This is a genomic window from Actinoplanes sp. NPDC051513 (genome assembly GCF_044454685.1).
GTDB lineage: Bacteria > Actinomycetota > Actinomycetes > Mycobacteriales > Micromonosporaceae > Actinoplanes.
The window spans coordinates 111,218-226,560 of the sequence record NZ_JBITDW010000009.1; the positions used below are offsets into that span (position 1 = coordinate 111,218).

Here is a 115,343-nt window from a genome sequence, read left to right on the forward strand (position 1 = left end):
TCGGGTGGACGGCGCGCAGGCTCATCACGGCGCGCATGGCCCGGCGCATCCGCATCGACAGCGCCAACGTGGCGATGTCGCAGAGGACGGCCTCCAGCCGGTACCGCTCCCTCGTGCGTCCGCTCGCGCCGCCGAAGCCCAGCCCGGTGCGGCCGATGATCATGCCGACCAGCACCGACCAGAGCGTGGTGAGGGTCAGGCCGATGCGGCCGCGGGGCAGCGGCGAGCCCAGCTCGGCGAGGCCGCGGCGGACCGCGTCGAACGCCTGGTCGGGGTTCCACGCGCTGTTGTGGACCATCGCCGCCTGGGCGAGGATCTCGGCCCGGCCCAGCCCGTCGGGCTCGCCGCGCAGCGCCTGGTCGAGGTGGCGGTACGCCTCGGCGAACCGGCCGGAGCGGGCGCAGCTCGTGCCGAGCGCGAGGAAGAAGTCGGGTGGCGGGGTCACGCCCGCGCCGGCGGCCGCCCGCGCGGCGACCTCGAGGAAATCGCGGGCCTCGGCCGGGGCGTGCTCGGCCAGGGCCAGCCGCCCGGCGGCGAAGCCGCTGTAGTACACCCGCTGCGGCCGGCGGCCGGTCTCGCCGAGCGCGTAGTGCCGGGCGACTGCGTACACGTAGCGGGGATCGCCGGGCGCGGCGGCGTCCAGGACCTCGGCGATGCGCTGGTGCAGCCCGCGAAGCGACGCGGCGTCGAGGCCGACCAGCAACGCCTCGCGGATGCGGTCGTGCAGGAACCGGTAGCCGTCGGGGCCGGTGGCGGCCACCAGCCGCCGGGACTCTGCCTCGGCGAGCAGGGCGCGGGCCCGGCGCGAGTCGATGTCGGAGACCACCGCGGCCAGTTCGGCCGGGAACCAGCGCCCGCCCGCGGCGCCGGCGGCCAGCAGCCGGTGGCTCTCGGCGCCGAGGCCGTCGATGCGCTGGAGGACCAGGTCGAGCGCGTCACCGGAGAGCTCGAGGCGGTCGAGGCTCGCCAGATCGAGCCGCCAGCCGTTCCACGACGGGCCGACCAGCCCGGCGTCGAGGACCGCGCGGACGTACTCGCCGATGGTGAACGGGTTGCCGCCGGCCCGGGCCGCCAGCTCGGCGACGTGCTCGGCGGGCAGCCGGACGGCGCCCAGGTGCTCGGTGACCAACTGCTCCACGGCGTCCTGCTCGAGCGGGCCCAGCGGGATCCGGGTGTCGAGGGCGGCGTCCATGTCGGCGCCGAACCGGGCGAGCGCGGGCGCGCTGCCTTCGTCGTCACGGCTCGTCGCGATCACCAGCAGCGGGGTGACGGGCAGCCGGCCGGCCACCCGCTGCAGCACCCGGCGGGTCGGCTCGTCGAGCCACTGCACGTCGTCGATGTGCAGGACGGCGGCCTGGAACTCCTCGGCCAGGCCGATCAGGAACGCCGCGACCGCGTTGACGAACTGCTCGTGGCGGTTCTGCTCGCCGAGCTCGGGCGCCTGCACCAGGTCGGCCAGCAGCGGCGACAGCGTACGCAGCAGCGGGCCGCCGCGACCGGCCGCACGGCGCAGCTGATCGACGGCGCGACCGCGCTCGGGCTCGGGCAGCCGATCGATGGTCCGCAGGTACCGCTCGACCGCGCCGCGCAGGGGCGCCAGCGGCACCGGATCGTCGGGCACGCACTTGCCGTACAGGGTGAGGTCGCCGTCCGAGGCGACCGCGTTGGTCAGCTCGCGGACCAGCCGGGTCTTGCCGGCGCCACCCTGACCCTCGACGGTCACGGCGCCCCCGCCGCCGTCGCGGGCCCGCAGCCAGCGGTGGGCCAGCGTGACCACCTCGTCGTCGCGGCCCACCAGGCGCTGCGGGCCGCTCGGCTGCACCCCGCGCTGGTCGGACGCCACCGCGAACGTCGCCCGCGGCTGCTCGGCGAGCCGGCGCAGGTCGGCCAGCAGGCTCTCGCCGCTCTGATAGCGGTCGTCGGGGTCCTTGGCCAGCAGCGTCGCGACGATCGCGGCCATGGTGGCGGAGAGCTCGGGGCACTGCGCCCGCGCGTCGGGGATCGGCGCGGTGGCGTGCAGCCGGATCAGCTCGCCGGCGTCCTTCGCGTAGTAGGGGACCTGGCCGGTGAGGCACTCGTGGAGCAGCACGCCGACGGCGTACAGGTCGGAGCGGCCGTCGACCGGCCGCTTGAGCATGCCGGTCTGCTCGGGAGCGCTGTAGAGCAGCGTCCCGGCGACCCCCTCGTGCGCGCCGCCGCGGGCGGCGAGGCCGAAGTCGATCAGCCGGCCGGTGCCGGTCGGCTCGACGATCACATTGTCCGGTTTGACGTCACGATGGACCAGGCCGGCCCGGTGCGCGGCCGCGAGCGGCTCGACCACGTCGATGGCCAGCCGCACCGCCGTCTGCTCGTCGAGGCGCCCGGCGCGCAGGGTCTGCGACAGAGGGAAGCCGTCGATGTACTCGAGGATCAGGTACGGCCCCGTCGAGGCCTGCCCGACCTCGAAGATGCGCGGGAGCAGCGGGTGGCCGACCGAGCCGAGCAGCGCGGCCTCCCGGCGCACGGTGGTCAGGGCCCGCGTATCGGTGGAGGTCAGCATCTTCAGCGTGTACTCGGCGCCGTGGCGGCGCACGCGGTAGACGACCGTGTCGGCCCCGCGCCCGAGCTGCGAGATCACCTCGAGATCCGAGAGTGACCCCGGCGCCGTGCCGAAGATCGCGGTCAAACGTGTCCTTCCATCCACGCGGGCTAATCGGAAGTTACGCCTCGCGCCACGCATGATGCCACCGTTGAACCACCGGTAACTTCAGTCCGTGTGGGGGAGGCGGCGGGTGATCCGCTGCCAGAGCCAGCCGGAGGGCACGGTCCGACCGTAGAGGACGTACTCGCCGACGGCGCGGTTGGTCATGGTGTCGGCCAGGGCGCGCCGGGCCGCGGGATGGCCGACGAACAGGAGCTGGTCGCCCGGCGCGAGCCGCTCGTCCTCCTCCGGGCCCAGCATCGTCTCGTCCTGGCGCAGCAACAGCAGCGGCACGGCCGCCACCAGCCGATCCCGGTCCCGCGGGTCGCGTACGAGGTCGCCCAGCCGGGCGTCGCCGCGGCGCAGCCAGGGGCCGAGCGCCGGCGCCTCCGCATCGGTCAGAGTGGCCTTCCAGATGCTGCCCAGGCGGCTGCCGCAGTGTGCCTCGAGGCGGTCGAGCATCCGCTCCGCCCACGCGTCGCCGCGGTCCGGCATCTCCTGCAGGAAGCGCCACAGCAGCGGCGTGCTCAGCAGGGCGTAGATCTCGCGGGCCGCCACCTCGGCCGGCACAACCACCCAGTCGACGCCGGCCGCCTCGAACAGCGGCGCGCTGGCGGGCTTGTTCTGCCGCGCGGCGACGAACAGGCCGGGGTTGCGGCGGCGAGCGGCCGCGACCAGGGAGAGGTTGGTGGTGTCGTTGTCCGTCCCGGCGACGAAGCCGGCCGCCTCGGCCGGCCGGGCCTGCCGCAGCACCGCGGGATCCGAGGCGTCCCCGACGATCACCCCCGGCTCGTCGTCGTGCTCGTCCAGATCGATGATCGTGACCTCCAGGCCGTCGGCCCGGAGGTCCTCGACGACCTTGCGGCCGAACCGGCCGTACCCGCACACCACCCAGCGCCCGGCGGCGGGCGCACGTCCCGGTTCCGGAAGCTCCGCTCCCGGGCCACCCACCAGCCAGGACATCAACTGGTACGAGGCGGGCGCGTGCAGCGCCAGCCGGACGTGATCGCCGAAGCGGTCGAACGGGTTGACCACCGTCGGCGAGCCGAACGCCCGCATCCGGTGCTCGATCGCCGGCGACACGGTGCGCGCGACGACCGGCAACCCGGGGCGGATCAGCGCGGCCGTCATGGCCACCACCAGGTTGACCTCGTCGTTGTCGGTCAGCGCCAGCACGCCCTCGCAGCGCGGATGATCGAGTCCGGCGAAGTCGAGGGTGCGCGGGTCGGCGGCGTCGCCGACCAGCCCCGGCACGTCCGCGTGGTAGGAGTCGATGTCGAGGGCGTCGACCCGCTCGGCCGAGAGATCCAGCACCACCAGGCGGCGGCCGAGGGAGTCGAGCGCGCGGCCGAGGATCCGTCCCGTCTGCCCGTAGCCGGCGAGCAGCAGGAACGGCTCGCGCAGCCGGGTCACCGTGCGCGAGAAGCGCCGCAACGCGATGGCCTGCCGGAACGTGCGGTCCTGCAGGAGCGTCAGGAGCGATCCGATCGCGTACGCCCAGCCGATCACCGTCAGATAGATGGTCGCCATGACCCACAGTCGCTGCGCGCCGGTGAACGGCTGGGGAAGCTCGCCGTACCCGATCGTCGTGGCCGTGTAGCTCATGAAGTAGAAGGCGTCGAAGAAGCTCATCCGCGCGGGCTGCCCGGCGGCGTCGCGTCCCGGGATCATCGTCAGGCCGAGGACGCTGACCGAGAAGATCACGATCAGCACGATGAGCGGCGCCCGCATGCGCCGCAGCAGCAGGAAGATGGTCGGCGACGTCTCGGCGTAGTGCGGGGAGAAACGGCGTCGCCGCGGCCCCCTCATCGGCGGTGGAAGGTCGTCGTCTCGATCACCAGCAGGACGACCGAGACCAGGTTGGCGAGCAGCGCGCCGCCGGAGAGCGACACCACGCCCGCCATCGCCTCGGCGTCCAGCCCCGCGGAGGAGATCTGCGTGGCCCACGCCCACAGGAGAGCCGCCGCGATCAGCTGAAGGTCGGCGACCAGGCTGGTGGCCAGGTGCACCGCCCCGATCTGGGTACGGTCGCCGAACTTCAGCACGGTGGCGATCAGGCTGACCACCACGGCCGCGAACAGCTCGTAGACGTTGTGCAGCTTCGGGTTCGAGATGTCCCCGATGAAGAAACCGAGGTTCAGCGTCGCCGCCAGCAGCACGAAGAAGCCGAAGACGACCTTTTCCAGGCTCATGCGCCACTCACCTCGCGCGAGGTGGTCAGCAGGGTCAGCTCCGAGCGCGCGTTCATACCGTTGAGTATCTCTGCCAGTCGGTGATCACCTTCGACTGACGCATGATCGCCAGGGTTTTCGGGTAAACCGTCCCTATGATCCTGAATCTGATTCGACGCTTTGTCATCATGGCGATCGCCCTCCCGCTGGCCGCGGCGGGCGCCCGCAAGCTCAGCGACGCCATGGAGTCCCGGCGCGGGCCGAGCCGGGCCACCCGGCTGCTGAGGCAGGGGGCGGACACGCTTCAGGGCTTCCGCCCGCAGAAGAAACGCAGGTTCTCCTTCGGGCGCTGACGCCCGTTCCGGCATAGGTTGCTTGTGGCAGCAGATGGCACCCAGCTCAGAGGAGCCAAGACGTTGAGCACACCACAAGCGGCCGCGGCGGGGACGATCGACCTCGGCGGCGACCTCACGGTCAACCGACTCGGGTTCGGCGCGATGCGCATCACCGGGGACGGCATCTGGGGCGAGCCCAAGAGCCGCGACGAGGCCACGGCCGTCCTGCGCCGGGCGGTCGAGGTCGGCGTCAACCTCATCGACACCGCCGACTCGTACGGGCCGGACGTCAGCGAGACGCTGATCGCCGAGGCGCTGCACCCGTACCCGGAAGACCTGGTGATCGCGACCAAGGGTGGGCTGGTGCGCCCGGGGCCGGGCCAGTGGGTGCCCGACGGGCGGCCCGAGCACCTGCGGCAGGCGCTCGAGGGCAGCCTGCGCCGGCTGCGGCTCGAACAGATCCCGCTCTACCAGTTCCACCGGCCCGACCCGAAGGTGCCGCTCGAGGAGTCGATCGGAGCGCTGGCCGAGCTCAAGGCGCAGGGAAAGATCCGGCACATCGGCGTCTCCAACGTCACCGAGGAGCAGCTGCGCGCCGCCCAGCGGATCACGCCGATCGTCTCCATCCAGAACAGGTACAACGCCGATGACCGCCGGTCGGAGTCGCTGGTCGACCTGTGCGAGCAGGAGCGGCTGGTGTTCCTGCCGTGGGCGCCGATCTCCGGCCACGAGGACCAGCCGGCGGTACGGGCCGCCGCGGCGAAGTACGGCGTCACGGCGTACCAGATCGTCTTGGCCTGGCTCCTGGCCCGCTCGCCGTCGATCCTGCCGATCCCGGGGACCGGCTCGGTCGCCCACCTGGAGGAGAACGTCGCGGCGGCGGGGCTGGAGCTGACTCAGGCCGAGGTCGCCGAGATCAGCGGGCTCAGGTGACCAGGCCGCGGCGGTACGCATAGACGACCGCCTGGACGCGGTCGCGCAGGTCCAGCTTCGTGAGGATGCGGGAGACGTACGTCTTGACAGTCTCGTGGCTGATCACCAGCGCCGCGGCGATCTCGCCGTTGGAGAGGCCGTCGGCGATCAGCAGCAGGACCTCCAGCTCGCGCGGGGTCAGCGGGATGTCGTCCGGTGTGCCGCCGGTCGGGCGGATCCGCGCGGCGTAGCGGCCCACCAACTGGCGGGTCACCTCGGGCGCGAGCAGGGCGGCGCCGGACGCGACGGTGCGGATGCCCTGCAAAAGCTGCGGGGGAGGGGCGTCCTTGAGCAGGAAACCGCTCGCGCCGGCGCGCAGCGCCTCGTAGACGTACTCGTCGAGGTTGAAGGTCGTGACCACGAGAACCTTGACCGGGTCGGTGACGCCCGCGCCGGCCAGCAGGCGGGTGGCCTCGATGCCGTCGAGCACCGGCATGCGTACGTCCATCACCACCACGTCCGGCCGCAGCCGGATCGCCAGATCGACCGCCGACCGGCCGTCGCCGCAGTCGGCGACCACCTCGAGGTCGGGCTGCGCGCCGATGATCGTCGCGAAGCCGGTACGGATCAGCGCCTGGTCGTCGGCGACCAGCACGCTGATCACGCGGCGTTCCCGGCGGGGATCGTCGCCCGCACCACGAAGCCGCCGCCGGGCCTTTCGAAGGCGCTGAACTCGCCGCCCAGCAGGTCGATCCGCTCGCGCAGGCCGGCGAGGCCGCGACCGCTCCCGCCGGGCGACGCCGTGTCCGAGCCCGAGCCGTCGTTGCTGACCTCGACCGTGATCTCCCTGGCGCCGTGCCGCACCCGTACCTCCGTCTGGCTGCCGTGGGCGTACTTCAATGCGTTGGTGAGAGCTTCCTGCACCACCCGGTAGGCGGCGACCTCGGCCCCGCCGGCCGCCCGTCGTGCGGCGCCCTCCTCGGTGAGCTCGACCGGCTGCCCGGCCCGGCGGGTCTGCTCGACCAGCTCGACCAGCTCGCCGACCGACGGCGTGCGCGGCTCGGCGTCGTGCTCGGGCTTGAGCACGTCGAGCAGGTGCCGCAGGTCGGCGATGGCCCGCCGCCCGGTGTCGGTGACCGCGGTCAGCGTCTCGTCGAGGCGGTCCGGCGCGGCGGTCAGGTAGCGCGCCGCCTCGGCCTGCACCACCATCGCCGTCACGTGGTGGGTCACCACGTCGTGCATCTCCCGGGCGATGCGGGTGCGCTCGGCCGTACGCGTGGTCTCGGCGACGTGGTGGCGGCGTTCGGCCTCGGCGGCCCGCGTCGTCCGCAGCCACCCGCCGATGCCCCACGCGATCGCCAGGATCAGGTAGAACGTGACGAATCCGGCCAGCCCCTCGGAGGATCCATTGCGGTCGAGCGCCACCGCGAGGGGCACGTACGCCGCCGAGGCGACGACCATCGTGGCGCGCCGGTAGCGCTCGAGGTAGGCGGCCGTGCTCAGCAGCGCGATCGGCAGCGCGGCGCCGGCCGCCGTGTGGTACCCGCGCAGCTGGTCGATCGCGAAGCCCGCCGAGACGAGCGTGAGGCAGAGCAGCGGCCGGCGGCGGCGCACGGCCAGCGGCAGGCACTCGAGGGCGATCACCAGGGCGGTCAGCGCGTCCCACGGCCGGTCCGGCAGATCGCCGAGCTGCGTTCCCTTGCCGCGCAGCCCCGGCACCACCGTGGCGACCGCGAGCGCCAGCCCCAACGGGAGATCCCGGACCGTGACGTCGAGGCGTCGCCACTGGTCCGGGATGCGCCGGAGGTCGATCACCGGTCGACTGTAGCGGCCGGGTCTGCACCGCCCTGAACAATGCTCGCCGTAGCGGCCGGGGCAACCGCGGCGGCGCGACGGCGGCGGGGCACGATGTGGCCGCGCCGGCGGGCCAGCCACATGAAGACGATCGTCGCGATCATGCCGGCCAGCACCGTGTAGAGGCTCGCCTCGGGCCCGAACTCGCCGCCGCTGAGCAGCGTCGGACCGGACATCGCGCCGTGCAGCAGCCCGTCCGGCGTGTTGCTGCCGGAGACCTCGGTGCCGAAGATCGCGCCTTCGGCGTAGTTCCAGCCGAAGTGCAGGCCGATCGGCAGCCACAGGCTGCGGGTCGCGGCGTACGCGGCGCCGAGCATGCCGCCCGCCTCGATGGCGATCGCGATCGCGCCCCACAGGCTGGCGTGCGCGTTGAACAGGTGCGAGAGTCCGAAGAGGAGGGACGTCAGCGTGAGCGCGCCCCAGGTGCCGAGACGGCCCTCGACGATCCGGAAGAGGATGCCGCGGAAGAGCAGCTCCTCGGTCACCGCCGCGGCCGCCATGAACCCGAACAGCGCCACCGCGCCGGCCAGCGACCCCCAGCCGAGCACCCGGTAGCCGCCGAGGAACGCGATGTTCGCGATCACCGCCGCGAACATACCGGCCCCGAGCAGCGCGCCCCGGCCGAGAGCGCCGGCGGCGCCCGTGCGGGCGAGCTCGGTCACGGCGCGCTTCTCGGTCCGGCCGACAATCCATCGGTACGCGAGAAGCGCCAGCACCGCCGTGCCGAGGCCGAGGATCAAGGTGAGCGGCGCGTTCCAGCCCACCACGGCGACCGCCTGGCTTCCGGCCAGGGCGACCGCCGCGACGACGATGAGCTGCTTCAACAGGCGCATGACGACTCCTTCGGGAGATCCCGCGGCGGGGGCGCCGCGGACACGTCGAACGCTATGGATTCGACGGCCCGAAATAATCACCACGCGGTGGACACCTGCGTGTAGCTCGCACGGGGGACAGCATCGAAAATCTACCCAGACAGGTGTCTAGCCGACCGGGCCGGTGGCCAGCTTGGTGGAGGCGGAGTGGGACCGGCCGTCGAGGTCGGTCCACGCGATTTTGACCTTGTCGCCGGGGTGATAGCGGTCGAGCACCGACGTCAGTGCCGTCGCGTCGCCGATCGTGGCGCCGGCCACCGAGGTGATCACGTCGCCGCGGGTCAGGCCCGCGGACTCGGCCGGGGAGCCCTCGACAACACCGAGGACGACCGGGCCGCTCGAGCCGGCGAAGCCGCGGTTGTTGCTTCCGGCGGTCTCGATGCCGAGGTACGCCGTGGCGCCGATGTGGATCACGCTGGAGGCCTTGCCGGCGCGGATCTGGTCGGCGATGGTCGTCGCGGCGGCGATCGGGATCGCGAAGCCCTGGCCTCCGCTGGCCTGGTACTGGAAGCCGGACGAGGCCGCGGTGTCGACGCCGATCACCTCGCCCGAGGTGGTCAGCAGCGGGCCGCCCGAGTCGCCGGCCTGGATGTCGGCGTCGACCTGGATGAGGCCGGTGAGCTTCTCGGACGAGCCGCTCGCCTCGTCCTCGGCGGTGATCGACTGGTTGAGCGCGGTGATCACGCCGCCGACCGCGCTGGGGGTGCCGCCGGTGCCGCCGGCGTTGCCGATGGCGATCACCTGCTGGCCGGCCTTGACGCTGGCCGACGACAGCGTGGCGGTGGTCAGGCCGGAGGCGCCCGAGAGCCGCAGCATGGCGATGTCGCCGGAGCGGTCGTAGCCGATCACGGCGGCCCGATAGCTCTGGTGGTTGCCGATGTCGGTGACGGTGATGCTGGTGGCGCCGGCGACGACGTGGTTGTTGGTCAGCACGACGCCGTCCGAGGCGACCACGATGCCGGTGCCGGCGGCCTCGCCGTTCTGGGCGCCGAGGACGGTGTCGATGTCGACCAGCGCGGGGTCGACCTTCGCGGCGACCGCGGAGATCTGGCCGTCGGAGGGGCCGTCGGAGCTGCTGCCTTGTACTGCTGGTTTCTTGAAGTGGGCTGACAGTTCCCTGGACGTAGTCGGAGACCCTATTCGGGGTCGTTCGTGGCGAATCCGGTCCGGTACGCGAGGACCACCGCCTGCACCCGGTCGCGCACGCCGAGCTTGGTGAGGATGCGCGCGACGTGCGTCTTCACCGTGGTCTCGGCCACCACCAGCTCGGCCGCGATCTCGGCGTTGGACAGACCCCGCGACAGCAGCCGCAGCACGTCGAGCTCGCGCTCGGTGAGCGAGGAGAGCGGGGCGAGCGAGGTGGGCGAGGCCGGCGGCAGCGAGGGAACAGGCGTGGCGAACCGCTCGACCAACCGCCGGGTGATCGACGGCTCGATCAGCGAGTCCCCGGTCGCCGCCGCCCGCACCGCCGCGATCAGCCGGCTCGACGGCGCGTCCTTGAGCAGGAAACCGGCCGCCCCGGCGCTGAGCGCGCGGTAGACGTACTCGTTCTGGTCGAAGGTCGTCAGCACCACGATCGTCGGCGGGTCGGGTTGCCGGAGGATCTCCTCGGTGGCGGCGAGCCCGTCGAGCTCGGGCATCCGGATGTCCATCAGCACCACGTCCGGCGAGGTCAGACGCGCCTGCCGGATCGCCTCGGCGCCGGTGTCGGCCTCGGCCACCACCTCGATGTCGTCCTCCGACTCCAGGATCACCCGGAAGCCGGTGCGCACGAGCGTCTGATCGTCGGCGATGAGGATCCTGATCACGTCCGCGATTCTCCCGCCCGCGGTGTCGTTGCCGGGTCATCCCTGAGGAGGATGCCGCCCGCCGAAATCGTCCTTGCGGCAGACGAGGGCTACGACCGTCGATCCCTAGCGTCAGGGACACCGAAACGACAAGGGGGAAAGAAAATGAAGCAGATTCGGCCTCTCGACTACGTTCTCGCGGCCCTGATGTCCGCAGCCGGCGTTTTCCTGATGGTGGAGAACATCACCGCCGGCGACGACCAGTCGCTGATCCACCCGGTCGACACCACCTCGTGGCTGATCGTGCCGGCCTTCCTGGTGGTCACCGTGCCGATCCTGTGGCGAAGGCGGAACGCCGCCCTGGTCGCCTGGGTCACCGCGGCGGCCGCGGCCGGGCACGTGCTGGCCTTCGGCTGGCTCACCCGCTGCGGTGTGGCGCTGCCGCTGGGATTCGCGCTCGCCTACGCGGTGGCCCGCTTCTCCCGCACCCGCCGCGATCACCTGATCGGCCTGGCCGGCGTGGTGGCGCTGCTGGTGATCGTCCTGCTGAAGGACTCCTCCGCCGACCTGGCCGGGGCGCTGCCGATCGCTCTTCCGGGCGCCGCCCTCTTCTACGGAGCGGGGCTGCTGGTCCAGAATCGGGTCAACAAGCGGACCACCGAGAACGTCCTGCCGGCCGCCGACCGCGCGACCGTGTGAAGGAGCGCGATCATGAGTGAGGTCTCCCGGGAGATCAGGGGCCGCGACTGGCTGCTCGCGGGAGCCCTCACCGCGCTGGGCGCTCTGCTGGCGCTGATGAACACGACCGCGCCCGACGGGGAGACGGGCATGGCCCACGCCGTGGACACCCAATCGCTCTGGCAGGTGCCGGTGTTCGTGGCGGCCTTCGTGCCCTTGCTGTGGTGGCGGCGGAGCGTCCTGGTGGTCAGCAGCGTCGCGCTCGGCGTGATGGTGCTGCACGACCTGCTGTTCGGCTGGGTCACCCGGTGCGGTGCGGGGCTGCCGCTGGCGTTCGTGCTCGCGTTCCTCGGCGCGCTGAGCCATGGCCGTACGAAAGCATGGGTCTGCTGCGGAATTTCCGCCCTTCTCACGGTGGCCGTGCTGGCCGTCGACGCCTCCGCCGGGCCCGGCGCGCTGATCCTGGCCCTGCCGGTGGTGCTGATCGTCTTCGGCGTGGGCCGGGCCGCGCGGCATCGCTCGCTGCTGAACCGGCAGCTCACCGCCCGCGACGAGGAGTTGCGGCAGCTGCGCGACGACCGGGCGACGCTGATGGTGGCCGGCGACCGGGCGCGGCTGTCCCGGCAGCTCGACGGGCTGCTCCAGGAGCGGCTGGACGAGCTGACCAGGGCGGCCGAGTCGGCGGACGGGCTCGCTCCGGCGCAGGCCCGGGTGCTGCTCGAGTCGATCGAGACAAGCAGCCGGCAGACCATGGACGACATGCGCGAGATCGTCGGGCTGCTGCGCGGCGGCGAGGTCGACCTGGCCCCGGCGCCGACCGTCGCCCACCTCGACGCGTTACTGGCCCGCCGCCAGTCGCCGGAGTCGAGGCTGACCGTGAGCGGTGACCCGCGCTCGCTGCCGGCCACGGTCGAGCTCTCCGCCTACCGGATCGTCGAATACCTGGTGAATGCCCTCGACGATCGGCCGGTGCAGGTCTCGGTGCGGTTCTCCGACGACGCGCTGGAGATTGTCGTGCAGGGCTCGGTGGGGCGCGGCGCGGTGCTGCGGGCGGCGGTCGCCCGCGTACGCGAACGGGCGAAGCTGCACGCCGGCTCGGTGGACGTGAAGCTTGCCCGGGGGTCGGCGCGCGTGCTGGCGCAGCTGCCCGTGCTGGGGTGAGATCGTGCGCTGGCTCGCGATCCCGCTGGTGTTGGTCGTGGTGGTGCTGCCGACCGCGTGGCACGGGTCGTGGGGCGTCCTGACCGTCGTGCTGGTGGCGAGCGGGCTCGCGCTGCTGTGGTGGCGCACGCACCCGCGCGCCGTCGCGCTGACCGGTGGCGCTCTCTGGCTCGCGGGCGCCGCGCTGGCCGGGCACGGCTGGTTCCCCGACACCGCCTTCGTGATCATGGCGCTGCTGTCCACCGTGGCGGCGCTGGGCTTCCGCAGTCGATGGGCCGGCGCCGGTCTGGTCGCCTACCTCGTCGCGCTCTTCCTGGTCCTCTACGTGACCGCCGGAGAGACCAATCCGGTCCCGCTGATCATCTTTGGGGTTCCGGGCTTCTTCGCCGCCACCGTGCTGCGGTTGCGGCACGAGACCGCGCGGCAGCTCGCCGAGCGTGGCCGGGAGCTCGAGGAGGAGCGCGAGCTCTTCGCCGACCTGGCGCTGCGCCACGAGCGGGCCCGGATCGCGGCCGAGCTGCACGACATCATCGGCCACGCGATCAGCGTGATGATCATTCAGGCGGCGGCCGGGCAGCGGCTGGTCGAGCGCGATCCGGACGGCGCGCGGCAGGCGTTCGCGGCGATCGCCGAGTCGGCCCGGCAGGGGCGCGGCGACCTCCAGCGGCTGGTCGACCTGCTCGGCGGCGCCGAGATCGACGGGCCCGACCTGGCGCTGATCGACGAGGTGGTGACCCGCGCGGCGCGCAGCGGCCTCGACGTGTCCTGCCGCTTCGAGGGCGCGCGGGAGGGCGTGCCGGCGCCGGTCGCGCACCTCGCCTTCCGGGTGGTCCAGGAGAGTCTCACCAACGCGTTGCGCTACGCACCGGGAGCGGCCGTCCGGGTCCTGCTTCGAGATTCGGAAACCGATGTGATCGTACGGGTGGAGAGCGATCCCGCCGGCGCCGCGCCACCCCGATCGCTGGGCACCGGCCGGGGGCTCACCGGTCTGCGCGAGCGGATCCAGCAACGGGACGGCCGGTTGACGGCCGGACCGGACGAGCGCGGCGGCTGGGTCGTGCAGGCCGTGCTGCCGGTTGCAGGATTCCGCAATCTGCCCCATGAGGGTTCCCCTCGCCATTGATGAATGGTGTTCTGATGCGGCCGGTCAACACGGGGGCGACCGGCCACATCGGGGGTGAGGCATGCCGGCGGAACCGGGGGTGATCCCGGCGCTCACGCGCTGGGGGCTGTCGGCCGAGGCCGACCTGGTCTATCGGGCGCTGGTCCTGCTAGGTCCGGCCGAGGGGCACCGGCTGGCCCGCGAGCTCGGCCTGGCGAAGGCCCGGACGAAGGCCGCGCTGGACGAGCTCGCGGACGCCGGGGCCATCGTCTTCTCGGGGGCCGCGTGGGCGGCGCGGGATCCGGACGACGTCGCACGGCACCTCCGGCGTCGGCAACCGCCACCGCCGCCGCCGGCCGACCGGTGGCGGCAGCATTTCGCGACCATCGAGGGACTCGCCGGAACCGGCCCGCCCGACCGGCACGCCCGGCTGTGGCCGAGCCGGGCCGCGACCCGCAAGCGGGTCGCGCAACTGGCCGCCGTGGAACGCCACGAGCACCTGACCGTCAACAACGAACCGGTGATCAGCGTCGAGTCGATGTCGGCCGGGCAACCGGTCGACCGGCGGCTGGCCGCGCGAGGCGTACGGCTGCGGGTCATCGACCGGGAACGGCCACGGGCGCCCGCCACGGCCGGGCCGCCGGTGCCGCTCGGACCGGTCCGGTACGTGGCGACGCCGCCGATGAAGCTGATGGTCTTCGACCGCAAGGTGGCCCTGTTCCCGGCCGATCCGCTCGACCTGGAGCGGGGCTACGTCGAGGTCGCCGACGAGTCGTTCGTCGCGGCCCTGTGCACATTGTTCGAGCGGCTCTGGGCCCAGGGCCGCGATCCCCATCGCCAGGAGGTGATTCCGATCGACCTGTCGCCGCGGGAGAGCGCGCTGGTCGGTCTGCTCGCCCTCGGCCACACCGATCAGACGGCGGCCGACGAGCTCGGGCTGAGCCCGCGCACGGTCGCGTACACGTTGCGCGCCCTGATGGACCGCATGGGCGTACGGAACCGTTTCCAGCTCGCGCTGGCGCTCGGCGCCGCCGGCGCGGTACCGACCCTGCAGCCCACCGAGGAGAACCGGCCGACATGATGAGAAGAACGCTGGCGTGGATCGCGGCCGTGACCGCCGCGCTGCTGGTGGGCCTGCCCGGCGTGGCCCGGGCCGTCACCACCTGGAACCCGGCGAGCTGCGCCACCGGCTCGTTCGGGCCGGTCACCGTCGACGCGCAGGGGCATTACCTGGTGCCCGCCCACATGGCGCTCTGCGAGCCCTACCAGGCGAGGTTCAACTACGCGATCGCCCTGTTCCACCCGGACGGCACCGTCCCGATCGTCACCGGCGACAAGCTCCAGGCCTACTCGGCGACCGGGCCGGCCAACGTGATCGCCGACGTGCGGCCCGCCATACCCGACCCGGTGTTCGCCTTCTGCCTGATGCGCGACGTGAACACGCGGGTCGCCTGCGTCCGCGTCGACACCGCCCCGGACGGCGCCGCGACGAGCACGCCGATCGCGGTGGACGACTACCTGGTCGCGGACCCGGTGGTGTACCTCCGCAAGCAGGTCGTCCTCATCCCCAACTACTGCGCGACCTGCGTGACGCTGACCTGGTAAGGCCCACGGCGTTCGGGATCGCACACCACAGCAGGGCGACGAGGCAGAGCGCGGCGACGTCCGGCTCGCCGGCAAGCAGGGATTGCGCATTTCCGTACGGCGTGTGCCAGTGCACCAGGCCAGGGGCGACGGCGGTCAGCACGACGGTCACGCTCATCGGCACGACGATGGTCGCCGCCATGGCGAGGGCGGGTCGCGGGACCAGCAGGCCGCACGCCGTGCCGACCAGCTGAGCGATCACCTGGACCAGAACGGATCCGGCGACGAGCGCCACCGCCGTCGGGGCGGACGGCCACGCCCCGCCGGCAAGCAAGGCCGCCAGTGCGGCCAGGAGGACGCCGGCCACGGGAGCGCCGCCGCCGGGCGCCACCGGCCGGGTGGCCTATCGGGTGGTGCAGGAGGCGCTGACCAACGCGCGCAAGCACGCGCCGGGCAGCCCGGTCGAGCTGGTGATGGCGGGCGGGCCGGGGGAGGAGCTGCGGATCGACGTGAGCAATCCGGCGCCCGCCGCGGCCGGGCCGGTGCCGGGAAGCGGGCTCGGGCTGGCCGGCGTCGCCGAGCGGGTCGAGCTGGCCGGCGGGCGGCTGGCGCACGGCACGGCGGCCGGGCGATTCCGGAGGCTGACGACCTTCCACGCCGACGCGTACGTGCTGCGGGCGTTGCGCGCCGGGGCGAGCGGCTATCTCCTCAAGGACGCACCGCCGCGGGAGCTGATCGAGGCGGTCCGCCGCGTCGCCGCCGGCGAGCCGATCCTCAGCCCGGCCGTCACCCGCCGGCTCATCGAGCAGGTCGCCGACCCCGTGAGCCACGACCGGCGCGAGGCCGCCCGAGCCCTGCTCGGTCGCACGACCGACCGCGAGCGGGAGGTGGCGTCGGCGGTGGCCCGCGGCCTGTCGAACGCCCAGATCGGCGCCGAGCTCGGCATGGGCGTGCCGACGGTGAAGGCGCACGTGTCGCGCCTGCTGACCAAGCTCGGCCTGGACAACCGCGTCCAGCTGGCGCTGCTGGTCCACGACGCCGGGTAGCGGCTCAGTGGGGTGGCGGCCCAGTCTGGTGGCGGCTCAGTGGGGTGGCGGCGGTGGCACGGTCGAGAGGTCGGGTGGCTCGTCGGGCCAGACCAGCAGGACGCGGCAGGGTGCGTGGTCGATGACGAAGCGGGCGTGGTGGCCGATGCTGTGCGGGCCGAGGCGGGTGTGGTCGCCGTCGCGGGCCAGCACCAGCAGGCCGGCGTCGGCGCATTCGCGGATGACCTCCCGCTCGGTGCGGCCCTGGCGGCCGAGCTTGCGGGCGGCCCGGCCGAGCCGGTCCTCGGCCGCGTCGAGCAGCGCGGTCTGGCCGTCGGTCAAGGCCTGCTCGGCGGCGCCGGCGGCCTCGTAGCTCAGGCCACGGCCGAGCAGGCCGGCGCGGGCGCCCGCCACGGCCTGCACCGTGTTCACGTCGATCACGTGCAGCAGCGTCAGGTCGGCCGAGGACAGATCGCGCACGGCGTCCACGGCGGCCTGCCACGTGCCTTCGGTGACCCAGACGACGACCTTCATCGGACGACCCCGTTGCGATACGCGAACACGGCGGCCTGGACTCGCGTGCGCAGGCCCAGCTTCTTCAGCACCCGCGACAGGTGGGACTTCACCGTAGCTCCCGGGGGACCAGCGCGCGTGCCGCCGAGCTAGGGTTCGGCACGGTGATCATCGACAACGGCGGGCAGACGACCTCGCACGACCGTGGCTACGGCACGGCCGGCGACGTCGCGCAGCCCGGCATCGTCCTCGTCCCGCACACCCATGGGGACCGCGAGTGGTACGAGCCGTTCCAGGTCTTCCGGCACCGGCTCGTCGACGCGCTCGACCGCGTCCTCGACATGGCCGACGCCGACCCGGCCTTCCGGTTACCCTCGACGGGCAGACCGCCGCGATCGAGGACTACCTCCAGATCCGGCCCGAGCACGAGGAGCGGGTGCGCGCCGCCGTACGGCTGGTGGCGGCGCGGAGGGTGGCGATGCGGCTGCGGGACCGGCGGCCGGCGGCTGGGGGGCGGGCGGTGCCGTGCGGTGGGCCGAGCACTTTCGCTCGCCCGGGCTGTGGCGGCGTGGACGGGCGCCGGCCGGTGGTCCGCTTCCCGCCGACGTCACCGGCATCGGGGTGGCGGGCGAGGGGGTGTCCGTCTCCGCGGTCCGCCGGGTCGGTGACGGGGTCGAGGTGCGTCTCGTGGCCGTGACCCCGTCCGCGACAGTGGCGTCGATCAGCGGGCCGTACTCTTCGGCGGTCGAGGCCGACCTGCTCGGCCGGTCGTCCGAGCAGGCGGTCGACCTGCGGCACGTGCCGCTGCGGCCGTGGGAGATCCGGACGTTGCACCTGCGGTAGGAGAGTCGATGCCCGAGGACGAACTGCTGCTGTGGGCCCCGACGCCCGCCCGGGAATGGCTCGAGGCCTTTCCGCTCGGCAACGGGCGCCTGGGCGCCATGGTCCACGGCACGCCCGGACGCGAGCACCTTCAGCTCAACGACGGGACGGCGTGGTCCGGGAGCCCAGCGAGCGAGGCGGCGAACAGCCGGATCGACCCGGCGCGCGCGGCGGCCGCCCTGGCCGACGCCCGCGCGGCCCTCGACCGGGGCGACCCGGCGGAGGCCGATCGGCGGCTGACCGACATGCAGGGTGGGTGGTCGCAGGCCTACCTCCCGTTCGCCGACCTGCACGTGGCGGTCGCGGGGACGGGCGTCGAGGCGTACCGGAGAGAGCTTGATCTGCGAAATGCGATGCATCGGGTGAGCTATCGGCTCGGTGGGGTCGGCCTCGCCTGGACGTCCTTCGTCTCGCCTGCCGATGGCGTGCTGGTGCTGGTGATCGAGGCCGAGAAGCGCATCGACGTCGAGTGGTCGCTCTCGTCGCCGCTGCGGGTGCTCGGCCGCGACGGCGACGAGCGGGGCGGATGGCTGACCGTGCGGCTGCCCAGCGACATGCCGCCGCCGCACGAGCCCGATCTGGAACCGGTCTGGTCGGACGAGCCGGGAGCAGCGCTGCGGGGTGCGGTGGTCGCGCGGGTGACGCGCGATCCGCGGCGGTTCGAGCTCGTGCTCGCCACCGAGACGACGTTCACCGGCATCGGGCGGCCGCCGGAGGGCGACGAGGTGAGCGCGCGCCGACGGGCCGCGGAGAGGGCCGGCCGTGCGGCCGAGTTGGGTGTCCCGGCCCTGATCGAGCGGCACGAGCGCGCCTACGCCGCGCGCTTCGGGCGCACGATGCTGACGCTCGGAAAGCCGAGCGAGGCGCCGACCGCTCAGCGCCGGGGTGACGATCCTTCGCTGGCGGCGTTGCTCTTCAACTACGGCCGCTATCTGACGATCTGCTCGTCCGCGCCGGGCGGGCTGCCCTCGACGTTGCAAGGGCTGTGGAACGACGACATGCGGCCGCCGTGGAGCTCGAACTACACCATCAACGTCAACACGCAGATGAACTACTGGGCGGCCGAGACCGCCGACCTCGGCGACACGCTCGATCCGCTGGCCGATCTGCTGGTGGCGCTGGCCGATCGGGGGCGCGAGACGGCGCGCGCGCTCTACGGCGCGCGCGGCTGGGTGGCGCACCACAACACCGACGCCTGGGCCTTCACCGCGCCGGTCGGGCGGGGGCGCGCCGACCCCGCGTGGGCGTTCTGGCCGATGGGCGGGGTCTGGCTGTGCTGGCTGCTGTACGAGCGGTTCCGCTTCGGCGGCCCCGAGGTTCCGTGGCCGGTCCTGCGCGGCGCGGCCGAGTTCTGCCTGGACTGGCTGCGCCACGGTCCCTCGCCGTCGACCTCGCCGGAAAACCACTACCTCACCGAGGACGGCGTGCCGGTGGCCGCGAGCCGGTCGTCCACCATGGACATCGCGCTGATCGCCGGTCTCTTCGACGCGGTGCTGGCGATCGGCCCGGAGCACGACCCGGTGACGGCCGAGGTGCGTGCGGCACGCCCGGCGATCCCGGCCCCGGCGGCCACCGCCACGGGTGAGCACACCGACGAGGATGGGATCGATCCGGCCGGCGGCGAGGCGACGATCCCGGAGTGGCCCGGCAATCCGCCGCAGGCCGAGCCGCACCACCGCCACCTCAGCCACCTCGTGTTCGCCTACCCCGGCGACACGCCCGCTGATCCCGCGGTGCGGGCGGCCGTGAGCCGGAGCCTGGACGCCCGCGGCGACGAGTCGACCGGCTGGTCGCTGGCCTGGAAGCTGGCGATGCGGGCCCGGCTGCGGCAGCCCGAGCGGGTGTCCCGGCTGCTCGACCTCGTGCTGCGGCCGGCGCCCGCCGAGCGGGCCGGGCAGCGCGGCGGGCTCTATCCCAACCTGTTCGCCGCCCACCCACCGTTCCAGATCGACGGCAACCTCGGCTTCGTCGCCGCGGTCGCCGAGATGCTGGTGCAGAGCCACGACGGCATCATCGAGCTGTTGCCGGCCGTGCCATCGCCATGGCCGGACGGCCGGGTGACCGGTCTGATCGCCCGGCCCGGGGTGGCGGTGGATCTGGCCTGGACGACCGTCGCGGGCCGGGCGCACGCCACCCACGTCGCGTTGCGGGCCCGGCGGCCGGCCACGGTCGTCGTGGCAGTGGGCGACCGGCGCACGACCGTGGATCTCGCCCCGGGCGATCCGACCATTTTGGAGCTGTGATGACCGCACCACACGAGATCATTGCCCCGCCCACCGGCGCCATCCCGCCGCGCGCCCGGCTGAGGTCCACGGCCGGCGTTCTGCCGCTGGACGGTGTCTGGCGGTTCTCGTTCGGCAGCGATCCGGGCGAGTGGGGCGAGATGCCGGTCCCCGGCCACTGGCAGCTGAACGGGTACGGCGCCCCCGCGTACACGAATGTCCGCTTCCCCTTCCCGATCGATCCTCCGCATGTCCCGTCGGAGAACCCCACCGGCGAGTACCGCCGGACTGTGCGGCGGCCGGACGACTGGGACGGCGGCCGCGTGCTGCTGCGGTTCGACGGCGTCGACTCGTGGTTCGAGGTCGGGATCAACGGCGCCCCGGCCGGCCGGTCGTCGGGCAGCCGGCTGACCGTCGAGCTCGACGTCACCGACCTGCTGACCGGCGGCGACGACGAGCTGGTCGTGCGGGTGCGCCAGTGGAGTTTCGCGAGCTACGTCGAGGACCAGGATCAGTGGTGGCTGTCCGGCATCTTCCGGTCGGTCGCGCTGCTGCACCGACCGGACGGCGGCATCGACGACGTACGCGTCGAGGCGGGCTACGACCATCTCACCGGCGACGGCATCCTGCGAGTCGAGGCCTCCAGCAGCCTGCCCGTCACCTGGGAGATCGTCGGTGTCGAGGCCGACGGCGACCGGGTCCCCGGGGTGCGGCCGTGGTCGGCCGAGCAGCCGAACCTTTACCGCCTGCTCGTGCGCACCGACGCCGAGACCGTGTCGCTGGACATCGGGTTCCGCACGGTCCGGGTCGAGGGCGACCGGCTCACCCTCAACGGCGCGCCGCTGGTGTTCCGCGGCGTCAATCGCCACGACTTCGACCCGCGCGCCGGCCGGGCGGTCTCCCGCGAGCTGATGGAACGCGACGTCGCGCTGATGAAAGAACATCACATCAACGCCGTACGCACGAGCCACTACCCGCCCGATCCGTACTTCCTGGAGCTGTGCGACCGCCACGGCCTCTACGTGATCGAGGAATGCGACATCGAGACCCACGGCTTCTCGCCGGCCGGCTGGCGGAGCAACCCGTCGGACGACCCGGCCTGGGCCGAGGTCTACCTCGACCGGATGCGGCGCATGGTGGAGCGCGACAAGAACGCGCCCAGCGTCGTGATGTGGTCGCTCGGCAACGAGGCGGGCTGGGGCCGCAACCTCGCCGCGAACGCCCGGTGGACCGCCGAGCGCGACCCGGCCCGGCCGATCCACTACGAGGGCGACACCGAGTGCGAGAGCGTCGGCGTCTATAGCCGGATGTACCCGGGCTACGACGAGCTGGAGGCGATCGGGCGGCACGAGGAGCCGGCGCTCGCCGACCCGTCGCGGGATCGGCGCCGCCGCGGCCTGCCGATGATCATGTGCGAGTACGGGCACGCCATGGGCAACGGGCCGGGCGGCCTGGCCGACTACGAGGCCATCATCGACGCCCACCCGCGGCTGGCCGGCGGCTTCATCTGGGAGTGGATCGACCACGGCATTCTCTCCGGTGGCGCCTACCGATACGGGGGCGATTTCGGCGAGACCGTCCACGATGGATCGTTTGTCATCGACGGGCTTGTCCGGCCGGACCGGACGCCCTCGCCCGGCCTTCTCGAGCTCGCCGCCGTCATCACCCCGGTCCGGATGCGGATCGACGGGGACGAGCTCGTCGTCGAGAACCGGTGGAGCTTCACCACCACCGAGGACGTGGTTTTCACCTGGTCCGGGGAGGCCGACGCCGGTGTCCTCGACATCCCCGCGCTGGCGCCGCTGACGTCGCGCCGGCTTCGCCTGCCGGAGGCCGCGCTCATGGTGACGGCGACGCTGGGCGGCAACGTGCTGTCGCGCGCGCAAAAGCGGCCGGCGGCCCCGGTGCGGCCCGTGCTGGTAGCCGGCCGTCCGATCCGGCCGGAGCGGCTGGGCCCGTTCCCGATCGCCGGGCTCACGCTGGACGCGTGGCGTGCGCCCACCGAGAACGACCGGTTCTCGCTGGAACAGACCTGGCGGGCCGCCGGGTTGGACCGTCTCCTCGAGCGAACGTACGAGGACGGCCGCGCCCGCTACGGCCCGGCCGGTCTGGACAGCGGGTTCGAGCTGACGTGCCGCTGGTCGGCGCTCGGCGACGCGATCCGGCTCGACGTCGAGATCGAGCGCCTCGGGGAGTGGCGGCTGCCGCTGCCCCGGCTGGGGGTGGCGCTGGCCCTGCGCACCCCCGCGCCGGGCGACGTGCGGTTCGAGTGGCTCGGCCTCGGCCCGGGGGAGAGCTATCCCGACTCCCGCTCGGCCGGCTGGCACGGGCAGCACAGCCTCACCGTCCGGGAGGCGCAGACGCCGTACGTGGTGCCGCAGGAGAACGGCAACCGGTCCGAGGTGAGCTGGCTGCGCCTGTCCACCCCGTCCGGCGGCCTGCGCATCGAAGGGGACAGCCCGTTCGAAGTGGCCGTGCGGCCCTGGTCGACCGGGCAGCTGGAACGAGCGAGGCACACCGATGAGCTGGTCGAGGGTGATCTGCTGTGGGTGCATCTCGCGGCCGGCGTGACCGGGCTGGGCTCCGCGAGCTGTGGTCCCGCGGTGCGCCCGAGCGCGGAGTTCCGGGCGGCGCGCGTCCGGTTGGGCTTCACCTTCGAGGCGGCGTAGCGATGCTCCTCGACGTCACCGATTTCGGCGGGGACGCCCGCGCGGCTCTGCGGGCGGCGGCCTGCGCCCAGGGGCCGGTGGAGGTTCGTTTCCCTCCGGGCGATTACCACCTGTGGCCGGCGAACCGGCGCGAGCTGTACGTGTCCAACACCGTCGGCGCCGATCCCCGGTACCGGACGAAGGCGGTCGGCCTGCTCGTCGAGTCGATCGACGACCTGGCCATCGTCGGGGACGGCGCGCGCCTCGTGATGCACGGGGTGCAGACCACCTTCGGCGTTGTCGGTGCTCATCGCGTACGAGTGGAAGGCCTTGAATTTGATTTTGCGGTGCCCACCGTCGTCGACGCGACGGTGATCGACGCGGGTCCCGGATTCCGCGTGATCCAGGTGCCGGCGGCTACTCGTTTCGCGGTGGGCGATCGATCGGTGCTGTGGCACGGCGAGCCGACGCCGACCGGTGGTTTTGCCTGGTGGGGGCGGGACGCGCTCGACTACACCCAGGTCTTCGACCCGGCCGCCGGGCGTGCGCGGCGCGCGGACAACCCTCTCTTCCGCGACGTCGCGACGATGCGGCGGGTGGGGGAGCGGGAGCTGCGCATCGAGTACGGCCATCGCTCGCGGCCGGACGATGTCGGGCTCGTCTACGCCATGCGCCGGACCGTGCGCGATCATCCCGGCGCCCTCATCTCGGGCAGCGCCGACGTCACCCTGTCCCGGCTGCGGTTCCGCTACCTGCACGGGTTCGGGGTGGTCGCCCAGCACAGCCGGGACATCACGATCGAGGACTGCGAGTTCCGCCCGCCACCCGGCGCCGGCCGCCACAGCGCCGGGTTCGCCGACTTTCTGCAGGTCTCCGGCTGCTCGGGGCGGGTCGTCGTGCGCGACAGCGTGTTCGACGGCTCGCACGACGACCCGATCAACGTGCACGGCACCTACCTGCGGGTGGCGGGGCAGCCGCGCCCCGACACCCTGCTCCTGCAGTTCGCCCACCCGGAGACCGCGGGCCTGCCGCTGTTCGCCCCCGGCGACGAGATCGAGATCGTCGACCGTGCCACGCTGCGTCCCGTGGCCGCGGCCCGGGTGCGCGACGTCCGGCAGCCCGGTGATCCCGGCGAGCCGCTCACCAGCATCGTCGTCACGGCGGACGGTCCCTTGCCGGGCGGGCTCGCCGGCGCCGCCGCCGTCGAGAACGTCACCCGCACGCCCAGCGTCGAGATCACCGGCAACCTCTTCCGGAACACCCCGACCCGGGCGGTGCTGGTGACCACGCGGCGGCCGATCCGGATCGAGCGCAACCGGTTCGAGCGACCCGGCATGGCCGCGATCTACGTCTCGGCCGACGCGAACGAGTGGTGGGAGTCGGGGCCGGTGCGCGACCTGACGATCCGCGCGAACGAGTTCATCGACCCCGGCGGCCCGGCGATCCTGATCGACCCGCGGATCTCTTCCGGAGAGCCGGTGCACAGCGGCGTCCTCATCGAGGAGAACCGCTTCGAGCTCGACGGGGTTCCGGCGCTCGACGCCACCGCCACGGCCGGCGTGCGGTTGCGCGCCAACTCGCCGGCCATCCCGGAGGTGCGGCTCACCGCCTGCCGCGACGTCGTCACCGACTAGTCTTGTGCGCCCTCGTCGATCCAGCGGCGGAGCAGGGTGGTGCTCTCCTGCGGCCACGCGCCGTCGCACGGCATGGAGCCCCGGGCGAGCGCACCGTAGATGTGCTCCCCGTGCCGGCGGACGTCTTCGGCCGACCACAGATCGAACATCCGGAGCATGGAGTTGCGGTCCTTCTCCCGAAAGAGCGGACGAATATCGACCTCGAAACTGAGCATGTCTCGTTGACCGCGCAGCACCGCCGGATGTGACAGCGCGCCGATCGGATCAGCCCGGTCGGCCACCCACCTGCGGGTGCTCAACCGTTCGTTCCTGCGCGAGCGGCTGCACGCCGTACACCTCTACGGCGTCCTCGCCGCGGTGTTCGCCGTCGCCTGCCTGGCCCGATGACGGTGGTGTTATCACCACCCACGATCGGCGTGCTCGCACCATCGTGCGACAACCCCCAGATCCGTACCGTCGAAATCATGCTTGACCAGCTCATGCCGCTTATTTCCTCGCCCTGGCTCTACCTGATCGTGTTCGCCGCCGTGGCGCTCGACGGGTTCATCCCGATCGTGCCGTCCGAGACCGTGGTGATCGGTCTGGGCGCGCTGTCGGCGACCGGCCGGCCCAACCTCGTCGCGCTGGCCATGGCCGTGATGGCGGGCGGAATGGCCGGCGACCGGGTCTCGTACCTGCTCGGCCGGAAGGCGGGCGGCCGGATCCGCAAGGGCAGGCTGGGCGCGGCGAAGAGAAAGGCGGAGCTGGCGCTCCTGCGACATGGCGGCGTCGCGATTCTGGCCGGGCGATTTCTTCCGTACGGGCGCACCGCCACCACCATGACGTCCGGTTCCGTGTCGCTGCCCCGGGGGCGGTTCCGGCTGTTCAGCGCCTTGGCGAGCGCCGCCTGGGCCGCGTACGCGATCGGCCTGGGCCGCCTCGGCGGGGCGTCCTTCGCGCACTCACCGCTGCTGGGCGCCGCGTTCGGCATGGTGCTCGGCCTCGGCTTCGCGGCCCTCCTGAAGCGCTCGTATCGCCGGGATGATCTCGGGGAAGGTGTCGACTGCGGCGGTGACGTACCGCGCCTCGAACTCGCCGAGCCGGCGTACGCCGCTCTGCAGGCAGGCGATGAAGTGGATCCCGGCGCCGCCGGCGGCCACCGCGTCGCCCGGTGAGTCGCCCACGTAGACGCATTGCGCGGGCCGGAACCCGGTCTCGGCGAGCAGCTCGTCGAAGACCCTCGGGTCGGGCTTGCGGAAGCGGGTGTTGCCCTGGTGGTACGCGCCGGTCACCCGGCCGGCCAGGATGTGGTCGGGCTCCAGCAGGTGCATGACCTCCGCCTCGGCCCGGGAGGTGAGCAGCAGGACCGTGTGTCCGTCCTCGACCAGCCGGTCGAGGGCGGCGAGGTTCTCGGGCGGGATCACATCGAGCCGGCCCTCGGCGAGGTAGCGCCGGTGCTCGACCGGGAACAGCTCGGCGAACCGGCCCAGGTCGAGGCCCGGCGACCGGTGCGGCATGGCGTCCAGCAGCGGCTCGCCCCAGGTGGCGAGGTGTACCGCCCGGGTCATCGGCGGGCGGTCCATCTGGGCCAGCACCTCGTTCTCCAGGTCGAACGAGGCGGCCTCGGTCAGGCAGAGGGTGTCGTCGACGTCAACGATCACGGCTCGGATCATGATCCGAGCGTAGGGCCGAGTGGCGGTAGCTGTAGAAGGCGTACACGAAGATGCCCAGCACGAACCAGACGGCGAACCGCAGCCAGGTGATCGGGGACAGGAACGTGATCAGCCAGATCGAGAAGATCACGCCGAGCGCCGGGACCACGGGCATGGCCGGCAGGCGGAACGAGCGGGGCAGGTCGGGCCGCCGGTAGCGGAGCACGATGACGGCCACGCAGACGACGACGAAGGCGAGCAGGATGCCGATGTTGGTCAGCTCGGCGGCCTCCTCGATCGGCAGGAACCCGGCGAACAGCGCGGAGACCACGCCGGCGATCCAGGTCACCCGGCTGGGCACCTGCCGCCGCGGGTGCAGGTGGGCGAACCAGGACGGCAGCAGCCCGTCGCGGCTCATCGAGTACCAGACCCGGGTCACGCCGAGCATGAACGTGAACATCACGGTGAGGATGCCGACGATCGCGCCGACCGCGATGACGTCGGCCAGTCCGGTGAGCCCGACGGCGGCGAACGCGGACGAGAAGCCGCTCTCGGGGTCGATCTCCGTGTAGTTCTGCATGCCGGTGAGCACGAGGCAGGCCAGCACGTACAGGACCATCGAGATCACCAGCGACCAGATGATGGCCTTCGGCAGGTGCCGCCGGGCGTCGCGCGACTCCTCGGCGGCGGTGCTCATCGCGTCGTAGCCGAACACCGCGAAGAAGACGGTGGCCGCGCCGGTGACCGCGCCGCCGACGCCGAACGGGAAGAACGGCGTGTAGTTCGCGGCGTCGATGTGGAACGCGCCGACCACGATGACCAGCAGCACGACCGCGACCTTGATCCCGACGACCGCGGTCTCGGCGCGGGCCGCGGTGCGGATGCCCTGGTTCAGCAGGTACGCGATGAGCAGGCACAGCAGCACCGCGAACAGGTCGACCACGTGGCCGTCGCCGGTGCCGGGCGCGCCGAGCATCCAGCCGGGCAGGTGCAGCCCGACGTCGTCGAGCAGGAACGAGAAGTAGCCGGAGATGCCGATCGCCACCACCGAGACGATCGCGGTGTACTCCAGCAGCAGGTCCCACCCGATGAACCAGCCGACGATCTCGCCGAGGACGGCGTATCCGTACGTGTAGGCCGAGCCGGCTCGCGGGATGAGGCCGGCGAACTCGGCGTACGAGAAGGCGGCGCACGCGGAGGCGACGCCCGCGATCAGGAACGAGATGACCACGGCCGGCCCGGCGGTCTTGTTGGCCACCGCCCCGGCGAGGGCGAAGATCCCGGCGCCGATGATGCCGCCCACGCCGATCGCGGTCAGCTGGAACAGGCCCAGCGAGCGGTTGAGGCCGGTCTCCTCCTCGCTCGTGATGTCGTCGACCGGCTTGCGGCGAAACACCGACGTATCCATAACTTTGGATATAACTCCTGCATCCCGGGTTGTTCAACCGGGCAGAGGCGTATCGAAAGTCTTGACTGCCTTATCGATGGCCGACAACGTTGTCATGGGTATCCCCACTCCCTTAAGGAGTCCCATGATCAAAGAATTGCTCACCGCCCTGCTCGTCTCGGCGAACCTGGCGGTACCGGCCGCGGCCGCCGCACCTACCGACCTCGTCACCGGATTCGAGTCCGGCCAGACCCAGCCCACCTGGACCAACAGCGTCGAGAGCAGCTCCGGCGTGGGCGGCTACTGCTGCGGCCTCACCGCCATGGAGAGCGGCACCCGCACCGAGCAGGCCCACTCCGGCGCCACCGCGCTCATGTACTCCGGCGCCGACACCAGCGCCACCTCGAGCTATTCCTACAACCGGATCCTCGACGTCGACATCCCGGTCACCGCCGCCACCACGCTGTCCTACTGGGTCTACCCGCAGAGCGGCGGCAACCTCGACGTGGCCGTGGACCTCGCGTTCACCGACGGCACGTTCCTGCGCGATTCCGGCGCGGTCGACCAGCACGGCGTCCGCGTGCACCCGCGCTTCCAGGGCAGCGGCAGCGTCCTGAGCTTCGACACCTGGAACTACGTGACCTCGGCGATCGGCTCGACGGTGGCCGGCAAGACGATCGACCGCGTGCTGATCGGCTACGACAAGCCCGAGGGGACCGGCACGTTCCGCGGATACTTCGACGACATCAGCATCGCCGCGGACGCTCCGGCCGCGTCCCTCGCCGACTACGTCGACACCCGCCGCGGCTCGAACTCCGACTTCAGCTACTCGCGCGGCAACACCTTCCCCGGCGCGACCGTGCCCAACGGCTTCAACTTCTGGACGCCGGTGACCAGCGGCAACAGCGACGGCTGGCTCTATCAGTACAGCGCCTCGACCGTGCAGGGCTTCGCGATCAGCCACGAGCCGAGCCCCTGGGTCGCCGACTACGGGCAGCTGCAGGTGATGCCGATGACCGGCAGCATCAAGGCCACGCCGGACGCGCGCAAGTCCACCTTCAGCCATGCCAACGAGGTCGCGAAGGCGCACTACTACAAGACCAGGCTCGACACGTACGGCATCACCGCCGAGATCGCGCCGACCGACCACGCCGGGGTCATGCGCTTCACGTTCCCGTCCGCCGCCGAGAGCGTGATCCTCTTCGACACCATCGACAGCGCGAGCGGCTCGTTCGCGGTCGACACCGCCGGGCGCACCATCTCCGGCTACACCGACCAGAACGGGCAGCGGCTCTACTTCTCGGCCACCGTCGACCACGCCATCGCCGCGACCGGCCAGGTCGCAGGCTCCGGCACGACCAGCTGGATCCGCTTCGCCACCACCGCGAACGAGCAGGTCACCCTGCGGATGGGAACATCCTGGATCAGCGTGGCCCAGGCCGCCGCGAATCTCACCCAGGAGGTGGGTTCGAAAACCCTTGATTCCGTACGGGACGAAGCGGCCGCCCAGTGGAACGCCGTCCTCGGCAAGGTGGCGATCGAGGGCGCGACCACCGATCAGCTGGTCACCTTCTATTCGGGCCTGTACCGCGTCTACATGTACCCGAACAACCGCTCCGAGATGGTCGGCGGCGTCCGCAAGTACTTCAGCCCGTACGACAACCAGCTCCGCGACGGCCAGATGTACGTCAACAACGGCTTCTGGGACACCGCCCGCGCCGTGTGGCCGCTGTACACGCTGCTGTCCCCGACCAAGACCGGTGAGATGCTCGACGGCTTCGTCAACGTCTACAAGACCGCGGGCTGGACGCCGAGCTGGTCGGGGCCGTGGAACAAGGCCGTCATGCCCGGCACCAACCAGGACCTCGCGTTTGCGGACGCCTACATGAAGGGCATCCGCAACTTCGACTACCAGGCCGCGTACGCGTCGGCGGTGAAGAACGCGACCGTCTACTCGTCGACCTCCAACGGCCGTTCGGGCCTGCAGGTCTCGCCGTTCAAGGGCTACCTGCCCTCCGACGTACGCGGTGACTCGCTCTCCTGGACCATCGAGGACGCCACCAGCGACTTCGGGATCTACCAGATGGCAACGGCGCTCGGTAAGACCGACGACGCGGCGTACTTCCGCAACCGCACCCTCGACTACGCCAACCTCTACTCGCCGTCGGTCGGGTTCTTCCGCGGCAAGCAGAGCAACGGCAGCTGGCGTACGAGCGACGCCGACTTCAAACCCCAGTCGTGGGGCTGCGAGTACACCGAGGGCAACGCCTGGCACTACGCGCTGCCGGCGCCGCAGGACCCGCAGGGCATGGCCAACCTGTACGGCGGGCGCGCCCAGCTCTCCGCGAAGATTGACTCGGTGATCGCGGCATCCCGTGACTACCTCCCCGGCTGCTACGGCGGGGTCATCCACGAGATGCGCGAGGCCTACGACACCAACATGGGCCAGTACGCGCACGCCAACGAGCCCATCCACCACATGCTCTACATGTACAACTACGCCGGCACCCCGGCGAAGACCCAGAACCAGGTGCGCAACGTCCTCACCAAGCTGTACGACTCCGGGACCGGCACCGGCAACGGCTACCTCGGCGACGAGGACAACGGCCAGATGTCGGCCTGGTACGTCTTCAGCGCGCTCGGCTTCTACCCGGCCCGGATGGGCAGCACCGACTACACGATCGGCGCCCCGCTGTTCCCGAAGGCCACGATCACCCTGGAGAACGGCCGGACGCTGACGGTCAGCGCGCCCGGGGTCAGCGACACCAACCGCTACATCCAGAGCGCCACGCTCAACGGCGTCGCGTACCCGAAGAACTACCTCACCCACGCCGACCTGCTGGCCGGCGGGACGCTGACCTTCACCATGGGGTCGAGCCCGTCCTCCTGGGGCACCGGCGACGCGGCGATCCCGCCGTCGCTGACCACCGGCACGGCCGCACCGGCGCGGCTGACCGACCGGGCCACCGGCGGCACCCTGACCGTCAGCGGCGAGAACGCCCCGAACGAGGCGCGCGGCGTGCTCACCGACGACACGTCGCTGACGAAGTGGCTCACGTTCGCGAACACCGCCACCATCACCGATCAGCTCACCGGCGCGGTGGCGGTCAAGCAGTACACGCTCACGTCCGCCAACGACTTCCCCACCCGGGACCCGAGGGACTGGACCCTGCAGGGCTCCAACGACGGCACGACCTGGACGACGGTCGACTCCCGCAGCAACGTCGACTTCGCCGACCGGCGGCAGACCCGGCCGTTCACCGTCACCGGCAGCGCCTCGTACTCGCGCTACCGGCTGAACATCACCGCCAACCACGGCGCGGCCGAGATCCAGCTCGCCGAGCTGCAGGTGCTTGGCTGACAGACCTGCCCGGGGTTCCGCCGCCGTCCGGCGGAACCCCGGGCAACTCCCCGCGCCCGTCTCACGACGAAGGCGGGCGGTCGTGAGGCAGGCGGCTACGGCTGGATCGGCAGGATCGCGCAGGTGGAGATCGACGGAAGGCCGGCCAACCGGTTGGTGAGCCAGTCCACGGCCGTGCCCTGGTCGCTCAGCAGCGGCCCGACGTGGTTCAGCAGCGGGCTGACCGCATTGGGCAGGATGATCGGGGCGTAGACGACGTCGCCACCGAGGCGGCACCAGTCCGCGGCCATCGTGCGCGCCTGGGCGTGCGGCACGAGGTTGTCCATCACGCCGGTGGCCACCCGGACCACTCCGGCGGGTTTGCGTGTGCCGATCCGCTGGTCGCCGATGAACGCTTTCAGGCTCGGCTCGGCCGCGATGATCTGGGACAGCGACTGGCCGGTCGTCGTCCACGCCGAGCTGCGCTGGTAGGCGTACCCGAAGATCGCGTCGCCGACGCACATCGTGGACAGGTCCGTCAGCGCGGCGTGGCCGGCGGCGCTGAGGTACTTGTCGAGCAGCGGTTGCAGGTCGGGCTCGGTCTGGGCGAAGCCGTTGACCGCCCAGCCCAGCGCGCCCACCAGCTCGGTGCCGTCGATCGCCGCGGTGACCGCGGCGAGGTCGGCCGGCGGCGCGCCCGCGTACGTGGCCTTGAGCTTGACGTCGGGCGCGTACGACGACTGGAGCTCGGCCGCCGCGGCGACCGCGCCGCCGCCCTGGCTGTAGCCGTAGAGCCCCACGGCGGACTTCGCGGTGATCGAGGTGCCGGTGAGAGCCTTGGCGGCCCGGGCGGCGTCGAGCACGGCGTGCCCCTCGTCGACGCGGTTGACGTAGGTGTGCGGCCGATCCGTCGCCCCCAGTCCCGGGTAGTCGGTCTCGACCACGGCGATGCCCTTGGCGAGCAGCCGGTAGATGGCCAGCACCTCGTACCCGATCGACACCGTCGTCTGGTTGTCCTCCGAGCCGAGGATCAGGCCCTTCTGCAGGGCGAGCGAAGTGGAGCACTGGTCGCCCTGGCCCATCGTGCCGGGCGCGAGGACGACCAGCGGCCGCGAGCCCGGTCCCCGCCAGGGCGCGGCGGGTTCGAGGTAGGCGCCGGTCACCGCGACCGGGCTGCCGCCCGTGTCGGTGGACTTGTACATGATCCGGGTCGCGGCGCCCGGAAGGGTGGCGTTGATGCCGGGCAACGAGAGCGCGAGGGGGAGGGGCTCGCTGCGGACCAGCGCGCCGTTGGCCGCCGGCAGCGTCGCCGGCGGCGTGTAGAAGTCGGGGATCGTGACGCCGCGGGAAACGGCGGCGCCGGCGGGGAGTGCGGCGAAGCCGGCTCCGGCGATTGTTGCGGCCAGCAGCGCGGCGGGTAGGCGAAGACGAACGGACATGGCCGGCCTCCATCGGTTACCGCAGTGTTACCGGACGGTAACCAGGCGAAACGAGACAATCCAGTGGCCGGAAATCTCACTCCTGGGCGCCTAACAGGTTCCTGACATTCCGTCGTCAGCCTCTCGGGCATGAAGATTCGCAAAGCGACGGTCGGGATCGCCGCGATGCTGCTGGCCGGCGCGTGCAGCAATGCCGAGAAGGCAGATGCGCCGCGCGTGGCGTCGATTCCGGGGACATCGACGGCGGCGTCGGTAAAGCCAACCCCGAGCGAGGCATTCGTCGACCGGCAGCTTCCTCTCGGCGCCACCGACGAGCAGATCGATCGCGCGTACGCCGCCTACTACGCCTGCTGGACCGCGCACGGCGTGCCCTCGACCAAGGCCGACGGCTCCGACGGCGGGCCGCTGCTGACCTACAAGCTCAACCCGAAGAAGTACCAGGCGGCGGTCGACGCCTGCGCCGACCGGGAGCCGCTCAACCCGCCCGAGATGGACCCGCAGCAGAACCCGGACTACTGGGACAACCTGCGGGACGAGGCGCGATGCGTGCAGAGCAAGGGCCTGCCGCTGCAGATCGTCCAGGGTCAGCAGGGCCTCTGGGTGCGGCCGGCGACGGACGCCAACTACCGCAAGGTGCGCAGCGACGCGGCGGTCCAGATCCAGCGGGACTGCGAGCTCCTGGCGTTTTCGAAGACGCGATGATGCGTACGAAAATTGCCCTTGCTCTTGCGGTTCTCATGGCGCTGGGCGGTTGGGCGTATCAAGCCCGGTTCCGCCACGAAGCCCTGCCGAAGCCTCACCCGGCCGCCACGCTCGCCACCGCCGAGGTGGTGAAGACCGACCTGTCCGACTACTGGACCGAGACCGGCACGGTCGGCTTCCGCCGGCAGCGCACCCTGCGCGGCGCCGCGGCCGGCGTGGTGACCTGGCTGCCCAAATCCGGCAGCGTCGTGACCCGCGGCCGCACGCTGTTCCGCGTCAACGACCGGCCGGTGACGCTCTTCTACGGGTCGACGCCGATGTTTCGCGACATCGCGACCGTCGGCCTGGTGGGCCGCGACGTCCGGGTGCTGGCGGACAACCTCCGGGCCCTGGGGTATCGGATCGGGCCGCAACCCGCCGACGCGACTTTTACCGAATCCCTGAAAGCCGCCGTCCAGAGATGGCAGACGGACCGGGAGACACGCCCGGCGGACGGCGTGGTGAAGCTCGGCGACTTCCTGGTGCTGCCCGGAAAGGTGCGCGTCGGGGCGACCACCGCGCGGCTCGGCGACGACGCCACCGGCGATGTGATGGCGGTCAGCGATCAGGCGAAGGCCGTCTCGGCCGAGATCGACGCGAGCCGGACCGACGACCTACGCGCCGGGCAGAAGGTCGGCATCACCCTGCCCGACGGCAAGTCCACGACGGGGACCGTCGACTCGGTCAGCACCGCGGTGCGAACGGAGCAGAACGAGGCTCCCAAGGTGCAGATCGTGATCACGGCCTCCGGGCTCGGCGCCCTCACCTCGGCCGATGTGGAGGTGCGGTTCACCGGCACGACCGTGCGGGGCGTGCTCGCCGTCCCGGTCGGCGCCCTGCTGGCCCTCAGCGGTGGCGGTTACGGCGTTCAGCTCGACCGCGGGCCGCTGACCGCGGTGAAGGTGGGCCTGTTCGCCGACGGCATGGTGCAGGTCTCCGGCCAGGGCCTCGCCGCGGGCGTCAAGGTGGTGACGACGTCATGACCGCGGTTGTCGAGATTCACCAGGCGTCCATGGCGTACGGCGATGTCGCGGCCCTGGACGGCGTGTCGCTCCGGATCGAGGCGGGCGAGTTCGTCGCCATCCTCGGGCCTTCGGGATCGGGGAAATCCACCTTGCTCAACATCATGGGCACGCTCGATCGGCCGACGAGCGGGAAGGTGTTCCTCGGTGGTGTCGATATATCGAAAATGTCCGACAAGATGGTGTCGAGGCTGCGCGGCCGGCGGCTCGGATTCGTCTTCCAGCAGTTCCACCTGATCGACGGCCTGTCCGCGGCCGAGAACGTGGCCACCGCGCTCCTCTACGCCGGGGTGGGACGCCGCTCCCGCCGTACGCGTGCCCGGGAAGCCCTGGAATCGGTCGGCCTGAAGGATCGCGCCGAGCACAAGCCGCAGCAGCTCTCCGGCGGCGAGCGTCAGCGAGTCGCCATCGCCCGGGCGCTGGTCAACCGGCCGGCCCTGGTGCTGGCCGACGAGCCCACCGGCGCGCTGGACGCGGCCAACGGCGCCGCGGTCCTCGACCTGCTGACCGAGCTGAACCGCGCCGGGACCACGATCGCGCTGATCACCCACGACCACGACGTGGCGGCCCGGATCCCGCGGCAGATCCGCATCCTGGACGGCCGGGTTACCGCATGAGGCCCGCCGATCTGTTCGACCTGGGACTGCTCGGTGTCCGTACGCGAAAGGCGCGTGCCGCCCTCTCGGCCGCCGGCATCGCGATCGGCATCGCCACGCTGGTTGTCGTCACCGGCATTCCCGCGTCGAGCCGGCAGGCCCTGGACCGCCAGCTGTCCGCCCTCGGCACCAACCGCCTCCAGGCGGCGCCGGTGCCCGACCGCGACCCGCCGGTCCTGCTGCCCGCCGAGTCGGTCGACATGGTCTCGCGGATCGGACCGGTCACCGTCGCCAGCGCGGTCGCGGACTTCGGCCAGACCATCACCCGCTCCGACCGCACCGCCCCGGGCGACTTCAACGCGCTCGCCGTGCTGGCCGCCAAGACCAACCTGCTCCGGGCCGTCAACGGCACCGTGCGCGCCGGCCGCTTCCTGGACGACGCCATGGCGCGTTTCCCGACGGTCGTCCTCGGCTCGGTCGCGGCGCAACGGCTCGGTTTCGCCGGCCTCGACCCGGGCCGGCCCGCGCAGGTGTACGTCGGCCGCCGATGGTTCACGGTGATCGGCATCCTCGACCCGGTCCCGCTCTCCCCGGACATCGACCGGTCCGTGATGATCGGCTGGCCGGCGGCCGCGCAGTGGCTGCGCTTCGGCGGCCACCCCACCCGGATCTACGTGCAGACCACCGACGACCAGGTCGAGGCGGTCACCGCGGTGCTGGCCGCTACCGTCGATCCGCAGCACCCCGGCAACGTGCTGGTCAGCCGCCCCTCGGATGCGCTGGCCGCCAAGCGGGCGGTGCAGCAGACCTTCGGCGCGCTGTTCCTCGGCCTCGCCGGGATCGCCCTGCTGGTCGGCGGGCTCGGGGTCGCCAACACCATGTACATCTCGGTGTTGGAGCGCCGCCGGGAGATCGGCCTGCGCCGCGCCCTCGGCGCCAACCGGGGGCAGATCCGGATCCAGTTCCTCACCGAATCCATCGTTCTGTCGGTGCTCGGCGGCGCCGCCGGTATTCTCTGCGGGGTGCTGGCGACGGCCGCCTACAGTACGGCGCAGAACTGGCCGGTTGCCGTCCCGGCCGGGTCGACGGCCGGCGGGCTCGGCGGCGCCCTGGTCGTCGGCGTCCTGGCCGGCGTCTACCCGGCGATCCGGGCGGCCCGGCTGCACCCGACCGAAGCCCTCGCGAGTGTCTGAGGCCCATGGGACACAAAGTGCTCGTCGCCGAGGACGACCCCCGGCAGGCCGAGGTCGTGCGCCGCTACCTGGTGGCGGCCGGCTACGAGGCGACCGTCGTCGACGACGGCTTCTCCGCGCTGCGGCACGCCCGTTCCCGGCGCCCCGATCTGATCGTGCTGGACGTCATGATGCCCGGCCTGGACGGGCTGACGGTGTGCCGGACGCTGCGCGGGGAGTCCGACGTGCCGATCCTCATGCTGACCGCCCGCGCCGCCGAGGACGATCTGCTCACCGGGCTCGACGCGGGCGCCGACGACTACATGACCAAGCCGTACAGCCCGCGCGAGCTGACCGCGCGGGTGCGGACGCTGCTGCGCCGGGTTGCTCCGCGCGCCTCTTTCGTGATCGGCCGGCTGGAGGTCGACCCGCAACGCCACCGGGTGATCCTCGACGGGCAGGAGATCGACTGCACGGCGGGGGAGTTCGCCATCCTCGAGGCGATGGCCCGCGAGCCCGACCGCATCTTCAGCCGTGCCCAGCTGCTCGCGCACACCCGCGGCCTCGACCGCAGCTCGACCGAACGGTCGGTAGACGTTCACGTGCTCAACCTCCGTCGCAAGATCGAGCCCGACCCCCGGCGCCCGGCCTACCTGCGCACGGTCTACGGCGTCGGCTACCGCCTGAGCAGCGACGCCTCGTGAGCTCGCGGGTCCCGCTGCGGCACAGCCTGGTGACCCGGCTGCTGGTGACGCTGATCGGCGTGATGGTGGTGGCGGTCGGCGCCGCCGCGTGGCTCGCCACCCAGACCGCGACCCGGGCGATCCGCCAGGAGCAGGGCCGGTCGCTCTCCGGCGAGAAGGCGCTGTACGAGGCCCTGGTCGGTTACGCCGCGACGCACCAGGACTGGTCGGGGATCGGCCCGCTGCTGAGCGAGCGGGCCCGGTCGCTGGGCCGGCGGATCACGCTGACCACCGCGCAGCGGGAAGTGATCGCTTCCTCGTCCCCGCCCGGGCCGCTGTCCGTGCCCACGGCGACGGTCGACCCGCTCCGGCTCGACCTCGGCGTGACCGGCGGCACCGAGACCATCGACGGCCGGGTGGTCGGGCCGTACCGCCTCACCGCCGGCGAGGTCACCTCGGTCCACAAGATCGCCGAGGACGTGCTGACCTGCCTCACCGCCGCGGGTGTGGAGGGCCGGATCGTCACCTCGGCCGGCGGCCGGCCGATGGTCGCGACGGCGCGGGGCAGCGACTACAAGGGTGCGATGAGCTTCTGCGCCGCCCGCTACCAGAACCAGACCATGCCCACCGAGGACAAGGCGCTGGCCGCGCTGGCGAGGCTGACCGCGAGCTGCCTGGGCCGGCCCGACCCCGGCGACATCGTCGTCAGCGTGAACTGGACGACCGAACCGCCCACGTACGCGGCCGTCGACGGCTCGCTGCACCCGCGCGGCGGCGCCCAGGTGCGGTCCTGTCTGGAGCAGTCCCGGCGGGCGCAGCTGCAGCCGTACACCGCGCCGCCCGCCCTGCTTTTCGTCACCGACCCCGGCACCGGCCTGGCCCGCACCACGTTCACCCTCTCCCGCGGCAATGTCATCCGCATCGCGGCCGTGACCGGCGGGGTCCTGCTGGTGACGATCCTGGTCACCGTGCTGCTCGGGCGCCGCCTCGTGCGCCCGCTGCGGCAACTGACCGAGAGCGCGGCCCGCCAGACCCCCGCGCCGGTCACCACCCGCGACGAGATCGGCTACCTGGCGAGCGCCCTCAACGAGGCGATGCGCCGCCGCGACGAGGCCGAGGCACAGCGCCGGGCGATGGTCGGCGACGTGGCCCACGAGCTACGAAACCCGCTGACGAACGTGCGGAGCTGGCTCGAGGCGGCCCAGGACGGCCTGGCCCGCCCCGACGCCCAGCAGCTGGCGCTGCTCCACGACGAGACGGTGCTGCTGCAGCACATCATCGACGACCTGGCCGACCTCGCGGCGGCCGACGCGGGCACGCTGAGCCTCCACCTGACCCCGGTCGGTCTGCGCGAGACCCTCGAGCAGGCGGCGGCCGCCCACCCGGGCGTCCGGGTCGAGGTTCCGTCCCCGGTCACGCTTCAAGCCGATCCCGTACGCCTTCGTCAGCTGGTCGGCAACCTGGTCGCCAACGCGATCAGATACACCCCACCGGCCGGATCGGTGACGGTGACCGGCACACTCGACGGGGACACTGTGGTGATCGCCGTCCGGGACACCGGGATCGGGATCGCCCCGGAGCACCTGCCGAAGGTGTTCGATCGTTTCTGGCGGGCCGACGCGTCGCGCAGCCGGGAGACCGGGGGGAGTGGGCTCGGGTTGGCGATCGCCCGTCAGCTGGCCCGGGGCCATGGGGGCGAGATGTCGGTCGCCAGCGTTGTCGGCGAGGGCACGACCTTCACGGTGCGGCTGCCACGTTAGACAGGCCGGTTGCTGTGGTGGCTTGCCATGGCCCAGCCCAGCCACCGACCACAGCATTCGGCCGCACCGCCCCGGCCGGTCAATCGGTGATCGCCCGTGCCCACGGCAGCAGGATCCGCTCGGCCGCGACCAGCACGTAGAACAGCCCGACGCTGATCGCCGCGAGCAGGGTGATCGCCGCGAATGCGGTCCCGGTGTCGGCGCCGGCGTTCTGGATGACGTAGCCGAGCCCGCCCGTCGACCCGGAAAGCTCGCCCACGAGCGCGCCGATGACGGCGAGCGGCATGGCGGTCTTGAGGCCCACGAAGATCTGTGGCATGGCGGCCGGCAGCCGGAACCGGGTCAGGATCTGCCAGCGCGAGGCGGGCAGCGACCGGGCCAGCTCGATCATCTCGGACGGGGTGCGGGTCAGGCCGGCGACGCAGGCCAGCAGGATCGGGAACGTGCACAGCAGCACGACCATGACGACCTTCGGGCCCTGACCGAAACCCATCCAGACCAGCAGCAGCGGCGCGAAGGCCAGCTTGGGCACGGCGTTGACCGCGACGATGCTCGGCATGAGCGCCCGCTCCACGGTCTCCGACGTGGCGAGCAGGCCGCCGACGGCGAGGCCGAGCCCGACCGCGATCAGGTAGCCCTGGATCACCTCGAGCAGGGTGGTGACGGCGTTGGAGGCGAGGTAGTCGATCGAGCTCACCAGGGCCGTGACCACCTGCGGCGGGGTCGGCGCCAGGTAGGACTCGATGCCCAGGACGATGATCGCGGCCCACCAGACCGCGATCATCGCCATCGCGCCGAGGGCAGGCAGGACGATCCGGGTCGCTTTTCCGGCGATGATCGTTCGCCTTTCTCGGAGGTGCCGGCGCCTACTTGCCCGAGGGGATCTCGTACGTGACGGCGTCGTCGGGGCTCAGGCCGGCGGGGATGATGCCGGCGCTCTGGATGAGAGCGATATTACGGACCACGCGCTGCCGATCGAGAGTGCCGATGCCGCCGCTGTTCGCGCTCTGCACGTACGGCTTCATCAGGGTGGTCTCGGCCGCCGCCACCCTGGCCGGCTGAAGCTTCTGGTACTTGGCGTAGATGTCGCCGGCCTCGTCCGGGTGCTCCATCGCGTACTGGAGTCCCTTCAGCATGGCCGCGTTGAACGCCTGCACCTGCTTCGGGTCGTCGGCCATGGCCTTCTTGGTGACGGCCAGCCCGTTGCCGTACAGGTCGGTGAGGTAGGTGCTGAACGGCATGATCACCGCGGTGCGGCCCTTGGCCGCGTTCTCGACCGCCGGCTTGCCGACCGCGAACTGGGTCGCGGCGTCGATGCTGCCCGCGGCGAGGTTCTGCGGCATCTGCGCGGGGGCCATCGACACCCACTTGATCTTGGTGGCGTCCACGCCGGCGAGCTTGGCGTAGGCGCCGAACAGGGTGTAGACCACGCCGCCGGGAATGTAGGCGATGGTCTTGCCGGCCAGGTCGGAGGGGCGGGAGATCCCGCTGTCGCTGAGCGCCATGATGCACGACAGGTTCAGCTGCTGCACGGCGCTGACGACGGTGAAGTCGGTGAACTTCTTCTCGCCGTACGCGATGAGTGCGGCCGTGATGTCCACGATCGCGTAGTCGGCCTGCCCGGACTGCAGCAGCTTGAGGTTCTGCTCGGTGCCGTTGCCCGGCTGTACCTTGACCTCGAGCCCGGCCTCCTTGAAGAACCCCTTCTCCATGGCCACGTAGATGTACGCCTCGCGGCCCTGCACGCCGGCGCCGGTCAGGTAGGTGACCGTCTTCAGCTCACCCGCGGCGGGGGCAGCCTTCTCCGCCGTGCCGCCGCCGTCGTCGCACGCGGCCAGCAAGGTCAACGCGGCAACAAAAGCGATCGTGCGTCGTCGTACGGAAATCATGCCTTCCTCCGACCCATCGTCGACAGCAGGAGAATGCCGCGCAGGACCACGCGCGGATCGAGTGCCAGTTCGGCCAGCAGGTCCAGGTCGCCGGCGGCCATCCCGGCGGCGATCAGGCGCTCGCGCTGCTCGGTCGAGCCGGCCCACGCGAGCAACGCTGCCCCGGTGCCGCCGCGCCACGAGCCCTGCCAGCTCTTCATGTCGACCTCGTCGAGACCGATGTCCTCCATGGCGCCGAACACGGAACGGCACCAGGTGGGGTCGTTGCCGGCCGTGCGCAGCACGTGGGTCAGCGCCGTCTCGTAGTGGGCGACGACCTCGTGGAGCTCCTCGTCCGGTGTGGCCAGGACCGACCGCGACCAGTTGGGCTCCATCTCCTCGACCACCAGCACGCCGCCCGGCTTCAGGGCGCCGGCCAGCCGGGCGAGCACCTCGCGCCGCGCGGGCAGGTGCTGGAGGACCGCCCGGGCGTGGATGCCGTCGAACTCACCCGCCGGCAGCGGGTCGGTGAGGATGTTGTGCTCGAGGACGGTCACTCCGGAGTGTGTCCGGATGTGCTGCGGGCGCACGTCGGTGGCGATCACCTCGCCGTCCGGCCCGACCTGGTCGGCCAGCCATGCGGCGATCGTGCCCGCCCCCGCGCCGATCTCCAGCCAGCGCGAGCCCGGGGTGACCCCGGCCTCGGTGAGGCGGCTGGTGGTGAAGGGGTCGTGCATCTGCCCGAGCGCGTCCAGCAGCGGAGCGGCCGTGGGCCGATCGTTGCTGAACACGTACGGGGTCCCGGCTTCCCGGACGACCATGGGCATGGTCCATTCCTCTCAACGTTATTGTTGACAATTGCGTCGATGGCACGGCCGATATTCGACGGTGGTGATCAACTTTCCGAAGCGCCTGCTAGTTTGACGGGCGTCGATGGGACGTTTCACCCGCCCTGTAGGGATCTTTCGGAGACGTACCGTCCGGATAAAATGTCCAAAGAAAAAACTTGAAAAGTACCTGTAGGTACCGCACGGTTGTCGATGTGACCAAGCCTCTGCCGAACGAGCGGCTGCGAGCGCTCATGCTCCAGCGCGGAATAAGCACCGAGGAGTTGGCCGCCAAGTGCGCCATCGACACGAAAAGCGTCGAACGCTGGCTGTCGCACGGGCGCGTGCCACACCGCCAAAATCGCTGGACAGCCGCGAAATTGCTGGACGCCGACGAGATCTATCTATGGCCGAGCATCCTGACCCGCGGCATCCGCGGCCGGGGCATGAGCCGCTCCGAGCTGATCGAGCTGTACCCGGATCGGGCGAGCGTGCCGCGCGAGATCTGGCTGCGACTTCTCAGCGAGGCAACGACCAATGTGGACGTTCTCGTCCACTCCGGCACGTTCTTCGCTCAGGTGCAGCCGCGCATCGCCGACGAGTTGGCCGACCGGGCGCGGGACGGCGTGCGGGTGCGGTTGTGCTTCGGCGATCCGGCCTGCGCGGCGGTGGCGGTGCGCGACGCGGAGGAGGGCCTGGACGGCACGTTGTCGGCGCACATCCGCGCCAGCTTGATCTACTACCGCAGCCTCGTCGAGGTCGAGGGCGCGGAAATAAGGCTGCATAGTACAACTCTTTACAACGACCTTTTCCGGTACGACGATCAGTTGATCGTGAACCCGCACGTCTACGGCAGCCCGGCCAGCCTGAACCCCGCGATTCGACTCCAGAAGATCGACGGCGGCCTTCTCTTCGATCTGTATTGCTCGGCCTTCGAGCGAATTTGGAACACGGCGGCGCGGTGGTCAGGATTCGACTAGGAAGCGCAGGTCGGAGGACACATGACCATTGCAGGCCTGTCGTTCGAGCCGTTGTCGCCCGTGTCGTTCCTGGACCGCTCCGCCGAGGCGCACGGCGACCGGATCGCCGTGGTCGACGGTTCGCGCCGGTGGACGTACGCGGAGCTGCGTGACCGATGCCGCCGCCTGGGCGCCGCTCTGTCGCCGATGGCCGGCGGCCGCCCGGTGGCCGTGCTGACGCCGAACACCCACGTGCTGCTGGAGGCCCATTTCGGCGTGCCCTGGGCCGGGGTCCCGCTGGTCGCGGTGAACACGCGGCTGTCGGCGGCCGAGGTCGCCTACATCGTCGAGCACTCCGAGGCCTCGGTGCTGATCCACGACCCGGTCTTCGACGACCTCGTCGCCGGGCTGCCGGCTTCCGTCGCGCGGATCCGCGCGGGGGAGCAGTACGAGCAGCTGCTGGCCGGGGCCGAACCGCGGGTCGTGGCCCCGGCCGACGAGCGCGGCCTGCTGTCGGTGAACTACACCTCGGGCACGACGGGCCGCCCGAAGGGCGTGATGTACCACCACCGGGGCGCGTACCTGCAGGCGCTCGCCATGGCCGCCCACACCGGCCTGTCGCCGTCGTCGGTTCACCTGTGGACGCTGCCGATGTTCCACTGCAACGGCTGGTGCTTCCCGTGGGCCGTGACCGCGGCCGGCGCGACCCACGTGTGCCTGCCCCGGATGGACCCCGCCGAGGTGTGGCGGCTGATCCGCGACGAGCGCGTCACCCACCTCAACGGCGCGCCCACGGTCCTGTCGATGCTGGCGTATGCCCCCGAAGCGGGCGACGGCGTGCCGGACGGCCGGGTGGTGCGGGTCGCCACCGGTGGCGCGCCGCCGTCCCCGGCCATCCTGCGGCGGATGGCCGAGCTGGGCTTCGACGTGACCCACCTGTACGGCCTGACCGAGACCTTCGGCCCCGCGATGATCTGCGACTGGCGCCCCGAGTGGGACGCGCTCGACCTCGACGGCCAGGCCCGCATGAAGGCCCGTCAGGGCGTCGCCAACATGGTCAACCTGACCCCGCGAATCGTGGACGCCGACGGCGCGGACGTGCCGGCCGACGGGACGACGATGGGGGAGATCGCGCTGCGCGGCAACACCGTGATGCTCGGCTACCTCAAGGATCCGCCGGCCACCGCCGCGGCCGCGCCGGATGGCTGGTTCCGCACCGGCGACCTGGGCGTGCGCCACCCCGACGGCTACATCGAGCTGCGCGACCGCCTCAAGGACGTGATCATCTCGGGCGGCGAGAACATCGCGTCGGTCGAGGTCGAGCAGGTGATCGCCGATCACCCGGCGGTGCTGGAGGTCGCGGTGGTCGCGGTCCCCGACGACCACTGGGGCGAGGTGCCGGCCGCGCACGTCACCCTGAAGGAAGGCGCAAGCGCGACCGAAGAGCAGATCATCGCGTACGTCCGGAGCCGGCTCGCCCATTTCAAGGCCCCGAAGACGGTCACCTTCGGAGACCTGCCCAAGACCTCCACGGGCAAGATCCAGAAGTACGTCCTGCGCGGCCGCCCGCCCGGCGAGTGAACTGCGGCGGGGCCGGGTACATCGGCGGTCATGACAGCGGTCCCGGTTCACGTGCACGACCGGTACCGCCTGGGCCGGACGATCGGCGCGGGCGGCATGGGGCGTGTCTGGCAGGCCCGCGACGAGATCCTCGATCGGGATGTCGCGCTCAAGGAGATCCTGCTGCCGCCCGAGCTGGTCGACGCGGACCGGGAGGCCCTGCGCCGGCACACGCTGCGCGAGGGCCGGGCCGCGGCCCGGCTGTCGCACCCTGGTGTGGCCCAGGTCTACGACGCGTTCGAATCGGACGGGCGCGCCTGGATCGTCATGGAGTACGTGCCCTCCCGGTCGCTGCAGGAGGTGCTGGACGCGGAGGGTCCGCTGCCGCCGCGGCGGGTGGCCGAGATCGGGCTCGCGGTGCTGGAGGCGCTGACCACGGCGCACGCGGCCGGGGTGCGGCACCGCGACGTCAAACCGGCGAACGTGCTGCTCGCCACCGACGGCCGGGTGGTGCTCACCGACTTCGGCGTGGCCGCGGTCGACGGCGAGAGCCTGGTCACCAGCTCGGGCCTGGTGATGGGGTCGCCGCAGTACATGGCGCCGGAACGGGTGCGCGACGGCGACAGCAGCCCGGCCGGCGACCTGTGGTCGCTGGGGGCGACGCTGTACGCGGCGGTGGAAGGGCATCCGCCGTACGCAGGCCACTCGGTCATGGAGACGATCACCGCCGTCGTGGCGGGGGAGCCGGCGCCGGCGCGGCTGGCGGCGGAGCTGCGGCCGGTGCTCGAGGGACTGCTGCGGAAGTCACCCGAGGACCGCATCGACGCGGACGAGGCGGAGAGCCTGCTGCGGGCGGCACTCGAATCGCCGCCCTCAACCGCGCCGCCCTCAACTGCGCGGCCCTCAACCGGTCGGCCCTCAACCGCGCAGCCGCCCCCAACCGCGCTGCGGCGTCATGCGCCGTCCGCGCTGATCGCGGCCGTGGTTGTCGTCCTCCTCGTCGCGGCCGGCATCACGTGGTGGGCCGTACGCCCCGCACCGGACAAACCGGCGGCCGTAGCACCGTCCGCGGTGAGCCCGGCCGCGTCGTCGTCCCCGTCGCCTTCCGCCACGTCCTCTGCCACTTCCCCGGCGGCCGCCGCTCCCACCGTTGCCGTCTCCGCCACGCGCGCCGGCGACGGACGGCCGGCCCGGCCGGCGGGCTGGATCGACTACCGCGACCCCACCGGCTTCTCCCTCTACGTGCCCGCGGGTTGGAAACGCTCCAAGGAACACGGCATGGTCTACTTCCGTGCGCCAGGGCGGGTGCTCGGCATCGACCAGACCAAGAAGCCGCAGTGGGACCCCGTAGCCGACTGGCGTGGCAAGGCCGACCACCGCGTCGCCGGTGGCGATTTCCCCGGCTACCGCGAGATCCACATCCGCGAGGTCGACTACTTCCTGAAGGCGGCCGACTGGGAGTTCACCTTCAACCGCTCCGGCGTACGGCAGCACGTGAACAACCGCGGCGTGGTGACGTCGGCCCATCAGGCGTACGGCATCTACTGGCAGACGAGCGACGCCGACTGGGCGGCCGCCCAGAAGGATCTGCGCCTGGTGTTCGCCAGCTTCCGTCCCCGAGCCGGCTGATCGGTGCATGCGCCGAAATGGGCGGGACGGTGGTGCTCCCCTCGTCGAGCTGAGCCCCTACGACCTGACCCGAGGCCGCATCATCTTCCGTTGCCGCGGCTGACGCCCTCGGCGGGCAGGGGTGGCGTGGCCACCGCCGGGGCGGTCGTGCGGGCGCCCCGGCGGCGGGACACCGCCACGCCGGCCAGGCACAACGCCCCGCCGGCGAGGGTGAGCCAGCCCGGCACCTCGCCCAGGAACAGCCAGGACATCAGCACGACCAGCGCGGGGACCACGTACGTCGTCGCGCCGAGCTTGCTGGCGCTGGTGCGGGCGAGCGCGTACGCCCAGGTGGTGAACGCGATCGCGGTGGGGCCGACGCCCAGGTAGATCATGTTCAGCGTGGCCGACAGCGGGGCGTCCGCCGCCTCCCGGACCAGCACGCCCACGAACGGCAGCAGGGCGATCGCGGCCACCAGCGCCGAGTACGTGGTGATCTGCAGGGCGCTGCCGTAGCGCAGGGCGGGTTTCTGGGCGACGACCCCGATCGCGTACGTGATCGCGGCCAGCACGCACAACAGCACGCCCAGCAGCGACGACCCGCCACCGCCGGACATCGACAGGCCGACCACCACCGTGCCCGCGAACGACACCCCGATGCCGAGCCACAGCGACCGCGGGGCCGCCTCGCGCAGCAGCCAGGCGCTGAGCAGCGCGATCAGGATCGGGCCGACGTTGACGATCAGCGCGGCCGTGCCCGCGTCGACCAGCCGCTCGCCCCAGTTCAGGAACACCATGTAGCCGCCGAACCAGAGCAGCCCGGACGTCAGGATCCCCGGCCAGGCCCGGCGGTCGGGCCACCCGACCCGGCGGACCAGGGCGAACGCGCCCAGCAGAACGACCGCGGTCGCCAGTCGGCCGAACGCCAGGGCCCCGGGCGAGTAGGCGGCGCCGGCGCTCCGGATCGAGACGAACGCGGACGCCCAGAACAACACGGTCACGGCGGCAGCCACCAAAGCGTTCATGGCACGAACCTACGGCCACCACACTTCGGTCTCTACCGACAAATTCGGTTGGTAATACGATGGGCGCGTGACGACGGAAGACCTGCACGACCTCGACGCCGTGGCCAGCCTCACCGACCGGGTGCGGCGGCAGGCGTATCAGATGGTCGCGGACGGGGCCGGGCCACTCGGGCGGGACGAGGTCGCCGAGGCGCTCGGGGTGGGCCGCACGCTGGCCGCGTTCCACCTGGACAAGCTGGTGGCGGCGGGACTGCTCGAGGTTTCGTACGCGAGAAGGTCGGGAAAGAGCGGCCCCGGCGCCGGGCGTCCCGCCAAGCTGTACCACCGCGCGGCGGCGGAGCACGCGGTCAGCGTGCCGCCGCGTGCCTATCGCGCGGCCGCCGAGTTGCTCGCGGAGGCCCTCGAACAGGCCGGCGCCGAGGAGACGCTGTACCAAGTGGCGCAGAAGCACGGCCGGCGCACACCGGAGAACCCCGACATCAAGAAGATGCTGACCGGGCAGGGCTACGCGCCGGTGGCGGACGGCCCGGACCGGATCGAGCTGCGCAACTGCCCGTTCCACCGCCTCGCCGAGCAGTTCCCGCCGGTGATCTGCGGGATGAACCTGGCGATGGTCACCGGCCTGCTGGCCGGCGCGAGGCTGGACGGCGAGTGGGCCGCCCGGATGGACGCTGCCCCGGGGCGATGCTGCGTCACCCTCTCTAAAAAGTAATTCCATTGACATTAGAGACCCGGGCTGGTGAGCTTGAGGCCATGAGCGACTTCCACCTGGCCCAGATGAACTCGGCCCGCCTCCGAGCCCCGCTGGAAGACCCGTCGATGACCGAGTTCGCCGAGGGCATCGCGCTGATGAACGCGCTCGCCGACCGCTCGCCCGGCTTCGTCTGGCGGCTGGTGGGCGACAGCGACCACGGCACGATCGCCGCGCCCGCCGACCCGAGCCGCATCTACACACTCTCGGTCTGGGAGTCCCCCGAGCACCTGCGGGCCTACGTCTACCAGTCCCAGCACCTGGAATACCTGCGCCGCCGCCGCGACTGGTTCGACCCGCACGGCCAGCACGCCGCGCTGGTGCTGTGGTGGGTCCCGGCCGGCAAGATCCCCACGCTGCGGCAGGGCAACTCGCGGCTCGGCCGCCTGCAGACCGACGGCCCCACGCCCGAGGCCTTCACGTTCCGGCAGTTGTTCCCCGCCCCGGAGCTCAGCCGGCGGTGAGATTAGGGTCGCTGGGTGAGCCCGAAAACCAGCACCGATCTGTCGGTCACCGTCGCGGACGGCGTCGCCCTGCTGGAGATGCGCCGGCCGCCGGCCAATCACGTCGACGAGGCGCTGCTGGGCCGGGTCGCCGATGCCGCCCTGGCGCTCGACGACGACCCCGCCTGCCGGGTGATCGTCCTCGCCTCGCAGGGCAAGCACTTCTGCGCGGGCGCTCATCTGGGAGACGGAGATTTCGTACGCGACCGTGCCGCGGCCGCGCAGGGTCTCTACCGTCACGCCATCCGGCTGTTCGAGGTGCGCACGCCCGTGATCGCCGCCGTCCAGGGCAGCGCCGTCGGCGGTGGGCTCGGGCTGGCCTGCGCGGCCGATTTCCGGGTCGCCGAGGCGTCGACCCGGTTCGTGGCGAACTTCGCGCGGCTCGGCTTCCACCAAGGCTTCGGCTTGACCGTCACGCTGCCCGAGCTGGTGGGCCGGCAATTCGCGGCCGACATGCTGCTGACCGCGCGCCGGGTCGGCGGTGACGAAGCCGTACGCGCCGGGCTTGTCGATCGGCTCGCGGAGCCGGGCCTTCTCCGCGAGACCGCGCAGGCGCTCGCCCAACAGATCGCCGCCTCGGCGCCGCTGGCCGTCCGGTCCATCCGCGGCACCCTGCGCGGCGACCTGGCGGCCCGGGTGCGGCAGGCGCTCGACCACGAGCTGGCCGAGCAGAATGTGCTGTGGGCGACCCGGGACAGCGCCGAGGGCATCGAGGCGAGCCTGCAACGACGCGAGCCGGTGTTCCGCGGGGAGTGAAAAGGGGGGTTCCAGTGGTACCCCGCATGCCGGCGCCGGCGGGCCTAGCGTCGAGGGCATGACCCCAGAACTTGTGCTCAACAACGGCGTCACGATGCCGGCGCTCGGCCTCGGCGTCTTCCAGAGCCCGCCGGAGGAGACCGCGGCCGCGGTGGATGCGGCGCTGCGCGTCGGCTACCGGCACGTCGACACCGCCGCCGCGTACGGCAACGAGCGTGAGGTGGGCGAGGGAATCCGCCGCTCCGGCGTCGACCCCGCCGGCGTTTTCATCGAGACGAAGGTGTGGGTCAGCGACTACGGGTACGACGAGACGCTGCACGCCTTCGAGAAGGCCACCCGCAAGCTCGGCGTCGAACGGCTGGACCTGCTGATCCTGCACCAGCCGGCCCCGGACCGCTTCGACCGCACCGTCGCCGCCTACCGGGCGCTGGAGAAGCTGCTCGCCGACGGCAGCGTACGGGCCATCGGCGTCAGCAACTTCATGCGCCACCACCTCACCGAGCTGCTCGCCCGCACGGACGTCGTGCCCGCGGTCAACCAGATCGAGCTCCACCCGTACTTCAGCCAGCCCGACGTGCAGAAGGCGAACGCCGAGCACGGGATCCTCACCCAGGCGTGGTCGCCGATCGGCGGCATCACCTTCTATCCCGGGTGGGGCGAGGAGCGCCGCAACGTCCTGCAGGACCCGGCGATCGGGGCGATCGCCGGCGCGCACGGCAAGACCCCGGCCCAGGTGCTGCTGCGCTGGCAGCTGCAGCACGGCCGCTCGGCCATCCCGAAGTCGACCAACCCGGGCCGCATCGCCGAGAACTTCGCCGTCTTCGACTTCGAGCTCAGCGGCGAAGAGATGTCCCGAATCGACAGCCTGGACCTGGGCGTGCGCAACGGCCCTGATCCGGAGATGGAGCGCGACATCTTCGACCGGGCCATTCCCGACGACTGAGGCGCGTTTCAGCGTCACGTCAGCTCCGTTCCAGTCACCGGTGCCATCGTCAGCCGACGGACGGCAGTCGGGCCCGGCCCGGCTGCCTCGCACCGGTAAGGGAGCGACATGTTTCGCATTCTCGGGGGCGCGGCGCCGGTAGCGCTGGCGCTGGTACTCGCCGGTTCCACGGCCGCGGTCGCGGACCCGGACACCGAATACTCGATGGATCTCAGCTCGGCCTCGGCCACGGTGGCGGCCGGCCACCCGACGGCGACGCTCATCTCGTTCGAGGCGGAGCCCTACCTGGACAACACGCGGGTGACGCTGAGCGCGACCGGCCTGCCCAGCGGCGTCACGGCCCGGTTCATCCCGCCGACGCCCCGGCTCAGCGGCCACTCGGTGCTGCTGCTGACGACGTCGCCGTCGACACCGGCGGGACCGGCGTCGATCACCATCACCGCGATCACCATCAGCAGCGACCCGATCGGCACCTCCGCCGCCTTCGGCCTGACCGTCACGGGCGGGTGAGGTCATGTCCGGAAAGGGATACCGGGCCGGCTTCGCCGCGGTCGCGGGCCTCGCGCTCGCGGCCGTCGCCGCCGCTCCGGCCAGCGCCGCCACATCGTGGGCCGTGCTGACCACGCCCAACCGCGGCACCATCGCCAACGAGCTCTACGGCAGCGCCGCGCTGTCCGCCTCCTCCGCGTGGGCGGTCGGCAGCTGGTACGACACTGCCCGCGCGGCGCCGCGCACCCTGGTCGAGCGCTGGAACGGCACCTCCTGGTCCACCGTGACCAGCCCCAACGCCACCGAGTACTACAACGAGCTGCGCGACGTCGATGCCACCTCGGCGACCAACGCGTGGGCGGTGGGATACGCCAACGGGTCGGCCGGGGTGAACGGGGCGCCCCGCAAAGCCCTCGCCCTGCGGTGGAACGGCACCTCCTGGTCGGTGGTCGCGACACCGCAGCCCGGCATCAACTTCCGCCAGCTGTACGGCGTGAAGGCCGTCTCCGCCACCGACGCCTGGTCGGTCGGCTGGTACTACGACACCTCGCTGCACGGCGAGGCGCTGATCCTGCACTGGAACGGCGCCGCGTGGACGCAGGTCACCGCGCCCGATCCGGGCACCTCCGGCAACACGCTGGAGAGCGTCGCCGGGACCGCGCCCAACGACCTGTGGGCTGTCGGCTACTACTCGAACAGCGGCGAGAAGGGCGTGCTCGCCCATCCGCTCGCGGTCCACTACAACGGCACCAGCTGGGTGGAGACCGAGCTGCCCGAGTCGGGGACCGGAACGTTCCTGCACTCGGTCACGGCCCTGTCCGCGAACGACGTGTGGGCCGTCGGCTCCAAGAACGGCTACTCCGCGCCGGTGGCGTACCACTGGAACGGCGCCGCGTGGAGCGAGGCGCCCACCGCGCCGACCGGCGGCACCGGCAACAACGTCCTGTACGGCGTGTCCGGCGTGGCCGGCAACGTCTGGGCGGTCGGCTACAGCTCCGCCGCCGGCCAGACCCAGCCGATCGTCCAGCGGTGGAACGGCGCCGCGTTCATCAGCGAGTCCGTGCCGCAGCAACCGATCGGCGGCCTGCTCTACTCGGTGGCCGCGACCGCCGGGCCGGCCGTGTTCGCCGCCGGCACGCGATGGGATCTCAACGGCGCCGGCTCACTGAGCGATCGCACGCTGTCGATGCGCGGCAGCGGCGGATAAGGGGGAATCCGATGCGACGTACGTTTCTGAAAGTGACCGGATCGGCGCTGGTCGCCGGCCTCATCGTCGCCTCCGGCGGGCCGGCCTGGGCGGCGACCGTGACCCAGGTCCCGGCGGCCTCGGCCGGCGCCATCGGCGGCTTCGCCGGCGTGGACTCGGTCTCGGCGACCGACGGATGGGCCGTCGGCGGCAACGGCAACGGGGTGGTTCAACGCTTCAACGGTACGAGGTGGAGCATCGTCGCCAGCCCGGACCTGCTGAACGGCGGCGCCAACAACTGGGCATACCTGACCGAGGTGGACGCTACCTCGGCCGCTAACGCGTTCGCGGTGGGGCAGTCCACCGCGGCGTCCGGCGGGGAGAAGTCGGCGGTCGCGCTGCGCTGGAACGGGTCGGCGTGGAGCCGGCAGGCGGTGCCGAAGCCGGCCGGGACCGACACGGAGCTCACGGCGGTCAAGGCGTTCTCGGCGAGCGACGCGTGGGCGGTCGGTCAGACCGCGTCGGGCGGGTCGACGTTCCGCAAGACGCTGGCGATGCACTACAACGGCGCCACATGGGCCGCCACGCCGACGACGAGCCCGGGCACCCGCACCAACTTCGTCACCGCCGTGGACGGCATCGCCACCAACGACATGTGGATGGCCGGCTACTCGCTCAACCTGCCCTACGGCAACCGGATCCGGCAGTCGATGGTCCAGCACTGGAACGGATCGGCCTGGACCCAGGTGGCAACCCCCAACAACGGAAGCACCTATCTGTACGACGTCGCGGCCGTCTCCGCGACCGACGCCTGGGCGGTGGGCTTCGCCTCGACCGGCGGCGCGTTCGTGATCCGGTGGAACGGATCGGCCTGGAACACCGTCGCCGCCCCGCCGCTGGCCTCGCTGAACAGCGTGGCGGCGCGGTCCGGCAACGACGTCTGGGTGGCCGGTTCGGACGCCGCGGGCGCGCCCGCGCTGGCGAACTGGAACGGCGCATCCTGGTCGGTCACGCCGGTGCCCGCCGGCGGCGGCGCCACGGTCACGCTCAGCGGGGTCGCGTTCGCGAGCTCGACAACCGAGTGGGCGGTGGGCGCCCGGCAGGACGCCACCACCGGCCAGTCGTCCTTCATAGCGTTCCGGGTGGCCTAGCCAGGGACGGCGAGCCCGGCACGAAGTAGTCGCTCTTCTTCGGCTGCTCCGTGCCGGGCTCGCGCCCGCGCTGACGCGGGATCCTCGCGAGGCGCGGGATGTGCTTCGCGCAGTGGATGTAGGCCTCGTGCACCCGGGTGACCACCCAGAGACGGGCCCGCTGACCCGGCGGCGTGCCGGGCTGGTCGTCCGGGTCCTCGACGATCTCGGCGGTGCCGTTGACGTGCAGGCCGATGGTCTCGCCGAAGTCGAGGAAGAGAAGCCCGACGCGGGCGTTCTCGGTGATGTTGCCGAGGCTCGCCATGACGCCGTTGCCGCGCAGCTCGGGCCAGCTGAGGTGCTCCTCGTCGAGCACGCGGACGAAGCCGGGCGGCCCGGCGCGGAAGGTGCTGTCGCAGCCGCCGCCGGCGTCGGCCGTGGCCAGGAACATCATCTCCTGCCGGCCGATGAAGCGGCGCATCGCGTCGTTGAGGTGGGACAGGACCTGCCGTTCGTAGAAGGCCTCGGCCCGCTGCCGGGTGCCGAGCCGCTCCTGGAGCTCACACTCGCCCTGGTTCATGCCGGACAGTTTCACAACGTGACCGCCCCGTCGCATAGCGTTGCAAGTTGCATTGATCGGGCCCTATAACGCCTGCTGCCCTGGTCGAGCGGGCCATCGAGGCGACGATCACCGCGCGCCCCGTCACCCGATCGGGTGACGGGGCGCAGGGTGGCATGCTGCTCGGTATGGATGCCAAAGCCGACCTCCGCCATTACCTCGACGAGGCCCGGGACGCGCTGGTGTGGAAGCTGGACGGGCTCTCCGAGTACGACGCCCGCCGGCCCCTGACGCCGACCGGCACCAACCTGCTCGGCCTGGTGAAGCACGTCGCGGGCGTCGAGGCGGGCTACTTCGGCGAGACCTTCGGCCGTCCCTTGCCCGAGCCGCCGCCGTGGATCGCCGCCGACGCCGACCCGAACACCGACATGTGGGCGACCACGGACGAGTCGCGGAAGGAGATCCTCGACATGTACGCGCGGGTCCGGGCGCACGCCGACGCGACGATCGAGGCGTTGCCGCTCGACGCGCCCGGCCATGTCCACTGGTGGCAGCCGGGCCGGCAGGCGGTGACCCTGCACCGCATCGTCGTGCACGTGACCGCGGAGACCCACCGGCACGCCGGCCACGCCGACATCGTCCGCGAGCTCATCGACGGCGCGGCCGGGCTACGCCCGAACGGCAGCAACCTGCCCGACGGCGACGGCTCCTGGTGGGCCGCCTACCGCGATCGCCTGGAAGAGACGGCGCGGCACTACCGGTTGTAGACCGCCAGGTAGTCGATCTTCATCTGGCCGCCGGCGACGGTGCCGGCGTGGGGGCCGCCGCCGATGGCCAGGTCGAAGATGATGAAGTCGCGAGGGCGCTCAGGAGCGTCTTAACCAGCGCTTGGTAGCAGTCGCACGCAGCAGTGGCCGGGCTGCGGATCGAGCACCGCGCGAACGCCGGCGGCCGCGCCTGCGGTGACGCCGCGCAGGAGCTCCAGGTTCACGCCGCACACCAGCTCGGTGTACTGGCGGGCCAGCCGGTGGAACGGGCAGTTGCGCAGCGCCACCGCGCCGGAGTCGTCGGTCTCGGGCTCGTAGCCGGCTTCGGTCAGCGCCGACCCCAGGTCGGCCGCCTGCGAGCCGGTCACGCGGCCGGCCTCGTACGCCGTGCGCCCCAGCACATCGTGAACGGCCTCGCCGGTGGCGATCGACTCGGAGACGGCGGCGGCCAGCAGCTCGCCCACCACGTCGTAGTGCCGTTCGGGCACCGACACCGCCACCTCGTCGTCGGCACGGCGATAGAGCTTGGCGGGACGGCCGGCGCCGGGACCGCCACGGCCGGCCGGGCGGCGGAACTCGAACTCCAGCAGGCCCTGCTCGGCGAGCCGGTCCAGGTGCATGGCCGCGACCCGGCGGCTCACGCCGAGCGCCTCGGCGGCCGCGTCCCGTCCGACGGGGGACGCCGAGCGGGCGACCAGGTCGAAGACGGCCTTGCGGATCGGGTCGTCCAGGGCGGCCAGGGCGGCGACGCGGTCGGGCAGCGGGCGAGGAGCCATGATCCCAGTGTAAAGCACGCCGGTCTTGACTTTAGAAGACGAGCTTTCTAACGTACGGGAAATGGTGTTTAAGACGAAGGAGAAGGTCATGGTCACCGAGAGCCTCCGCACGGCCACCCCTACGCAGCAGGCGTTCCTGCTGCTGCGCACCGTCTTCACGGCGGCGCCGATCCTGTTCGGGCTCGACAAGTTCTTCAACCTGATGACCGACTGGCCGGGCTACCTCGCACCGTGGGTGGACGACCTGCTCCCGGGCACGGCCCAGCAGTTCATGTACGTCGTGGGCGTGATCGAGATCGTGGCCGGCATCGTGGTCGCGCTCCGGCCGCGGATCGGCTCGCTCGTGGTCGCCCTCTGGCTGGCCGGCATCATCGTCAACCTGCTGATCGCGCGCGACTACTACGACGTGGCACTGCGCGACTTCGGGCTGCTCGTCGGCGCGCTCGCCCTCAACCGGCTCGCGACTCCGGGCCGCTGACTCCGGGCCGTCATCGCGCCGGATGGCCCACCGCCTTCTCGATCGCGAGAATGCCGTCGGAGCGCAGCGACCGGACGAAGGCGCCGTACGCCCCGCGGACGCCCTGGACGCGGAGGCCGAGCGGCGCCTCGATCCGGTCGTCGACCTTGCGGGACAGCTCGGCCAGCTCGTCGGCGATCCGGTGCCGCACCGTCTCGTCCATCGCCCGGTACGCCGCGTCGCCGAGCTGTCCCCAGCGCCACTCCAGCGGAGCGCGACTGCCGTCGGTGGTGGTCAACGGCGTGGTCGCGCCGGGCCGTGGATCCGCGCGGGGCACGAACGGCTTCGCGGCGAAGCCCGCCGGACCGAGCGCGGCGCGGATCGCATCGGACTTCCGTGCCGTCGTGATCGGCGCCGCGCCCTGCCCGGCGCCCGCCCCGCGGACCCGCTCCAGATCGCGCAGCGAGCCGATGACCGCGGCGGTCGCCATCGCGTTCGTCGTCGCGCCCTGAGCGCTGCGGCCGAGGTGACCGTCGCCCACCGCGGTCCAGGAGTAGCCGCCCGGCACCGGATGACCGTCCGGCCCGACGTCCGAGACCACCGCGAGCCCTTTGTTGTCGAGGTCGTGCAGGGCGAGCGAGACGATGTCGCCGAGCGAGAACGAGCTCATCGCCGTGCCGCCGAGCGCACGGATCCGGTCCTGCATGACCGATCGGGTCACCCATCCGAACCACCACAGCAGCTGAGGCATCTGCTGGCGCTCGTCGAGCCGGTCGAAGAGGAACTTCGCCATGTGCTCGACGAAGCGGTCGGTGCCCGGGAAGCGCCGCTCGTACCAGTCGCGGATCTCCGCCCGCGGCGTGCGCACGTGGCCCGCCGCGAACAGGTCGGTCAGGAAGTGGTCGCCGAACGCCTCCTTCGTCAGCGCGCGGCGCCAGATCGCCTCGTCGCCGGCGCGCCCGGCCTCCAGCGCGTCCACGATCGCCCGGGCGTGCCACAGCGAGTACGCCTGCCACCCGGTGCCGCCCGCCGAGAAGTGCGAGATGTTGCGCGCCGCGAGCTCCCGGTACCGGTCCACCGCCCGCTTCTTCGTCGCCTCCGGGGCCGGTGGCTCCGGCACGCCGGCCCGTTCCAGGTCGAGGCAGAGCCAGCGGGTCCAGGCCAGCTCGGCCCGGCCGGCCGCGGTGGCGCCGAGGTCACGCATCTCCTCGTACGAGCCGAAGTAGTCCCCCGCCATGCTGACCACATCGCCGAAGCTCAGGTGCTGCGGCGGATCGCCGTACGCGATCGTCGTCGATTCCTTGCCGGAGGCGGTGTCGCCGATGTTCTTGTGCTCCGGACCGGCGAGCTCGGCCGGCTCGTCCTCCCCGTCCTCGAACTCGACGTCCTCGAAGTCGCCGTCGATCGAGCAGACCTCGGCCACCAGCTCGTCGTCCGACTCCCGCGGCGCCGGGGCCGACTCGTAGAGGTCGTCGATGACGGCGTGCTTCGGCAGGTAGCCGGTGAGGAAGCTCTTGTACGCGTCCTCGATCGCCTTGTTGTCGGTGATCGTGCGGCGGACCCGGTCGATCTCGTCGCTGAACTTCTTGAACTGGGCGTCGACCGCCTCGCGCAACGGGGTCAGCGCCTCGCTGTGGTCCTTCTTGGCCCGCTCCGCGAGCCATCGGGAGATCTCCTCGTACGCCTCGCGCTCGTAGCGCATCATCCGGGTGTACGTCTTGGGCCGGCCGCTCTTGTGGAACTGCCGGGCGTGCACCGCCTCGTGCCGCAGCACGACCTCGAGTTTGAGCGGGTCGTCGGCGGCGCCCGGCGCCACGTAGATCCGGGTGGCGGCGTTGGTCCACGCGTCGAACCCGGCCGTGCGCACCGCCCCGGACGGCGCGTCGGTGATGTCCCGCAGTTCCACCTTGCTCAGCGCCGCATCGCGGCCGTAGATCTTGGCCCACAGCCGGCGGGCCTCCACGAGGTGCGGCGGGTCGTCCTCCGGATCGTCCTCGGTGGCGGCCGGCTTCGAGTCCGGGCCCCAGATCTCGGCGGTCTTGTCCTTGAGGCCGAAGCCGGTGGCCAGGTCGAGCTTCGACAGACTGCCCGCCTGGGGCACGTGCCAGCGCCAGGCGCCACCGGGCGCGCCGACGGTCATCCGCAGCCCGAAGGCCGCGCCGCGCAGGTGCACCCGGCTCTCGCGGGCGACGTCCGAGCTGTCGGCCGCGTAGTCCTTGCCGTACCCGCCGCCCTCCAGGAAGCTCAGCGCGTTCGCCAGCACCCAGCCGCGGTAGCCGGGCACGGCGGCGAGCGCCGGGTCGGTCATCGCGGACTCCAGGTCGCGCAGGCGCTGAGCGAGCAGCTCCTCGTACAGGTCGGCCTTGACGACGCCGATCGTCCCGCCGCGGTCCTCCGGCTCCGCGTCGATGTCCTCCCGCCGCCCGCCGCCGGCGCCCGGGCCGCCGCTCCCGGCCGCGATCGCCATCGTCGCGGTGACGAAGAAGTGGTACCAGTCGCCGGGATCGTCGGCGCCGAACTCCGCGTCCGAGAAGAGCAGATAGAAGATCGAGTTGTTGCGGAGCCGCCCGGCCGGATGCCGCACCCGGGCCGTCCAGGTCCTGCTGCCGTCGGTGTAGTCGCCGGGGGCGCCGGTCTTGCTCCAGGTGATCGCGACGCCGCCGCGGACGAACGCCTTCGTGACGTTGTGGCAGAGCAGGGCCGCGGTGGGCGCGTCGCCGCTGATCTCCAACGCCATCCGGTAGAGACCCTGCGCGCTCAGCGGCGCGCGGCCCTCGTTCCAGTTGCGCAGCGTCCGGTCGCGCAGCGTCCGGCCCATCGACAGCAGCGGCGGGCCGGTGAGGAACCGTTCGGTGTAGGCGCGGGGCACGCGCGCGTCGTTCTCGTACTGGCTGAGGAACACGGCCAGCCGCACCGGGTCGACGGGTCCGGCCGGCGCCCGCTGCCGCAGGCGGGGCCGGACCTCGCGGTCCCGCAGGGTCCGCCACGCGCGGGCGCCGGCGGAACCGGCGGTCAGGGTGGCGCCGGCCTGGCCGGGATGGCGCGCGGCGAAGAGGGTGTCGGTGATGTCGTTCTCCGAGAGGCCGCCGTCGATGAGGCGGTCGAGCTCATCGGTCCCGCCCTCCTCGTCGCCGGATGTGGTCAGCGGGCGCAGCAACAGCCGGCCCGCGGGCCAATGCGCCACCGGCTCCGCGGGCGGCTCGTCGAGCACCACGCACCGGCCGGGGCCTGGCCAGCCCAACTCCACCTCGAGCAGCAGGTCGCCGCGGCGCGGCGCGGTGGCCGGCGCGCGGCCGGGCCGCGCCACGATGTCGTAGCGCTCGCCCACCCAGCGGGCCACCGGCCCCTCGGGCCGGTACAGGCACTCGCGGTACGTGATCGACGGCGCGGCGGGCAGGTAGCTCATGGTCGACTCCTCCGAGCCGGGCGCGACGAGCCGCCGCACCCTCGAGATCAACTTCGGGACGTTGAGATAGCCGTGGCCGAGCCGGTCGCCGGGCCCGGCCGCGTCGCAGCTGGCCAGCACGGCGTCGCGCAGTTGCCGCGCGGTCAGCCGCCGGCCGGACAGCTGCAGGCACAGCGCCACCGCGCCGGTCACGTGCGGCGCCGCCATGCTCGTGCCGGACTTGCGGACCAGCCGGCCGTCGTTGTGCCGTTCGCCGGGTGCGGCCGAGCGGGCGGCGAGGACGCCGACGCCGGGCGCGGCCGCGTCGGGCTTGCGGCGGCCGTCGCGGGTCGGACCGGCGCTGGAGAAGGCGGCCGGGGGACGGCGCGGGTCGTGCCCGTCGTACGCGCCGACGACCAGCGGGAGGTGCCCGTTGGCGATCGTGCCGGTGGTGCCCCGGCTGATGCTGTCGCCGGCGGCGAAGCGGGGCTGGCACTGCTTGCAGGCGTCGTCGCGCTCCAGCCACGCGTCGTACCGCCCATCGACCACCCGCCGGCCCTCCAGCGTCACCGTCCAGGCGCCGGCCAGGCCGGCCGGGTCGAGGAACGCGTCGATGTGCCGGGCGCGGTTGTTGGGGTCGTGCTCGCGGTGGTAGACCCGCCCGATCACCCGGCCGCCGGCGGTCAGGTCCGCCCGCTCGCCGAGCCGCACGGTCGGGCCTTCGTGCCCGCCCGGCGGGTCGATGCGGACCGCCAGCTCGTCCGTGCCGGCGTACCAGATCTCCAGCTCGTTCGGCGTGGTGTCGCCGGGCAGACTGACGAAGGTGAAGGTGTGCGTCTCGCCGGGGCGCAGCACCCCGGCGGTGTGGGTGCGGGCGCGGTAGTAGTTGCCGGTGCTCTGCACGACGAGGCGGCCGGGCGCCTCGGCCAGCAGGGCGTCGAGGGCCAGTTCGGTGAGGGTCGTGCCGTCGTGCGGCCCGCCGTGCCGGCCCACGCTGACATTGAGGACCCAGGGCCGCTCGCCGGCCGTGCGCCGCACGAAATCCGCGCCCTCGAGCAGCCGCACCGAGTCGCCGAGATTGGCCAGCCCGCCGGTGTCGCGGTCGGCGAGGTGCACGAAGAGCAGGTCGGCCTCGGGGGCCAGCCCGGCCGGGCCGCCGCCGCACCCGTTGCCGGCCGCGATGTCGAGCACGTGGGCGCCGTGGGTGCCGGCGCCGCGGTCCGCGTCGCCGGGGTGGTAGCCGAGGCTTTCGTACGGCCGTCGGGTGCGCAGGGCGGCGTCGATGGCGGCGCGATCGTGGACGGTGCCGTACCCGTACGGATCAGGCCCGTCGCCGTCGCCGCGCTGATCCCAGAGCGCAAGGAACCGCGTGCCGCCGCCGGCCTCCGGCGGCTGCCGGAACGCGGCGGCGTCCACGTCGGCGCCCCAGTCGAGCGCGGCCACCACGACCCCGGCGCCGGTCGGCTCGATCCCGGGCGTACGGCGGACGTCACCGGGGCGACGGGCTCCCGGGGACGATGAGGCGGTCCGGGCCGGGCCGATGACCCGGGCCGCCTTGAGGCTGAAGACCTCGGGATGCGCGTGGACCGCCACGATGTCCGCGGGAGCGATCCGGCAGGTGGCGATGGCGCCGAACCGGGCGACCATCCGTACGCCCGGAATCTCGGCGTCCGGCCGGCGGAGCCGGACGATCGCCTCGATCGCCCGGTCCTCGCCGGCCTCTTCCCCGGTCCGCAGCCGCTCCCACAGCGCAGGGTCCATGACGAGCCGCTACGAGGTCCCGCTCGCCGCCGAGCGGCGCCCTCCGCCGCGGCCACCGGCGGCGTCGGTGCCGTCCGTGGCCGCCTGGGCCTGATAGTTGTTCCCCTTCGCCGCGATGGTGACGAAGAAGCTCTGCCGCACGTCCTTGGCCTCGGCGGTGACCCGCGCGATTCCCGGGGCGAGCGCCTCGAAGTCGCCGTTGTCGAACACCCGGATCAGGTTCGTGTCGGTACTGGCCCACTTGATGGTCGTGTCGACGTCGCGGCCCTTGCCGTCCACCGCGACGGCGAGGAACCGGCCCTTGTCGCCGACGGTCGGCGAGGCCTGGGCGTTGATCTCGATGTGGTCGACGCCGGTGCCGCGGTTGCGGAAGGCGCCCACGGCCGCGATCCCGGCGACCGCCGCCCCGCCCAGCACCCGCGGGTCGAGCAGATAGCCCTCCACGCCCGGGCGGGTCCGCTGCGGCGACAGGAGCAGCAGCGGCGCGACGCGAATGAGGCTGCGGATCAGGTCGTGGCCGTCCAGGTCGTCGGAGAAAGTGTCGAGCGCCTGGTCGACGGCCACGCTGGTCGCGGTCACGTAGCCGGCCATCCGCGCCCGGCGGTTCGCCTGATCCATGGACCGGCGCAGCTCGTCCTCGCCGACCTTGGTCTTCAGATCCAGATTGCGGATCGCCGCTACCGTGGCCCGCGCGGTCGGCGGGCCGGGCCTGGTGACCGGCTGCGGCAGGCGCCGGCGCTGGCCCATGCGCTGGCGGTCCAGCAGGATACGACGGGCGCGTCGGCGGCGGGCCGCGTCCGATCGGGCGTCCTCCCCGTCGTACTCGCCTTCGCTGTCGTAGTCCTCGGCCTCGGCCTCGTAGTCCTCGGTCTCGTAGTCGTCCAATGCGGTGATGGTCATCGATTCCCTCCACTCGTGCGGTCCACCGCCGACAGCCGCTCCACCGCGGGGCCGACGAACTTCTGGAACAGCGCCACGTCGGGCTCGGCCCAGCCGGCCGCGCCCTCTCCGTGACAGGTGGGGCAGGCGACCTCGGCGCCCCAGCAGTCGCAGGCGCCCAGGGCCGCGGCGAGCAGAACACTGCTGTCGTTGTGTTTCGGCGCGAAGGCGGCCATGTCCACCACCCGGTCGGCCGGCGCACCGCCGGGATCGCCGCCCTGGGCGAACCGGGCCACCGCCTGCTCGGCCAGCCGCTGGCCGAAGGCGCCCGGGTCCGCGATCACCTGCCCGAGCAGCCCCATCACATCGTCCAGCTCCGCCATGGCGGATCAGCCCCATTCCTCGTCGAGAGCCTCGGCGAGCTCGAGATGATCGGCGTCGACGAGGCTCGTGTACACGGTCTGCGGCGTCAGCGGCGAGCCGGTCGGCATGCTCTCGCCGTCGTCGCTGTCGTCGCCGTCGCCGGGATAGAGGTAGCTCAGCTCGTCGGCGTCCGCGGCCGCCTGCTCGACGAGCCGGCCGAACGAGCTGAGAAGCTGCGCCACCGGGACGCCGCCGACCGTCTGCTTGCCGTACTGGCCGAGCGCGGCCTGCAGGAGGCCCTGCAGCATGTCGCGCTGGTTGGCCAGGATGATCGCCTGGGCGGCGGCGGGAGAGCCACCGGCCACCGGCGACGCGACCGCGACCGGCGCGGCCTGGGCCACCACCGCTTGCGGGGCCGGGCGCGGCACGGCTGCGGCCGGCAGCGCGCCGGCCGCGAGCGTCCCCAGCTGGGTGCCGAGCGCGGTGCCGACCGGCCCGCCGATCACCGTGCCGAGCGCGCCGCCGGCGATCGGCGCCGCGGTACGCACCACCGACGCGACCGCCGGGTCGGACAACAGCTGCCCCGCGCTGTGCCCGATCTGGTTCAGCGCCTTCGCGAAGTTGAACGCCTCCGCGGGATCCATTCCCGCCACCATCTCGGCGAGGGCGTCCTCCAGTTCCTCGTCGTCGGCGTCCGCGTACTCCTCGCGCAGCGCCTGCCGCAGGACATCGGTGTGCAGGCTCATGGGCTCCACCCCCTTTCGCCGCAGGTTAGGAAAGCCACCGTCACCGGGCCGTTCCGGCCACCACGGCGGCCGTTATAAGGTCTCGACCATGGCGTCGCTCGACGATCTCGTGGCCGGCTATCTGTCGCCCGCGGTGACGGCCCATCGCGAGAACTCGTCGGTGGAGCTCGTCGTCGACGGGCGCCACTGGATGCTGCGGATGCGGGAGCTGCTGACCTCGCTCCAGCCGGGCGATGCGGCGTACATCTGCGGTCTGCAGCTGGAACCCGAGATGGACCTGACCGGAAAGCGCGACGGCGAACCCGGCTATGAGCCGCTCGGCCGCCTGCTGGCCGGGCTCGCGAGCCGCGGGATCGACGTCCGGGTCCTGCTGGCCGGCGCGGTGGTGAGCAGCAGCATCGCCCGCCCCACGATCGGGCCGTTCCATCAGAACGTGACCTCGGCACATCGGCTGCGGCGCTGGCGCGGCCCCAAGGCCGGACCGCCGCCGCTCGCGAACCGGGTGCTGCTCGACTGGTCCGGCTCGGGCATCGGCTCCAACCACCAGAAGGTCACCCTGGTCCGGCGCGGCACCGCGATCACCGCGGCCGTCGGCGGCATCGACTACGCGGCCAACCGGGTCGACGAATCGCCGCACAACCGGCTCTCCGTGCACGGCGGGCGCTGGGGCTGGCACGACGCCGGCGCGATCATCCAGGGGCCGGCCGCCGCCGACGTCTGGCGCGTGCTCTGCATGCGCTGGAGCGGCGCGGTCAACCTGCCCCGCCGGCGGTACGTCTGGCCGGCCCTGCGCGGCCTGCAGGTGCTCAACCCGGCGAACATGCCGCCCGAGATCGCCCCGCCGCCGCCACAGGCCGCCCGCCCGGCGTCCGGCGAGGCCTGCCAGATCCTACGATCGGTCGGCCCGTGGTACATCGACTCGCTGCTGCCGTGGGAGCGGCGGCACTACAGCGACGTGGCCCCGGAAGGCGTCCACGAGGTCTACCTCACGCTGGTGCAGGCGATCAACGCCGCGCGGCGCTACGTCTACATCGAGGACCAGTACTTCCGCGAGTACCCCGGCGGCGACCGGCGCTTCGAGATGTACGCGCACCTGCGGGCGGCCGCGGCCCGCGGGGTGAAGGTGATCCTGGTCGGCTCCGGCAGCCGCGACCCGGCCGAGTCGTCGCCGCTGATCAACGCCACGGTCAACGCCGACCTGCAGAAGAAGGTCCTCGACCCGCTGCCGCAGCAGCTGCGCCGCAACGTCGGCCTCTGGCGCGTCGAGCACCTCACGGTCCACTCGAAGATCGTCATCGTGGACGACCGGTTCGCCGCGGTCGGCTCGGCGAACCTCTTCAGCCGCTCGATGGCCGGCGTCGACACCGAGCTGACGGCGGCGCTGGTCAGCACCGGCGACGCCGTCCGCGACCTGCGGGTACGGCTGTGGGCCGAGCACCTGCGCGCGCCGCTCACCGACGACCTGCGCAAGCACCTCGAAGACCTCGACCTGGCGATCGGCATCTTCCGCCCCGAGTGGCTGCCCCCGCACGCGCCGGCCGGCTCGTGGCGAACCCCCGGCATGCCGGACGGGTTCGCCCCGCTCGAGTCGGCGCTGACGCTGGTCGGACCGCCCTAACCGGCCCGCTCGCGCAGCTCGGCCATCAGCCGCAGATGGCTGTCGATACCGTCCGGCGCGACGTTGTAGAACAGCACGTGGTCGACGCCCGCCTCGCCGAGCCGCTTCAGGTCGCCGGCGATCTCGGCCGGCGATCCACCGAGGAACGGCCGGCCGTCCCCGAGCGGGTCCGCGGTGATCGGCACGTTCGCGCGGCCGATCACCGGCAGCGCGGCCGCGTCCCGGCCCAGATCGGCCGCGGCCGTCCGGAACGTGCGCACCGAGGCCGCCATCTGCTCGAGCGAGAAGGCGTTGGGGTTGAGCCCGTCGGCGATCCGCGCCGCCCTCCGCTGCCCCGCCTCGGAATTGGCGCCCATGATGATCGGCAAATGCTCCTGGACCGGCTTGGGGTTCACCTCGGAGGCCTCGATCGCGTAGAACCGCCCCTGATACTCCACCGGATCGGGCCCCCAACAGGCCCGCATCGCCGCGACCACCTCGTCGAAGCCTGCGCCGCGCCGCTTCAACGGCACGTTCGCCGTGGCGAACTCCTGCGGCATCCACCCCTGCCCTATCCCCGCGATCGCCCGGCCCCCGCTGAGCTGGTCGAGCGTCGCGTACCGCCTCGCCAGCACCACCGGCACGTGCAGCAACGCGTCCACGATGCTGGTGCCCAGCCGGATCCGCTCGGTCAGCCCGGCCACGAAACTGAGCGTCTCGAGCGGCTCGTAGGTTTCGCGATACTCCGCCGGGATGCGCTGCAAACCCCCGTCCGGTCCCGGCAGGATCTTCGCCATCGGCCGCAACAGTCTCTCGTACGTCCAGAGCGCCGCGTACCCGAGGCGCTCGGCTTCCTGGGCCACCCGCTTGATGTTCGGCACCGACGCCAGCGACCCCGACGTCGGCAGTGCCATCCCCAGTTCCACAGTCCGCTCCTCATCGTCTTTTCTCTCATGCTGCCGCATGGGCCGCCCGGCCGTGGTCCACACCCGAACGACCCATGTAGTCCACATTCGCGACACCGACGGCCAGGGCGCCCCACCTACCCCAAGGGGACGGTCGCCATGGCCAAGACGCGGAACCGGCAACGACCCGCAGCCAGTTCTTCATCACTTCCGCAGACACGCCGGCGCCTTCGCCGGCACCGCCGGCGGCGGCCACCCGAAACAGGAGCTGCTGATCAGGTCGACGGCGGTGAGCTAGAGATCATTCGGTGTCAGGTCCGGGTCCCGGCCGCGGCACCGCGACACCCGCGGGTCCCGATCCGCTCACGGGCGCTTTGCTCTGACCGGAAAATAACCTCCCGGGCGATCGGCGGCGGTGACCCTGCAGGGGGAAATCCCAGGTACGTGACCTCGACTGCTTAGGAACGGCCTGCTGCGAAGCCACCCGTGTCGCGGCCTTGAGAAAGGTTCGGGCGGTCTCGCCATGCCATTTTCATGCCTCTGTGGCGTCCCGGAGGGTCAGGTGGACTGCTCACATATACGCCCTGCACCGCTTTCATATACGCGCGCGGGGCGTCCGTGCGACCCGCGCGCGTATTGGTAAGCAAAGCAAAGTGTGCCCGAGGATGGTGCGCCGACGGTGCCGGCGCTCGAGGCGGTTCTTCACCGCGATGGCACCTGGTGGTCGCGGGTGCAGGCGGGCAGGGTTACGCGGGGCGGCGTAGTGGGATCGGGTTGTCGTCGGGCAGGACCGTCCAGACGCGGGCGACCAGCGGCGCCAGCAGCTCGGCGCAGCGGTCGGTGGCGGCCTCGCCAATGCGTTGCCACGGGCCGGCTGCCAGCCGGTCGGTGAGCGCCTCGACCCCCTCGTACGCGTCACGGCCTTCTGCCGTGACCGAACCGCCGGCCGTGAGCCACCCCCGCTTCTCCAGCCGACGCGCGGCGCCCTGCCATTCCTCGTCGGTCCAGCCGCGGGCGGGCTGGGTCACCTCGCGCAGGCGGTCGCCGTCCAGCCCCACCCGCCAGACCAGCGACTCGCAGCCGTCCACCCCGGCGGTGAGCAGCGCGGCCACGTGCCCGTCACCCCGGTGCTCGCGCAGGATCGTGGCGGCGTGCCAGAGGCGGGTGACCGGGTCGGACGGCCACGGCAGGTCCGCGTGGGCCGCGGCCAGCACGCGCCCGGGCATGTCGGCTGAACATGCCGCGGTCGCGAGCAGGTCGGCGGCGTCGGCCACGGTGGACGGCGGCAAGCCGGCGAACAGGTCCGTCAGGGCCGCCTCGGCGCCGGCGGCCCGGGCGGCGAGCGCGTTCGGTGGCGAGATGCGCGACCACACGCCGGGAAAGGCCCGGGACACCATCGCCGGCGCGAAGCCGAAGAACGCGGCGGTGACCGGGCCCGGCCCGACCGCGCCGAGCGCGGCGGCCCGTCCGGCGAAGTAGCGCCGCCAGAAGCCGGTCAGCCCGGCCGCCTCGAAGGCCTCGGCGGCCTGCGGCGTGAAGTAGGTGACGGCGTGCAGCGGCTCGAAGAGCGACCAGAGGCGGCGCGCGGTGGACGGCGTTGTCATGGTCGTAGCCAAGTGACTGCACCGCCGCCGGTCAAGAGAGAGCCGGTCAAGAGAGAGCCGGTCAAGAGAGAGCCGGTCAGGAGAGAGCCGGTCAAGAGAGAGCCGGAAGTGCGCGAAAGGCCGCCCGAACGCCCTTGGCGTGAGACCTCGCGGCGGTCGAGGCTCGTAGCAACGCCCGAACCGACCTCAATGATCGGAGGCGTGACGTGTCAGACGCCTTGGAGGGGCCGATCCCCGACCAGCGGGCTGAGCCGAAGGTTCCGGCGATCCCTACGTCCAGCCCCGAGGTCGCCGGTCCGGCCCTGCTGCAGGCCGGGGGCAACGCCGCCCTCGCCCGGCTGCTGCAGGGCGCGCCGGGGGGACCGGCCGCGGTGGCCGAACTGACCCAGCTCGCCGGCAACGCCCAGGTCGCGCGCCTCGCCGCCGCGCCACCGGCCCCGGGTGGGGCCGTGGCGGCACCGGCGGCGCCCCTTACGGCGGGGGCGCACGGCGAAGACGTCCGGGATGCGCAGATCAAGCTCAGCCGGGTGCAGGCCTCGGCGCTGCCGCTGACCGAGGACGGCCGGTTCGGCCCGCTGACCGAGGCGGCGGTGCGGACCTTTCAGACCAGTGTGGGCATCGCGCCGCCGACCGGCGTCCTCGACGCGGCCACCAAGACCCGGCTCAACGCGGCGTTCGCCGCCCTGCCGCCGGCGGCCCGCACGGCGCTCTCGTTCGGGTCCAGCGGGGCCGACGTCGCGTTCGCGCAGCAGAAGCTCAACGCGCTCGGCGCCGGCCCCCGGCTGGCCGTCAACGCGTCGTTCGACGGCGCCATGCTGGTCGCGGTGATCAAGTACGAGGTCGGGACGCTGAGCCGGTTCCCGACCGGGACCGTGGACGCCGCCATGTGGGCCGACCTCGACACGAAGGTGAAGGGCGGGTTCGTCGCGGCCGAGGGCACGAGCGCCACCCCCGTCGAGCAGAACACCCCCAGCGGGACGGCCAACTCGCTGGGCACGCAGGTCGCCGGCACCTCGCTGCACCCGGTCACCGGCGTCGGCGGGCTGACCAGCGGCCCGGCCGTGCATGAGCTTCAGCAGAAGCTCAACAAGGCCGGCGCCGCGCCCGCGCTGAAGGACGACGGGGCGTTCGGGCCGAAGACGCAGGCCGCGTTGCAGGCCTTCCAGAGTGGGCGGGTGCCGCCGCTGGCCGCGACCGGCACCGCCGACAAGGCGACCTGGGACGCGCTGGACGCGGTGGCGCCCGGGTCGACTTTCGGCGCCGTCGAGCGGCAGTGGACGGAGGTGGTCGGCGGCGCCACGTTCGGCCTGACCGGCGCGAACGCGTCGCGGTACTCGTGGGAGATCCAGAAGAACCGGATGGTGGTCACCGCGAAGGTCAACTTCGTGGGGTTGCCCGCGCCGGCCGCCTGGTTCGGGCACGTCGAGTCGGTGTGGAACCAGTACATGGGCGTCGAGACCGTGTCGAAGAAGTCGATGCCGATCGACTTCAAGATGGCGCGCGGCGCCGGCGGCGACTCCAGCACGGTCACGGTGACCGCCGGCACGGGGCGGGCCAACGCGGGCAAATGGTTCGCGGGCGACCCGAACGCGGCGACCACGATCCCGCACGAGTTCGGCCACCTGATCGGCCTGCAGGACGAATACCAGCTGCACCCCGGCGACTATGTGCGCGTCACCGGGCACGAGCCGCCGGTCGGCGACGCGACCGGGCCGGCCGTGCCGCCCGCGACGATCGCCGCCAACCTTCAGGCGGCCATGCTGGCGCGCAGCTCCGTCAACGCCCGCGCGGCGAGCGTCGGGGCCGGGGTCCGGATGGGCGCCTTCGCCCAGCAGGTCGTCGAGGCGTACGCGAAGATGCCGATCGCGACCGTGCCGGCCGTAGCCGCTGTTCCCGGGCCGCCGCCGGTGCCGGGAAAGCCCGCGGTCCCGCTCACCGGTGACCTGATCTTCGACCTCAACGCCGCGCTGCCGAGCGACAACGACCGGTACGAGACCATCCAGCGGTTCAGCTACTCCAGCGGGTCGATCATGGGCGACCCCGGCCGGGTGACCGACCCGCACGACCACGGCACGCAGCCGCGCCACATCGCCGAGTTCCTGGCTATTCTCGGCCGGGCACTGGGCGGCACCTGGGAGGCGAAGCGTCGATGATCCTGCGGCTCGTGATCGCGGACGGCAGTCAATCACCCGCCGTGGCGGAGAGCGTCGAGGTCGCCGACGACGGTGCGATCAGCGGCTGGCGCAGCGTGAGCGCCGGCGGGGTGGGCTGGTTCGCCGGGCAGCTACCGGCCGGCGAGCTGGCCGAGGTCCGCGCGCTGGTCGACGCGGTCGGTGCGGCGCCGTCGGCGATACCGCCACCGGACGCGGCGGAAGAGGTGCTGGAGCTGGAGGCGACGGGCCCGGTCGCGATCGCCGGCATCGGCGACGGCCCGGGCGACTGGGCACGACTGGCCACCGCCTCGCGACGGCTGCTCGATCGGCTGACCGATTTCCCCCGAGCCGCGGTGGCGGTGGGCCAGGGAAAGACGAACATCGCCCGGCTGGTCCATCGCGGCACCGACCCGGTGCGCGTCGACCTCGGCACGGTCGCGGTGCGGGCGACCGCGTGGCGGGGCTACTACGAACCGGCCGGCGACTGGTCGGGCATGATCGAGGGGCCGGGCGAGGTCGAGGCCGGGCCGGGGTGGACCTATGACATCCCTATCGGGATCGGCGGCGCGGGAGTCCACCTGGCCGTCGACTTCGCCATCCTGAGCGGGCCGACCCGGGTTCCCGTGCGGGCCAAGGACGAGCCGGCCCTCTCACCGCCGTCCGACGAGGTCGCCGACCTCGGTGCGAGATGAGACGCCGAGCTTCCGCAGAATGTTCGAGACGTGGACGGCGGCGGTCTTCGGTGAGATGTAGAGCCGCCGGGCCAGCTCCGAGTTGGTGAGCCCGTCGCTGATCAGCACCGCCACCTCACGCTCGCGGGGCGTCAGCGCGGCCGGGCCGGTGACGGCGTCCGCCGCGTCGGCCGGGGCCATGCCCAGCCGGGCGCGGACCTGGCCGAGCTGGGTCACCCGCCAGCCACTCCACTCGGCCAGCAGGGGCGCGGCCGCCTCGGCCTGGGCCGCGGCCTCCGCACGCTGGTCGGCCGCGAGCAGGCAGCGGGCGGCGCCGACGCGTACGCTGCCGCGGGTCGCCGGCCCCAGCACGTGGGCCTCGGCGATGGACAGATAGCCGGCCAGCGCCTCGGCGTGCCGGCCGTGCGCCTCCGCGAGCTGGGCGTCGACGAGGGTCCGGTAGGCGTCCCACACGTCGGCGTCGAGCAGCGCGGCGGCCATCTGGTCGAGCCGGGGCGCGGGCAGGCCGATCTCCAGCGCCGCGGAGATCAGGTCGTAGGCCCGTTCGCCGCTGCGCCAGTTCTCCTTGTCCAGGGCGGCCAGCAGCTCGTCGAGGGTGGCCTCGGCCAGCGGGAGGTCGGATCGGCGGCAGGCGAGGTGGAACGCGAGGCCGGGAATCGTGGTCGGCGCGTTGTTGGGCACCACCGCCAGGTCGGCGATGATCTGCTCGACCCGGTCGAGCTCGCCGGCCTCGAGGTAGAGCCCGGCGAGGAAGACCCCGTGGTAATCGGCCCAGCGGCCCCGGCGGCGGTATCCGCGGTCCTGCTCGCGTCCCTCCTCCAGCGTCGCGATCGCGACGCGCAGGTCGCCGGCCCGCACCGCGAGCCGCGCCCGGCCCTGGAAGTAGGTGGCCACCGCGAGCGACTCGAAGCCGGCCCGCTCGGCGTCGATCCGCATGCGTTCCAGGGTCTCGGCGTGCTCGGCCGGCGAGGTGGGCGGCTCGCCCTGCACCAGGTTGTTGAGGGCGTGGGCGGCCAGCACCCACTCGCCGGCCTTCTCGGCCTCGCCGACGAGCGCGGAGAGGATCTCCCGGCCGGCGGCGGCGGTCTGCGGGCGCTCGGAGAGCGTGGCGCCCTTTTCCAGCAGGGCTGCGAGGCGTACGGCCGGCAGGTCGAACTCGTCGGCCAGCGCCAGCGCGCGGTCGGCCCACAGCAGCGCGGCCTCGACCTCGTCGCGCAGGTACGACGACTGCGCGATCGCGGTCATCGCCCGCGCCTGGTCGGCCCCGGGCGGGAGCTGAGCGATCAGGGTCTCGATATCGTGCGTGAGGGCGGTCATCTCGCCGGTCTCGCGCGACTCCCAGGCGATGCGGACCAGCAGGTACAGCGATTCGGCCCGGTCGGTCGTGTCGCCGGCGAGGTCGCGCCAGCGCCTGCCGTAGCGCAGGGCGTCGTCGAGCAGGCCGGCCAGCCACGCCGCCCGGGCGGCCGCGGCCAGCAGCTCGGTGTCGTCGGGCGCCTCGTCGAGGCCCATCTCGGCCAGCTGCAGGGCCTGGTAGGCGGAGCCGATCGACAGGTAGAGCGCGGCGCCGCGGCGGGCGGCGGCGATCATGTCGTCGTACCGGCCGGCGCCGCGCGCGTGGTGGGCCACCATGGCCGGGTCGGAGGCCCCGCCGCGCAGCAGCGCCTCGAGCGCCGCCTCGTGCAGCCGGCGGCGCTGCCGGGCGAGCATCTGGTCGGCGATCGCCTCGCGCACCAGCGCGTGCCGGAACGCGAACTCGTCGTCGCCGGACTCGACCAGCACGCCCCGGGTGACCAGGTCGCGCAGCACGGCGATCAGTTCGTCCTCGCTCGCGCCGGTCACGTCGGCCAGCAGGTCGAAGGGGATGCGGTGGCCGAGCACGGCGGCCGCCTCGACGACGCGGTGGCTGACCGGCTCGAGGTCGTCGACCTGGCGGCGCAGCACGTCGGCGAGGCTCCACGGCAGCGGCTGCTCGACCAGCGCCTCCACGTCGTACCCGGGCAGCGCGCGCAGCAGCTCTTCCAGGAAGAACGGATTGCCGCCGGTGCGGTGGTGCAGCGCCGCCGCGGCGCGCATCGGCGCCGGAGCGCCGGTCGCCGCCGCCAGCATCGCCGCGGTCTGCGAGGGGGTGAGGCGATCCAGGCGTACGTGGGTGACGGCGTGCCGGCGTTCCAGCCGTGCCAGCAACCCGGCCACCGGCTGGCGGCGCGACACCTCGTCGGGCCGGTACGTGCCGAGGAGCAGCCGGGCCCCGCGCTGGTCGGCTATCCGCTCGAACAGCGCCGCGCTTTCCGAGTCGGCCCAGTGCAGGTCTTCGAAGACGATGACCGCGGGGGAGTCGCCGACCAGGTCGGCCAGGATCGCCAGGCCGGTGTGCAGGCGCTCGACCGGGCTGCGTGTCGGGTCGGTGAGGGCCGCCAGCTGCTCGTCGTCGATGTCGGGGCGGCCGTCGATGGCGTCGAGCAGCACTTCGTACGGCCGTGACAGCGACCCGGGCTCGGCCTGCCCGACCAGCACCACGGTCTCGGCCGGGAGGGTGGCCAGCAGCTCGTGCACGAGCCGGGTCTTGCCGATGCCGGGCTCGCCCGCGATGATCGCCACCGCCGGCTCACGCGACGAAGCGAGCCGCGCCAACCGGCGCAGCTCGCTCTCCCGCCCGATCATCACCGGGCTGGCACCGCCGCGGAAGGTTCGCACGACGCCAGCGTACCGGTGGGCCGTCCGCGGACCGCTGGGCTTTTCCGGGCCTTGCGGGCCTGGCGGGCGCTGTTGAGCAGATGCCGCTTCTCGTTCTCGGCGATCAGCTCGCGGTGCCGCTCGTTCGCGAGGGTCAGCATCAGGTCTGCGTGGATCAACATGGCTTGTCTCCTTGTCAACTGGTGATGTATCCATCCTCGGTTGACGGGCGACCTGCCACATCGGAAGGTATTGCCTATCTTCGCTGCTCAGGGTGGTTTAGGAGGGGTGCGTAGGCGGCCTAGGTATACCTAGACCGCCCCGGTGGATCAGCCGTTGTAGGCGGCGAAGATGCGGCTGAACTCGTACGGCTGCTGGGAGATGTTGGTGCACATGTAGAGGGCTCCGGTGCAGGCGTTCTTGTCCCGGCCGAGCTCCCAGAAGCTGAGCATGCCGAGGTGTTTGCCCTGCGCGAAGGTGACCAGCTGGCGGGCGTCCGCCTGGTCGTAGATGTGGCCGTCGTCGTTCTGCCCGAGCATCGGCGTGACGCCGACCATCTTCCAAACCTGAGCATCCGTACGGCCGGAGTACAGCCCCTTGAGTTGGTTGAAGGTCGAGTTGGCCGCGTCGACGGCGAAGTTGCCGTAATCGCCGGTGCGGTAGTAGTCCATCGCCATGACGTTGACCAGATCCACGGTGACGCCGGCGTCGCGGGCCGAGCGGACCACGTTGAGCCCGTCGGCGGTCAGGCCCTCGGGCAGCACCGGCAGCGTGAACGACACCCGCAGCCCCGGGTTGGCCCGCTGCAGGGCGGCGAGCGCCTGCGAACGCCGGTTGACCGAGGTGGGGTCGGCGGTGGCGCTGCCCTCGATGTCGAGGTCGATGAACTTCAGGTTGTAGGCGCTGACCACGGCCTGGTACTCGGCCTGCAGCGCCGCCACGCTGCCGCACGCCTGCGCCAGCTCGATGCCCGTGGCCCCGCCGAACGAGATCTTCACGTCGCCGCCGCGGGCGCGCACCGCGTCGATCTGGTCCCGCGCCCAGCCCTGCCGCGGGTCGTACGCGTTGAACCACATCGCCTTGCAGGCGGAGGCGGTGATGAACGCCAGCGTGACGTTCTTGAGGTTGCCGCTGCTGACCATGGTGGGCAGGCTCGGCGTCGGCCAAGCGCCCATGTCGACGTACGGGGCGTGCGCCAGTCCGCCGGTGGTGGGCGGCGGCGAAGTGGGGGGCGTGGTCGGGGGAGTGGTGGGCGGCGTGGTGGGCCCGCTGCAGGTGCCCAGGTCCTCCCAGAGCGAGGCCGCCGCGACGGGATTCCACCCGGCGCCGACCGGCGGGGTGTGCGCGACCCGGGCCCGGTAGAGCCGCCCGTTGTAGGTCACCTGAGCCCCGGCGGCGTAGCTGGTGCCCTCGGCCCAGGCCGGGGCCGAACAGGCCACCATCACCACCGCGCCCGAGGGCGCGGCGGCGAAGGCGGGCGACGTCACGATTCCCGCCGCGATGGTCAAAGCGCCCACGGCCAGCGCCACCCAGCGGTGCGAATGCCTCATCGCATCTCCTTCAGCTCGAACGATTTCATCGAGCCTGATGGATGAAGCAACAAACTGTCAACACTCTTAATAGTTAAGCTTCCACTCCTGGGATCCATCGGTCCGGACGGTCTGCAGAGTCAGCGGCGCGCCGGCGGTCAGATAGAGGCTGGGGTTGGCCGCGGACTGGAAGCGGCTGTATCCGCCGGACGTGGCGATCACCTTCCAGAGGCCGTCCGGCGTGTCGTCGACCCACTGACCGATGCGCTGGCCCGCGGTGGCGGCGCCGGTCCAGATGGCGGCGGCCCGGCCGCCCGACTTGTTCAGCAGGGTCGCCGCGCCGTCCGGCTTGGTGACCAGATGCCACAGCTGCGTGCTCGATCCGGTGGCGTTCTCGGTGGCCACGTCGGGGACGTCGCCGTTGCCGATGTTCGCGTCGTTCGTGTGGTTGCCGGTGCCGATGACCTGACCGGTCAGACGGTTGGCGACCTGGTAGTAGGCGCCGGCCGAGTTGCCCAGGTCCAGGTCGGCGTAGACGATCGTGGACTGGCCCTTGTTGCTGATGATCGAGATGCGGCCGGTGCGCTGCACGTACGTGAGGTTGCGGCTGTAGCCCGCCCCGACGGTGGTCTGGTATTCGGTCCACGCGCCATCGCTGCGGCCGCTCGCGTTCACCCAGACGTTGCCGCTGCCGCCCGCGTTGTAGACCAGCCGGCCGTCGGGCAGCCTGATGATCACCGGGCTCCCGCCCTGTGCGAGGGGGTGCGATCCCGCGCTGACCGGCAGAGTGCTGATGCCGGTGCCGGCGGCGCCGCCGACGGTACGGAACGCCAGCGGGTCGGCGGAGATCTTGTAGCGGACGTTGTCGCCGCCGCCCCAGTACTCGTAAGTGATGATCCATTTGCCGTCGGTGGTCGGCACGACGTTGGTCATGCCCGGCCGGCCGCCGCCGATCGTGCCGGTTCCGGTGCCGGTCACGTCGATGACCGGATCGCTCCAGTTCGCACTGGTCCCGTCCCAGGTGCGGTGGGCGAGGAACTGGAAGTCGGGGTCCACCGCCGTGCCGTTGTCGGAGTACTCGTTCTCATCCGAGTAGTAAGCGACGATTCGCCCCTGGTACACCATCAGGTACGGCTCCCAGACGGGATCGATCTGGCGATAGGTGTTCGCCGCGGCGACGTTCTGTCCCGGCGCGCCCGCGCCGCCGCCCTGCCATCCGCCGGTGGTGATGATGTTGCGGATCGTCCAGTTGCTGCCACGGTCGGTGCTGGCGTACAGCGCGATGGCGACGTCCTTGCGGTCGCCGTCGTTCGTCGGCGTCCAGGTCGGGTCGGCTGCCTTGCGCTCCAGGTAGTAGTAGTCCTCGCCCGAGACCACCGAGGCGAGCAGCAGGGTGCCGGCCGCGAGATTCCCGACCCGCTGGGGCAGGGCGTAGAGATACGGATTGGTCCAGTTGCTGGTGTACTTCGCGTACTTCGGGTCGGCCGACAGATAGGCCGGCGCCTTGATCTCGGACAGCGCCTGCCAGGTGGTGCCGTCGTCGTCGCTGGCGTAGACCGGCAGGGTCTCGCCCACGGCGCCCCCGCTGGCCGGCACGACAGTCGCCTTCTCGAACGAGGCGACCAGGCGGCCGTCCGGCAGTTGCGCCGCCTTCGGATAGATGGCGCAGTTGCCGCGCCCCTTCAGGCATGCCTGCGTGCTCGGCAGTTGGTAGATGGTGCCGCCGGTGGGCGCGTACGCCGTCGCAACGGCGGACGGCAGCAGCATCAGCGCGGTAGCGGCGAGCGCCACCGCGACGATCCGCCGAGGTTTCGGATCCATGACTTCTCCTGGGATCGAAGGATCAGGGCGGGGAGTACTTCGATGTCTACGTAGTCATTTCGCAGAAGTCAAGGGCTTGACGAGACGGCAACGACTACGTAGACATAGCAACGACTACGTAGTCATCACACGACGGGGGAGACCATGGCGGAAACGAGCAGGCGGCGAGCGGGCGGCACCGATGTCGCCCGGCTCGCCGGCGTCTCGCAGAAGACGGTGTCGCGCGTCTTCAACGACGAGCCGAGCGTCACCGAGGAGACCCGGGAGCGGGTGCTCGCCGCAGCGCGGCAGCTCGGCTACCGGCCGAACGGCGCGGCCCGGGCCCTGCTGACCGGCCGGCACTACCGCATCGGCGTGGTGTCGCTCGGCACCGCGCACTTCGGACCGTCGTCGCTGCTCGTCGCGCTCGAGCGGGCGGCCCGGCGGATCAGCTATTCGCTCAGCGTCGCCAACTCGTTCGAGGAGGACGCCACCGGGCTCAAGGCCGCGGTCGACAACCTGCTCGTCCAGGGCGTCGACGCGATCATCCTGTCCGAGCCGGTCGACGACGAGGGCGGCGAGGCGCTGGTCATCGACGTGCCGGTGCTGACCCTCGGCGCGACGCCGGTCGTGCACGCACCCACCGTGCTGTCCGTGCGAGCGGCCGAGGGCGGCGACGCGGCCGCCGAGGTGACCCGGTACCTGCTCGGGCTCGGGCACCGGACCGTGCACCACATCGCCGGGCCGTCGCGCTGGTGGGCGGCCCGCGAGCGCCGGCAGAACTGGCACGACACCCTGGCCGCGGCCGGCGCCGTCGTGCCGCCGGAGCTCACCGGCGACTGGACCGCGCGCAGCGGCTACGAGCAGGGTCTGGTCCTCGCGCGCGACCCGGAGGTCACGGCGATCTTCGCGGCGAACGACGAGATGGCCATCGGCGTCATCCACGCCCTGCACGAGACCGGCCGCGACGTGCCCGGCGACGTGAGCGTCGTGGGCTTCGACGACATCCCGATCGCGGCACACGTGTGGCCCTCGCTGACCACGGTCGGCTCGGACAACGCGGAACTGGCCGAGGTCGGGCTGCGGTACCTGACCGATTTCCTCAACGACCCCGGTCACGTGCCCCCGGCGCCGCCCAAGCACGTGCACCAGATGGTGATCCGCAACTCGACGGCAAGGCCGTCCCCATAGAGAGAAGCCGCCACCGCCAGGCCCTCCGGCTGCGAACCCGGGCCGGCGGCGGCGGCCGACTGACACGGAGGAGCACCCCATGTCACGCAAAGTTTCCCACTGGCGACTACTGGCCGCGGCGGCGGCCCTGACCCTGGCCGCCTGCTCCGGCACCGACGCCGCCTCGACAAAGTCCCAAGAGACAGCCAGTCAGGCCGACATCGACAAGGCCATGACCACCCCGACCACCCTGACCTTCTGGACCTGGGTTCCGAACATCGACCAGGAAGTCGCGCTGTTCCAGAAGAAGTACCCCGCCATCAAGGTCGACGTCGTCAACGCCGGCCAGGGCGCCGACGCGTACACGAAGCTGCGCACGGCGCTGAAGGCCGGCTCGGGCAGCCCGGACGTGGCGCAGATCGAGTACCAGTACATCCCGACGTTCTCGATCACCAAGAGCCTCGTCGACCTGCGCCCGTACGGCGCGGAGGCCACCAAGGACAAGTTCGTCGACTGGACCTGGAGCCAGGTGACCGGCCCGGGCGGCGAGATCCTCGCGTACCCGCAGGACACCGGCCCGATGGGCATGCTCTACCGGGCCGACCTGTTCGAGAAGTACGGCATCGCGGTGCCGAAGACCTGGGACGAGTTCGCCGCGGCCGCCCGCAAGCTGCACGCCGCGAACCCGAAGATCTACCTCACCAACATGTCGGCCAACGAGGCGGCAGGCTGGCACGGCCTCATATGGCAGGCCGGCTCCAAGCCGTACACGGTCGACGGCACCACCGTGGGGCTGGCGGTCGACGACGCCGCCTCCAAGAAGGTCGCCGACTACTGGGGCGGCCTGGCCAAGGAAGGCGTGGTCTCCACCGACCCCGACTTCACCGACAACTGGTACCAGGGCTTCACCAACGACAAGTACGCCACCTGGATCACCGCGGCCTGGGCGCCGGCCTTCCTCGGCGGCAGCGCCAAGACGACCGCCGGCAAGTGGCGCGCGGCGCCGCTGCCGCAGTGGGATGCGGGCAAGCAGGTCTCCGGCAACTGGGGCGGCTCCACCAGCGCGGTCATCCAGGGCACCAAGAACCCGATCGCCGCGGCCAAGTTCGCCGAGTTCCTCAACACCGACCCCGAGACCACGAAGATGTTCAACACCGTGCAGAACTTCTTCCCGGCGACCAAGGCCCTGCTGGCCGACCCGTCGTTCGCCGGGCAGCAGAACGACTTCTTCGGCGGCCAGGCGGTCAACGGGGTGTTCGCCGAGATCAGTGGCACCGTCGACAGCGCCTGGCAGTGGCCGCCGTTCCTCGACCAGTCGGTGAAGGACTGGACCGAGACGGTCGGCACGGCCCTCGCCGACAAGGGCGACGCCCCGGGCGCGACCGGTCAATGGCAGCAACGGCTCACCTCGTACGCCAAGGACCAGGGGTTCACGGTGAAATGAGCGGTGCGATGACCAAGCGGGCCGGGTACGTCTTCGTCGCCCCCTTCCTGATCTTCTTCGTCCTGCTCTTCCTGCTCCCGCTGGGCTACGCCGGCTACCTGAGCCTGTTCAAGGACCAACTGGTCGGCGGGACGGTCTTCGCCGGTCTCGCCAACTACACCCGGGCGCTGACCGACCCGCAGCTCATGCAGGGCGTCCTGCGGGTCGGGCTGTTCTTTCTGATCCAGGTCCCGGTCATGCTGGCGATCTCGCTCGGCGCCGCGCTGGCCATCGACAGCGGGCTGCTGCGCGCCGCCCGGGTCTTCCGGCTCGGTGTCTTCATCCCCTACGCCGTGCCCAGCGTCGTGGCGGCGCTGATGTGGGGCTACCTCTACGGCCCGAGCTTCGGGCCGCTCTCCCGGTTCGGCGTCGACCTGCTGACCGGCAACCTGATGCTGCCCGCGCTCGGCAACATCGTCACCTGGGAGTTCGCCGGATACAACATGATCATTCTGTACGCGGCGCTGCGCACCGTCCCGGCCGAGCGCTACGAGGCGGCCGCGGTCGACGGCGCGAGCCCACTGCGGACCGCCTGGCACATCAAGCTCCCGGCGTTGCGGCCGGCGCTGCTGCTGTGTCTCGTCTTCTCGGTCATCGGCAGCTTCCAGCTGTTCGCCGAGCCCAATCTCATCCAGCGGCTCGCGCCCAACGTCATCCACTCCTCCTACACCCCGAACCTGTACGCCTACAGCCTCGCCTTCACCTCGCAGCAGGTGAACTACGCGGCCGCGGTCTCGTTCCTGCTCGGCTTCGTGATCCTGGTCGTGTCGTACGCGGTGCTGCTGACCGCCAACCGGAGCCGCCGATGAACCGCCGCAGCACGGTGCTGACCCTCGGCATGGGCGCCGTGCTCATCTACTTCCTGTTCCCCCTGTTCTGGCTGGTGGTCGCGGCCACCAAGACCACCGGCGACCTCTTCTCGACCTTCGGCCTCTGGTTCGGCCACGACTTCTCGCTGTTCGGCAACATCCGCGAGACCTTCACCCACAACCACGGCGAGTACGCCCGATGGATGGCCAACACCCTGGTGTACGCGACGGTCAGCGCCGTCGGCGCGTCCGCGCTGGCCACCTTCGCCGGCTACGGCTTCGCCCGCTACACCTTCCGCGGCCGGGGAGCGCTGCTCGGCCTGGTGCTCGGGACGATCATGGTGCCGACCACCGCCCTGGCGATCCCGACCTACCTGCTGTTCAGCAAGGCCGGCCTGGTCGACACCCCGTGGGCGGTGATCCTGCCGTCGTTGGTCAGCCCGTTCGGCCTGTTCCTCATGTGGGTCTACGCCCGCGACGCCGTCTCCGACAGCGTCCTCGAGGCGGCCCGCATCGACGGCGCGGGCGAGCTCGCCATCTTCTTCCGGGTCACCCTGCGCAGCCTCGGCCCGGGCTTCGTCACCGTGCTGCTGTTCACGCTCGTCGCGACCTGGAACAACTACTTCCTGCCGCTGATCATGCTCAACGACCCGAGCTACTACCCGATCACCGTCGGCCTCAGCTCCTGGTCGGCCCAGGCCGTCGGCGGCAGCGGCGCCAACGCCGATCTGCTCGCCTGCGTCGTCACCGGCTCCCTGCTCTCGATCATCCCGCTCATCGCAGCCTTCGTCCTGCTGCAGCGCTACTGGCAGTCCGGCCTCTCCGCCGGCGCCGTCAAGGAATAGGAGAACCATGCCCGTCCTGTTCGGTGCGGCCTATTACCACGAGTACCGGCCCGCCATCTCACTGGAAGGGGACCTCGATCTGATGGCCGAGGCCGGGTTCACTGTCATCCGGGTCGGCGAGTCGGTGTGGTCCACTTGGGAGCCGTCGAACGGCGCCTTCGAGCTCGACTGGTTGCAGCCGGTGCTCGACGGCGCGCGCGCACGGAACATTTCCGTCATCCTGGGCACGCCCACCTACGCCGTACCCCCGTGGCTTTTCCGGATTTATCCAGAAATAGCGGGTGAGCGAGGCACCGGGCAGCGGATCCCGTGGGGCGCCCGCCAGGAAGTCGACTTCACCCATCCCGCGTTCCGCTTCCACGCCGAACGGGTCATCCGGGCGGTCGTCGGCCGCTACGCCACGCATCCGGCCGTGATCGGTTTCCAGGTCGACAACGAGCCCGGCCTCGAGCTCCTGCACAACGAGGGCGTGTTCCAGCGCTTCGCCGACGACCTGCGGCAGCGTTACGAAACTGTCGAGCGGCTCAACGCGGAGTGGGGGCTGGTCTACTGGTCGCATCGGCTTTCCACCTGGGCCGATCTGTGGCGGCCCGACGGCAACGCGCAGCCGCAGTACGAGCTGGCCTGGCGTCGCTTCCAGGCGCGCCAGACCGACGAGTTCATCGCGTGGCAGGCCGCGATCGTCCGCGAATACGCCTCGGCTTCGCAATTCATCACCACCTGCATCGCGTACGACCGCCCGGCCGTCGACGACCGCACGATGACCGTGGCCCTGGACGTCACGGCGGGCAACGCGTACTACGTCATGCAGGACGGCCTGGCCCGCCCCGACACCCGTACGCCCACCCAGACCTGGACCGCCGACGGCGTCTGGGCCCTGTATCTGACCGGCGACCGGATGTACTCCTCCCGCCAGGAGCAGTTCCTGGTCACCGAGACCAACGCCTCCTCGATCGGCTTGTCCTGGGACAGCCGCCCTGCGTACGACGGGCAATGGCGTCAGGCCGCGTGGGCGCTGGTCTCCCGCGGCGCCCGTATGATCGAGTACTGGCACTGGCACACGCTGCCCTTCGGCGCCGAGACCTACTGGGGCGGCATCCTCCCGCACAGCGGGCAACCCGGCCGCACCTACCGTGAGCTGGCCCGGCTCGGCGCCGAACTGATCCGGGCCGGCGACCTGCTCACCGGCCTGGCGCCCGACGCCGACGTGGCCGTGGTCATCGACGTCGCGAGTCGCTGGATCATGCAGAAGCACCCGGCCCTGTCCCACCCGGACGGCACTCCCGACGAGCGCGCCTACCAAGGACTGGTCGAGCCCTTCTATCGCGGCGCTTTCGACGCCGGCCTCCAGACGCGCGTCCTGCACGCCGCCCAACTGCCCGACGTCGCCGGCGCGGTCCGCCAGTTCCCGATTCTCATCGCGGCCGGTCTCTACCTCGCCGGCGACGAGACCCTCGACTGGCTGCGCCACTATGCCGAGGCGGGCGGGCACCTCATCCTCGGCCCCCGCACCGGCTATGCCGACCGGGAGGCCCGCGCCCGCACCGACCGGATGCCGGCCCGCCTCGCCGAGGCCGCCGGTGTCTGGTACGACGAGTTCAGTAACCTCCGCACGCCCATCGAGGTGACCGCCGACGCGGAACAGCTCGCCGGCGCCGAGGGCGCCACCGCGACCCGCTGGATCGACGGCCTGAACACCGAGGGCGCCACCGTCCTCGCCACCTACCACCACCCGCATTTCGGGCGCTGGCCCGCCGTCACCACCAACGCCGCCGGCCGCGGCCGGATCACGTACGTCGGCACCGTCCCCGACCCGAAGCTGGCCGAGGCCGTCCTGCGCTGGGCGAGCGCCGGCCGCGCCGGCGCCTGGTCCGGCCTGCCCGCGACCGTCACCGGCACCGGCGCCCGGACGGCCGACGGCCGGCGGCTGCGCTTCCTGCACAACTGGTCGTTCGACGCCGCCCGTGTCACGGCGCCGGTCGACTGCCGCGATGTGCTCAGCAGCGAGCCCGTGCCGGCCGGAGGCGACATCGAGCTCGCGAGCTGGGACGTCCGCGTCCTCGTCGAGGAGGAGGTTATTCGAACAGCTTGGCCGCGGTGATCAGGGTCTGCACGATGCCGTAACCGAGCAGCACGGCCACCAGCAGCCACGAGACCAGCAGGCGGATCGACTGGGCGCTCACGCGGCAGCCTCCTTCTCGAGGGCGGTCACGGTGCCGGGCGGCTCGTGGTAACGATCCGGGACCGGGCGGATCAGCAGGTTGGCGACGAAGCCGATGGCCAGCACGCCGACCATCGTGAACAGGGCCGGCTGGTAGGCGGCCGCGGTCAGGGTGCCGGGCTTGCCCTGCGCGTCGAGGAAGCCGTTGATGATCAGCGGCCCGGCGATGCCGGCCGCGGACCAGGCGGTCAGCAGCCGCCCATGGATCGCGCCCACCTGGTAGGTGCCGAAGAGGTCGCGCAGGTAGGCCGGCACCGTGGCGAAGCCGCCGCCGTAGAACGACAGGATCAAGCCGGCCAGCACCACGAACAGCGCGGTCGCCGCGTCGCCGACCGTCGCCAGCAGCAGGTACAGGATCATGCCGACGCCCAGGTACATCATGTAGATCGGCTTGCGGCCGATCAGGTCGGACGTCGACGACCAGGCGAACCGGCCGGCCATGTTGAACAGCGACAGCACGCCCACGAAGCCGGCGGCCGCCGAGACGCTGACGCTCGAGACGCCGTCGACCCGGAAGAAGTCCTGGATCATCGGGCTGGCCTGCTCGAGGATGCCGATGCCCGCGGTCACGTTGCAGAAGAGCACAACCCACAACAACCAGAAGCTTCGCGTACGGAGGGCGCTCGCGGCCGACACATTCGCGGTCGTGACCAGGGGCTTCTCCGCCACCGTAGACGGATCCCAGCCGGCCGGCCGCCACCCCGGCGCGGGCACCCGGATGTTCGCGACCCCGAACATCATGATCAGGAAGTACACGATGCCGAGCGTGAGGAACAGCAGCACCAGCGCCCGGCCGTCGGCGACCGAGGTGGCCACGTTCGGGTCGTAGTCCGGGTCGTACGCGGAAAGAAGCTGCCGTGAAGCGGGACTGGCGATCAGAGCGCCACCACCGAAGCCCATGATGGCGAGCCCGGTTGCCAGGCCGGGCCGATCGGGGAACCACTTGATCAGCGTGGATACCGGCGAGATGTAGCCGATGCCGAGCCCGATTCCGCCGATCACGCCGTAGCCGAGGTAGACCAGCCACAGCTGTTTGGTGCCGATGCCGAGCGCCGAGACCAGGAAGCCGGACGCCCAGAAGCAGGCGGAGACGAACATGGCCTTGCGCGGCCCGTTCGACTCGACCCACGTGCCGGCCACCGCCGCCGAGAGTCCCAGCATCACGATGGCGATGCTGAAGATGATGCCGATCGCCGTCTGACTGGCGTCGAATTGCTGGATGAATGAGTTCTTGTAAACGCTGGTCGCGTAGACCTGGCCGATGCACAGATGCACGGCGAGCGCTGCGGGCGGGATCAGCCACCGGCTGTATCCCTCGGGCGCGATGGTGTGCTTCCGGTCGAGCGCGGTTAGCAGGGACACCCGGGCCTCCCAAACCCTCGTAGGGTATTGAAGACCATCATCATCCCCGGCATCCCGCCCGGCAACAGCTGAGCCGGCGCGGACGATCAGGTCTACGGCGACCGGCGGGACGGGGAAATCCCCTGATCAGCCGGTGTTTCGCTCCGGGTGGCACAAGATCATGCCGCTGACCGGGCTGATTAGTTACGCAGTTCGCCCAGGCGTGTCGACCCTGTCGCCTGGCCGACAGATACTGCGTCGCAGTCTCCACAAGATTTACCCAGGTGCTTTCGGATGACATCACCGCGGGCCGGGTCGCCTGTCCCGACTCACTTCACCGACGGCCGCAACGCTCGGGCGTGAGCGGCGGGGAGGCGATTCCCGTGCGTTACTTCAGGACTTTCCGGTGGCGGGCGCTGCTGGTGCTCACGCTCGTCGTGGCGGGCCTCTCGCTGCCCGGTGCCGGACCGGCCGCCGCGGCTGATGCGTGCACGCCGCTGATCAACCCGATCGCGTGCGAGAACAGCAAGACCGGCACGCCGAAGGCCACGTGGGACGTCTCCGGCTCGGGAAGCGCGGCGCTGCAGGGCTTCGCCACCCAGATCAGCGTCAACGTGGGCCAGACGGTCAGCTTCAAGATCAAGTCCTCGGCCTCGTCGTACCGGGTGGACATCTACCGGATGGGCTACTACGCCGGAAACGGCGCACGGCTCATCACCTCGGTCAATCCGGTCGGCCAGCAGAACCAGCCGGACTGCCTGAGCCAGGCGAGCACCGGCCTGGTCGACTGCGGCAACTGGGTGGTCTCGGCCTCGTGGCCGGTGCCGTCGACCGCGGTCTCCGGCATCTACTTCGCCCGGCTGGTCCGCACCGACGGCACGTCCGGCGCGAGCCACATCCCGTTCGTGGTGCGCGACGACTCCAGCCACTCCGGCGTCGTCTTCCAGACCTCCGACTCGACCTGGCAGGCCTACAACACGTACGGCGGCAACAGCCTCTACGTCGGCTCGCCGGTCGGCCGCGCGTACAAGATCAGCTACAACCGGCCGATCACCACCCGCGGCACCGGCCCCGAGGACTTCGTCTTCAACGCCGAGTACCCGATGGTCCGGTGGCTCGAGTCCAACGGCTACGACGTCAGCTACATCGCGGGCGTCGACGCCGACCGCAGCGGCGCGCTGCTGACGAACCACAAGGCGTTCCTGTCGGTCGGCCACGACGAGTACTGGTCGGGCCAGCAGCGGGCCAACGTCGAGGCCGCCCGCGACGCCGGCGTCAACCTCGCCTTCCTCAGCGGCAACGAGGTGTTCTGGAAGACCCGCTGGGAGAACTCCACCGACGGCTCGAACACGGCGTACCGCACGATGGTCTGCTACAAGGAGACCCACGCCAACGGCAAGATCGACCCGACCGCGGCCTGGACCGGCAGCTGGCGCGACCCGCGGTTCAGCCCGCCGGCCGACGGCGGCCGCCCCGAGAACAGCCTGACCGGCACCATCTTCAAGGTCAACGCCGGCACGGTGAACCTCCAGGTGCCGGCGGCCGACGGCAAGATGCGGCTCTGGCGCGGCACCACCGTGGCCACCCAGGCCGCCGGCGCCACCGCCACCCTCGGCTCCGGGACCCTCGGCTACGAGTGGGACGACGACGAGGACAACGGCGCCCGCCCGCGCGGCCTGATCAAGCTCTCCACCACGAGCGCCTCCGGCCTCGACGTGCTGCAGGACTACGGCACCACGTACGCCACCGGCAGCGCCACCCACAACCTGACGCTGTACCGCGCGCCCAGCGGCGCCCTGGTGTTCGGCGGCGGCACCGTGCAGTGGTCGTGGGGCCTCGACAGCAACCACGACCGCGGCTCGGGCGCGGCCAGCACGCCGATGAAACAGGCCACCGTCAACCTGCTCGCCGACATGGGCGTGCAGCCGGGCACCCTGCAGTCGGGCCTGACCGCGGCCACCGCCTCCACCGACACCGTCGGCGCGACCGCCGCCATCACCGCACCGGCCGCCGGCGCGACCGTGCAGTCCGGCTCGGCGACCACCATCTCCGGCACCGCGACCGACACCGGCGGCGGTGTGGTCGGCGGCGTCGAGGTGTCCACCGACAACGGCGCCACCTGGCACCCGGCCACCGGCCGCGCCACCTGGACCTACACCTGGGTTCCCGGCACGGTGGGCTCGACGACGATCCGGGTGCGGGCCACCGACGACAGCGGCAACGTCGGCGCGGACACCACCCGCGCCGTCACGATCGGCGCCCGCAGCTGCCCGTGCAGCATCTGGAGCTCGGGCATCACTCCGGACACCCCGGCCGACCCGGACGGCAGCGCCACCGAGATCGGCATCCGGTTCCGTACGGACGTCGCCGGCACCGTGAGCGCGATCCGCTTCTACAAGAGCAGCACCAACACCGGCACCCACGTCGGCCACCTGTGGACGAACTCGGGCACCCAGCTGGCGAGCGTCACGTTCAGCGGCGAGTCGGCGTCGGGCTGGCAGCAGGCCAACCTGTCCACGCCGGTGGCGCTGGCCGCGAACACGACCTACGTCGTCTCCTACTACGCGCCCAGCGGTCACTACGCCGGGGACACGAGCTACTTCGCCACCCAGGGCGTCGACAACGCCCCGCTGCACGCGCTGCGGGACGGCCAGGACGGCGTCAACGGCATCTACCGGTACGGCACGGGCTTCCCGACCGAGTCCTGGCTGAGCGCCAACTACTACGTCGACGTGGTCTTCAACCCGGGCAGCGCCCCGGCCGACACGACGCCGCCGACCGTCACGGTGAAGTCGCCGGACGCCGGCGCGACCGGGGTGTCGACCGGGACCACGGCGGCCGCCACGTTCAGCGAGGCGGTGCAGAGCGGCACGATCGCCATGACCCTCAAGAACGCGGCCGGCACGACGATCGCCGGCTCGGTCGGGTACGACTCCGGCACGAACAAGGCGACGTTCACGCCCACCTCCGCGCTCGCCGCGAGCACCACGTACACGGTGACCGTCAGCGGCGCGAAGGACCTGGCCGGCAACACGATGACCAGCACGTCCTGGTCGTTCACCACCGCGGCCGCCACGCCGCCGCCGACCGGCGCCACGTACACGGTCTGGCCCACCACGGCCACCCCGGGCACGCCGGCCGACTCGGACACCTCCGCGGTCGAGCTCGGCATGCGGTTCCGGTCCGACGTCGCGGGCCAGGTCACCGGCATGCGCTTCTACAAGGGCAGCGGCAACACCGGCACGCACGTCGGGCACCTGTGGAGCTCGACCGGCACGTTGCTGGGCACGGTCACCTTCAGCGGTGAGTCGGCCACCGGCTGGCAATCCGCGACGTTCGCGACGCCGGTGAACGTCACCGCCGGCACCACGTACATCGTTTCTTATTACGCGCCGGTCGGCCGCTACGCCGCCGATTCCGGCTACTTCGCGAGCAGCGGGGTCGACAACGGCCCGCTGCACGCCCTGCGGGACGGCGCCGACGGCGCCAACGGGCTCTACCGGTACGGGGCCGGCGGCGGATTCCCCACCGACAGCTGGGAGTCCAGCAACTACTGGGTCGACGTCACCTTCAAGTCGGCCACCTGAGGAGGGTTCAGCTTTGCGACATTCGAGAATCCGGCCTCGGCGAATTCTTACGGCGCTGGTGGCCGGCCTTGCCCTTGTGGCCGGGCTGCTCACCGCGCCGGAGGCGGCGTCCGCCGCGCTTCCGTGCCCCTGCTCGATCTGGCCCACGACCGCGGCGCCCACCAGCCCGGCCGACTCCGACACGTCGGCGGTCGAGCTCGGCGTGAAGTTCCGCTCCGACCTCGCCGGCTTTGTCACCGGGGTGCGCTTCTACAAGGGGAGCGGCAACTCCGGCACGCACGTCGGCCACCTGTGGAACGCGAGCGGCACCAACCTGGGCACGGTCACGTTCACCAGTGAGACCACGACCGGCTGGCAGACCGCCACGTTCGCCGCGCCCATCGCGGTCGCCGCGAACACCACGTACATCGCGTCGTACTACGCGCCCAACGGCCGGTACGCCGCCGACAACGGCGGGTTCGCCTCGGCCGCCGTCGACAACGCTCCGCTGCACGCGCTGCGCGATGGCACGGACGGCGGCAACGGCATCTACCGGTACGGCACCGGCGGCGGGTTCCCGACCAACACCTACCAGTCCTCGAACTACTGGGTCGACGTCGTCTTCAACACCACCGCCGCCGACACCGCGCCGCCGACGGTCACCAGCACCAACCCCGGCTCCGGCGCGACCGGCGTGGCCACCACGTCCACGGTCAGCGCGACGCTGAGCGAGCCGATCCAGACCGGCACGGCCGCCCTCGCGGTCACCGCCGGCAGCACCACGGTGCCGGGCACGACCGCGTACAACGCGGGCACCCAGACCCTCACCTTCACCCCGGCGAGCGCGCTGACGTCGGCCACGACGTACACGGCGACGGTCAGCGGGGCGAAGGACACCGCCGGCAACACGATGAGCCCGTCCACATGGAGTTTCACCACCGCGGACACATCCGGCTCGTCCTGCCCGTGCTCGATCTGGCTGTCCACCGCGACGCCGGGCACGGCCAACGTCAGCGACAACAACGCGGTCGAGGTCGGCGTGAAGTTCCGGGCGAGCGCCGGCGGCTTCATCACCGGCCTGAAGTTCTACAAGGGCTCCAGCAACACGGGCACGCATGTCGGCTCGCTCTGGAACACCGCCGGCACCCGGCTGGCGACCGTCACCTTCACCGGTGAGAGCGCCAGCGGATGGCAGAGCGCCACGTTCCCCAACCCCGTCGCGGTGACGGCGAACACCACCTACGTGGCGTCGTACCACACCGACGCGGGCTTCTACTCGATCACCAACAGCGGCCTGTCGGCCGCGGTGGCCCGCGGCCCGCTGACGGCGCTGGCCAACGGCACCGACGGCGGCAACGGGGTCTACAAGTACGGTGCGAGCGCGTACCCCACCGACACCTTTCAGGCGACCAACTACTGGGTCGACGTCGTGTACAATCCGAGCGCCGCGGACACCGTCGCCCCGACGCTGAGCAACCGGGCCCCGTCGTCCGGCGCGTCCGGCGTCACCACCGGCACGGCGGTGACGGCCTCGTTCAGCGAGCCGGTCACCGCGTCCACCATCGTGATGTCGCTGACCGGCCCGTCCGGGGCGGTCACCGGCGCCACGGCCTATGACGCCGCCGGCGCCACGGCCACGTTCACCCCGGGCTCGGCGCTGGCGTACTCGACCACGTACACGGCCTCGGTGAGCGGCGCCCGCGACGCGGCCGGCAACCAGATGACGCCGGTGACCTGGAACTTCACGACCGCCGCGGCGCCGCCGCCTTCCTCGGACCAGGGTCCGGGCGGGCCGGTGCTGGTGATCAGGTCGTCGGCGAGCGGCGCCGGCGGGTTCACCCCGTTCCTCAACGAGGTGCTGCGCACCGAGGGCCTCAACGAGTTCGCCGCGGCCGACCTGTCCACGGTCACCGCGTCGACGCTGAGCCAGTACGACGTGGTGCTGCTCGGGCAGACCCCGCTCACCGCGGCCCAGGTCAGCATGTTCACCGCCTGGGTCACCAGCGGCGGCAACCTGATCGCGTTCCGCCCCGACAAGCAGCTGGCCGGCCTGCTCGGCCTGACCTCGTCGACGGCCACGCTGCCCGAGGGGTACCTGAAGGTCGACACGACGTCGTCGCCCGGCGCCGGCATCACCGACCAGACGATTCAGTACCACGGGACCGCCGACCGGTACACGCTCAGCGGCGCCCGGGCGGTCGCCTCGCTGTACTCCAACGCGACCACGGCCACCACCAGCCCGGCGGTGTCGCTGGTCAACGTCGGCAGCAACGGCGGGCAGGCCGCGGCGTTCAGCTTCGACCTCGCCCAGTCGCTGGTCTACACCCGCCAGGGCAACCCGGCCTGGGACGGCCAGGAGCGCGACGGCACGGCGCCGATCCGCTCGGACGACCTGTACTTCGGCGGCACCACCGCCACCGACTGGGTCAACCTGTCGAAGGTCGCCATCCCGCAGGCCGACGAGCAGCAGCGGCTGCTGTCCAACCTGATCGAGTCGATGAACCTCGACAAGAAGCCGCTGCCGAAGTTCTGGTACTTCCCGCGCAGCCTCAAAGCGGTCGTCGTCGCCACCGGTGACGACCACGCCAACGGCGGCACGTCGGGCCGGTTCGACCAGTACTCGGCGAACAGCACGACCAACTGCGTGGTCGACGACTGGCAGTGCGCCCGGTACACGTCGTACATCTATCCGGACTCGCCGCTGAGCAACGCGCAGGCGTCGAACTACCAGTCCCGCGGCTTCGAGGTCGCGCTGCACCCCACCACCGCCTGCCTCGACTACACGCCGAACTCGCTGGCCGGGGTCTACACCAACCAGCTCGCCCAGTGGCGGGCCCGGTACACCTCGGTGCAGGGCCCGGTCACCAACCGGGTGCACTGCCTCGTCTGGTCGGACTGGGCGAGCGAGCCCACCACCGAGGCGGCCAACGGGATCCGGCTCGACACGACGTACTACTACTGGCCCGGAACCTGGATCAACGATCGGCCCGGCTTCATGACCGGCTCGGGCCTGCCGATGCGCTTCTCCGGCAAGACCGGCGGGCTCATCGACGTCTACCAGGCGGCCACCCAGATGACCGACGAGTCGGGCCAGAGCTACCCGTTCACCATCAACACGTTGCTGGACAACGCTCTGGGCTCGCTGGGCTACTACGGGGCGTTCACCGCCAACATGCACACCGACAACGCCACCGAGTTCGCCAGTGACCAGATGCTGGCCTCGGCGCAGGCCCGCGGCGTGCCGTTGATCTCGGCCAAGCAGCTGACCACCTGGCTCGACGGCCGAAACGCCTCGTCGTATTCGAACATCGCCTGGTCGGGGACCAACCTCTCGTTCACGGTGAACGTGGGCTCGGGCGCCAACGGCCTGACCGGCATGGTGCCCACGCTCGGCCCGGGTGGCCGGACGCTGACCACCCTGACCCGCGGCGGCTCGGCGGTCTCCTTCACGAGGACGACCATCAAGGGCGTCGAGTACGCGATGTTCACGGCCGCGTCGGGTGCGTACGTGGCCGGTTACGGATCCACCGCGGCGGCTGCTGCTCCCGCGGTGACCGCGACGGTCCTGACGGCCGGCAGCACCAGCGCGGACGTCACGCTGGCCGGCACGACGGCCAGCCAGACCACCATCGAGTACGGGACGAGCGCCGCTCAACTGTCGGCGAAGGTCGTGGACGGCACCCAGGCCGCCAACCGCACCGTGCAGTTGGACGGGCTCAAGCCCGCCACCACCTACTGGTACCGGGTGCGGGTCACCGCTCCGGGCGGCAAGACCGTGGTCTCGCCGCTGCACCAGCTCGTGACCGACGCGCCGGACGCGAAGGCGCCGGCCACCTCGAAGGTGTCGGTGCTGTCCCGCCCTGACGGAACGGCGACGGTGTCCTGGAACACGGATGAGGCGGCCGCCGCGACCCTCCAGGTCGGCGACCAGGCGAACGCCCTGGCCGACTGGCCGGGAGACCTGACCGGCAAGCAGCACAGCGCGACGGTGACCGGGCTGAAGCCGCAGGCCACGTACTACTACCGGGTCCGTAGTGTCGACCCGTCCGGCAACGTGACGGTGTGGCCGGCGCTCGGCAAGCCGGCGGCGACGTTCGTCTCCACGGCGGCCGGCGTGGCCGACTACACCGCCCCTGGCCTGCGCACCGGCAAGGCGAGCCACACCACGGTCGCGGCCGGCGGCGTACGGCTGGCCGGCAGCGCCCGGACCGGCACGATGGTGTCCCGGGTGCTCGACGCGGGCCAGATGGTCAACTGGGACCGGCTGTCGTACCAGGCGGCCGTTCCCGCCGGCGGCAAGGTGCGGATCTACGTCCGTACCGGCAGCACCACCACGCCGGGCGCCGGCTGGACCGGCTGGAAGCTCGCGGGCCAGGGCGACCGGGTCGTGGGCGGCTCGCGCTACGCGCAGTACCGGGTGGAGCTGACCCGCGGCAGCGGCGGCTCGCCGGTCCTGCGGGGCGTCGGCATCACCAGTGACGCGAAGCCGCTGGATCTGCCGAAGGAGACCGGGAACAAGTAGGGAGAACCACGAACGCCCGTCGTGGCCGCCTTCCCGGCGGCCACGGCGGGCGTTTCGCTGTCCGGACCGTCAGGCCCGGACCGTCAGGCCCGGACCGTCAGGCCCGGACCGTCAGGCCCGGACCGTCAGGCCCGGGCGGTGGCTCGGGCCTCGCGCAGGGGCGCGCCGACCTCGTGCAGGTGACGCAGCGCCGTACGGTACGACTCGATCAGGCCGGTCTCCTCGTACGAGACGCCGACCTCGGCGCAGTACTCCCGCACCATGGGCTGGACCTTGCGCAGGTTCGGCGTGGGCATGGCCGGGAACAGGTGGTGCTCGATCTGGTAGTTGAGGCCGCCCAGGGCGACGTCGACGAACCAGCCGCCGCGCACATTGCGCGAGGTCAGCACCTGCTTGCGCAGGTAGTCCTCGTTCCCCTCCGGGTGCGGCATCCCCTTGTGGTTGGGGGCGAACGTCATGCCCAGGTATACGCCGAAAAGCGCCTGATGTACGACGAGGAAGGCGACCGCCTGCAGCGGCGACAGGACGATGAACAGCGCGCTCAGATAGGCGACGGCGTGGATCGCGAGCAGGCTGCTCTCGAGGCCGCGTCGCTTGACGATGCCCGCCCGCAGCGCCTTGATGCTGGAGACCTTCAGGTCGATGCCGAGCAGGGTCAGCAGCGGAAAGAACAGGCCGGCCTGATGACGAGTGATGAAAGCCTTCAGCCCCCGCCGGCCGAGCGCCGATTCCGTCGCCCAGATCAGCACCTCGGGCGCCACGTCCGGGTCGAGGTCGTCGTGGTTGGGGTTGTTGTGGTGGCGGGTGTGCTTATCCATCCACCAGCCGTAACTCATCCCGATACCGAGGTTGCCGGCCACCAGCCCGGCGATCTCGCTCGGGCGCTTGGTGCGGAAGACCTGCCGGTGCGCGAGGTCGTGCGCGACCAGGGCCAGCTGGGCGAACGCCACCGCGAGGAAGACCGCCACCAGCAAGCTCCACCAGGAGGAGCCGATCAGGAAGAAGGCCGCCCAGCCGCCCGCCACCATCAGGCCGACGATGGTCAGGCGCGCCACGTAGTAGACCGGCTGCCGGCGCAGCAGGTCTTTCGCGTTGACTCGCCGGTTCAGTTCCGCGAAGTCGCTGCCGCTGGCGGCTCGCGGCGTAGTCGTTGCCGTCATGGTCGAATCCTTGTCGGCACCGACCGCGAATTCAGGAGTGCAGGGCCCCAGCCGCCTTGGGGTGCCAGCACCCTTGTGCCATTTGATCGGCCGACGCGAGATGATGGGTACGTGATGCTCGGAAACCGCATGAAGGCGGGCTTGACCGCAAGCGCCGACAGCGTGTTCGCGATCGGTCTGGGCATGCTCAACCTGCCGATCCTCGCCGTCTGGCTGGCCGGGCTGGCCCTGTGCCCCGTTCCCGTGCTCGGTACCGACCTCCTCGCCGTGACCACCAGGGTCGTGCGGTGGCGCGCCAACCTCGAGCGGCGGCTGGGCACGCGCGCCGGCGTCCCGATCCGGCGCCCCTACCACCCGCCGCCCGACCACGGCGCCCTGGGCACCCACCGCTGGCTCAGATGGATCATCACCGACCCGGCCACCTGGCGTGACATGGCCTGGCTTCTGCCGGGCGCCCTCATCGCGGTGCCGCTCGGGCTGATCATCGTGAGCCTCGTGGCCTACAGCCTGGCCGGCGTCGGGCTGCTGCCGCTGTGGCTCTTCCTCGGCGAGGTTTGGTTCGGGTACGGCGTGTTGTGGCCCACCGCCAGCCATGCCGACGCCTGGCTGGCGCTTCCCCAGGGACTGGTCCTGCTCGGCGTCACGCTGTTCGTGGCGCCGCTGCTGCGCACGACGGCCTTCCGGTTCGCACGGATCTTCCTCGCGCCGACGGCCAACGCCGAGCTGCGGCTGCGGGTGGCCCACCTGACCGTGAGCCGGGCGGGCGCCATCGACGCCCAGGCCGCCGAGCTGCGCCGGATCGAGCGCGATCTGCACGACGGTGCGCAGGCCCGCATGGTGTCGGTGGGAATGACGATCGGGCTGGCCGAGCGCCTGGTGCTCCGCGACCCGGTCGCCGCGCTGAAGCTGCTCGCCGAGGCGCGCGCGTCGAGCGCCACGGCACTGGTCGAGCTGCGGCATCTGGTCCGCGGCATCCACCCACCGGTGCTCGCCGAGCGCGGGCTCGAGGGCGCCGTCCGCGCGCTGGCGATGAGCCTGCCCGTGCCCACGGCCGTCACGTCGCGTCTGCACGGCCGCTTCGACGCGCCGGTCGAGTCGGCGGTCTACTTCGCGGTCGCCGAGGCCCTGGCCAACATGAGCCGGCACGGTCGCGCCGGATCGGCCTGGGTGACCATGGCGTACGCCGAGGGCCTGCTCACCGCCGAGGTCGGCGACGACGGGGTGGGCGGCGCCGACGCGGCCCGCGGCACCGGCCTGCACGGCATCGAGTCCCGGCTCGACACGTTCGACGGAACGATGGCGATATCTTCCCCGGCAGGCGGCCCGACCGTCGTGACCATGGAGCTGCCGTGCGCGTTGTCATCGCCGAAGATCTGACGCTGCTCCGGGACGGGCTGACCCGCCTGTTGCGGGCATTCGAGTTCGACGTGGTCGCCGCGATCGACAACGGGCCCGCGCTGTTGCCCGCCCTGCTCGATCACCAACCGGACGTCGCCGTCGTCGACGTCCGGCTGCCGCCGACCTACACCGACGAGGGGCTCAAGGCGGCCATCGCCGCTCGCGCCGCGGTCCCCGGCCTTCCGGTGCTGGTGTTGTCCCAGCATGTCGAGCCGCTGTACGCCCGGGAACTGCTCACCGACAGCCGCGGCGGCGTCGGTTACCTGCTCAAGGACCGCATCTCCGACGTCGACCAGTTCGTCAACGCGGTCCAGCAGGTCGCGGCGGGCGGCACCGCCTTCGACCCCGAGGTCGTCACCCAGCTGCTGGCCCGGCGCGAGCCGCTCGCCTGCCTGACCCCGCGCGAGCACGACGTCCTGCGGCATATCGCCGAGGGCCGGTCCAACGCGGCCATCGGGGCCAAGCTGTTCATCACCGAGAAGGTCGTCAGCAAGTACATCAACAACATCTTCACCAAGCTCGGGATGCCGCCGTCGGAGGACGACAACCGGCGCGTGCTGGCCGTGCTCAAGTTCCTCGACGCCTGATGCCGCCCCGCCGCGGGGCGTACAGTGTGAAACCGACTCGCCTAATTCCGCCTCGGAGAAGTTCCATCGCCTTCCCGGAGCCTCACGAGGAGCCCTATGCCGTTGACCCCGGTCGACATCCACAACACGGCCTTCAAGAAGGCTCCTATCGGCAAGCGCGGCTACCACGAGGAAGAGGTCGACGCCCTCCTCGACGCGGTCACCCAGCAGATGATCCAGCTCCTGGAGGCGAACGACGCCCTGCGCGAGCAGGTCCGCCGGGCCGATGCCGCCGCCGCGAACCAGACGGCGCCGGTCGGCCCCACCGAAGCAGAGTTCTACGCCGCCAGCGAGGAGCTGAGCCGGGCGCGCCGCGCGTGCGACCGAGCCGAGCAGAACGCGCAGACCCTGCATGGCCTGCTGGCCGGCGCTCGCTCCGCCCGCCCCGCCGATCCGGCCCCCGCGGGTGACGACGGCGTCCTCGCCGTGGCACACCGCACCGCCGACCAGCACATGCGCAGATCCGACCAGGAGGCGCGGGGATTGCTCCTCGACGCGCGCGCGGAGTCCCAGCGGATCGCCCAGCAGGCGCGGCTGACCGTGGACGGCATCACCAAGGACGCGCGCCGTCGCGACAGTGACGCGGCGGCCGAGCGGCAGAGCGGCCACACCGCACTGCTCCAGCAGATCGCCGATTTGACCGACTTCGCCGCGCATTACCGTGCCGCGTTGTGCCAGCACATACGCCACCAGGCCGAGATCTGACCGCCGCGGCGGGCGCTGCGCGGTGACCGCTACGGCTTGCGGGCCACGGCGCCGTAGACGGAGACCTGCGCGTCCGACGGCTGCGGCTCGGTGGGCTCGCCGAGGCTGGGCCGCCACGCGGGCAAGATCTGCAGCCCGGGGTCCACGAGCTCGACACCGGTGAAGAACCGTTCGATCTCGGGCCGGGAACGGACCTTCATCGTGACGCCCTGCCGGCGGTAGACCTCGGCCACCTTCTCCCACGCCTCCGGCCGGAAGTCGCCGGTCAGGTGCGACACCGCAAGGTAACTGCCGGACGGCAGCGCCGCCAGCAGCCGCTCGACGATGGTCCACGGATCGTCCTCGTCGCCGACGAAGTGCAGGATGGCGATGAGGAGGAGCCCGACCGGGCGGTTGAGGTCGAGGGTGTCGCTCATCGCCGGCGAGCCGAGGATCGAGTCGACGTCGCGCAGGTCGGCGTCGATGTAGTCGGTCCGGCCGCGGGGATCGCTGGTCAGCAGCGCGCGGGCGTGGGCCAGCACGATCGGGTCGTTGTCGACGTAGACGATGCGGGAGCGGGGATCGATCCCCTGGGCGACGTGGTGGACGTTGGGCGCGCTCGGGATGCCGGTGCCGATGTCGAGGAACTGATCGATGCCCTGCTCGGCCAGGAACCGCACTGCGCGGCGCAGGAACAGCCGATTCTCCCGCGGCGGGATCCGGCTGTCCGGGTTGGCCTGCAGGCCCTTCTGAGCCGCCTCGCGGTCGGCCGCGAAGTTGTCCTTGCCGCCGAGCAGGTAGTCGTACACCCGGGCCGGGTGTGGGCGGTCGGTGTGCAGGTCCACCTTGGTCCCGAGGTCCAGCTCGCCGTGCTCGCCCATCCGTGAATCTCCTTCGCGCGCGCCCGAGGGAGCTGATCATACCGTCCTACGTGGACGAGACGGTGACGTTCCGGCGCAGTAAAGGTCTGTGTGACCGGTTCCCTACGCTCGGTAGTGAATCTAGGTTGCTGGATATTCGAAGGCAACGATGGAGAAGGGAAGGGCACATCGTGGCGTCTCGGTTCTCACGAAGACGTCTCGCTGCCACCGCCGCCGGCCCCGCGCAGGCCTCATCCGGCCACGCGTCCGAAACGCCCGGATTCGGGCGCGGTGCCGACTACGTCGCGGCGAATTGGCGGGAGCGTTCCGTTCGAAGTGATCAGGTTAGAGAAGGGCCCGGGTCAGCATCCCGCACGGTATCGCTGGCCACCTTCAACCGGACGCGGCCAGACCGTTGGCCAACTTCGATCGGACTGGCGATCGATCGGCGGACGGGACAAGGTGTCGCCTCCGGTTGAAGGTTGCGGATGACCTGACAGGCGCGGGGCCCTCGAGGCGGTACTGATGTGCGGCCGGGCACTACGGCTGCCGACCGGCGTTTGGGCGTGGCCCCGGATGGGCACCGCATACCAGAGACGCTACATCTGTAGCGGATGGGAGGTCGTGATGAACCACCTCGACGTTGCGATTGTCGGTGCGGGTCCGACCGGGCTCGCGCTGGCCTGCGAGCTTCGGCTCGCCGGTGTGAGTTGCCGTGTGTTCGAGCGCCGCAAAGACGACCCGAACATCACGCGTGCGTTCGCAGTCCACGCGCGGACTCTGGAGCTGCTCGACGCCCGCGGGCTCGCGGATCGGCTGGTCGAGCGGGGACTGGTCGTGCCGAGCGTGCAGCCCACACCCAAGACCGTGCTGGACTTGTCGAAGATCGACAGCCGGTATCCGATGCTGCTGATCGTTGCTCAGAGCGGCACCGAGCGGGTGCTGGCGGACCGAGCGCGCGAGCTGGGCGCCGAGGTCGTGTCTGGAGCCGAGGTGGTGGGGCTGGCACAGGACGGCGACGAGGTCCGCCTCGACCTGGACGGGCCCGGCGGCCGGTATTCGGTGCGCGCGTCGTACGTGGTGGGCGCCGACGGCGCGCACAGCACCGTGCGGCGCCTGCTCGGGGTCGACTTCGTCGGCCGGCAGTACGAGACGCACATCCTGTTGGCAGACGTCCAGGTGGACCGGCCGCCATCGGACCTGCTGCTGGGTACGGCCAATGTGGGCGGCCTGGTCCTGCTGGTGCCGTACGGAGATGGCTGGTTCCGGGCGATCGCCTGGGATCGCACCCGCGACCGGGTTCCGCTGGGCGAGCCGGTCACCGCCGACGAGGTGCGCGACGCGTTCCGGCGGATCGCCGGCGACGACTTCGGCATCGGCGAGCCGCGGTGGCGCACACGGTTCCTCAGCGAGCGGCGTCAGGCCAGGCATTATCGGGTGGGCCGGGTCTTCCTCGCCGGTGACGCCGCGCACGTGCACTCGCCGCTGGGCGGCCAGGGCATGAACACCGGCATCCAAGACGCGTTCAATCTCGGCTGGAAGCTTGCCGCCGCCGTGCACGGGTGGGCGCCGCCCGGGCTGCTGGACAGCTACCACCGGGAACGGCATCAGGTGGGCGCGCGGGTTCTCGCGCTCACTGACGGGTTCAACCGGCTGGCGTTGTCGTCCACGCGGCTGGGCCTGTGGGCGCGTCAGACGGCGATCCGCACGTTGGTCCGGGTCCCCCCGGTCCGCCGGCGGGTGGTCGGCCGGATCACCGGGGTGGGGATCGGTTACGACCGCCCGCGCGGCGCGCACCCGTGCGCCGGCCGCCGGCTGCCCGACTTCGGTGACGCCCGCGAGGCGTACCGGGCGCTGCGCACGGGCCGGTTCGTGCTGGTCACGCGCGCCGCCGCCGGCCTCGCGGCCGGTCTGGAGGACGATACCGGCTGGTCCGAGCGACTGGTCTCGGTCGACCTCGCGCCGGCGGAAGGCGCACCCGCGGTGCTGCTGTTGCGGCCGGACGGGTACGTGGCCTGGGCCAGCGACCGGGCGGACCGGGACGAGGTCCGGCAGGCGCTGCGGCACTGGCTCGGACCGGTCCGGGCCGGCCAGCGGTAGCGGATACCCATGCCCGCGGTCAACGTGGCGCGCCGCGACCGGCTGGCGGACGCCGCTGTCGAGCTGCTCGGCCGGCTGGGAGTCCGGGGGCTGACCCACCGGGCGGTGGATGCCGAGGCGGGCGAGCCGCCCGGCACCACCTCCCGGTACTTCCGGACCCGGCACGCGCTCATGTGCGGGGCCGCCGAACGGATCCGGGTCATGCACTTCGCCGACCTGGCCCGGGCGCCGCGCGGACGGCTCGCGAGGTCCGCGGTGACCGACCACCTCGCCGGACTCGTCGTCGCCGCGCTGACCCAGCAGCGCACCCGGCACCTGGCCGCGCTGGAACTCTTTCTGGAGGCGACCCGCCGCCCAGAATTGCGTGCTGTGCTGACCGGGGCGCGGCACGCCCAGATCGCGCAGATGCGTCAGATCCACCACACCGCAGGTGTCGATCTGACCGACCATCAAGCGGCGATGCTCGTGACCAGCCTCACCGGCCTCATCTTTACGGCGCTCAGTACGCCAGACGCGATCGGCCTGCAACGGCCCGAGGATGCCGGCGACCTGGTGCGGCAGCTGGTCGCCGCGCCTGGTGCCAGCTTCGGCGCTGCCGGTCAGTTGTGACTCCGCCGAACGGCGTGCCGCCCCATGCCCCGACCAGACGCCGGTCATGATGCTCACCGCCGTCACCCCGGCCCGCGGATGCACGGGGCACGGGCGCCACGGCCATCTTGGCGATATTCCTGCTCGCCAGCGTGATCTCGCATGTGGTCAGCACGGTCACCTGGTCGCCGTACGGCGGTGGCGACTCGGTCGCCATCTGTGGCGTGGTCGGTGCCCTGTCAGTGCTTTACGCGCTGCGCGGCGACCGGCTGGTGCTGCGCCGGCACTCGCTGCTGGTCCCCGTCGCCGCGCTGGTCCTGCTCCTGCTCACCAACAACCACGGCGTCGGGCTCGCGGCCGGCTGCCTGCTCGGCCTCCTATCGGCATGCCACGACCCCCGAAAACGCGCAGCCGACTCGGCCAGTGCTGTCCGATCATCAATGATCATGGCGGTGGATCGAGGTTACGGCCTGAGAGATGACAAGGTGGTTGAGAATCAAGTGCCGTGGGTCATCTCAACCGATCTGGCATTGTGTTGGATCATTGTTCGAGTTTGGACGATCATGACGACAGCCTCAGTTGGCCGGATGGCCTTCAGAGTGACCGGGGATGCTTTGCGTAGTCGACGGTGAGCCATCGTTCCGGCCGCATACGAAAAAGCACGTTTCCGGCCACGTCCCGCGTGTCTTCGATGTACCGGTCGCCCAGTTCGGTGCCGAGATAACGGCGTGCGAGCGTGCGCCCATCGCGCTCAAGGTCCACTGCTTCGACCGCGACGATCGGCCCCTCCACGCTGACGTACTTATACGGCAGCGTTTCCGCTTGTACGCACAGGCTGAGCCGGCCCGCGCGCTCTAGCAGCCGCCCCTTTCGCGACGTCCGGCCGGTGATCATTCGCACCTCGCCCCCTGGCTCGTAGGAATACCACATCGGAACCACGAGCGGCCCATGACCATCTTCCGCAACGCTGATGACGGCCACATGAACGTCGGCCAGAAACGCCTCCCGCTCTTCCTTCGTCATCGTGAGCGCCATCGTCGCCCCTCTCAGTCGGCGAGCTTCCGAGACTAACCTCAATGGGGCAGGTACCACAGCGGGAAGGTGTCTGAGTGCTCTTCGGCGCCGCTCCATGCCTGGGCGCCAGGCACAGTCCGGCCCGAGGCTCGATCCGTTCCTGACCTCGCGAACGGGTCGTCACGAATCGGCCGGCCATCCGGTCCTGGTCACAGGAGCGACGACGCGGTCGTCGTGCGATCGGAGAGGGCGGCAATCCGACGAACAAGAGCGAGCCCCGGTGGTCACCCACCCGCCCCACCCCGGCCGAGCTGGCCGCCCAGGTGGGCGACGTGCTCGGTGACCTGCCCCGCTTCGTCGTCGCGCCGTTCCGGCGGCGTTGGCATCTGACCTGGGGCGCGACCCCGGCGGAGGCGTCCGCGGCGATGCCCGGCGACGGCCTGCTGCCGCGCTCGCAGTACTGCGCCACCCGCGCGATCACCATCGACGCCCCGCCGGAGCGGGTATGGCCGTGGCTGGTGCAGGTCGGGGTCGGCCGCGGCGGCTGGTACGCCGATGATCTGCTGGACAACCTGGCCCGGCCCAGCCTCGGCGAGATCGTCCCCGAACTTCAGGACCTCCGGGTCGGCCAGCGGCTGGCGATGACCCCACAAGCCGGCGAGCGGACCGCGTTCACCGTCGACAGCTTCGAGCAGCCGTCGTGGCTGCTCTGGCGTACCCCGAACCGGACGTTCGCCTGGCGCCTGACGCCGTTGAGCGGGGATCGGACCCGGCTGGTCAGTCGCATGCGGACCACCTACGAATGGCGCCGGCCGTTGACGCCGTTCACCGTCATGCTGATGGAGCTGGCCGACTACCCGATGATGCGGCGCATGCTGCGCGGCATCCGGGACCGGGCCGAGACCCGGCGCTGACCGGGCCGGGACCTCGCCGCCGCGCGGGGCGACGGCGAGGTCCCTCCTGCTCAGCCGGCGGCGCCGTAGACGCCCACCTCGACGGTGTCGACGAACGAGCAGCCGCTGAGCTGGCTCGGGCAGCTGCCGCCCTCGTCGGCGACCTGGGTGCCGAGCATGGTGTAGCGCACGAACCGCACGCCGGCGGTGCCGGCGGACAACGTCACCGGGTTCATCCGGTCGCGGTCGGCCGGTCCGAAGTGCCCGGAGGCCGCCACCGTCCAGGCGGCGCCGTCCGCGGACGTCTCCACCCGGTAGTCGCCGGCCGACGCGCTCGGGTCGTCGCCGCAGTTGCCGGTCGGGTTGATCTCGATCGACCTCAGGTCGACCGCGGCCGGCAGCTGGATGGTGACGAACCGCGGCTCGATCGCCGTGCCGCCGGTGATGACCGCGTCGGAGCTCCACCCGCTGCCCTGGGACATGTCGATCGCCTGGCCCGGGCCGCAGCCGAAGCCGCTGTAGTCGTCGCCGTTGAAGTCGGCCACGGTGGCGCCGCCCTGGGAGGCGGCCCAGTCGCGGCGGACGGACCAGTCGACCGTCGTCGGCTGTCTGGTCACTGTGACCGTCTTGACCTGGCTCTCGAATCCGGCGCCGCCGGCCGCCACCTTCGGGTACGTGCCGACGAAGACGTTCTTGATCTGGTAGCGCCCGTCGGCGCCGGTGACCGCGGCGTAGGAGCCGGCGAACCCGGAGCTGTGCCCGCCGAAGGTGACCGCGACCCCGGCCGCCGGTTGTCCGCCGCCCTGGTCGGTGACGGTGCCGGCGATCGTGCCCTTGGCCGAGTGCGGCGAGGGCGGCGTCGAGAAGTCCTCGACCGGCGCGGTGTCCGAGCCGTCGACCGCGGCGGCGAAGAAGCCCATGCCGCGGTTCGCGAAGACCTTCCAGATGTCGCGCTGGTGCCGGCCACCGGCCACGACGAGATCGGCCATCAGGATCGAGTTGCGCATGTCGAGGTACGACGGGTCGGCGGGGGAGAGCTCCATCGCCCGGGTCACGAGCGACTCGGAGAGCCGGTAGCCGAGCTTGGTGCGCAGGTCCCACAGCGTCTGCGCCCAGATCTCCCCGTCGGCGTGCACCTCGGGACCGCGCCGGGAGATCCGGCCGAAGTCGCCGTACGTGTAGCCGCCGGGCCCCGCGGTCGGGGTGCCGGGGCACACCGTGGCCGGGGCGCCGACCGTGCAGTCCAGCGGCTCGGTGCGGATGGTGTTCGCCCCGGCCGTGGAGTACTCGAAGATCACCAGTTCGCCGGGCTTCGCGGTGTCCCGCTCCAGCCCCTCTTTCTGCAGGTAGTCGTAGGCGTACCAGTCGCTCCACGCCTCGCCCATGGCGCCCGACTGCGGGCCGTTGAGCGTGGACACCCCGGCCGCGTCGACGACGAGCCGGTTGGACAGCCCGTGGGTGTACTCGTGGTAGACCGAGGACGCCTCGTTGCCGACGTCGGACGGCACGTACGGGTCGTCCGCGGCCGGCGTGTTCGCGGCCGGCTGCAGGTACATCTGCATCGTCGGGGAGGTCCCGTCGGGCGGGGTCGACATGTTGGCGTTGTCGACGTGGTTGCCGTCCGGGAAGCCGTTGTCGGTGTTCGCCCCGTCGAGGTCGTTGACCTGCACCGCGTCGCCGTCGCGGGTCTCGAAGTTGCCGGCGGCGCGGGTGAAGCCGATCGGCGCGGCCAGCAGGTGATCGTGGAACACCGAATTGAAGTACAGCAGCTGGGTGGCGTCCATCTCGCGGTTGTCGTTCCACGAGAACGCCACGAACGGATTCCAGGTGCACTGGAACTGTGCCGAGCACAGCTCTCCGGTGAACTGCTTCAACGGATACCGGAAGTGGCCGGGCGAGCTCGGCCCGACCTCCTCGCCGGCGTCGGCCGCGTTGTTGTCGTTCAGGTCGGAGAAGACGTGCGCGGAGTTGCCGGTGAGGTTGGTCGCGTGCGGGGACATCCACTTGCTCAGCGAGACCCGGCGCTGCTTGCCGCCGGCCGGGGCGCCGGGATAGTTGTCCCACACCAGCGCGTCGGGACCGGCGTCGTTGTCGGTGAGGCTCTGCCGGTAGAGGACGCGGCCGTTCTGCGCGTCGATGACGTGCAGGTATCCGGTCTGCATGGTGAGGGTCTGATACCCCAGGCGCAGGCCGGCCACGGTCGGGAAGGCGACCAGGCTCGCCTTGTCGCTGACGGTCGAGCGCGTCTCCCGGGCGTCGCGGCGCGCCGTGTCCAGCGCCTGGACGGCCGTCAGCTTCGCGCCGGCCAGTGAAGCGGGCATCTGCCGTACGGGCGAGCCGGTCATCTGGATGAGCGCGCCGTTGCGGGCCACGTCGGCCCGGATGCCGTTGCCGAACACCGGCACGTCGCCGACCCGCTGCAGGAAGCTCAGGTGGTGCGTGCCCTCGATGTCCACGTAGTCGCGCCGCAGCTTGAGGGTCGCCGGGTCGACGCCGAACAGGTCGGCGTGCGCCTTGAGGTAGTCGCGGGCGACCTGGACGGCCGGTTTCCTCGACGGCCCGGTGAGGAAGCCGTCCAGCCGGGCCACCTGTCGCGGCGTGCCGGTCAGCGGGTCGAGGTCGACGATGCCCTGATCGCCCAGTTCGGAGCGCTTGCCGCTGACCGAGGCCGGCGGCTGCGCCGTGAGGGTGGCCGCTTTGGCGTGGAGCATGCCGGTGACCGCGGGGTCCTGCCGCGCGTCATAGTTCGCCGGTGCGGTGGTGGTGTCCGCCGTCCGTGCCGAGTGCGGAGCCGCCATCGCCGGGCCGGAGCTGATCGCGGCCGGAGCGAGGCCGACGGCCAGCGCCGCGGTCCCGGCGAGGGTACGTCTGAGGTTGGTCTTCACTGAGCCAGACTGGCAAACCTATTGATCGAGATCAACGGGTCACGAGCAGAAGAACGTCAGCCGCGTACGGGGATGGGTGCGGTCTCGAGGCTTCGCCACAGGTAGAGGCAGGCCCGCGTCCGGTAGGGGCGCCAGGGCTCGCCGAGCCGGGTCACCGTCGCCGCGTCCGGCGGCCCGGCGAGACCGTACTGCGCCTGCACCGCCTTGCGGATGCCGAGGTCGTTGGCGAGCAGGACGTCGGGGCGGTGCAGGCTGAACACGAGAAACACGCCGGCGGTCCACTCGCCGACGCCGGAAACCGCGGTCAGCTGCCGCCGCACCTCGTCGTCGGGCAGCTCCGGCAGACGGTCGAGCTCGAGCGCGCCCGTCTCGACATGCTCGGCCAGCGAGCGCAAGGCGCGGGTCTTCGCGTGCGACAGGCCGGCCGCGACCCGCAGCTGATCGAGGTCGGCGGCCAGCAGCGCCGCGGCCGAGGGAACCCGGCCGCCGAACCGGCCGGTGATCCGGTCGAACATGCGACGGGCGGCGGCGGTCGAGAACTGCTGGCTGACGATCGCCAGGATCAGCGCGCCGAACCCGTCGCCGCCCGCGTCGTGCGGTGCGAGCTCGCCGACCGGTCCCCAGCGCCGGATCAGGTCGCGCATCGCCGGGTCGACGGCGGCCAGGTGCCGATCGGTCTCGTCCAGCGGCGTGCCGTCGGGATAGCCGGAGAGATCGTCCGATGCAGCCACACCCCGACAGTAGTTCCGCCGCGCCTCGTTCTGGGGCAACCAGCAGGAGCTGCCGGTGCAGATCTGCGTCGTCGGCGTCGCGATCTGGCAGGCGCAGCAGTCCTCCTCCGGCGGTTAGGGCCCTCAGGGCGTCTTGAACTGTTCCGAGGGCTTCCCGTCCATGTAGTCGGCGACCGTGTTCCACACCGCCGGGTTGATCACGTCGTGCTTCATCTGGTCCTTGTGGGCCTGCCAGTCGGGATTGACCATGTAGCCCGCGACGACGATCGAGGTCGTGCCGACCACCAGCGAGGCGGTCTTCTCGGCGTCGGTGGTACCGGTCTTGCCGAACACCGGGTGCCTGACCACCCCGCGGGCGGCCTTGGCCGTGCCGGTGCCGGCGCAGCTGCCGAGCTGGGCCTGGTCGCCGACCGGGCAGCGGGTCGCGTCGAGCGCCTTGCGGGCCACCTCGGGAGTGGTCGCCTGCTTGCAGCTCGGCTGCCCGGCCTTCAGCTTCTCGCCCGTGTGGGTGGTGATCTGCTGGACCGGCGTGGGCTGGCAGTACTTGCCGTCGGCGGCCAGCGTGGCGTACGCGTTCGCGATGTCGAGCGGGGTCGACGCCGAGACGCCGAGGGTGAACGAGCCCCAGTCGTGGGCGTACTTGGTGGCCAGGTCGTTGTCGCCGGGCTCGCGGAACTGCACGCCGAAGCGTTTGGCCACGTCGACGACGTGCTCCGCGCCGATCTTCTCCTGCAGCGGCACGAAGTACGTGTTGACCGACGCGCCGAAGCCCGTCCACATGTTGTACGAGCCCTTCTCCTTGTCGCTGGAGTTGGACGGGCAGTAGTGGCCGCCGCAGGCCGCGGGCGCCCCGGAATCGAGGTAGAGCGGCGACACGTACCGGGGCGTGGTGTTGATCGTGAAGTCGAGCCCGACGCCGTTCTCGAGCGCGGCGACCATGGTGAACATCTTGAACACCGAGCCGGCCTGGTAGCCGTTGATGTCGCCGCCGCCGGTGATGATCGGGTTGGTGGTGTTCGGGTAGGTCGCCCGCGCGCCGGCCTTCTTCTTCGCCGGGTCGGAGGAGAGCGGGTTCGGGTTCGCCGCGGTCGGCAGTTTGAACTTGCGGTTGGCCGCGAGCGCCAGCACCTTGCCGGTGCCCGGTTGCACGGCCGCGAGCAGCAGGGCGTTGACCGAGTCGTCCTTGCGCTGCTGCAGGATGCGCTTGCGGGCGGCCTTCTGCGCGTCGATGTCGAGGGTCGTGACGATCTTGTAGCCGCCGCTGCGGAGCCGGCGCTCCCGCTCGTACGAGTTGACGCCGAAGGCCGGCTGGCTCATCCACCACCGCTGGAAGTAGTCGCAGAAGAAGCCCCACTCGTTGCGGGACACGTCGGTGCAGCCGTTGCCTACCGGCCTGGTCGTGCGCGGAACCACCTCGGCCTTGGCCTTCGCCGCCTGGTCGGTCGTGACGAAGCCGAGCGACTGCATGTCGTTGATGACGTAGTCGCGGCGCTGTTTGGCCTTCGGGTAACCGTCCTTCGTGGTCGGGTCGAACAGCGAGGTGCCCTTGACCATGCCGGCCAGCAGCGCAGCCTGCGCGACGTCGAGATCCTTGGGCTTCTTGCCGAAGTAGACCTGGCTGGCCGCGTAGATGCCGTAGGCGCGGTTGCCGAACGGCGCGATGTTCAGGTAGCGCTCGAGGATCTGCTGCTTGGTGAGCTGCTTCTCGAGCTCCAGCGCGTACTTCATCTCGGCGACCTTGCGCTCGCTCGTCTTGGCGGTGGCGGCCACGACCTCGGACGCGCTGGTCGTCGAGTAGGTCAGCGACATGCGCACGACCTGCATGGTCAGGGTCGACGCACCCTGCTGGTCCCCGCCGTTCTGGTTGTTCACGAACGCCCGGGCCAGGCCTTTGAAGTCGACGCCGTGGTGCTGGTAGAACTTGTGGTCCTCGGCCGCGACGATGGCGTTCTGCATGGTCACCGCGATGTCCTTCAGCGGCACGTCGCTGCGGTACTCGTCGTACATGACGGCGATCTGGGTCTTGCCGTCCGAGGCGTAGATCCGGCTCATCTGCGGCGAGGTCTGCTGCTTGATCTCGCTGGGCAGCTCGGAGAAGCCCTCGGCGCCCGCCTTGGCCGCCAGCCCCGACAACGCCACCGCCGGGAACGAGGCGGCGGCCAGCACCACTCCCGCGAGCAACCCGCACATCAGCAGGGAGCTCAGATTCGTCAGCGGATGGCGTTCACGGAAGCGTTTGGCGAAAGGCACGGCGGCCAGGTTAACGGGTTAGATCAAACGGGCTTCAGGGGATTTTTCGCCCGTAGTGGATGAATTGCCCCGATGCTGAGCCGTTTACCGGCAAATAAGTGTGGCCATCCACACGCGCCGCCGGCACCCGGCCGGTGGCCCCTCATTTCCAGGAGATTTCCAGATCCTTTCTTGACAACGTTGTCAGTGGACGCGAGGCTGACGATCTCTGACCCGGGCGCCCTCCGGGCGCCTGCTCCCCCCTGGAGTTGTGCATGAAGTTGATTGGCGGCCCGCTCGCTGCCTCCCTCGTCCTCCTGATGCCACTAGGACTGCTGGCCGCCCCGACGGCGGCCAACGCCGCGGTCACCCCCGGCGGCTTCAGCTCCTCGTTCGAGACCGCCGACCCGCAGCCCGCCGCGACCACCGCCGAGGTCGACGCCCAGGGCAAGCCGATTCAGGGCAACCTGACCGGATCGGCCGGCGCCGCCCTGCCCGGCAGCGTGCTCAAGCAGGTCAGCGCGGTGACCGCGAGCGCCGAGAACCCGCCCGGCGAGACCGCCGTCAAGCTCAAGGACAGCGACTCGTCGACCAAGTGGCTGGCGTTCGCCCGGACCGGCTGGGTCACCTACCAGCTGGCCGCGCCCGTCGCCGTCGCGAAGTATTCGCTGACCTCGGCGAACGACGCGGCGGGCCGCGACCCCAAGGACTTCACCCTCCAGGGGTCGAACGACGGCGCGGCGTGGACCGATCTGGACACCCGGACCGGCCAGACCTACGCCGGCCGGTTCGCGACCAATGTCTACAGCTTCACCAACACCACCGCGTACGCCTGGTACCGGCTGAACATCACCGCGAACTCGGGCGACTCGATCATCCAGCTCGCGGACTGGGACATCAGCGACGGCTCGAACGTGCTGCCACCGGCCACCCCGATGGTCGCCGTCGTCGGCGCCGGTCCCAACCGCGGCTCCAACCAGAAGCCCAACGCCGGGTTCACCGGAGTGGCCTCGCTGCGGTACGCCGGCGGCGCACAGACCGACGGGCGCTCGTACGCGACGAACAAGCTGTTCGACGTCAACATCCCGGTCGGACCGAAGTCCCGGCTGACCTACAAGATCTTCCCCGAGCTCACCGGGGAGAACCTGCAGTACCCGTCCACGTACGCGGCCGTCGATCTGCACTTCACCGACGGCAGCTACCTCAGCAGGCGGTCCCCGGTCGACCAGCACGGCAACGCGCTGACGGCCGCCGGGCAGGGCACGTCGAAGGCGTTGTTCGCCGACGAGTGGAACGCGGTGCAGTCCGACATCGGCGCCGTCGCGAACGGCAAGACGATCGACCGCATCCTGCTCGCCTACGACAACCCCGGCGCCACCGCCGCGACTCGCTTCCAGGGCTGGATCGACGACCTCGCCGTCGTGGGCACGCCGGCGCCGATCGACGGCTCCGCCCTCACCAACTACGTCGACACGCGCCGCGGTACCAACGCCTCCGGCGGGTTCTCGCGCGGCAACAACCTGCCGATCTCGGCGGTGCCGAACGGCTTCAACTTCCTGACGCCGGTCACCAACGCCACGTCGGACTCGTGGGAGTACGTGTACCAGCGGGACAACAGCGCCGCCAACCTGACCATGCTGCAGGGTCTTGCGATCTCGCACGAGCCCAGCCCGTGGATGGGCGACCGCAACCAGATGTCGGTCATGCCGGTGGCGGCCGGTGGCTCCCTCACCGGGCAGCCGAGCAGCCGCGCGCTCGCCTTCAGCCACAACGACGAGATCGCCCGGCCTGACTTCTACAGCGTCAAGACCCAGAACGGCCTGACCGCGCAGATGTCGCCGACCGACCACGGCGGCGTCATGCAGTTCACGTATCCGACTGGCAGTGCGACTGGCAGCCTCGTCTTCTGGAACGGCACGTTCACCGTCGGCACGGACGGCACCGTCACCGGCTGGGTCGACAACGGCAGCGGCCTGTCCGCCGGCCGTAGCCGGATGTTCTACTCCGGCACGTTCGACCGCGCGCCGACCGCGACGGCCGCCGCCTCCGCCACCTTCGACCTCGCGGCGAGCGCGAGCCCGACGGTGACTCTGCGGTTCGCGACGTCGTTCATCTCGCTCGACCAGGCCAAGCGCAACCTGGATCTGGAGGTCACCGGCAAGAGCCTGGACCAGGTCCACGCCGCCGCGACCGCGGCCTGGAAGGACCGCCTGGGCCGGATCGAGGTGAAGGGCGCGACCGAGACGCAGCTGGTCACGCTCTACTCGAACCTCTACCGGCTGAACCTGTACCCGAACTCGCAGGCGGAGAACACCGGCACCGCCAAGGCGCCGCACTGGCAGTACGCGAGCCCGGTGTCGCCGGCGACCGGCGCGTCGACCCCGACCACGACCGGGGCGAAGCTCGTCGACGGCCAGATCTACGTCAACAACGGGTTCTGGGACACCTACCGCACGGTGTGGCCGGCGTACTCGCTGCTCTACCCGGACATCGCGGCCAAGATCGCCGACGGGTTCGTCCAGCAGTACCGCGACGGCGGATGGATCGCCCGCTGGTCGTCGCCCGGCTACGCCGACCTGATGACCGGCACCAGCGCGGACGTCGCGCTGGCCGAGGCGTACCTCAACGGGGTCAAGCTGCCCGACCCGCTCGCGGCCTACGACGCGGCGGTGAAGGACGCGACGGTCGCCTCCGGGCGCGGCGAGGTCGGCCGCAAGGGCATCGAGACCTCGCTGTTCCTCGGCTACACGCCGACCTCCACCGGCGAGTCGGTGTCGTGGGCCCTCGAGGGCTTCATCAACGACTACGGCATCGGCAACATGGGCGCGGCGCTGGCCAAGGACCCGCGCACGCCGAAGGCGCGGCGCGACCAGCTCAAGGAGGAGTCGCAGTACTTCCTCGAGCGCGCCCGCAACTACGTCAACCTGTTCGACTCCAAGACGGAGTTCTTCCAGGGACGCAACGCGGCCGGCGCCTTCCTCGAGGGCGACCCGCTGGACTGGGGTGGCGTCTACACCGAGACCGACGGCTGGAACTACGCCTTCACGGCCCAGCACGACGGTCAGGGTCTGGCGAACCTCTACGGCGGGCAGAAGGAGCTGCGGAAGAAGCTCGACGAGTTCTTCGCGACGCCGGAGAAGGCCGACCACCCGGGCGGGTACAACGGCACGATCCACGAGATGCTCGAGGCGCGTGCGGTCCGCATGGGTCAGCTCGGCATGAGCAACCAACCCTCACACCACATTCCCTACATGTACGACTACGCCGGCGCGCCGGCCAAGACGCAGTCCATCGTGCGGGAGATCCTGCGCCGGCTCTACGTCGGCAGCGAGATCGGCCAGGGTTATCTCGGCGACGAGGACAACGGCGAGATGTCGGCGTGGTACATCCTCAGTTCGCTGGGCCTCTACCCGCTGCAGAACGGCTCGGACAACTGGGTCATCGGCTCGCCGCAGTTCAGCCAGATGACCGTTCACCGCAAGTCGGGCGACATCGTCGTCAAGGCTACGAACAACAGCACCAAGAATGTGTACGTGCAGAGCGTGGCCGTCAACGGAAGGACGCAGCGCGGCGTCTCGATCGACTCGTCGGTCTTCGACCGCGGCGGCGCCATCGAGTTCCGGATGGGCCCGAACCCGTCGTCCTGGGGCACCGGCAAGAACGACGCGCCGGAGTCGCTGACCAAGGGCAACGACGTGCCCAAGCCGTTGCAGGACACCACCGGCCCGGGTCTCGGCACCGCCACCGCGACCGGCGGGCAGGACGCGGCGAAGCTGTTCGACGACTCGTCGGTCACGCAGATGGCCTTCACCTCCGGCACGCCGCAGGTGAGCTGGGCGTACCGCGGGGACAAGCAGGCGCCGACCTACTACACCCTCACCTCGGGCGCCAAGGCCGGCGATCCGGCCGACTGGAAGCTGCAGGGCTCCCGCGACGGGATCAAGTGGACCACGGTCGACTCCCGCAGCGGCGAGACGTTCGCGTGGCGCAACCAGACCCGGCCATTCAAGATCGACCGGCCTGGTCGCTTCCAGCAGTTCCGCCTGGTCGTCACCGGGTCCACCGGCGCGGAGCAGGCGAACCTGGCCGAGATCGAGCTGCTCGCCGGCGGCGACGTCCAGCTCGGCGGCGGCGCGGTCACGGTGACCGCCTCGGCCGACGTGCCGGCGCGGGCCGGCGCGGCGGTCTCCGTCCCGCTGGCGACTGTCACCGGTGGCGCCGCGAGCGGGTACCAGACCACAGTGGACTGGGGCGACGGCACGCCGGTCACGGCCGGCACGACGGCGCTGAGCTCGCGAGCGGTGTACAGCGTGAGCGGCTCTCACACGTACGCGAAACCCGGGTTTTATCAAGCCTCGGTGACGGTGACCGACGGGACCAGCCAGGATTCCGCCACGGTCGGCGTCGATGTGGCCTACGTGCCGGAATCCGGCCTCGTCGCCGCCTTCGACGCCGTCTGCATCGGTGACGAGGGTGTGCTCGCGGCCAACTGCGACGCGAAGAACTGGGCGTACTCGCGGGCCGCGCTCGCGGCGGGCGGCGTGACCCAGGGCAAGCGGACGCAGGTGCCCGGGACCGCGTTGCAGTTCACGCTGCCCGCGACCCCGGCCGGGCAGCCGGACGACGCGACCGGCAATGGCCGGACGATCGTGCTCGACCTGCCCGCCGACGCCAAGAGCATCTCGTTCATCGGCGCCGGCACCCAGGGCAACCAGAGCACGACCGGCACGGCGAAGTTCAGCGACGGCAGCACCGCCACGATTCCGATCCAGATGAGCGACTGGACCCTCGGTGGCAACCCCAACGGCACGCCCTCGTACGGCAACATCATCGTTGCCCGGACCGCGTACCGGCTTCTCGGCACGAGCCGGGACGCCGCGCAGCCGTTCCTGTTCGCCACCGCGCCGTACCAGATCCCCGAGGGCAAGACGCTCGTCTCGGTGACCCTGCCGGCGCAGACCGGTGACCCCGGCTCGGCCGGCCGGATCCACGTGTTCGCCGTCGCCGACGACGGCACGCCCGGCCCCGAGCTGGCCGTGACGGCCGCGAAGGACCAGGCGGCCACCGCCGGGCAGGCGCTCTCCGCCGATCTGGGGTCGGTGACCGGCGGCGTCGCCGGCTACCACGCCCGGGTCCAGTGGGGCGACGGCACGGTTCCGTCGGACGCCGTCGTCGACGGCTCCGGCGCGATCAGCGGGACGCACACGTACGCCCAGCCGGGCGCCTACACGGTGCACGTCACCGCGTGGGACACGCTGTCCAGCGGCACCGCCACCTTCACGGTGACGGTGGCCAAGTCGGCGACGCAGGCCGCCACCTCGACCACCGCCAAGGTGGCCGAGCAGCCCGCGCCGCCCGCATACCAGCCGGAGGCGACCCTGTCGGTCACCGCCGGACCGCGCGGCACGGCCGTCACCGTCGACGGCTCCGGGTTCGCGCCCAACGAGACCGTCACCGGCACCTTCGGTGACGGGCTCACCGCCACGACCCTGCAGGCCAACGCCGACGGTGTCGTGTCGGGCGAGACGGTGAGCGTGCCGGGAGCGGCGACGCCGGGCCGGACCGGCATCACGCTGTCCGGCGCCGACTCGGCGACCAGGGTCGAGCTGCCCTTCACGGTCACCGCGCCGTAGTGCTCGATCCCGCCGGTGAGCAGGCCGCGATCATGGCCTGCTCACCGGCGGGACACCCGCCGGATGGGTTCGACGTCACGCCTGCTCAAGCTGCCGGGCGCGGAATCTGCGCGTAGCGTCAGCCGCACAGCCCCGGCCGGTGGCCTCTCGATATTCCAGCACCACGCTGCGGGAGGTTCCCATGAGTGGCACAACAGCATCGTTCACGCCCAGCCGTCGTCTGCTGGTGGCCGCGACCCTGCTCGTGGTGGCCGGCGCCATGTCCGGCTGCCCGAGCTCATCCGGCACGCCGTCGGCGACCGCCACACCCGCTCCGGCCTCGGCCGGGGCGTCGGCGGCCGGGCCGGCATCGGCCGCGGGCGGGTCCACAGTCGAGATCGGCAACTTCGCCTTCACCCCGCCCACCTTGACCGTCTCCCCGGGGACGTCGGTCACCTGGAAGTTCGACGACTCCACCGATCACACGGTCACCGCAGACGACAACTCGTTCACGTCCCAGCCGATGGGCGCCGGGCAGACCTACGAGCACACGTTCGCGACCGCGGGCACCCTGGCCTACCACTGCTCGATCCACCCCTTCATGAAAGGGACGATCGAGGTGAAATAGGGGCCAAGAATTTACGAGCGTCTAACCACAACTCTCACGGACCTAGAAGGATCGACATCAATAGATGTCTACTTCCTAATTCGTGGGAGGAAGTTCGTGAGAACCGCAATCGCGCTGGCCGGCGTCATCGCGCTGGCCGGCGGAGGGCTGGCGGCGACCGCCACAACCGCGTCCGCCGCACCGCCCGTCGCTCCGGAATCGTCGTTGATCGCCGCCGCCGGCCGGGCGCTCGCCCAGCACCCCGCCGCCGTCAGAACCTCGCCCCAGGACGCCTACCGGGTCTACAGCAGCAAGGCCGACGCCGCCGGACGCGGCGTGGTCCGCTACACCCGCACCTACGACGGCCTGCGCGTCTACGGCGGCGACCTGGTCGTCCGCGTCGACGCCAAGGGCACGTACACCGGCAGCTCGGTCGGCCTCGCCGCGCCGCTGTCGCTGAACACCACGCCCGCGGTCACCGCCGCCAAGGCCCGCCGGGCGGCCACCGCCGCGTTCACCGGCAAGGCGACGAGCACCGGCGACCCCGAGCTCTTCGTCGACGCCGGCCGCGGCGCCGGCGTGCTGTCCTGGGAGACCGTGGTCAGCGGCCGGCGGCCGGACGGGCAGACCCCGTCCCGCCTGCATGTCATCAGCGACGCCCGCACCGGCACGGTCACCGGCTCGTACGACGAGATCGAGACCGTCGCGGGCGCCGGCAACAGCATCTACGCCGGGCCGGTCGCGGTCGAGACGACGCTCTCGGACAGCGCCTACAGCCTCACCGATCCGGTACGCGGCAACGGCTACACCTGCGACATGAACAACCGGACGTCCGGGACGTGCGCCACATTCACCGATGCCGACAACGTCTGGGGCACGGGCGCGAACAGCGACCGCGCCTCGGCCGCCGTCGACGCCCACTTCGGGGCGGCCACGACGTTCGATTACTTCAAGAACGTGCACGGCCGCAACGGCATCTTCGGCACCGGCGCCGGCGTGCCGTCCCGGGTCCACTACGGCAACGCGTACGTCAACGCGTTCTGGGACGGCAGCCAGATGACCTACGGCGATGGCACCGGCAACGCGAAGCCGCTCGTCGCGCTGGACGTGGCCGGGCACGAGATGTCGCACGGCGTCACCGAGAACGTGGTGCCCGGCGGGCTCACCTATTCCGGCGAGCCGGGCGGCCTGAACGAGGCCACCAGCGACATCTTCGGCAGCATGGTGGAGTTCTACGCGGACAGCGCCGCCGACTCGGGCGACTACGACATCGGCGAGAAGATCGACATCAGGGGCAACGGCAGCCCGCTGCGGTACATGTACAACCCCACCCTCGACGGCTCGTCGCACGGCTGCTGGTCGAGCACCACCAAGAACGTCGACGTGCACTACTCGTCCGGCGTCGCCAACCACTTCTTCTTCGACCTCGCCGAGGGCACGGGCGTCACCCCGTACGGAACATCGCCTCTCTGCGGCGCGGCGGAGCCGGTCACCGGCATCGGCCGCGAGAAAGCCGCGGCGATCTGGTTCCGGGCCTTGGACAGCTACTTCGTCTCCAGCACCAGCTACGCCGCGGCGCGCGGCTACACCTTGTCGGCCGCCGCCGACCTGTACGGGTTCTGCGGCACCGAGTACAAGGCTGTGCGGGCCGCCTGGACCGCGGTGAACGTGGCCGGCGACGACTACTGCTCCACCGGCAACGACTTCGCCCTCACCCTGTCGGCGTCCACCGTGGCGGTCGACCCCGGCGCGTCGGTCACGCTGACCGCGAGCACCGCGCTGGTCAACGGCGAGGCCGAGGCGGTCACCTTCACGGCCGGCGCCACCCCCGCCGGCGTGACCGTGTCGTTCGAGCCGGCCACGGTCACCGCCGGCGAGTCCACCACGGTCACGGTCAGTGTGGCCGCCGGGGCGAGCCGCAGCAGCGCGCCGGTCACCATCACCGCCGCCGCCACGTCGATCACCCGGGCGGCGGCGCTCACCGTCGGCGTCAACAGCGCGCCCGGATGCGCGGGCAGCAACGGCGCCGACGTCGCCATCCCCGACAACACCACGGTGCAGAGCACCATCGCCCTCACCGACTGCGCCGCCACCCCCTCGACGGCCGCGGCGGTCGAGGTGCACATCGTCCACACCTACATCGGCGACCTCGTGGTCAGCCTGATCGCGCCGGACGGCACCGCCTACGTCCTGCACAACCGGGCCGGCGGCAGCACCGACAACATCAACCAGACCTACACCGTGAACCTGGCCGGCGAGGCGCCGGACGGCACCTGGACCTTGCGCGTCCAGGACGCCGCCTCGATCGACACCGGATATCTCGACAGCTGGGCGCTCTCGCTGTAATCGGAGAGCTCTGAGGTGTGGGGCAGCTCGCGAGACGCTGCCCCACGCCCGGCCTCGTCGCCGGCGGCCTCATGCATGGCATGTCGCATGCACGGCAGGACCGATGCCGGAATCGCCGGGCGCTGTCAGCCTCGGGAAACGCCGTCAGCCTTCGTCTGACGAGTGAGACACGAGGGGAATAACGACAAATGTCCGGAATCACCGGAAGGCACGCGCTGGTCCTCGGCGGCAGCATCGCCGGCCTCCTGGCCGCGCGCGTCCTGGCGGACCGCTACGGCGCCGTCACGATCGTCGAGAGAGACCGCCTGCCCACGGCGGCGACCCACCGGCGCGCGGTGTGCCGCACGGGCAGCACGTCCACGGCATGCTGCCCGGCGGTCTGCGGATCATCGAGGGCCTGCTGCCGGGCTTCACCGCGCAGGTGACCTCCGCCGGCGGCCTGACCGGCGACATCCTGGCCGACGTCCGCTGGTACCTCAACGGGCTGCCGCTGCGGCGCACGGCCACCGGACTGACCGCCCTGTCGGCCAGCCGGCCGCTGCTGGAGGGGACCATCCGGGAACGGGTGCGGGCCCTGCCCAACGTCAAGATCCTCGACGGGTACGACGTCACCGGCCTGTGCGCCTCGGACGACCGGGACCGGATCACCGGCGCCACCGTGGCGGACCGCGACGGTGGCGGCTCGCGCGTCGTGCCGGCGGACCTTGTCGTCGACGTCACCGGCCGCGGTTCCCGGACGCCGCGATGGCTGGCCGAGCTCGGCTACGACGCGCCGCCGGCCGACCGGGTCGCCATCGATCTGGCGTACACCTCGTGTCTGCTCACGACGCCGGACGAGCTCTTCGGCGACGACCTGATCGTCGTCTCACCCCGCTTCCCCGGGCAGCTGCGCAGCTCGGTGATGCAGCGCCTGGAGGGCGGGCGGGTCCTCATCACGCTCGCCGGGGTGCAGGGCGAGCGGCCCCCGGTCACCCACGACGAGCTCCCGGCGTACGCGCAGACGCTGGCCACGCCGGACACCTACGACGTCCTCCGCGCGGCGAAACCTCTCGGCGAACCGATGACGTTCCGGTTCCCGGCGTACGTGCGGTACCGCTACGACCACCTGCGGCGGTTCCCCGCCGGCCTGCTCGTCGCCGGCGACGCGACCTGTGGCTTCAACCCGGTGTACGGCCAGGGCATGTCCGTCGCGGCGATGAATGCCGCTGCCCTCGGCGACGAGCTGAGCCACGGTGGCGAGCCCGACCCGTACCGCTATTTCGGGGCCGTCGCCCAGAGCCTGGAGGCGCCGTGGCGGATGGCCGTCGGCGCCGACCTGGCGCTTCCCGGCGTGACCGGCCCGGCGCTGACGGCCTCTCCGCTCACACCGGACTATCTTCGCCGGTTGCAGTTGGCCGGGACGGAGGACGCCGACCTGGCCGCGGCCCTGCTGCGGGTGACCGGCCTGGTCGATCCGCCGCAGACCCTCCTGCGCCCGGAGATCGTCGAACGTGTGGACCGCGCTGCCTCGGCGGTCATCTCGGGATGAGCCTGTGGGCCGGCCGCATTTCGGTGCGGCCGGCCCTGCA

General features: G+C 71.5%; 90 protein-coding genes and 1 pseudogene (1 of these 91 cut by a window edge). 53 read left to right on the plus strand and 38 right to left on the minus strand.

Going from position 1 to position 115,343, the window contains the following annotated elements:
• From ACIA5D_RS27955 to ACIA5D_RS27965, 3 genes are all read right to left on the minus strand, one after another.
• A protein-coding gene (locus ACIA5D_RS27955; RefSeq protein ID WP_396033220.1) for a diguanylate cyclase crosses the window boundary here: on the minus strand, window positions 1-2,665 show its 5' portion. It extends 2,624 nt beyond the left edge of the window; the window shows 2,665 of its 5,289 coding nt (coding positions 1-2,665); it begins with the start codon at window positions 2,663-2,665; its stop codon lies off the left edge, out of view.
• Between the two features lie 81 nt (window positions 2,666-2,746).
• A complete protein-coding gene (locus tag ACIA5D_RS27960) occupies window positions 2,747-4,489 on the minus strand; it encodes a potassium channel family protein (protein ID WP_396033221.1) in 1,743 nt (580 codons plus the stop codon).
• Entirely contained in the window at window positions 4,486-4,872 is a 387-nt protein-coding gene (locus ACIA5D_RS27965) for a DUF6394 family protein (RefSeq protein ID WP_396033222.1), read from the minus strand. Before ACIA5D_RS27965 ends, ACIA5D_RS27960 begins: the two co-directional genes overlap by 4 nt.
• A gap of 134 nt (window positions 4,873-5,006) precedes the next feature.
• On the opposite strand from ACIA5D_RS27965, the gene ACIA5D_RS27970 reads away from it, so the two are divergent.
• Complete coding sequence (locus ACIA5D_RS27970) at window positions 5,007-5,204, plus strand: hypothetical protein (RefSeq protein ID WP_396033223.1); 198 nt, start codon at window positions 5,007-5,009, stop codon at window positions 5,202-5,204.
• A gap of 63 nt (window positions 5,205-5,267) precedes the next feature.
• Window positions 5,268-6,119 carry an aldo/keto reductase gene (locus tag ACIA5D_RS27975; protein ID WP_396033224.1) on the plus strand — a complete coding sequence of 284 codons (852 nt, stop codon included), beginning with the start codon at window positions 5,268-5,270 and terminating at the stop codon, window positions 6,117-6,119.
• On the opposite strand, the gene ACIA5D_RS27980 is transcribed toward ACIA5D_RS27975, so the two are convergent.
• The 5 genes from ACIA5D_RS27980 to ACIA5D_RS28000 form a co-directional block, all read right to left on the minus strand.
• The gene (locus ACIA5D_RS27980) at window positions 6,112-6,762 is read right to left on the minus strand and encodes a response regulator (protein WP_396033225.1); all 651 of its coding nucleotides are present in this window, start codon (window positions 6,760-6,762) and stop codon (window positions 6,112-6,114) included. The two genes, ACIA5D_RS27975 and ACIA5D_RS27980, sit on opposite strands and share 8 nt — an antisense overlap.
• Window positions 6,759-7,913, minus strand: a complete 1,155-nt coding sequence (locus ACIA5D_RS27985) for a sensor histidine kinase (RefSeq protein ID WP_396033227.1) — start codon at window positions 7,911-7,913, stop codon at window positions 6,759-6,761. The genes ACIA5D_RS27980 and ACIA5D_RS27985 overlap by 4 nt, the downstream gene beginning before the upstream one ends.
• A complete protein-coding gene (locus ACIA5D_RS27990) occupies window positions 7,910-8,785 on the minus strand; it encodes a lysostaphin resistance A-like protein (protein ID WP_396033228.1) in 876 nt (291 codons plus the stop codon). The genes ACIA5D_RS27985 and ACIA5D_RS27990 overlap by 4 nt, the downstream gene beginning before the upstream one ends.
• Window positions 8,786-8,932: 147 nt before the next feature.
• Window positions 8,933-9,985 carry a S1C family serine protease gene (locus tag ACIA5D_RS27995; protein WP_396033467.1) on the minus strand — a complete coding sequence of 351 codons (1,053 nt, stop codon included), beginning with the start codon at window positions 9,983-9,985 and terminating at the stop codon, window positions 8,933-8,935.
• The gene (locus ACIA5D_RS28000) at window positions 9,961-10,632 is read right to left on the minus strand and encodes a response regulator (protein WP_396033229.1); all 672 of its coding nucleotides are present in this window, start codon (window positions 10,630-10,632) and stop codon (window positions 9,961-9,963) included. Before ACIA5D_RS28000 ends, ACIA5D_RS27995 begins: the two co-directional genes overlap by 25 nt.
• A gap of 144 nt (window positions 10,633-10,776) precedes the next feature.
• On the opposite strand from ACIA5D_RS28000, the gene ACIA5D_RS28005 reads away from it, so the two are divergent.
• The 5 genes from ACIA5D_RS28005 to ACIA5D_RS28025 all read left to right on the plus strand — a co-directional run bounded on the left by ACIA5D_RS28005 (window position 10,777) and on the right by ACIA5D_RS28025 (window position 15,157).
• Entirely contained in the window at window positions 10,777-11,310 is a 534-nt protein-coding gene (locus tag ACIA5D_RS28005) for a hypothetical protein (protein WP_396033230.1), read from the plus strand.
• Window positions 11,311-11,322: 12 nt separating this feature from the next.
• Window positions 11,323-12,450 (plus strand): sensor histidine kinase, encoded by a 1,128-nt coding sequence (locus ACIA5D_RS28010; protein ID WP_396033231.1) that lies wholly within the window; start codon window positions 11,323-11,325, stop codon window positions 12,448-12,450.
• A gap of 4 nt (window positions 12,451-12,454) precedes the next feature.
• The gene (locus ACIA5D_RS28015; RefSeq protein ID WP_396033232.1) at window positions 12,455-13,573 is read left to right on the plus strand and encodes a sensor histidine kinase; all 1,119 of its coding nucleotides are present in this window, start codon (window positions 12,455-12,457) and stop codon (window positions 13,571-13,573) included.
• 61 nt (window positions 13,574-13,634) lie between these two features.
• Window positions 13,635-14,633 (plus strand): LuxR C-terminal-related transcriptional regulator, encoded by a 999-nt coding sequence (locus ACIA5D_RS28020; protein WP_396033233.1) that lies wholly within the window; start codon window positions 13,635-13,637, stop codon window positions 14,631-14,633.
• Window positions 14,630-15,157, plus strand: a complete 528-nt coding sequence (locus ACIA5D_RS28025; RefSeq protein ID WP_396033234.1) for a hypothetical protein — start codon at window positions 14,630-14,632, stop codon at window positions 15,155-15,157. The genes ACIA5D_RS28020 and ACIA5D_RS28025 overlap by 4 nt, the downstream gene beginning before the upstream one ends.
• Here ACIA5D_RS28025 and ACIA5D_RS28030 read toward each other — a convergent pair.
• A complete protein-coding gene (locus ACIA5D_RS28030) occupies window positions 15,114-15,503 on the minus strand; it encodes a hypothetical protein (RefSeq protein WP_396033235.1) in 390 nt (129 codons plus the stop codon). The genes ACIA5D_RS28025 and ACIA5D_RS28030 overlap by 44 nt on opposite strands.
• A gap of 31 nt (window positions 15,504-15,534) precedes the next feature.
• Here ACIA5D_RS28030 and ACIA5D_RS28035 point away from each other — a divergent pair, with 31 nt between their 5' ends.
• Window positions 15,535-16,182, plus strand: a complete 648-nt coding sequence (locus ACIA5D_RS28035) for a LuxR C-terminal-related transcriptional regulator (protein ID WP_396033236.1) — start codon at window positions 15,535-15,537, stop codon at window positions 16,180-16,182.
• Between the two features lie 36 nt (window positions 16,183-16,218).
• Here ACIA5D_RS28035 and ACIA5D_RS28040 read toward each other — a convergent pair whose 3' ends face one another.
• Window positions 16,219-16,695, minus strand: coding sequence for a universal stress protein (locus tag ACIA5D_RS28040; protein WP_396033237.1), 477 nt, complete (start codon window positions 16,693-16,695; stop codon window positions 16,219-16,221).
• Window positions 16,692-16,787 carry a hypothetical protein gene (locus tag ACIA5D_RS28045; RefSeq protein WP_396033238.1) on the minus strand — a complete coding sequence of 32 codons (96 nt, stop codon included), beginning with the start codon at window positions 16,785-16,787 and terminating at the stop codon, window positions 16,692-16,694. The genes ACIA5D_RS28040 and ACIA5D_RS28045 overlap by 4 nt, the downstream gene beginning before the upstream one ends.
• 412 nt (window positions 16,788-17,199) lie before the next feature.
• On the opposite strand from ACIA5D_RS28045, the gene ACIA5D_RS28050 reads away from it, so the two are divergent.
• Genes ACIA5D_RS28050 through ACIA5D_RS28065 form a run of 4 tightly spaced genes read left to right on the plus strand, consistent with a single transcriptional unit; the run spans window position 17,200 to window position 24,060 of the window.
• Window positions 17,200-17,517, plus strand: a complete 318-nt coding sequence (locus tag ACIA5D_RS28050) for a hypothetical protein (RefSeq protein WP_396033239.1) — start codon at window positions 17,200-17,202, stop codon at window positions 17,515-17,517.
• Between the two features lie 8 nt (window positions 17,518-17,525).
• Complete coding sequence (locus tag ACIA5D_RS28055) at window positions 17,526-19,799, plus strand: glycosyl hydrolase family 95 catalytic domain-containing protein (protein WP_396033240.1); 2,274 nt, start codon at window positions 17,526-17,528, stop codon at window positions 19,797-19,799.
• On the plus strand, window positions 19,799-22,447 hold the full coding sequence (locus ACIA5D_RS28060; protein WP_396033241.1) for a glycoside hydrolase family 2 TIM barrel-domain containing protein: 2,649 nt from the start codon (window positions 19,799-19,801) through the stop codon (window positions 22,445-22,447). Before ACIA5D_RS28055 ends, ACIA5D_RS28060 begins: the two co-directional genes overlap by 1 nt.
• 2 nt (window positions 22,448-22,449) lie before the next feature.
• Window positions 22,450-24,060: a right-handed parallel beta-helix repeat-containing protein gene (locus ACIA5D_RS28065; protein WP_396033242.1), complete on the plus strand. Its 1,611-nt coding sequence runs from the start codon at window positions 22,450-22,452 to the stop codon at window positions 24,058-24,060.
• Here ACIA5D_RS28065 and ACIA5D_RS28070 read toward each other — a convergent pair.
• A complete protein-coding gene (locus ACIA5D_RS28070) occupies window positions 24,057-24,341 on the minus strand; it encodes a hypothetical protein (protein ID WP_396033243.1) in 285 nt (94 codons plus the stop codon). The two genes, ACIA5D_RS28065 and ACIA5D_RS28070, sit on opposite strands and share 4 nt — an antisense overlap.
• Window positions 24,342-24,539: 198 nt before the next feature.
• Here ACIA5D_RS28070 and ACIA5D_RS28075 point away from each other — a divergent pair.
• Window positions 24,540-24,965 (plus strand): annotated as a pseudogene (locus tag ACIA5D_RS28075) (DedA family protein); the annotation flags it as partial.
• 36 nt (window positions 24,966-25,001) lie between these two features.
• Here ACIA5D_RS28075 and ACIA5D_RS28080 read toward each other — a convergent pair.
• Window positions 25,002-25,712, minus strand: a complete 711-nt coding sequence (locus ACIA5D_RS28080) for an HAD family hydrolase (protein ID WP_396033245.1) — start codon at window positions 25,710-25,712, stop codon at window positions 25,002-25,004.
• On the minus strand, window positions 25,690-27,087 hold the full coding sequence (locus tag ACIA5D_RS28085) for an amino acid permease (protein ID WP_396033246.1): 1,398 nt from the start codon (window positions 27,085-27,087) through the stop codon (window positions 25,690-25,692). Before ACIA5D_RS28085 ends, ACIA5D_RS28080 begins: the two co-directional genes overlap by 23 nt.
• A 136-nt stretch (window positions 27,088-27,223) precedes the next feature.
• On the opposite strand from ACIA5D_RS28085, the gene ACIA5D_RS28090 reads away from it, so the two are divergent.
• A complete protein-coding gene (locus tag ACIA5D_RS28090; protein WP_396033247.1) occupies window positions 27,224-30,439 on the plus strand; it encodes a GH92 family glycosyl hydrolase in 3,216 nt (1,071 codons plus the stop codon).
• A gap of 95 nt (window positions 30,440-30,534) precedes the next feature.
• Here ACIA5D_RS28090 and ACIA5D_RS28095 read toward each other — a convergent pair whose 3' ends face one another.
• Window positions 30,535-31,857 (minus strand): lipase family protein, encoded by a 1,323-nt coding sequence (locus ACIA5D_RS28095; RefSeq protein WP_396033248.1) that lies wholly within the window; start codon window positions 31,855-31,857, stop codon window positions 30,535-30,537.
• A 129-nt stretch (window positions 31,858-31,986) separates the two neighbouring features.
• On the opposite strand from ACIA5D_RS28095, the gene ACIA5D_RS28100 reads away from it, so the two are divergent.
• From ACIA5D_RS28100 to ACIA5D_RS28125, 6 genes are read left to right on the plus strand one after another with little or no spacing between them, the layout of a single operon-like run.
• The gene (locus tag ACIA5D_RS28100; protein WP_396033249.1) at window positions 31,987-32,559 is read left to right on the plus strand and encodes a hypothetical protein; all 573 of its coding nucleotides are present in this window, start codon (window positions 31,987-31,989) and stop codon (window positions 32,557-32,559) included.
• Window positions 32,556-33,581 carry a peptidoglycan-binding protein gene (locus ACIA5D_RS28105; RefSeq protein ID WP_396033250.1) on the plus strand — a complete coding sequence of 342 codons (1,026 nt, stop codon included), beginning with the start codon at window positions 32,556-32,558 and terminating at the stop codon, window positions 33,579-33,581. Before ACIA5D_RS28100 ends, ACIA5D_RS28105 begins: the two co-directional genes overlap by 4 nt.
• Complete coding sequence (locus ACIA5D_RS28110) at window positions 33,578-34,237, plus strand: ABC transporter ATP-binding protein (RefSeq protein WP_396033251.1); 660 nt, start codon at window positions 33,578-33,580, stop codon at window positions 34,235-34,237. Before ACIA5D_RS28105 ends, ACIA5D_RS28110 begins: the two co-directional genes overlap by 4 nt.
• On the plus strand, window positions 34,234-35,409 hold the full coding sequence (locus ACIA5D_RS28115; protein WP_396033252.1) for an ABC transporter permease: 1,176 nt from the start codon (window positions 34,234-34,236) through the stop codon (window positions 35,407-35,409). Before ACIA5D_RS28110 ends, ACIA5D_RS28115 begins: the two co-directional genes overlap by 4 nt.
• Before the next feature lie 5 nt (window positions 35,410-35,414).
• Window positions 35,415-36,092: a response regulator transcription factor gene (locus ACIA5D_RS28120; RefSeq protein ID WP_396033253.1), complete on the plus strand. Its 678-nt coding sequence runs from the start codon at window positions 35,415-35,417 to the stop codon at window positions 36,090-36,092.
• Window positions 36,089-37,831: a sensor histidine kinase gene (locus tag ACIA5D_RS28125; RefSeq protein WP_396033254.1), complete on the plus strand. Its 1,743-nt coding sequence runs from the start codon at window positions 36,089-36,091 to the stop codon at window positions 37,829-37,831. The genes ACIA5D_RS28120 and ACIA5D_RS28125 overlap by 4 nt, the downstream gene beginning before the upstream one ends.
• A 79-nt stretch (window positions 37,832-37,910) precedes the next feature.
• On the opposite strand, the gene ACIA5D_RS28130 is transcribed toward ACIA5D_RS28125, so the two are convergent.
• From ACIA5D_RS28130 to ACIA5D_RS28140, 3 genes are all read right to left on the minus strand, one after another.
• Complete coding sequence (locus ACIA5D_RS28130; RefSeq protein WP_396033255.1) at window positions 37,911-38,621, minus strand: ABC transporter permease; 711 nt, start codon at window positions 38,619-38,621, stop codon at window positions 37,911-37,913.
• A gap of 76 nt (window positions 38,622-38,697) precedes the next feature.
• Window positions 38,698-39,720, minus strand: coding sequence for an ABC transporter substrate-binding protein (locus ACIA5D_RS28135; RefSeq protein WP_396033256.1), 1,023 nt, complete (start codon window positions 39,718-39,720; stop codon window positions 38,698-38,700).
• A complete protein-coding gene (locus ACIA5D_RS28140; RefSeq protein ID WP_396033257.1) occupies window positions 39,717-40,526 on the minus strand; it encodes a class I SAM-dependent methyltransferase in 810 nt (269 codons plus the stop codon). Before ACIA5D_RS28140 ends, ACIA5D_RS28135 begins: the two co-directional genes overlap by 4 nt.
• 215 nt (window positions 40,527-40,741) lie before the next feature.
• On the opposite strand from ACIA5D_RS28140, the gene ACIA5D_RS28145 reads away from it, so the two are divergent.
• The 3 genes from ACIA5D_RS28145 to ACIA5D_RS28155 are packed head-to-tail and all read left to right on the plus strand — an operon-like array spanning window position 40,742 to window position 44,674.
• Window positions 40,742-41,506 (plus strand): helix-turn-helix domain-containing protein, encoded by a 765-nt coding sequence (locus ACIA5D_RS28145; protein ID WP_396033258.1) that lies wholly within the window; start codon window positions 40,742-40,744, stop codon window positions 41,504-41,506.
• Window positions 41,507-41,527: 21 nt separating this feature from the next.
• A complete protein-coding gene (locus ACIA5D_RS28150; protein ID WP_396033259.1) occupies window positions 41,528-43,066 on the plus strand; it encodes an AMP-binding protein in 1,539 nt (512 codons plus the stop codon).
• Between the two features lie 30 nt (window positions 43,067-43,096).
• Window positions 43,097-44,674 carry a serine/threonine-protein kinase gene (locus ACIA5D_RS28155; RefSeq protein WP_396033260.1) on the plus strand — a complete coding sequence of 526 codons (1,578 nt, stop codon included), beginning with the start codon at window positions 43,097-43,099 and terminating at the stop codon, window positions 44,672-44,674.
• An 80-nt stretch (window positions 44,675-44,754) separates the two neighbouring features.
• On the opposite strand, the gene ACIA5D_RS28160 is transcribed toward ACIA5D_RS28155, so the two are convergent.
• Window positions 44,755-45,678, minus strand: a complete 924-nt coding sequence (locus ACIA5D_RS28160) for a DMT family transporter (protein ID WP_396033261.1) — start codon at window positions 45,676-45,678, stop codon at window positions 44,755-44,757.
• Window positions 45,679-45,745: 67 nt separating this feature from the next.
• On the opposite strand from ACIA5D_RS28160, the gene ACIA5D_RS28165 reads away from it, so the two are divergent.
• The 7 genes from ACIA5D_RS28165 to ACIA5D_RS28195 all read left to right on the plus strand — a co-directional run bounded on the left by ACIA5D_RS28165 (window position 45,746) and on the right by ACIA5D_RS28195 (window position 51,457).
• Window positions 45,746-46,390: a helix-turn-helix transcriptional regulator gene (locus ACIA5D_RS28165; protein ID WP_396033262.1), complete on the plus strand. Its 645-nt coding sequence runs from the start codon at window positions 45,746-45,748 to the stop codon at window positions 46,388-46,390.
• Between the two features lie 41 nt (window positions 46,391-46,431).
• Window positions 46,432-46,893, plus strand: coding sequence for a DUF3291 domain-containing protein (locus ACIA5D_RS28170; protein ID WP_396033263.1), 462 nt, complete (start codon window positions 46,432-46,434; stop codon window positions 46,891-46,893).
• Between the two features lie 15 nt (window positions 46,894-46,908).
• Entirely contained in the window at window positions 46,909-47,688 is a 780-nt protein-coding gene (locus ACIA5D_RS28175; RefSeq protein WP_396033264.1) for an enoyl-CoA hydratase/isomerase family protein, read from the plus strand.
• A gap of 58 nt (window positions 47,689-47,746) precedes the next feature.
• Complete coding sequence (locus tag ACIA5D_RS28180; RefSeq protein ID WP_396033265.1) at window positions 47,747-48,631, plus strand: aldo/keto reductase; 885 nt, start codon at window positions 47,747-47,749, stop codon at window positions 48,629-48,631.
• Between the two features lie 108 nt (window positions 48,632-48,739).
• Window positions 48,740-49,141: a hypothetical protein gene (locus ACIA5D_RS28185; protein ID WP_396033266.1), complete on the plus strand. Its 402-nt coding sequence runs from the start codon at window positions 48,740-48,742 to the stop codon at window positions 49,139-49,141.
• A gap of 4 nt (window positions 49,142-49,145) precedes the next feature.
• On the plus strand, window positions 49,146-50,327 hold the full coding sequence (locus tag ACIA5D_RS28190; RefSeq protein WP_396033267.1) for a hypothetical protein: 1,182 nt from the start codon (window positions 49,146-49,148) through the stop codon (window positions 50,325-50,327).
• 11 nt (window positions 50,328-50,338) lie between these two features.
• Window positions 50,339-51,457, plus strand: a complete 1,119-nt coding sequence (locus ACIA5D_RS28195) for a hypothetical protein (RefSeq protein ID WP_396033268.1) — start codon at window positions 50,339-50,341, stop codon at window positions 51,455-51,457.
• On the opposite strand, the gene ACIA5D_RS28200 is transcribed toward ACIA5D_RS28195, so the two are convergent.
• The gene (locus ACIA5D_RS28200; protein ID WP_396033270.1) at window positions 51,435-52,016 is read right to left on the minus strand and encodes a pyridoxamine 5'-phosphate oxidase family protein; all 582 of its coding nucleotides are present in this window, start codon (window positions 52,014-52,016) and stop codon (window positions 51,435-51,437) included. The two genes, ACIA5D_RS28195 and ACIA5D_RS28200, sit on opposite strands and share 23 nt — an antisense overlap.
• A 167-nt stretch (window positions 52,017-52,183) precedes the next feature.
• Here ACIA5D_RS28200 and ACIA5D_RS28205 point away from each other — a divergent pair, with 167 nt between their 5' ends.
• Window positions 52,184-52,762, plus strand: a complete 579-nt coding sequence (locus ACIA5D_RS28205) for a DinB family protein (RefSeq protein WP_396033272.1) — start codon at window positions 52,184-52,186, stop codon at window positions 52,760-52,762.
• A 110-nt stretch (window positions 52,763-52,872) separates the two neighbouring features.
• Here the strand turns inward: ACIA5D_RS28205 and ACIA5D_RS28210 are convergent, their stop codons facing one another.
• Complete coding sequence (locus ACIA5D_RS28210) at window positions 52,873-53,538, minus strand: helix-turn-helix transcriptional regulator (RefSeq protein ID WP_396033273.1); 666 nt, start codon at window positions 53,536-53,538, stop codon at window positions 52,873-52,875.
• A 61-nt stretch (window positions 53,539-53,599) separates the two neighbouring features.
• Between ACIA5D_RS28210 and ACIA5D_RS28215 the strand changes: the two genes are divergently transcribed.
• Window positions 53,600-54,016 (plus strand): hypothetical protein, encoded by a 417-nt coding sequence (locus ACIA5D_RS28215; protein ID WP_396033274.1) that lies wholly within the window; start codon window positions 53,600-53,602, stop codon window positions 54,014-54,016.
• Between the two features lie 10 nt (window positions 54,017-54,026).
• Here ACIA5D_RS28215 and ACIA5D_RS28220 read toward each other — a convergent pair whose 3' ends face one another.
• The 4 genes from ACIA5D_RS28220 to ACIA5D_RS28235 are packed head-to-tail and all read right to left on the minus strand — an operon-like array spanning window position 54,027 to window position 61,129.
• Window positions 54,027-59,141 (minus strand): S8 family serine peptidase, encoded by a 5,115-nt coding sequence (locus tag ACIA5D_RS28220; protein ID WP_396033275.1) that lies wholly within the window; start codon window positions 59,139-59,141, stop codon window positions 54,027-54,029.
• A gap of 9 nt (window positions 59,142-59,150) precedes the next feature.
• Window positions 59,151-60,041 (minus strand): hypothetical protein, encoded by an 891-nt coding sequence (locus ACIA5D_RS28225; protein WP_396033276.1) that lies wholly within the window; start codon window positions 60,039-60,041, stop codon window positions 59,151-59,153.
• A complete protein-coding gene (locus tag ACIA5D_RS28230; protein ID WP_396033277.1) occupies window positions 60,038-60,403 on the minus strand; it encodes a hypothetical protein in 366 nt (121 codons plus the stop codon). The genes ACIA5D_RS28225 and ACIA5D_RS28230 overlap by 4 nt, the downstream gene beginning before the upstream one ends.
• A gap of 6 nt (window positions 60,404-60,409) precedes the next feature.
• Window positions 60,410-61,129 carry a hypothetical protein gene (locus ACIA5D_RS28235; RefSeq protein ID WP_396033278.1) on the minus strand — a complete coding sequence of 240 codons (720 nt, stop codon included), beginning with the start codon at window positions 61,127-61,129 and terminating at the stop codon, window positions 60,410-60,412.
• An 88-nt stretch (window positions 61,130-61,217) separates the two neighbouring features.
• Between ACIA5D_RS28235 and ACIA5D_RS28240 the strand changes: the two genes are divergently transcribed.
• Window positions 61,218-62,747, plus strand: coding sequence for a phosphatidylserine/phosphatidylglycerophosphate/cardiolipin synthase family protein (locus ACIA5D_RS28240; protein WP_396033279.1), 1,530 nt, complete (start codon window positions 61,218-61,220; stop codon window positions 62,745-62,747).
• Here the strand turns inward: ACIA5D_RS28240 and ACIA5D_RS28245 are convergent.
• Both ACIA5D_RS28245 and ACIA5D_RS28250 read right to left on the minus strand, forming a co-directional pair.
• Complete coding sequence (locus ACIA5D_RS28245) at window positions 62,744-63,652, minus strand: TIGR03619 family F420-dependent LLM class oxidoreductase (protein ID WP_396033281.1); 909 nt, start codon at window positions 63,650-63,652, stop codon at window positions 62,744-62,746. The two genes, ACIA5D_RS28240 and ACIA5D_RS28245, sit on opposite strands and share 4 nt — an antisense overlap.
• 725 nt (window positions 63,653-64,377) lie before the next feature.
• Window positions 64,378-65,235 (minus strand): hypothetical protein, encoded by an 858-nt coding sequence (locus tag ACIA5D_RS28250; protein ID WP_396033283.1) that lies wholly within the window; start codon window positions 65,233-65,235, stop codon window positions 64,378-64,380.
• 206 nt (window positions 65,236-65,441) lie between these two features.
• On the opposite strand from ACIA5D_RS28250, the gene ACIA5D_RS28255 reads away from it, so the two are divergent.
• The gene (locus ACIA5D_RS28255) at window positions 65,442-67,388 is read left to right on the plus strand and encodes a peptidoglycan-binding protein (protein ID WP_396033284.1); all 1,947 of its coding nucleotides are present in this window, start codon (window positions 65,442-65,444) and stop codon (window positions 67,386-67,388) included.
• Window positions 67,385-68,080 carry a hypothetical protein gene (locus ACIA5D_RS28260; RefSeq protein WP_396033285.1) on the plus strand — a complete coding sequence of 232 codons (696 nt, stop codon included), beginning with the start codon at window positions 67,385-67,387 and terminating at the stop codon, window positions 68,078-68,080. Before ACIA5D_RS28255 ends, ACIA5D_RS28260 begins: the two co-directional genes overlap by 4 nt.
• Here the strand turns inward: ACIA5D_RS28260 and ACIA5D_RS28265 are convergent.
• From ACIA5D_RS28265 to ACIA5D_RS28280, 4 genes are all read right to left on the minus strand, one after another.
• Window positions 68,039-70,777 carry an ATP-binding protein gene (locus ACIA5D_RS28265; RefSeq protein ID WP_396033286.1) on the minus strand — a complete coding sequence of 913 codons (2,739 nt, stop codon included), beginning with the start codon at window positions 70,775-70,777 and terminating at the stop codon, window positions 68,039-68,041. The two genes, ACIA5D_RS28260 and ACIA5D_RS28265, sit on opposite strands and share 42 nt — an antisense overlap.
• The gene (locus tag ACIA5D_RS28270; protein WP_396033287.1) at window positions 70,744-70,938 is read right to left on the minus strand and encodes a hypothetical protein; all 195 of its coding nucleotides are present in this window, start codon (window positions 70,936-70,938) and stop codon (window positions 70,744-70,746) included. Before ACIA5D_RS28270 ends, ACIA5D_RS28265 begins: the two co-directional genes overlap by 34 nt.
• A 147-nt stretch (window positions 70,939-71,085) precedes the next feature.
• A complete protein-coding gene (locus ACIA5D_RS28275; protein ID WP_396033288.1) occupies window positions 71,086-72,306 on the minus strand; it encodes a carbohydrate-binding protein in 1,221 nt (406 codons plus the stop codon).
• A 66-nt stretch (window positions 72,307-72,372) separates the two neighbouring features.
• Window positions 72,373-74,106, minus strand: coding sequence for an RICIN domain-containing protein (locus ACIA5D_RS28280; protein ID WP_396033289.1), 1,734 nt, complete (start codon window positions 74,104-74,106; stop codon window positions 72,373-72,375).
• A gap of 144 nt (window positions 74,107-74,250) precedes the next feature.
• On the opposite strand from ACIA5D_RS28280, the gene ACIA5D_RS28285 reads away from it, so the two are divergent.
• The 5 genes from ACIA5D_RS28285 to ACIA5D_RS28305 all read left to right on the plus strand — a co-directional run bounded on the left by ACIA5D_RS28285 (window position 74,251) and on the right by ACIA5D_RS28305 (window position 80,493).
• Window positions 74,251-75,276, plus strand: coding sequence for a LacI family DNA-binding transcriptional regulator (locus ACIA5D_RS28285; RefSeq protein ID WP_396033291.1), 1,026 nt, complete (start codon window positions 74,251-74,253; stop codon window positions 75,274-75,276).
• Between the two features lie 79 nt (window positions 75,277-75,355).
• A complete protein-coding gene (locus ACIA5D_RS28290) occupies window positions 75,356-76,699 on the plus strand; it encodes an extracellular solute-binding protein (RefSeq protein WP_396033293.1) in 1,344 nt (447 codons plus the stop codon).
• 8 nt (window positions 76,700-76,707) lie between these two features.
• Complete coding sequence (locus tag ACIA5D_RS28295) at window positions 76,708-77,547, plus strand: carbohydrate ABC transporter permease (protein WP_396033295.1); 840 nt, start codon at window positions 76,708-76,710, stop codon at window positions 77,545-77,547.
• Window positions 77,544-78,392, plus strand: coding sequence for a carbohydrate ABC transporter permease (locus ACIA5D_RS28300; RefSeq protein WP_396033296.1), 849 nt, complete (start codon window positions 77,544-77,546; stop codon window positions 78,390-78,392). The genes ACIA5D_RS28295 and ACIA5D_RS28300 overlap by 4 nt, the downstream gene beginning before the upstream one ends.
• A gap of 7 nt (window positions 78,393-78,399) precedes the next feature.
• On the plus strand, window positions 78,400-80,493 hold the full coding sequence (locus tag ACIA5D_RS28305) for a beta-galactosidase (protein ID WP_396033297.1): 2,094 nt from the start codon (window positions 78,400-78,402) through the stop codon (window positions 80,491-80,493).
• A gap of 78 nt (window positions 80,494-80,571) precedes the next feature.
• Here ACIA5D_RS28305 and ACIA5D_RS28310 read toward each other — a convergent pair whose 3' ends face one another.
• Window positions 80,572-81,969 carry an OFA family MFS transporter gene (locus ACIA5D_RS28310; RefSeq protein WP_396033468.1) on the minus strand — a complete coding sequence of 466 codons (1,398 nt, stop codon included), beginning with the start codon at window positions 81,967-81,969 and terminating at the stop codon, window positions 80,572-80,574.
• Window positions 81,970-82,337: 368 nt separating this feature from the next.
• On the opposite strand from ACIA5D_RS28310, the gene ACIA5D_RS28315 reads away from it, so the two are divergent.
• Both ACIA5D_RS28315 and ACIA5D_RS28320 read left to right on the plus strand, forming a co-directional pair.
• Entirely contained in the window at window positions 82,338-85,541 is a 3,204-nt protein-coding gene (locus ACIA5D_RS28315) for a N,N-dimethylformamidase beta subunit family domain-containing protein (protein WP_396033298.1), read from the plus strand.
• Window positions 85,542-85,599: 58 nt separating this feature from the next.
• A complete protein-coding gene (locus tag ACIA5D_RS28320; RefSeq protein WP_396033299.1) occupies window positions 85,600-90,042 on the plus strand; it encodes a DUF4082 domain-containing protein in 4,443 nt (1,480 codons plus the stop codon).
• Between the two features lie 125 nt (window positions 90,043-90,167).
• Here ACIA5D_RS28320 and ACIA5D_RS28325 read toward each other — a convergent pair whose 3' ends face one another.
• Window positions 90,168-91,202 carry a fatty acid desaturase family protein gene (locus ACIA5D_RS28325; protein ID WP_396033300.1) on the minus strand — a complete coding sequence of 345 codons (1,035 nt, stop codon included), beginning with the start codon at window positions 91,200-91,202 and terminating at the stop codon, window positions 90,168-90,170.
• 114 nt (window positions 91,203-91,316) lie between these two features.
• On the opposite strand from ACIA5D_RS28325, the gene ACIA5D_RS28330 reads away from it, so the two are divergent.
• The 3 genes from ACIA5D_RS28330 (at window position 91,317) to ACIA5D_RS28340 (ending at window position 93,931) form a co-directional block, all read left to right on the plus strand.
• Window positions 91,317-92,579 (plus strand): sensor histidine kinase, encoded by a 1,263-nt coding sequence (locus ACIA5D_RS28330; protein ID WP_396033469.1) that lies wholly within the window; start codon window positions 91,317-91,319, stop codon window positions 92,577-92,579.
• Window positions 92,552-93,187 (plus strand): LuxR C-terminal-related transcriptional regulator, encoded by a 636-nt coding sequence (locus ACIA5D_RS28335; RefSeq protein WP_396033302.1) that lies wholly within the window; start codon window positions 92,552-92,554, stop codon window positions 93,185-93,187. The genes ACIA5D_RS28330 and ACIA5D_RS28335 overlap by 28 nt, the downstream gene beginning before the upstream one ends.
• Before the next feature lie 96 nt (window positions 93,188-93,283).
• A complete protein-coding gene (locus ACIA5D_RS28340; protein WP_396033303.1) occupies window positions 93,284-93,931 on the plus strand; it encodes a DivIVA domain-containing protein in 648 nt (215 codons plus the stop codon).
• A 29-nt stretch (window positions 93,932-93,960) separates the two neighbouring features.
• On the opposite strand, the gene ACIA5D_RS28345 is transcribed toward ACIA5D_RS28340, so the two are convergent.
• Window positions 93,961-94,791 (minus strand): SAM-dependent methyltransferase, encoded by an 831-nt coding sequence (locus tag ACIA5D_RS28345; protein ID WP_396033304.1) that lies wholly within the window; start codon window positions 94,789-94,791, stop codon window positions 93,961-93,963.
• A 606-nt stretch (window positions 94,792-95,397) separates the two neighbouring features.
• Between ACIA5D_RS28345 and ACIA5D_RS28350 the strand changes: the two genes are divergently transcribed.
• The 3 genes from ACIA5D_RS28350 (at window position 95,398) to ACIA5D_RS28360 (ending at window position 98,090) form a co-directional block, all read left to right on the plus strand.
• Window positions 95,398-96,870 (plus strand): FAD-dependent monooxygenase, encoded by a 1,473-nt coding sequence (locus tag ACIA5D_RS28350; RefSeq protein WP_396033305.1) that lies wholly within the window; start codon window positions 95,398-95,400, stop codon window positions 96,868-96,870.
• 9 nt (window positions 96,871-96,879) lie between these two features.
• Entirely contained in the window at window positions 96,880-97,479 is a 600-nt protein-coding gene (locus ACIA5D_RS28355) for a TetR/AcrR family transcriptional regulator (protein ID WP_396033306.1), read from the plus strand.
• A 107-nt stretch (window positions 97,480-97,586) separates the two neighbouring features.
• Window positions 97,587-98,090, plus strand: a complete 504-nt coding sequence (locus tag ACIA5D_RS28360) for a hypothetical protein (protein WP_396033307.1) — start codon at window positions 97,587-97,589, stop codon at window positions 98,088-98,090.
• Here the strand turns inward: ACIA5D_RS28360 and ACIA5D_RS28365 are convergent.
• Window positions 98,053-98,493, minus strand: a complete 441-nt coding sequence (locus ACIA5D_RS28365; protein ID WP_396033308.1) for a pyridoxamine 5'-phosphate oxidase family protein — start codon at window positions 98,491-98,493, stop codon at window positions 98,053-98,055. The genes ACIA5D_RS28360 and ACIA5D_RS28365 overlap by 38 nt on opposite strands.
• A 311-nt stretch (window positions 98,494-98,804) precedes the next feature.
• Between ACIA5D_RS28365 and ACIA5D_RS28370 the strand changes: the two genes are divergently transcribed.
• Complete coding sequence (locus tag ACIA5D_RS28370) at window positions 98,805-99,386, plus strand: SRPBCC family protein (protein ID WP_396033309.1); 582 nt, start codon at window positions 98,805-98,807, stop codon at window positions 99,384-99,386.
• Window positions 99,387-99,436: 50 nt separating this feature from the next.
• Here ACIA5D_RS28370 and ACIA5D_RS28375 read toward each other — a convergent pair whose 3' ends face one another.
• From ACIA5D_RS28375 to ACIA5D_RS28385, 3 genes are all read right to left on the minus strand, one after another.
• On the minus strand, window positions 99,437-102,250 hold the full coding sequence (locus ACIA5D_RS28375) for a M36 family metallopeptidase (protein WP_396033310.1): 2,814 nt from the start codon (window positions 102,248-102,250) through the stop codon (window positions 99,437-99,439).
• Window positions 102,251-102,306: 56 nt separating this feature from the next.
• Window positions 102,307-102,981: a DNA-3-methyladenine glycosylase family protein gene (locus ACIA5D_RS28380; RefSeq protein ID WP_396033311.1), complete on the minus strand. Its 675-nt coding sequence runs from the start codon at window positions 102,979-102,981 to the stop codon at window positions 102,307-102,309.
• 123 nt (window positions 102,982-103,104) lie between these two features.
• The gene (locus ACIA5D_RS28385) at window positions 103,105-105,171 is read right to left on the minus strand and encodes a transglycosylase domain-containing protein (protein WP_396033470.1); all 2,067 of its coding nucleotides are present in this window, start codon (window positions 105,169-105,171) and stop codon (window positions 103,105-103,107) included.
• 314 nt (window positions 105,172-105,485) lie between these two features.
• On the opposite strand from ACIA5D_RS28385, the gene ACIA5D_RS28390 reads away from it, so the two are divergent.
• The 4 genes from ACIA5D_RS28390 (at window position 105,486) to ACIA5D_RS28405 (ending at window position 115,303) form a co-directional block, all read left to right on the plus strand.
• Window positions 105,486-110,843, plus strand: coding sequence for a GH92 family glycosyl hydrolase (locus ACIA5D_RS28390; RefSeq protein ID WP_396033312.1), 5,358 nt, complete (start codon window positions 105,486-105,488; stop codon window positions 110,841-110,843).
• Between the two features lie 181 nt (window positions 110,844-111,024).
• Window positions 111,025-111,450 carry a cupredoxin family copper-binding protein gene (locus ACIA5D_RS28395; RefSeq protein WP_396033313.1) on the plus strand — a complete coding sequence of 142 codons (426 nt, stop codon included), beginning with the start codon at window positions 111,025-111,027 and terminating at the stop codon, window positions 111,448-111,450.
• Between the two features lie 96 nt (window positions 111,451-111,546).
• The gene (locus tag ACIA5D_RS28400) at window positions 111,547-113,775 is read left to right on the plus strand and encodes a M4 family metallopeptidase (protein WP_396033314.1); all 2,229 of its coding nucleotides are present in this window, start codon (window positions 111,547-111,549) and stop codon (window positions 113,773-113,775) included.
• Between the two features lie 337 nt (window positions 113,776-114,112).
• The gene (locus tag ACIA5D_RS28405) at window positions 114,113-115,303 is read left to right on the plus strand and encodes an FAD-binding monooxygenase (RefSeq protein ID WP_396033315.1); all 1,191 of its coding nucleotides are present in this window, start codon (window positions 114,113-114,115) and stop codon (window positions 115,301-115,303) included.
• Window positions 115,304-115,343: the final 40 nt, after the last annotated feature.

Bases quoted from the DNA above. Each gene is read 5' to 3' on its own strand.
- ACIA5D_RS27960 (WP_396033221.1), bottom strand. From the start codon at position 4,489: ATGAGGGGGCCGCGGCGACGCCGTTTCTCCCCGCACTACGCCGAGACG.
- ACIA5D_RS27965 (WP_396033222.1), bottom strand. From the start codon at position 4,872: ATGAGCCTGGAAAAGGTCGTCTTCGGCTTCTTCGTGCTGCTGGCGGCG.
- ACIA5D_RS27970 (WP_396033223.1), top strand. From the start codon at position 5,007: ATGATCCTGAATCTGATTCGACGCTTTGTCATCATGGCGATCGCCCTC.
- ACIA5D_RS27990 (WP_396033228.1), bottom strand. From the start codon at position 8,785: ATGCGCCTGTTGAAGCAGCTCATCGTCGTCGCGGCGGTCGCCCTGGCC.
- ACIA5D_RS28005 (WP_396033230.1), top strand. From the start codon at position 10,777: ATGAAGCAGATTCGGCCTCTCGACTACGTTCTCGCGGCCCTGATGTCC.
- ACIA5D_RS28010 (WP_396033231.1), top strand. From the start codon at position 11,323: ATGAGTGAGGTCTCCCGGGAGATCAGGGGCCGCGACTGGCTGCTCGCG.
- ACIA5D_RS28020 (WP_396033233.1), top strand. From the start codon at position 13,635: ATGCCGGCGGAACCGGGGGTGATCCCGGCGCTCACGCGCTGGGGGCTG.
- ACIA5D_RS28025 (WP_396033234.1), top strand. From the start codon at position 14,630: ATGATGAGAAGAACGCTGGCGTGGATCGCGGCCGTGACCGCCGCGCTG.
- ACIA5D_RS28040 (WP_396033237.1), bottom strand. From the start codon at position 16,695: ATGAAGGTCGTCGTCTGGGTCACCGAAGGCACGTGGCAGGCCGCCGTG.
- ACIA5D_RS28055 (WP_396033240.1), top strand. From the start codon at position 17,526: ATGCCCGAGGACGAACTGCTGCTGTGGGCCCCGACGCCCGCCCGGGAA.
- ACIA5D_RS28060 (WP_396033241.1), top strand. From the start codon at position 19,799: ATGACCGCACCACACGAGATCATTGCCCCGCCCACCGGCGCCATCCCG.
- ACIA5D_RS28065 (WP_396033242.1), top strand. From the start codon at position 22,450: ATGCTCCTCGACGTCACCGATTTCGGCGGGGACGCCCGCGCGGCTCTG.
- ACIA5D_RS28080 (WP_396033245.1), bottom strand. From the start codon at position 25,712: ATGATCCGAGCCGTGATCGTTGACGTCGACGACACCCTCTGCCTGACC.
- ACIA5D_RS28090 (WP_396033247.1), top strand. From the start codon at position 27,224: ATGATCAAAGAATTGCTCACCGCCCTGCTCGTCTCGGCGAACCTGGCG.
- ACIA5D_RS28095 (WP_396033248.1), bottom strand. From the start codon at position 31,857: ATGTCCGTTCGTCTTCGCCTACCCGCCGCGCTGCTGGCCGCAACAATC.
- ACIA5D_RS28100 (WP_396033249.1), top strand. From the start codon at position 31,987: ATGAAGATTCGCAAAGCGACGGTCGGGATCGCCGCGATGCTGCTGGCC.
- ACIA5D_RS28105 (WP_396033250.1), top strand. From the start codon at position 32,556: ATGATGCGTACGAAAATTGCCCTTGCTCTTGCGGTTCTCATGGCGCTG.
- ACIA5D_RS28110 (WP_396033251.1), top strand. From the start codon at position 33,578: ATGACCGCGGTTGTCGAGATTCACCAGGCGTCCATGGCGTACGGCGAT.
- ACIA5D_RS28115 (WP_396033252.1), top strand. From the start codon at position 34,234: ATGAGGCCCGCCGATCTGTTCGACCTGGGACTGCTCGGTGTCCGTACG.
- ACIA5D_RS28120 (WP_396033253.1), top strand. From the start codon at position 35,415: ATGGGACACAAAGTGCTCGTCGCCGAGGACGACCCCCGGCAGGCCGAG.
- ACIA5D_RS28130 (WP_396033255.1), bottom strand. From the start codon at position 38,621: ATGGCGATGATCGCGGTCTGGTGGGCCGCGATCATCGTCCTGGGCATC.
- ACIA5D_RS28135 (WP_396033256.1), bottom strand. From the start codon at position 39,720: ATGATTTCCGTACGACGACGCACGATCGCTTTTGTTGCCGCGTTGACC.
- ACIA5D_RS28140 (WP_396033257.1), bottom strand. From the start codon at position 40,526: ATGCCCATGGTCGTCCGGGAAGCCGGGACCCCGTACGTGTTCAGCAAC.
- ACIA5D_RS28150 (WP_396033259.1), top strand. From the start codon at position 41,528: ATGACCATTGCAGGCCTGTCGTTCGAGCCGTTGTCGCCCGTGTCGTTC.
- ACIA5D_RS28155 (WP_396033260.1), top strand. From the start codon at position 43,097: ATGACAGCGGTCCCGGTTCACGTGCACGACCGGTACCGCCTGGGCCGG.
- ACIA5D_RS28160 (WP_396033261.1), bottom strand. From the start codon at position 45,678: ATGAACGCTTTGGTGGCTGCCGCCGTGACCGTGTTGTTCTGGGCGTCC.
- ACIA5D_RS28170 (WP_396033263.1), top strand. From the start codon at position 46,432: ATGAGCGACTTCCACCTGGCCCAGATGAACTCGGCCCGCCTCCGAGCC.
- ACIA5D_RS28180 (WP_396033265.1), top strand. From the start codon at position 47,747: ATGACCCCAGAACTTGTGCTCAACAACGGCGTCACGATGCCGGCGCTC.
- ACIA5D_RS28185 (WP_396033266.1), top strand. From the start codon at position 48,740: ATGTTTCGCATTCTCGGGGGCGCGGCGCCGGTAGCGCTGGCGCTGGTA.
- ACIA5D_RS28190 (WP_396033267.1), top strand. From the start codon at position 49,146: ATGTCCGGAAAGGGATACCGGGCCGGCTTCGCCGCGGTCGCGGGCCTC.
- ACIA5D_RS28195 (WP_396033268.1), top strand. From the start codon at position 50,339: ATGCGACGTACGTTTCTGAAAGTGACCGGATCGGCGCTGGTCGCCGGC.
- ACIA5D_RS28200 (WP_396033270.1), bottom strand. From the start codon at position 52,016: ATGAACCAGGGCGAGTGTGAGCTCCAGGAGCGGCTCGGCACCCGGCAG.
- ACIA5D_RS28205 (WP_396033272.1), top strand. From the start codon at position 52,184: ATGGATGCCAAAGCCGACCTCCGCCATTACCTCGACGAGGCCCGGGAC.
- ACIA5D_RS28210 (WP_396033273.1), bottom strand. From the start codon at position 53,538: ATGGCTCCTCGCCCGCTGCCCGACCGCGTCGCCGCCCTGGCCGCCCTG.
- ACIA5D_RS28215 (WP_396033274.1), top strand. From the start codon at position 53,600: ATGGTGTTTAAGACGAAGGAGAAGGTCATGGTCACCGAGAGCCTCCGC.
- ACIA5D_RS28220 (WP_396033275.1), bottom strand. From the start codon at position 59,141: ATGGACCCTGCGCTGTGGGAGCGGCTGCGGACCGGGGAAGAGGCCGGC.
- ACIA5D_RS28225 (WP_396033276.1), bottom strand. From the start codon at position 60,041: ATGACCATCACCGCATTGGACGACTACGAGACCGAGGACTACGAGGCC.
- ACIA5D_RS28230 (WP_396033277.1), bottom strand. From the start codon at position 60,403: ATGGCGGAGCTGGACGATGTGATGGGGCTGCTCGGGCAGGTGATCGCG.
- ACIA5D_RS28235 (WP_396033278.1), bottom strand. From the start codon at position 61,129: ATGAGCCTGCACACCGATGTCCTGCGGCAGGCGCTGCGCGAGGAGTAC.
- ACIA5D_RS28240 (WP_396033279.1), top strand. From the start codon at position 61,218: ATGGCGTCGCTCGACGATCTCGTGGCCGGCTATCTGTCGCCCGCGGTG.
- ACIA5D_RS28250 (WP_396033283.1), bottom strand. From the start codon at position 65,235: ATGACAACGCCGTCCACCGCGCGCCGCCTCTGGTCGCTCTTCGAGCCG.
- ACIA5D_RS28260 (WP_396033285.1), top strand. From the start codon at position 67,385: ATGATCCTGCGGCTCGTGATCGCGGACGGCAGTCAATCACCCGCCGTG.
- ACIA5D_RS28270 (WP_396033287.1), bottom strand. From the start codon at position 70,938: ATGTTGATCCACGCAGACCTGATGCTGACCCTCGCGAACGAGCGGCAC.
- ACIA5D_RS28275 (WP_396033288.1), bottom strand. From the start codon at position 72,306: ATGAGGCATTCGCACCGCTGGGTGGCGCTGGCCGTGGGCGCTTTGACC.
- ACIA5D_RS28280 (WP_396033289.1), bottom strand. From the start codon at position 74,106: ATGGATCCGAAACCTCGGCGGATCGTCGCGGTGGCGCTCGCCGCTACC.
- ACIA5D_RS28285 (WP_396033291.1), top strand. From the start codon at position 74,251: ATGGCGGAAACGAGCAGGCGGCGAGCGGGCGGCACCGATGTCGCCCGG.
- ACIA5D_RS28290 (WP_396033293.1), top strand. From the start codon at position 75,356: ATGTCACGCAAAGTTTCCCACTGGCGACTACTGGCCGCGGCGGCGGCC.
- ACIA5D_RS28295 (WP_396033295.1), top strand. From the start codon at position 76,708: ATGACCAAGCGGGCCGGGTACGTCTTCGTCGCCCCCTTCCTGATCTTC.
- ACIA5D_RS28300 (WP_396033296.1), top strand. From the start codon at position 77,544: ATGAACCGCCGCAGCACGGTGCTGACCCTCGGCATGGGCGCCGTGCTC.
- ACIA5D_RS28305 (WP_396033297.1), top strand. From the start codon at position 78,400: ATGCCCGTCCTGTTCGGTGCGGCCTATTACCACGAGTACCGGCCCGCC.
- ACIA5D_RS28325 (WP_396033300.1), bottom strand. From the start codon at position 91,202: ATGACGGCAACGACTACGCCGCGAGCCGCCAGCGGCAGCGACTTCGCG.
- ACIA5D_RS28330 (WP_396033469.1), top strand. From the start codon at position 91,317: ATGCTCGGAAACCGCATGAAGGCGGGCTTGACCGCAAGCGCCGACAGC.
- ACIA5D_RS28340 (WP_396033303.1), top strand. From the start codon at position 93,284: ATGCCGTTGACCCCGGTCGACATCCACAACACGGCCTTCAAGAAGGCT.
- ACIA5D_RS28345 (WP_396033304.1), bottom strand. From the start codon at position 94,791: ATGGGCGAGCACGGCGAGCTGGACCTCGGGACCAAGGTGGACCTGCAC.
- ACIA5D_RS28350 (WP_396033305.1), top strand. From the start codon at position 95,398: ATGAACCACCTCGACGTTGCGATTGTCGGTGCGGGTCCGACCGGGCTC.
- ACIA5D_RS28355 (WP_396033306.1), top strand. From the start codon at position 96,880: ATGCCCGCGGTCAACGTGGCGCGCCGCGACCGGCTGGCGGACGCCGCT.
- ACIA5D_RS28365 (WP_396033308.1), bottom strand. From the start codon at position 98,493: ATGGCGCTCACGATGACGAAGGAAGAGCGGGAGGCGTTTCTGGCCGAC.
- ACIA5D_RS28385 (WP_396033470.1), bottom strand. From the start codon at position 105,171: ATGTGCGGGTTGCTCGCGGGAGTGGTGCTGGCCGCCGCCTCGTTCCCG.
- ACIA5D_RS28390 (WP_396033312.1), top strand. From the start codon at position 105,486: ATGAAGTTGATTGGCGGCCCGCTCGCTGCCTCCCTCGTCCTCCTGATG.
- ACIA5D_RS28395 (WP_396033313.1), top strand. From the start codon at position 111,025: ATGAGTGGCACAACAGCATCGTTCACGCCCAGCCGTCGTCTGCTGGTG.